Annotated in this window: 87 protein-coding genes and 1 tRNA gene (1 of these 88 running past the window's edge); 32 read left to right on the top strand and 56 right to left on the bottom strand. The window is 64.7% G+C overall.

Annotation, left to right across the window (positions count from 1 at the left end):
- Together groL and LQ954_RS00435 are read left to right on the top strand one after the other, a co-directional pair.
- A protein-coding gene (gene groL / locus LQ954_RS00440; protein ID WP_231021389.1) for a chaperonin GroEL crosses the window boundary here: on the top strand, nucleotides 1-428 show its 3' portion. Its footprint begins 1,210 nt before the window's first position; only the last 428 of its 1,638 coding nucleotides appear in the window; its start codon lies beyond the left edge, outside the window; its stop codon occupies nucleotides 426-428.
- Between the two features lie 225 nt (nucleotides 429-653).
- On the top strand, nucleotides 654-2,435 hold the full coding sequence (locus LQ954_RS00435; protein WP_231021388.1) for an ABC-F family ATP-binding cassette domain-containing protein: 1,782 nt from the start codon (nucleotides 654-656) through the stop codon (nucleotides 2,433-2,435).
- Between the two features lie 39 nt (nucleotides 2,436-2,474).
- Here the strand turns inward: LQ954_RS00435 and LQ954_RS00430 are convergent, their stop codons facing one another.
- From LQ954_RS00430 to LQ954_RS00410, 5 genes are all read right to left on the bottom strand, one after another.
- Nucleotides 2,475-3,281, bottom strand: a complete 807-nt coding sequence (locus LQ954_RS00430; RefSeq protein ID WP_231021387.1) for an ATP-binding protein — start codon at nucleotides 3,279-3,281, stop codon at nucleotides 2,475-2,477.
- Nucleotides 3,282-3,347: 66 nt separating this feature from the next.
- On the bottom strand, nucleotides 3,348-5,468 hold the full coding sequence (locus LQ954_RS00425; protein WP_231021386.1) for a tetratricopeptide repeat protein: 2,121 nt from the start codon (nucleotides 5,466-5,468) through the stop codon (nucleotides 3,348-3,350).
- Nucleotides 5,461-6,807, bottom strand: a complete 1,347-nt coding sequence (gene prsR, locus LQ954_RS00420) for a PEP-CTERM-box response regulator transcription factor (RefSeq protein WP_231021385.1) — start codon at nucleotides 6,805-6,807, stop codon at nucleotides 5,461-5,463. Before prsR ends, LQ954_RS00425 begins: the two co-directional genes overlap by 8 nt.
- Entirely contained in the window at nucleotides 6,804-8,873 is a 2,070-nt protein-coding gene (gene prsK / locus LQ954_RS00415; RefSeq protein WP_231021384.1) for an XrtA/PEP-CTERM system histidine kinase PrsK, read from the bottom strand. The genes prsR and prsK overlap by 4 nt, the downstream gene beginning before the upstream one ends.
- Nucleotides 8,870-10,258 (bottom strand): TIGR03013 family XrtA/PEP-CTERM system glycosyltransferase, encoded by a 1,389-nt coding sequence (locus tag LQ954_RS00410; RefSeq protein WP_231021383.1) that lies wholly within the window; start codon nucleotides 10,256-10,258, stop codon nucleotides 8,870-8,872. The genes prsK and LQ954_RS00410 overlap by 4 nt, the downstream gene beginning before the upstream one ends.
- Nucleotides 10,259-10,506: 248 nt before the next feature.
- On the opposite strand from LQ954_RS00410, the gene LQ954_RS00405 reads away from it, so the two are divergent.
- Entirely contained in the window at nucleotides 10,507-11,502 is a 996-nt protein-coding gene (locus LQ954_RS00405; protein ID WP_231022681.1) for a sugar phosphate nucleotidyltransferase, read from the top strand.
- A gap of 31 nt (nucleotides 11,503-11,533) precedes the next feature.
- On the opposite strand, the gene LQ954_RS00400 is transcribed toward LQ954_RS00405, so the two are convergent.
- From LQ954_RS00400 to LQ954_RS00385, 4 genes are all read right to left on the bottom strand, one after another.
- Nucleotides 11,534-11,977, bottom strand: coding sequence for a hypothetical protein (locus tag LQ954_RS00400; protein ID WP_231021382.1), 444 nt, complete (start codon nucleotides 11,975-11,977; stop codon nucleotides 11,534-11,536).
- A 65-nt stretch (nucleotides 11,978-12,042) separates the two neighbouring features.
- Nucleotides 12,043-12,399 (bottom strand): GntR family transcriptional regulator, encoded by a 357-nt coding sequence (locus tag LQ954_RS00395; protein WP_227771177.1) that lies wholly within the window; start codon nucleotides 12,397-12,399, stop codon nucleotides 12,043-12,045.
- An 82-nt stretch (nucleotides 12,400-12,481) separates the two neighbouring features.
- Complete coding sequence (locus tag LQ954_RS00390; protein ID WP_231021381.1) at nucleotides 12,482-13,768, bottom strand: homoserine dehydrogenase; 1,287 nt, start codon at nucleotides 13,766-13,768, stop codon at nucleotides 12,482-12,484.
- A 236-nt stretch (nucleotides 13,769-14,004) separates the two neighbouring features.
- The gene (locus tag LQ954_RS00385) at nucleotides 14,005-14,346 is read right to left on the bottom strand and encodes a PspC domain-containing protein (RefSeq protein ID WP_231021380.1); all 342 of its coding nucleotides are present in this window, start codon (nucleotides 14,344-14,346) and stop codon (nucleotides 14,005-14,007) included.
- Nucleotides 14,347-14,540: 194 nt separating this feature from the next.
- Between LQ954_RS00385 and LQ954_RS00380 the strand changes: the two genes are divergently transcribed.
- A complete protein-coding gene (locus LQ954_RS00380; protein WP_231021379.1) occupies nucleotides 14,541-16,505 on the top strand; it encodes an OPT family oligopeptide transporter in 1,965 nt (654 codons plus the stop codon).
- Here the strand turns inward: LQ954_RS00380 and LQ954_RS00375 are convergent.
- The 3 genes from LQ954_RS00375 to queF all read right to left on the bottom strand — a co-directional run bounded on the left by LQ954_RS00375 (nucleotide 16,480) and on the right by queF (nucleotide 20,645).
- Nucleotides 16,480-17,763, bottom strand: a complete 1,284-nt coding sequence (locus tag LQ954_RS00375; protein ID WP_227771173.1) for a glycoside hydrolase family 130 protein — start codon at nucleotides 17,761-17,763, stop codon at nucleotides 16,480-16,482. The genes LQ954_RS00380 and LQ954_RS00375 overlap by 26 nt on opposite strands.
- A gap of 53 nt (nucleotides 17,764-17,816) precedes the next feature.
- The gene (locus LQ954_RS00370) at nucleotides 17,817-20,081 is read right to left on the bottom strand and encodes a glycosyltransferase family 4 protein (protein WP_231021378.1); all 2,265 of its coding nucleotides are present in this window, start codon (nucleotides 20,079-20,081) and stop codon (nucleotides 17,817-17,819) included.
- A gap of 120 nt (nucleotides 20,082-20,201) precedes the next feature.
- On the bottom strand, nucleotides 20,202-20,645 hold the full coding sequence (queF, locus tag LQ954_RS00365; RefSeq protein ID WP_227771171.1) for a preQ(1) synthase: 444 nt from the start codon (nucleotides 20,643-20,645) through the stop codon (nucleotides 20,202-20,204).
- 97 nt (nucleotides 20,646-20,742) lie between these two features.
- Between queF and LQ954_RS00360 the strand changes: the two genes are divergently transcribed.
- Genes LQ954_RS00360 through LQ954_RS00350 form a run of 3 tightly spaced genes read left to right on the top strand, consistent with a single transcriptional unit; the run spans nucleotide 20,743 to nucleotide 24,082 of the window.
- Nucleotides 20,743-21,579, top strand: a complete 837-nt coding sequence (locus tag LQ954_RS00360) for a sulfurtransferase (RefSeq protein ID WP_231021377.1) — start codon at nucleotides 20,743-20,745, stop codon at nucleotides 21,577-21,579.
- On the top strand, nucleotides 21,576-22,769 hold the full coding sequence (gene metC / locus LQ954_RS00355) for a cystathionine beta-lyase (RefSeq protein ID WP_231021376.1): 1,194 nt from the start codon (nucleotides 21,576-21,578) through the stop codon (nucleotides 22,767-22,769). The genes LQ954_RS00360 and metC overlap by 4 nt, the downstream gene beginning before the upstream one ends.
- Nucleotides 22,766-24,082, top strand: a complete 1,317-nt coding sequence (locus tag LQ954_RS00350; RefSeq protein WP_231021375.1) for a mechanosensitive ion channel family protein — start codon at nucleotides 22,766-22,768, stop codon at nucleotides 24,080-24,082. Before metC ends, LQ954_RS00350 begins: the two co-directional genes overlap by 4 nt.
- 88 nt (nucleotides 24,083-24,170) lie before the next feature.
- Here the strand turns inward: LQ954_RS00350 and LQ954_RS00345 are convergent, their stop codons facing one another.
- From LQ954_RS00345 to LQ954_RS00320, 6 genes are all read right to left on the bottom strand, one after another.
- Nucleotides 24,171-24,578: a DUF3035 domain-containing protein gene (locus LQ954_RS00345; RefSeq protein WP_227771167.1), complete on the bottom strand. Its 408-nt coding sequence runs from the start codon at nucleotides 24,576-24,578 to the stop codon at nucleotides 24,171-24,173.
- Nucleotides 24,571-25,098 carry a signal peptidase II gene (gene lspA, locus LQ954_RS00340; RefSeq protein WP_227771166.1) on the bottom strand — a complete coding sequence of 176 codons (528 nt, stop codon included), beginning with the start codon at nucleotides 25,096-25,098 and terminating at the stop codon, nucleotides 24,571-24,573. The genes LQ954_RS00345 and lspA overlap by 8 nt, the downstream gene beginning before the upstream one ends.
- Entirely contained in the window at nucleotides 25,095-27,947 is a 2,853-nt protein-coding gene (gene ileS, locus LQ954_RS00335) for an isoleucine--tRNA ligase (RefSeq protein WP_231021374.1), read from the bottom strand. The genes lspA and ileS overlap by 4 nt, the downstream gene beginning before the upstream one ends.
- 32 nt (nucleotides 27,948-27,979) lie before the next feature.
- Nucleotides 27,980-28,921: a bifunctional riboflavin kinase/FAD synthetase gene (locus tag LQ954_RS00330; RefSeq protein WP_231021373.1), complete on the bottom strand. Its 942-nt coding sequence runs from the start codon at nucleotides 28,919-28,921 to the stop codon at nucleotides 27,980-27,982.
- Nucleotides 28,922-28,947: 26 nt separating this feature from the next.
- Nucleotides 28,948-29,415, bottom strand: coding sequence for a dihydrofolate reductase (locus tag LQ954_RS00325; protein ID WP_231021372.1), 468 nt, complete (start codon nucleotides 29,413-29,415; stop codon nucleotides 28,948-28,950).
- Between the two features lie 181 nt (nucleotides 29,416-29,596).
- Nucleotides 29,597-30,391 (bottom strand): thymidylate synthase, encoded by a 795-nt coding sequence (locus tag LQ954_RS00320; protein ID WP_231021371.1) that lies wholly within the window; start codon nucleotides 30,389-30,391, stop codon nucleotides 29,597-29,599.
- Nucleotides 30,392-30,497: 106 nt separating this feature from the next.
- On the opposite strand from LQ954_RS00320, the gene LQ954_RS00315 reads away from it, so the two are divergent.
- Nucleotides 30,498-30,866 carry a JAB domain-containing protein gene (locus tag LQ954_RS00315; RefSeq protein WP_227771161.1) on the top strand — a complete coding sequence of 123 codons (369 nt, stop codon included), beginning with the start codon at nucleotides 30,498-30,500 and terminating at the stop codon, nucleotides 30,864-30,866.
- On the opposite strand, the gene LQ954_RS00310 is transcribed toward LQ954_RS00315, so the two are convergent.
- From LQ954_RS00310 to LQ954_RS00295, 4 genes are all read right to left on the bottom strand, one after another.
- Nucleotides 30,789-31,517, bottom strand: coding sequence for a class I SAM-dependent methyltransferase (locus tag LQ954_RS00310; RefSeq protein WP_269142107.1), 729 nt, complete (start codon nucleotides 31,515-31,517; stop codon nucleotides 30,789-30,791). The two genes, LQ954_RS00315 and LQ954_RS00310, sit on opposite strands and share 78 nt — an antisense overlap.
- 161 nt (nucleotides 31,518-31,678) lie before the next feature.
- Nucleotides 31,679-32,806 carry a peptide chain release factor 2 gene (prfB, locus tag LQ954_RS00305; protein WP_227771159.1) on the bottom strand — a complete coding sequence of 376 codons (1,128 nt, stop codon included), beginning with the start codon at nucleotides 32,804-32,806 and terminating at the stop codon, nucleotides 31,679-31,681.
- 159 nt (nucleotides 32,807-32,965) lie between these two features.
- Nucleotides 32,966-35,473, bottom strand: a complete 2,508-nt coding sequence (locus tag LQ954_RS00300; protein WP_443026592.1) for a penicillin-binding protein 1A — start codon at nucleotides 35,471-35,473, stop codon at nucleotides 32,966-32,968.
- Between the two features lie 149 nt (nucleotides 35,474-35,622).
- On the bottom strand, nucleotides 35,623-36,867 hold the full coding sequence (locus LQ954_RS00295) for an N-acetylmuramoyl-L-alanine amidase (protein WP_231021368.1): 1,245 nt from the start codon (nucleotides 36,865-36,867) through the stop codon (nucleotides 35,623-35,625).
- Nucleotides 36,868-37,323: 456 nt separating this feature from the next.
- On the opposite strand from LQ954_RS00295, the gene LQ954_RS00290 reads away from it, so the two are divergent.
- The 11 genes from LQ954_RS00290 (at nucleotide 37,324) to LQ954_RS00240 (ending at nucleotide 51,095) form a co-directional block, all read left to right on the top strand.
- A complete protein-coding gene (locus tag LQ954_RS00290; protein WP_443026591.1) occupies nucleotides 37,324-40,104 on the top strand; it encodes an Rne/Rng family ribonuclease in 2,781 nt (926 codons plus the stop codon).
- Between the two features lie 185 nt (nucleotides 40,105-40,289).
- Nucleotides 40,290-41,594, top strand: coding sequence for a M48 family metalloprotease (locus tag LQ954_RS00285; protein ID WP_231022679.1), 1,305 nt, complete (start codon nucleotides 40,290-40,292; stop codon nucleotides 41,592-41,594).
- Nucleotides 41,591-42,313 (top strand): DsbA family protein, encoded by a 723-nt coding sequence (locus LQ954_RS00280; RefSeq protein WP_231021367.1) that lies wholly within the window; start codon nucleotides 41,591-41,593, stop codon nucleotides 42,311-42,313. The genes LQ954_RS00285 and LQ954_RS00280 overlap by 4 nt, the downstream gene beginning before the upstream one ends.
- Before the next feature lie 133 nt (nucleotides 42,314-42,446).
- On the top strand, nucleotides 42,447-44,087 hold the full coding sequence (locus LQ954_RS00275; protein WP_231021366.1) for a mechanosensitive ion channel family protein: 1,641 nt from the start codon (nucleotides 42,447-42,449) through the stop codon (nucleotides 44,085-44,087).
- Between the two features lie 29 nt (nucleotides 44,088-44,116).
- Complete coding sequence (locus LQ954_RS00270; protein ID WP_227771154.1) at nucleotides 44,117-45,403, top strand: glycoside hydrolase family 130 protein; 1,287 nt, start codon at nucleotides 44,117-44,119, stop codon at nucleotides 45,401-45,403.
- Nucleotides 45,404-45,470: 67 nt separating this feature from the next.
- Nucleotides 45,471-46,229 carry an exonuclease domain-containing protein gene (locus LQ954_RS00265; protein WP_227771153.1) on the top strand — a complete coding sequence of 253 codons (759 nt, stop codon included), beginning with the start codon at nucleotides 45,471-45,473 and terminating at the stop codon, nucleotides 46,227-46,229.
- 57 nt (nucleotides 46,230-46,286) lie between these two features.
- Nucleotides 46,287-47,798, top strand: a complete 1,512-nt coding sequence (locus tag LQ954_RS00260) for a sensor histidine kinase (RefSeq protein WP_231021365.1) — start codon at nucleotides 46,287-46,289, stop codon at nucleotides 47,796-47,798.
- A gap of 1 nt (nucleotide 47,799) precedes the next feature.
- Nucleotides 47,800-48,243 carry a response regulator gene (locus LQ954_RS00255; RefSeq protein ID WP_227771151.1) on the top strand — a complete coding sequence of 148 codons (444 nt, stop codon included), beginning with the start codon at nucleotides 47,800-47,802 and terminating at the stop codon, nucleotides 48,241-48,243.
- 142 nt (nucleotides 48,244-48,385) lie between these two features.
- Nucleotides 48,386-49,411 (top strand): sensor histidine kinase, encoded by a 1,026-nt coding sequence (locus LQ954_RS00250; RefSeq protein ID WP_227771150.1) that lies wholly within the window; start codon nucleotides 48,386-48,388, stop codon nucleotides 49,409-49,411.
- 87 nt (nucleotides 49,412-49,498) lie between these two features.
- A complete protein-coding gene (locus LQ954_RS00245; RefSeq protein ID WP_231021364.1) occupies nucleotides 49,499-50,605 on the top strand; it encodes an S-(hydroxymethyl)glutathione dehydrogenase/class III alcohol dehydrogenase in 1,107 nt (368 codons plus the stop codon).
- A gap of 106 nt (nucleotides 50,606-50,711) precedes the next feature.
- The gene (locus LQ954_RS00240; protein ID WP_231021363.1) at nucleotides 50,712-51,095 is read left to right on the top strand and encodes a VOC family protein; all 384 of its coding nucleotides are present in this window, start codon (nucleotides 50,712-50,714) and stop codon (nucleotides 51,093-51,095) included.
- Nucleotides 51,096-51,237: 142 nt separating this feature from the next.
- Here the strand turns inward: LQ954_RS00240 and pgmG are convergent, their stop codons facing one another.
- From pgmG to LQ954_RS00215, 5 genes are all read right to left on the bottom strand, one after another.
- Nucleotides 51,238-52,605 carry a phosphoglucomutase/phosphomannomutase PgmG gene (gene pgmG, locus LQ954_RS00235; protein WP_231021362.1) on the bottom strand — a complete coding sequence of 456 codons (1,368 nt, stop codon included), beginning with the start codon at nucleotides 52,603-52,605 and terminating at the stop codon, nucleotides 51,238-51,240.
- Between the two features lie 69 nt (nucleotides 52,606-52,674).
- On the bottom strand, nucleotides 52,675-55,170 hold the full coding sequence (locus LQ954_RS00230; protein ID WP_231021361.1) for an ABC transporter permease: 2,496 nt from the start codon (nucleotides 55,168-55,170) through the stop codon (nucleotides 52,675-52,677).
- 54 nt (nucleotides 55,171-55,224) lie between these two features.
- Nucleotides 55,225-55,905 carry an ABC transporter ATP-binding protein gene (locus LQ954_RS00225; RefSeq protein WP_231021360.1) on the bottom strand — a complete coding sequence of 227 codons (681 nt, stop codon included), beginning with the start codon at nucleotides 55,903-55,905 and terminating at the stop codon, nucleotides 55,225-55,227.
- Nucleotides 55,905-57,230, bottom strand: coding sequence for an efflux RND transporter periplasmic adaptor subunit (locus tag LQ954_RS00220; protein WP_227771144.1), 1,326 nt, complete (start codon nucleotides 57,228-57,230; stop codon nucleotides 55,905-55,907). Before LQ954_RS00220 ends, LQ954_RS00225 begins: the two co-directional genes overlap by 1 nt.
- 40 nt (nucleotides 57,231-57,270) lie before the next feature.
- Nucleotides 57,271-57,420, bottom strand: a complete 150-nt coding sequence (locus tag LQ954_RS00215; RefSeq protein WP_227771143.1) for a hypothetical protein — start codon at nucleotides 57,418-57,420, stop codon at nucleotides 57,271-57,273.
- Between the two features lie 275 nt (nucleotides 57,421-57,695).
- On the opposite strand from LQ954_RS00215, the gene LQ954_RS00210 reads away from it, so the two are divergent.
- Together LQ954_RS00210 and LQ954_RS00205 are read left to right on the top strand one after the other, a co-directional pair.
- Nucleotides 57,696-59,057 (top strand): sigma-54-dependent transcriptional regulator, encoded by a 1,362-nt coding sequence (locus tag LQ954_RS00210; protein ID WP_231021359.1) that lies wholly within the window; start codon nucleotides 57,696-57,698, stop codon nucleotides 59,055-59,057.
- On the top strand, nucleotides 58,999-60,360 hold the full coding sequence (locus LQ954_RS00205) for a sensor histidine kinase (protein ID WP_231021358.1): 1,362 nt from the start codon (nucleotides 58,999-59,001) through the stop codon (nucleotides 60,358-60,360). The genes LQ954_RS00210 and LQ954_RS00205 overlap by 59 nt, the downstream gene beginning before the upstream one ends.
- Before the next feature lie 13 nt (nucleotides 60,361-60,373).
- Here the strand turns inward: LQ954_RS00205 and glpK are convergent, their stop codons facing one another.
- Nucleotides 60,374-61,861 (bottom strand): glycerol kinase GlpK, encoded by a 1,488-nt coding sequence (gene glpK / locus LQ954_RS00200; protein WP_231021357.1) that lies wholly within the window; start codon nucleotides 61,859-61,861, stop codon nucleotides 60,374-60,376.
- Between the two features lie 115 nt (nucleotides 61,862-61,976).
- On the opposite strand from glpK, the gene glpD reads away from it, so the two are divergent.
- Nucleotides 61,977-63,491, top strand: coding sequence for a glycerol-3-phosphate dehydrogenase (glpD, locus tag LQ954_RS00195; RefSeq protein ID WP_231021356.1), 1,515 nt, complete (start codon nucleotides 61,977-61,979; stop codon nucleotides 63,489-63,491).
- A gap of 54 nt (nucleotides 63,492-63,545) precedes the next feature.
- On the opposite strand, the gene LQ954_RS00190 is transcribed toward glpD, so the two are convergent.
- The 3 genes from LQ954_RS00190 to LQ954_RS00180 all read right to left on the bottom strand — a co-directional run bounded on the left by LQ954_RS00190 (nucleotide 63,546) and on the right by LQ954_RS00180 (nucleotide 69,538).
- Nucleotides 63,546-66,230: an AMP-binding protein gene (locus LQ954_RS00190; protein WP_231021355.1), complete on the bottom strand. Its 2,685-nt coding sequence runs from the start codon at nucleotides 66,228-66,230 to the stop codon at nucleotides 63,546-63,548.
- A gap of 172 nt (nucleotides 66,231-66,402) precedes the next feature.
- A complete protein-coding gene (locus LQ954_RS00185; RefSeq protein WP_231021354.1) occupies nucleotides 66,403-68,853 on the bottom strand; it encodes a TonB-dependent receptor in 2,451 nt (816 codons plus the stop codon).
- 163 nt (nucleotides 68,854-69,016) lie between these two features.
- Nucleotides 69,017-69,538: a VOC family protein gene (locus LQ954_RS00180; protein WP_227771136.1), complete on the bottom strand. Its 522-nt coding sequence runs from the start codon at nucleotides 69,536-69,538 to the stop codon at nucleotides 69,017-69,019.
- Between the two features lie 106 nt (nucleotides 69,539-69,644).
- Here LQ954_RS00180 and LQ954_RS00175 point away from each other — a divergent pair, with 106 nt between their 5' ends.
- Nucleotides 69,645-70,256 carry a TetR/AcrR family transcriptional regulator gene (locus LQ954_RS00175; protein WP_231021353.1) on the top strand — a complete coding sequence of 204 codons (612 nt, stop codon included), beginning with the start codon at nucleotides 69,645-69,647 and terminating at the stop codon, nucleotides 70,254-70,256.
- 42 nt (nucleotides 70,257-70,298) lie between these two features.
- Here LQ954_RS00175 and LQ954_RS00170 read toward each other — a convergent pair whose 3' ends face one another.
- Complete coding sequence (locus LQ954_RS00170; protein ID WP_231021352.1) at nucleotides 70,299-70,994, bottom strand: hypothetical protein; 696 nt, start codon at nucleotides 70,992-70,994, stop codon at nucleotides 70,299-70,301.
- Between the two features lie 238 nt (nucleotides 70,995-71,232).
- Between LQ954_RS00170 and LQ954_RS00165 the strand changes: the two genes are divergently transcribed.
- Nucleotides 71,233-72,561, top strand: coding sequence for a dicarboxylate/amino acid:cation symporter (locus LQ954_RS00165; RefSeq protein ID WP_269142104.1), 1,329 nt, complete (start codon nucleotides 71,233-71,235; stop codon nucleotides 72,559-72,561).
- 10 nt (nucleotides 72,562-72,571) lie between these two features.
- Here LQ954_RS00165 and LQ954_RS00160 read toward each other — a convergent pair whose 3' ends face one another.
- From LQ954_RS00160 to LQ954_RS00140, 5 genes are all read right to left on the bottom strand, one after another.
- Entirely contained in the window at nucleotides 72,572-74,347 is a 1,776-nt protein-coding gene (locus tag LQ954_RS00160; protein ID WP_227771133.1) for an SLC13 family permease, read from the bottom strand.
- Nucleotides 74,348-74,561: 214 nt separating this feature from the next.
- On the bottom strand, nucleotides 74,562-77,063 hold the full coding sequence (locus tag LQ954_RS00155; RefSeq protein ID WP_231021351.1) for a YadA family autotransporter adhesin: 2,502 nt from the start codon (nucleotides 77,061-77,063) through the stop codon (nucleotides 74,562-74,564).
- Nucleotides 77,064-77,466: 403 nt separating this feature from the next.
- Nucleotides 77,467-78,804: a UDP-glucose dehydrogenase family protein gene (locus LQ954_RS00150; protein ID WP_231021350.1), complete on the bottom strand. Its 1,338-nt coding sequence runs from the start codon at nucleotides 78,802-78,804 to the stop codon at nucleotides 77,467-77,469.
- Nucleotides 78,805-79,020: 216 nt separating this feature from the next.
- A complete protein-coding gene (locus LQ954_RS00145) occupies nucleotides 79,021-79,668 on the bottom strand; it encodes a response regulator transcription factor (RefSeq protein ID WP_227771130.1) in 648 nt (215 codons plus the stop codon).
- Complete coding sequence (locus tag LQ954_RS00140; protein ID WP_227771129.1) at nucleotides 79,658-81,628, bottom strand: PAS domain-containing sensor histidine kinase; 1,971 nt, start codon at nucleotides 81,626-81,628, stop codon at nucleotides 79,658-79,660. Before LQ954_RS00140 ends, LQ954_RS00145 begins: the two co-directional genes overlap by 11 nt.
- 657 nt (nucleotides 81,629-82,285) lie before the next feature.
- Here LQ954_RS00140 and LQ954_RS00135 point away from each other — a divergent pair.
- On the top strand, nucleotides 82,286-83,137 hold the full coding sequence (locus LQ954_RS00135) for a glycosyltransferase family 2 protein (protein WP_231021349.1): 852 nt from the start codon (nucleotides 82,286-82,288) through the stop codon (nucleotides 83,135-83,137).
- Between the two features lie 21 nt (nucleotides 83,138-83,158).
- Here LQ954_RS00135 and LQ954_RS00130 read toward each other — a convergent pair whose 3' ends face one another.
- From LQ954_RS00130 to LQ954_RS00080, 11 genes are all read right to left on the bottom strand, one after another.
- Nucleotides 83,159-84,643 carry a lipopolysaccharide biosynthesis protein gene (locus LQ954_RS00130; protein ID WP_231021348.1) on the bottom strand — a complete coding sequence of 495 codons (1,485 nt, stop codon included), beginning with the start codon at nucleotides 84,641-84,643 and terminating at the stop codon, nucleotides 83,159-83,161.
- On the bottom strand, nucleotides 84,636-85,943 hold the full coding sequence (locus LQ954_RS00125) for a polysaccharide biosynthesis protein GumE (RefSeq protein ID WP_231021347.1): 1,308 nt from the start codon (nucleotides 85,941-85,943) through the stop codon (nucleotides 84,636-84,638). The genes LQ954_RS00130 and LQ954_RS00125 overlap by 8 nt, the downstream gene beginning before the upstream one ends.
- The gene (locus LQ954_RS00120) at nucleotides 85,936-86,997 is read right to left on the bottom strand and encodes a GumK N-terminal domain-containing glycosyltransferase (protein ID WP_231021346.1); all 1,062 of its coding nucleotides are present in this window, start codon (nucleotides 86,995-86,997) and stop codon (nucleotides 85,936-85,938) included. Before LQ954_RS00120 ends, LQ954_RS00125 begins: the two co-directional genes overlap by 8 nt.
- An 80-nt stretch (nucleotides 86,998-87,077) precedes the next feature.
- Nucleotides 87,078-88,973, bottom strand: a complete 1,896-nt coding sequence (locus LQ954_RS00115; protein WP_231021345.1) for a WecB/TagA/CpsF family glycosyltransferase — start codon at nucleotides 88,971-88,973, stop codon at nucleotides 87,078-87,080.
- A 22-nt stretch (nucleotides 88,974-88,995) separates the two neighbouring features.
- Nucleotides 88,996-89,697 carry a hypothetical protein gene (locus tag LQ954_RS00110; RefSeq protein WP_231021344.1) on the bottom strand — a complete coding sequence of 234 codons (702 nt, stop codon included), beginning with the start codon at nucleotides 89,695-89,697 and terminating at the stop codon, nucleotides 88,996-88,998.
- Nucleotides 89,694-91,061, bottom strand: a complete 1,368-nt coding sequence (locus LQ954_RS00105) for an exopolysaccharide biosynthesis protein (RefSeq protein WP_231021343.1) — start codon at nucleotides 91,059-91,061, stop codon at nucleotides 89,694-89,696. Before LQ954_RS00105 ends, LQ954_RS00110 begins: the two co-directional genes overlap by 4 nt.
- Nucleotides 91,062-91,070: 9 nt before the next feature.
- A complete protein-coding gene (locus LQ954_RS00100) occupies nucleotides 91,071-92,441 on the bottom strand; it encodes an ATP-binding protein (protein WP_231021342.1) in 1,371 nt (456 codons plus the stop codon).
- A complete protein-coding gene (locus LQ954_RS00095; RefSeq protein WP_227771120.1) occupies nucleotides 92,442-93,233 on the bottom strand; it encodes an SLBB domain-containing protein in 792 nt (263 codons plus the stop codon).
- A gap of 14 nt (nucleotides 93,234-93,247) precedes the next feature.
- Nucleotides 93,248-94,360, bottom strand: a complete 1,113-nt coding sequence (locus tag LQ954_RS00090) for a gellan polysaccharide biosynthesis protein GelF (RefSeq protein ID WP_227771119.1) — start codon at nucleotides 94,358-94,360, stop codon at nucleotides 93,248-93,250.
- Nucleotides 94,361-94,431: 71 nt separating this feature from the next.
- A complete protein-coding gene (locus LQ954_RS00085; RefSeq protein WP_231021341.1) occupies nucleotides 94,432-95,460 on the bottom strand; it encodes a glycoside hydrolase family 5 protein in 1,029 nt (342 codons plus the stop codon).
- Between the two features lie 376 nt (nucleotides 95,461-95,836).
- Nucleotides 95,837-97,294, bottom strand: coding sequence for a sugar transferase (locus LQ954_RS00080; protein ID WP_231021340.1), 1,458 nt, complete (start codon nucleotides 97,292-97,294; stop codon nucleotides 95,837-95,839).
- A gap of 274 nt (nucleotides 97,295-97,568) precedes the next feature.
- Between LQ954_RS00080 and LQ954_RS00075 the strand changes: the two genes are divergently transcribed.
- Nucleotides 97,569-98,522, top strand: coding sequence for a hypothetical protein (locus tag LQ954_RS00075; protein ID WP_231021339.1), 954 nt, complete (start codon nucleotides 97,569-97,571; stop codon nucleotides 98,520-98,522).
- Nucleotides 98,523-98,548: 26 nt separating this feature from the next.
- On the opposite strand, the gene LQ954_RS00070 is transcribed toward LQ954_RS00075, so the two are convergent.
- The 6 genes from LQ954_RS00070 to LQ954_RS00045 all read right to left on the bottom strand — a co-directional run bounded on the left by LQ954_RS00070 (nucleotide 98,549) and on the right by LQ954_RS00045 (nucleotide 105,577).
- On the bottom strand, nucleotides 98,549-99,073 hold the full coding sequence (locus LQ954_RS00070) for a general stress protein (RefSeq protein ID WP_231021338.1): 525 nt from the start codon (nucleotides 99,071-99,073) through the stop codon (nucleotides 98,549-98,551).
- Nucleotides 99,074-99,188: 115 nt separating this feature from the next.
- Nucleotides 99,189-100,535 (bottom strand): PepSY-associated TM helix domain-containing protein, encoded by a 1,347-nt coding sequence (locus LQ954_RS00065; protein ID WP_231021337.1) that lies wholly within the window; start codon nucleotides 100,533-100,535, stop codon nucleotides 99,189-99,191.
- On the bottom strand, nucleotides 100,532-101,113 hold the full coding sequence (locus LQ954_RS00060; RefSeq protein WP_231021336.1) for a hypothetical protein: 582 nt from the start codon (nucleotides 101,111-101,113) through the stop codon (nucleotides 100,532-100,534). The genes LQ954_RS00065 and LQ954_RS00060 overlap by 4 nt, the downstream gene beginning before the upstream one ends.
- A 356-nt stretch (nucleotides 101,114-101,469) precedes the next feature.
- Complete coding sequence (locus LQ954_RS00055) at nucleotides 101,470-102,777, bottom strand: c-type cytochrome (protein ID WP_231021335.1); 1,308 nt, start codon at nucleotides 102,775-102,777, stop codon at nucleotides 101,470-101,472.
- The gene (locus LQ954_RS00050; RefSeq protein ID WP_231021334.1) at nucleotides 102,774-105,107 is read right to left on the bottom strand and encodes a xanthine dehydrogenase family protein molybdopterin-binding subunit; all 2,334 of its coding nucleotides are present in this window, start codon (nucleotides 105,105-105,107) and stop codon (nucleotides 102,774-102,776) included. Before LQ954_RS00050 ends, LQ954_RS00055 begins: the two co-directional genes overlap by 4 nt.
- Nucleotides 105,107-105,577 carry a (2Fe-2S)-binding protein gene (locus tag LQ954_RS00045; RefSeq protein ID WP_265334103.1) on the bottom strand — a complete coding sequence of 157 codons (471 nt, stop codon included), beginning with the start codon at nucleotides 105,575-105,577 and terminating at the stop codon, nucleotides 105,107-105,109. Before LQ954_RS00045 ends, LQ954_RS00050 begins: the two co-directional genes overlap by 1 nt.
- Nucleotides 105,578-106,020: 443 nt before the next feature.
- Between LQ954_RS00045 and LQ954_RS00040 the strand changes: the two genes are divergently transcribed.
- From LQ954_RS00040 to LQ954_RS00030, 3 genes are all read left to right on the top strand, one after another.
- A complete protein-coding gene (locus tag LQ954_RS00040) occupies nucleotides 106,021-106,305 on the top strand; it encodes a hypothetical protein (RefSeq protein WP_227771110.1) in 285 nt (94 codons plus the stop codon).
- A 172-nt stretch (nucleotides 106,306-106,477) separates the two neighbouring features.
- A complete protein-coding gene (locus LQ954_RS00035) occupies nucleotides 106,478-108,103 on the top strand; it encodes a Na+/H+ antiporter (RefSeq protein WP_231022677.1) in 1,626 nt (541 codons plus the stop codon).
- Nucleotides 108,104-108,354: 251 nt separating this feature from the next.
- Nucleotides 108,355-109,272 (top strand): SMP-30/gluconolactonase/LRE family protein, encoded by a 918-nt coding sequence (locus LQ954_RS00030; RefSeq protein WP_231021333.1) that lies wholly within the window; start codon nucleotides 108,355-108,357, stop codon nucleotides 109,270-109,272.
- Between the two features lie 48 nt (nucleotides 109,273-109,320).
- On the opposite strand, the gene LQ954_RS00025 is transcribed toward LQ954_RS00030, so the two are convergent.
- Complete coding sequence (locus LQ954_RS00025; protein ID WP_231021332.1) at nucleotides 109,321-110,940, bottom strand: acyl-CoA synthetase; 1,620 nt, start codon at nucleotides 110,938-110,940, stop codon at nucleotides 109,321-109,323.
- Between the two features lie 165 nt (nucleotides 110,941-111,105).
- On the opposite strand from LQ954_RS00025, the gene LQ954_RS00020 reads away from it, so the two are divergent.
- The 3 genes from LQ954_RS00020 (at nucleotide 111,106) to LQ954_RS00010 (ending at nucleotide 114,171) form a co-directional block, all read left to right on the top strand.
- Complete coding sequence (locus LQ954_RS00020; RefSeq protein WP_231021331.1) at nucleotides 111,106-112,215, top strand: NAD(P)-dependent alcohol dehydrogenase; 1,110 nt, start codon at nucleotides 111,106-111,108, stop codon at nucleotides 112,213-112,215.
- A gap of 43 nt (nucleotides 112,216-112,258) precedes the next feature.
- Nucleotides 112,259-113,695, top strand: coding sequence for an aldehyde dehydrogenase family protein (locus tag LQ954_RS00015; protein WP_231021330.1), 1,437 nt, complete (start codon nucleotides 112,259-112,261; stop codon nucleotides 113,693-113,695).
- A 68-nt stretch (nucleotides 113,696-113,763) separates the two neighbouring features.
- The gene (locus tag LQ954_RS00010; protein ID WP_231021329.1) at nucleotides 113,764-114,171 is read left to right on the top strand and encodes a lipocalin-like domain-containing protein; all 408 of its coding nucleotides are present in this window, start codon (nucleotides 113,764-113,766) and stop codon (nucleotides 114,169-114,171) included.
- Nucleotides 114,172-115,236: 1,065 nt separating this feature from the next.
- On the opposite strand, the gene LQ954_RS00005 is transcribed toward LQ954_RS00010, so the two are convergent.
- Nucleotides 115,237-115,313, bottom strand: a tRNA-Met gene (locus tag LQ954_RS00005).
- Nucleotides 115,314-115,343 lie beyond the last annotated feature (30 nt).

Here is a 115,343-nt window from a genome sequence, read left to right as displayed (position 1 = left end):
GCGCTGCCGTCGAAGAGGGCATCGTTCCGGGCGGCGGCACCGCACTGCTGTACGCGACGAAGGCGCTCGAAGGCCTGAAGGGCGACAATGACGATCAGACGCGCGGCGTCGACATCGTTCGCAAGTCGCTGACCGCGCTGGTGCGTCAGATCGCGCAGAACGCTGGCCATGACGGCGCAGTGGTCTCGGGCAAGCTGCTTGATCAGAGCGACACTTCGTTCGGCTTCAACGCGTCGACCGATACCTACGAGAACCTGGTTCAGGCCGGCGTGATCGACCCGACCAAGGTCGTGCGCACCGCGCTCCAGAACGCAGCCTCGGTCGCCGGCCTGCTCATCACCACGGAAGCCACCGTGGCAGAGCTGCCGGAAGACAAGCCCGCGATGCCGGCAATGCCGGGCGGCGGCATGGGCGGCATGGACTTCTGATTTCGGACGGGCGCGGCCCAGGCTGCGCCCGATACGACGTCGGATGGCTCAGCAACGGCACAGCAGTTGTCGATCCGATCAAGAAGGGACCGGGTGCCAGGCGCATCCGGTCCCTTTCTTGTTTTCATCCGTGGCGGCGGGCACCTCGTCCCAATCAGCGCCTTGACGACGAACCGCGTGAACGGCGCTTGGCGCATCGCCCCCGCACCCCTATCTGCCGCGTCCATGGTTGCCCCAATCCTAGCGTATGAAGACCTCGGCCTCATTCAGGGGGCCGGCTGGCTGTTCCGCAACTTGAACTTTTATGTCGGCCCACGCGATCGACTTGCCCTGATCGGTCGCAATGGCGCCGGCAAGACGACACTGCTGAAGCTGATCGCCGGCACTATCGAGAGCGACGAGGGCCGACGTACCATCGTTCCTGGAACCCGCGTGATCCTCCTGGAGCAGGATCCCAACCTTTCCGGCTTTGCGACCCTTGCGGATTATGTGCTGTCCGGCAGCGATGCCCCGCAGCATTTCGAAGCCGACGCGATTGCGGACCAGCTCGGCATCGACCTGTCGCGCGAAGCAGCGACCGCCTCGGGCGGCGAAAGGCGTCGTGCCGCCATCGTGCGCGCCCTCGCGCAGGATCCCGACGTGCTGCTGCTGGACGAGCCGACCAACCACCTGGACATTGGGGCCATCGAATGGCTGGAGGATTGGCTGCGGCGTTTCCGGGGTGCCTTTGTTGTCATCAGCCATGACCGCACATTCCTGACGCGCCTTACCAAGCAGACGCTGTGGCTGGACCGCGGCAACCTGCGCCGGGCGGAAGTGGGGTTCGGCGGTTTCGATGCCTGGACCGAGCAGGTCTATGCCGAGGAGCAGCGCGCCGCGGAAAAGCTCGACGCCAAGCTGAAGATCGAGGAGCATTGGCTGCAGCGCGGCGTCACGGGTCGTCGCCGGCGCAATCAGGGCCGGCTTTCCAAGCTGAAGGAAATGCGAGCGGAGCGGGCCGCCATGATCGGGCCGCAGGGTGCAGCCGCGTTGGCGATGGGCAGCGACGACAACAAGACCAAGGTCGTGATCGACGCCGAGCACGTCAACAAGAGCTATGACGGGCGCACGATCATCCGCGATCTGACCTTTCGCGTTACCCGGGGCGACCGCATCGGTATCGTCGGCAGAAACGGCGCGGGAAAGACCACGCTGCTTCGCCTGCTCACCGGTGAACTTGCACCGGACAGCGGCACCGTAAAGCTGGCCAAGACCCTGGACGGCATCGTCATCGACCAGCAGCGCAAGCTGATGGCGCCCGAAAAGACCGTGCGCGAAGTGCTGGCGGATGGCGGCGACTGGATCGACGTGCTGGGCGCGAAGAAGCACATCCACGGCTATCTCAAGGAGTTTCTCTTCGATCCCAGCCTTGCCGAGGCGAAGGTAGGCTCACTTTCCGGTGGCGAGCGCTCGCGCCTGCTGCTCGCGCGGGAATTCGCTCGTCATTCCAACCTGCTGGTGCTGGACGAGCCGACCAACGATCTCGATCTCGAGACGCTGGATCTGCTGCAGGAGGTCATCGCAGACTATGAGGGCACTGTCCTGATTGTCAGCCATGACCGTGACTTTCTCGACCGCACCGTCACCGTCACGCTGGGCCTGGACGGCTCCGGCAAGGTGGACGTGGTGGCCGGGGGATATGAGGATTGGGAGCGGCAGCGCGCGCCGCAGATCGAGAAGAAGCCAGTCGCCAAGGGAGCGCCCGCGGCCCCTGCCCCGCCTCCGCAGGCGAGGACCAAGCTGAGCTACAAGGATCAGCGCGACTTCGATCAGCTGCCCAAGAAGATCGAGCAGCTCGACGCCGCCATCGCGCGCGACGAGTCGCTGCTGGCCGATCCGGAGCTGTACGCGCGTGATCCGGCGAAGTTCGATCGGCTAATGAAGGCGATCGCGTCAGCGCGCGAGGAGAAGGAAATGGCGGAGCTGCGCTGGCTCGAACTGGCCGAGATGGCGGAAGCGCTGGCCTAGGTGCGGCGCAAAACGGCCTCGATCGCAGCAGTGCCGGCCTTATAGCTTTTTGCCGGCGCGACCGGCGAGATCGACGACATATTGCCACGCGACCCGGCCCGATCGGCTGCCGCGCTTGGTCGCCCATAGCAGCGCATCCTGTGGGTCAAACGCGAGGTCATGGCGATCGGCATAGCCTTGAACGATGTCGAGATAGAGCGGCTGATCGACGACGTGGAAGCCGAGGCTGAGGCCGAAGCGGTCGGCGAGCGCCAGATGATCATCCACGGCGTCGCGCGGGTTGATCGCATTCTCCTGCTCGTGAATGTCGCGCGGGATCAGGTGCCGGCGGTTGGACGTGACCACCAGACGCGCATTGGCCGGCCGAGCCTCTGCCCCGCCCTCCAGCAAGGATCGCAGGCTGCGCGCGTCGGCGGCGGCGTCGAAGCCGAGATCGTCCAGGAACAGCACAAAGGCGCGCTCCACGCCGGCGATCGTGTCGAACAATGCCGGCAAACTGTCCAACCGATCGGCCGGCACCTCGACCAGGGCAAGCTGGCCCCCGGCAGACTGGATAGCCCCGACGCATGCCTTGACCAGCGCCGACTTGCCCGTCCCGCGCGCGCCCCAGAGCAGCACGTCTTGAGCGGCATGCCCGTCGGACAGGCGCGTCAGATTGGCGAGCAACGGCTCTCGCTGCGCCTCGACGCCGCGCAGGAGATCGAGCGGCAGCGGCGCGAAGGCGCGCGCCGCGACCAGGGCGCCGTCCCGCCAGACATAAGCGGGGTGCGCCAGCGGATCAGCCGCTTGTGGGGGTGGCGGCGCCAAACGTTCAAGCGCGGCGGCGATGCGGGCGAGATCGTCCATAGCCTGCTGCTAGGTTCGGTCGGGCGGCACTGCAACCACGTGGCGTTGCCCGGTCGCGTGCGGCCGTCAATGGCCGAGAAGCTTCAGCAAGGCGGCCGCCGGTGCGCGATCGGGAAAGCCAGGGTCGCGTAGGACCTGAGTGATTGCCTGACGTGCCTCAACAGTGCGGCCTGCCTCAGCCAGCGCCTGGCCCAAATGCCACCGAATGCCGGCGTGGGCAGGCGCGAGCTTCGCCGCCTTTTCCAGCAGCTGCAAAGCCGCGCCCGTGTCACCGGCCTCGTACAATGCCCAGCCGTAGGCGTCGGACGCAGCAGGGTTCATGGGTGACAGCTGATAGGCAGTGCGGCCGTGTTCCGCGCCCCCCTGCGGATCGCCGGCGGCCGTATAGGCATAGGCAAGCTGGGCGTGGATCAGCGCGTCGCGCTCGCCGACATTGTGGCGCAGCCGTTCCAGCGTCTCGACCGCGCCCGTCCAGTCGCGCGCGCCGAGCTGCAGATTGGCGAGCGCCCGATGCGCGGCGATGGCTTGCGGGTTTTGCGCCCGATAAAGCGACAGAGCCGAGACTGCTTCGCGGCCATCGCCCGTGCGGTTCGCAGCCTCCGCCAGCCGCAGCAACGCGGGCATGTCGAACCGGAGGTTGGCTGCTTGCCGATAACGGACCAGCGCCGGGCCGAACCGGCGTTGGATCGCCAGGATGTCCCCGGCCAGCAGTTGGGCCTCGGGCGCCCCGGGCGAGGCGGTGGCAATCGCCCGAGCGCGCTGCTCCGCGGCAGCGACCTCACCTGCGTCGAGCAAGCTGCGGACATATGCCACTGCGATCGCCGGGTCGCCGGGGGCACCAGCAACAGCGGCCGCTAGCGTCCCCGTGCTCCCGTCGCTGGCGAACAGTTCCGGATCAGCCAGCGCCGGGCGCGCCGCCCGATCCAGGAACCGCGCCGCCCAGTCGCGCTCGCCCGTCGCCTCAAAGGCTCGCCCGACGAGCGCCAGCGTATAGCTGTCGGCGTCAGCGCGAACGGCGATCGGCCGCAGCACATCAAGCGCGCCCCGCGCATCGCCTGAGCGCAGCAACGAAGCACCGAGCAGACGACGTGCGACCAGGTTCATTGGCTGACGTCCGACGATTTCACGAAAGCTGACGACGGCCTGTTCATAGGCGCCGTCTGCATAGGCAATCATGCCGGTGAGCAGCACCACCCCCGGCATGGCAAGGCCCGCATCGCCCATCCGCCCGAGCAGCGCCCGGGCAAGATCGCGGTTGCCGGCGCGCGCAGCCATGACGGCCTGAAGGTACAGCGCCTGAGGGTGGTTCGGCCGCGCAGCGAGGGCGCGGCGCGTGGCCTGCAACATGCCGGTATATTGGCCCGCGTCGCCGGCCGTGGCGGCATATTGGATGAGTGCAGGCAGGTAATAAGCGTCGAGTTCCAGCGCCCGGCCGAACCATGGGAGCGCAGCCGTGAGGCCGTAGCGGCTGCGCACCACCTCCCCCGAGAGCACGATGGCGTCGAGGCTGGCAGGCGCCAAGGCGACGGCCCGGCGCGCCGCGAGGTCGGCGGCAGCTACGTCGCCCGCCGCCATGCGGATGCGACCAAGATCAGCCCAGGCACTCGCATCGTTCGGGCTGCGCGACAGGATCGTGTTCAGCAGCGCCGTGGCGCCGGGCACGTCGCCCTTGGTCGCCATGGCACGGGCACGGACACGGGCGGCATAGGCGGCGTAGCGGCCACTAGCGTGCGCCGCCTCCGACAGTGCACGATCCGCATTGCCCTGCAACAGATAAGCGTCGGCCAGCAATTGGTGGAGGCGCGCGCGCGGCATGCCGGCAGCGACGGCGCGGTTCAGCGCTCCTTCGGCTGCAGCGCCGTCACCCAAGAGGAGATAGACGCGGCCAAGCACGGCATTGCCGCGCCCGGCGTCCGGCCCATCGGCCGCCACAAGAGCGTGATTGCGCGCGGCGCTGTAGTTGCCGCGCTTCAGCGCCGCGAAACTGGCCCGCAATGCTTCATCCGGATCAGGCCGAGAGGCGCGGCGTGCCACGAGCACGATCGCGGCGAGCACCAGCGCGGTAACGACGAGCATCGCCACCACGCGCGCCATCCGCCACGACGCCTTGCCCATGCCCGCGCTCGCGCCCGTGCGACTACGCCGCCGTCGGCGGAGCAGCGGATAGCGCCTGCCCTCCTCAATCATGCAGGCCGTAGCTTTTGAGCAAATCATACAGGGTCGGCCGGCTGACGCCGAGGAGGCGCGCAGTCTGGGAAATGTTGCCATCCGCGCGGGCGAGAGCCTGACGGATGGCGCGACGGTCTGCCGCCTCACGGACAGCGCGCAGGTTGACGGCTTCATCGCCGGCCGCCGCGAGATCGAGATCCGCGGCGGTCAACGACTTGCCATCGGCCATGATCACCGCCCGCTTCACGCGATTTTCCAGTTCGCGCACATTGCCGGGCCAGTCATGAGCGTCGATGGCGGCGCGCGCGTCGGATGACAGGCCGGAAACCGCCGGGTTCATCGTCGACGCGTATCGCGTGACGAAATGTCTGGCGAGCAATGCCGCATCGCCGGGCCGACCGGCGAGCGAGGGAATGCGCACGACGATTTCGGCCAAGCGGTAATAAAGGTCCTCGCGGAACGAGCCGTCCGCGACCATCGCATCAATGTCGCGGTGAGTGGCGCACACGATGCGCGTATCGACCTGGATCGGGCGCCTGCCGCCGATCCGCTCGATCACCCGTTCCTGAAGAAAGCGCAGCAGCTTCACCTGGAGGGGGAGCGGCACGTCACCGATTTCGTCAAGAAACAGGGTACCGCCGGCCGCCTGCTCGATCTTCCCCTCGGTGGTTTTCACCGCCCCGGTAAAGGCGCCCTTTTCATGCCCGAACAGTTCGCTTTCCAGCAGCGTGTCTGGGATTGCCGCACAGTTGATCGCCACGAACGCCCCGCCGGAGCGTCGGGACGCGTCGTGCAGCCCACGGGCGAGCAGCTCCTTGCCCGTTCCGCTGGCGCCGAGCAGCATGACCGACACGTCAGCCGGTGCCACCCGTTCAATTGTGCGCATCACCTTGATCATCTCAGGTGCCGCGGTGATCAGGCCGCCGAGTGCCGGACCCGCGTCGCGGGCGGCAAGACGCCGGTTCTCGGCCTCCAAATCGTGGACGTGAAAGGCGCGCGCCACGATATGGCCGAGGGCATCGATATCAATCGGCTTCTGGTAGAAATCCCAGGCGCCATCAGCGATCGCCTGCAGCGCGCTTTCGCGGGCACCGTGCCCGGACGCGACGATCACTTTCGTGTCGGGCTTCAACGACAGGATTTCGGCAAGGGCCGCGAAGCCCTCGCTGGTGCCGTCCGGATCGGGCGGAAGGCCAAGATCGAGCGTGACCACCGCCGGTTCCTCGGCGCGTACCATGTCGATCGCACCAGCGCGATCGGCCGCGACAAGCACTTCACAGCCATCGTAGGCCCAGCGCAATTGGCGCTGCAGCCCGAGATCGTCCTCCACGATGAGCAGCTTGCGCGTTCCCTTCATGCCGCCAATTCCATTCCCCCCATGGTCCGCGGCGCCAGCGGCAATGCCACACGAAAGCTGGATCCCGCCCCTTCGCGGCTCGACACGCTGATCGAGCCGCCCATCCCTTCGGCAAGCTGGCGTGCCTCAAACGCGCCGAGGCCAAAGCCGCCGGGCTTTCCTGAGACAAAGGGGCGGAATAGCTGATCGCGGACGAACGCCGGACTCATGCCGCGCCCGTGATCGGCCACCGTGATGCTGGCCTTTCCGTCAGCAGCCGAGACGATCAGTTGCACCTCCGCTCCCGCCGCGCTTGCCTCCACCGCATTCTGGACGAGGTGAGAGATCAGCGTCTCCAGAGCGCCGGGGTCAGCCAGCGCGAGCGCGCCAGGGTCCCCCGATGCCGTGACCGGATGCTGGGCCCGGCGTCCGGCGGCAATCCGTTCCGCCAGCGCGAGCAAAGGGACCGGCTGAGGCTTTTCCGCGCGACTGGCATGATGCTGCGACAGCCGCGCGAGGAGGGCATTCATCCGATCCGACGAATCGGTCAGCGTTGCCACCATGTCCGCGCGGAACGCGGGATTGTCCGCATGCCGCTCCGCATTGCGGGCGACGAGCGTCAGCTGGCTGACCAGATTTTTCAAATCATGCATGATGAAGGCGAAGCGGCGGTTGAATTCGTCAAACCGCTGCGCATCGGCGAGCGCGGCATGGGCGCCTGCTTCCGCCAGATAGCTGGCAGCCTGGCGCCCGGCCACGCCGAACAGGTCGAAATCCTCCCAATCCAGCGCTCGGTTTATCGCTGGCCGTGCAAGGACGACGGCGCCGGCGAGCTGGCCCAGATGCCGCAGCGGGACAATCACCCAGGCATGTTCATCGTCGCGTAGCCACCGCGAGACGCAGCCTTGGTCGGCAGGATCGGCCGTGCCGGCGCGCACAGCGTCGAGCTCGATGATCCTCCCGGTGGCGGCGAGATGGACAAAGAGCCGCTCGTCCGGCTGATCAGTCGACGGCGCGTCCGGCCAGTTCCACGCCGACGCGGTACCCAGCGCAGCGCCATCGGGCAGGAGCAGGAGCCCGCGGGGCGAGTCGGTCAGGTCCGCGACCGCCTTGACCACGCGAACGTCGAGGGGCGAGGCTTCATGCGTGCCGGGCGCGCCGAGCGTCTCCGTGAAACGCAGCCATTCGGTCCGATAATCGTAGCGGTGGCTGAACAAATGCTTCGACACCAGCACGCGCGCCCACGCCCGAGTCCAAGGCGTGGACACCAGCGCCAGCAAGGCCGCCGTCGTGCCGAAAATCAGCGCCGTCTGCACCACCCGCGCGTAGCTGCCACCGACCGAACCGATGATCGCGGTGGCCAGCGCCGTCACGGCAACATACAGCGCGACCGCGACCATCGCGAGGGAGAGCAGAGCCACGGTGCGCGAAGCCTGCATCTTACGCTCGTCAGCCCGCTGCACGGCAAGGCTGAACAGCGGCGTCAGCGCGACCATCACCGCACCGCGCAAGTCAATGAGACCGGCCGGCCAGTGGCCGGTGAGCCAGGCGCTGGCGAACACCAACAGATCGGTGGACCACATCATCGCCAGGGCGACGATGGCCATCCGCTCCCCGCTGTGCCGGCGCCAAACGCTGCCTTGCCGCAGACGGTTCACCAGAATCAGCGCGCCTGTCGCGCCCAGCATCTGAAGCAGCAAGCGGGTGCGCAATAGTGCCAGCACGGCCCGCGCATCGTTCACCATGACCGACCCGAGAGCGAGAATGCCGCACCCGATCGTTACGACTGCCACCGCCGCATAGACGGCGCGAACCGACGGCCAGGCACGATCATTCGGCTCGCGCCGGGCGAGAGAATACATCAGCCAGAGCCACGTCAGGTTGCGCGCGCATTCGGCCAGCCGGGTAGCGACGTCGCGGGCGTCGAGACCGGCCACGGCGAGGGCCCAGAGCGCGGTTGCAAACAGGCCGGCCAGAAAGGGCGCACGCGGCAATACCCCGCCGCCACGCCATTGCGACAGCGCCAACGTGCCGAACAGCAGCGCGGCGAGCGCATGGGTCCACAAGGTGATCGGGGCAGCGTTCACCGCGCGCCCGAGGGCCAGAGCACGACCCGCAGCGTCTGAAGCAGGATCAACAAATCGAGGAAGGGCGAGTAGTTCTTGGCGTAATAAAGGTCATATTCCAGCTTGTGACGCGCGTCCTCGATCGACGCGCCGTAGGGATAGTTGATCTGTGCCCAGCCGGTGATTCCGGGCTTCACCATGTGCCGCTCCGCGTAGAATGGGAGCTGCTGTTCCAATTCCTCGACGAATTGCGGCCGTTCGGGACGCGGGCCGACGAAACTCATCTCACCCTTCAGCACGCTCCAGCATTGCGGCAGTTCGTCGATGCGCACCTTGCGGATCACGCGGCCGATGCGGGTGATGCGGGGATCGCGCTCCTGCGCCCAGACGGCCTCTCCGCCGACCTCGGCATCCTGCCGCATCGAGCGCAGCTTCAGGATGTCGAACGGCTCGTTGTAGAGGCCGACACGGCGCTGACGATAGAAGGCGGGCCCGCGGCTTTCCAGCTTGATGGCAATGGCAGTCAGAGCAATCACCGGGAGCGCGATCAACAAGAGCAGGCCGCTCGCGGCGATGTCGAAGGCGCGCTTTGCCATGGCGGACAGCATTCGTCCGGACGCAAAGCCATCGGAGAAGATCAGCCAGGATGGATTGACGCTCGCCAGGTCGATGCGCCCGGTCTCGCGTTCCAAAAAGGTCGAAAACTCATTCACATGGACTCCGGTCGTCTTGACGCGCAGGAGATCCTTGAGTGGGAGGGCGTTGCGGCGTTCCTCAATCGCCAGCACCACCTCGGTCGCGCCCCGTTCGACGACAAAGGTGGCGAGATTGGGAATGTCGGCGCGTGGCACGGCTTCGGTCACCGCGATGATCGGCTCGCCCATCGCGACGTAGCCGGCAACGACGAAGCTGGCGCCATTCGCCCGTTCCAGCGCGCCGAGCCGGGCAGCACGATGGCCCGCCCCCAGCACCACGACACGGCGCCGGAACCGCTCCCCTCCCAGCATGCGACGGAACAGCAGCCGGGCCATGATGAGCCCGACAATCGCGAACAACATCGCGTAGAACAGGCTGGACCGCCAGAGCGTGACCGTCGGCATAAGAAAATAGAGCAGGCTGAGGAAGATCACGCCAAGGCATACCGCCACGGTCAGCCGCATCACGGCCTGGCGGAATGAGACCAGAACGTCAGCCTGGTAAGCGCCAACCCCCACCATCGCGACCGTGAGTGGCACGGCAAAGGCGGCAAGCTGCGGAAGCCGGCCCCAGATCGGCTCCGGCAGCATGTCGATCTGGGCGGCACGCAACAGCCACCCACCTTCGGCTGCGGCGAGCAGCAGGACAAAGTCGATCAGCCCCAGCAGGACGACCGCGTTCGGCACGTAATGTTTGAAGACCCTGATCATCGCCCGCGCTTGTCCCTATGGTGTAAGGGAAACCGACACGAGGGCTGTTACAGGAATTGGCAAAGAAAGATTGAACGGGCGGTTGGATCGAAAACAATCCCGGTGCATTCAGCGACGGGGCATCTTCCACTTTCCTTCGCGCGGACCGCACCCCTGCGGGCCGTGCATCATGCCATGAGGAGCTTGCGCGCATGACGTCGATCATCCCGGTAATCCTGTCCGGTGGATCGGGCACGCGGCTGTGGCCCATGTCGACGCCTGAACGACCGAAGCAGATGCTCGCGCTGACGGCGGAGCAGACCATGCTTCAACTGACAGCGACGCGCGCGTCGGGCGAGCGGTTCGACGCCCCCATCGTTGTGGCGAACGCCCGCCATGCCGATATGATCGAGGAGCAGCTCGCTGGCGTTGGCTGCCGCCCGCAAGCACTGATCCTGGAGCCGATCGGCAGGAACACGGCGCCCGCGATCGCGCTGGCTGCGCTGTGCGCCAGCGAACCGGACGCTCCCTTGCTGGTCATGCCATCGGATCACGTGATCGAGGATGTGGAGGCGTTCCGCACCGCAGTGCAAACGGCTTTGCCGATGGTGGAGCAGGGCTGGCTCGTCACGTTTGGGATCACACCGGACGCGCCGGAAACCGGCTATGGCTATATCAAGGTGGGGGAGCCCATTCAGCAGGGGGTTCATCGCGTCGACCGCTTTGTCGAAAAGCCGCCGCGCGAGGTAGCAGAGGCCATGCTGGCCAGCGGCGACCATGCCTGGAATGGCGGCATTTTCCTGTTTCGCGCCGATGCATTCCTTCAAGCGCTGGCGCAGCATGAACCGGCGATGCTCGACGCAGTACGACGCTCGATCGCGGACGGGGAGCGCGCCGGCACCCACATCCGCCCGTCCACGCTCGCCTTTTCGGAGGCGCCAAACCAGTCGATCGACTATGCGGTCATGGAAAAGTCGGATCGCGTGGCCGTGGTGCCGGTGGCAATGGGCTGGAACGATGTGGGCAGCTGGGATGCGCTCCATTCGATCAGCGCGTGTGACAAGGCGGGCAACGCCATCCGGGGCGAAGTGATCGCGCTCGACACGAGCAATTGCCTGGCGCGCAGCGATGGCGTGCGGATCGCCATGGTCGGCGTCAGCGACCTGATCGTCGTGGCATCAGGCAATGACGTGCTCGTGCTACCGCGCGGACGCAGCCAGGAAGTAAAGGCGCTGCTCGAGGCGATGAAGAACACCGGAAGCTAGGGCGCAACCGGCGCTACTGCCTCCGGTTCGGTTAAAGGCGGAGGGTCAGCGTTCCGTTGGTGGGAACGCCGGCCCATTGGCGGCCAAGCTCGTCAAGCCGGTCACGGATGGCTGCAATGTCGTTCGCTGCGACTGCGACAATGGCGTGGCCCCGCGCTCCGCAAGCATGTTCGTACGTTGCAATAAGATCGGCCGCGGGAACCCTCCCGCCCCACATTTCAGCCTGAAACGTCTCGACCAGCCGCTCGATCGCTTCCTCGTGAGCACCGCCACTGGCGGCGTAGTCGGCTGTTTGCCCCTGTGCCACGAGCGAGAGAAAGCCACGGTGCGCGAGCACGCTTTCCACCGCATAGTGGATCATGTCGTGGGGGATGATGCCCTGTTTTGGGCACGAAATCGTCTCCGTGGTGGCATCCGCCCGCCTAATGGTGAGTTCATCGAACTTCCCGCTACGCTTCACGAAGGTGAGGTCCATCAAGCCGAGCCTCCAAGGGGTAGCCAGCCTGCCACGAACCAAAGCGTTGCGCGAGCCACTGAGGCTCAGGCCGATTCGCGATCCAGCAGGGTCGCCGTGTCGAGCCCGAGAAGATCGATATAGGCCCGAATCCGCGGCCATTGCTGGGTGACAAACGCGTCCCGCTCCGCGAGCCGAAGGCGTTCAGCGGCACCAGGCAATACGAACATGCCCACGCCCCGCCGGACCTCGACATAACCTTCGTCCTGGAACGACTGATATGCTTTGGCCACCGTCAGCGGATTCGCACCATGTTCCGCGGCAAGCGCCCGCACCGAAGGCAACTGATCGCCCGCGCGGAAATCACCGCGCAAAATTCCCGCCGCGATGGTTCCGCGGAGCCTGATGTAGACCGGGCTGTCTTCGTTGCTCAGCGCTGTCATGCTGCCTTAATACAGCAAATAGCAGCGTAGGCCAGCCCCTGAAGTGCCGAGGCCGGCGAGCCGCCCCTCCACGCCCAACAGATCAGTCGAGAATATGCATCCAGAGCGGCTCGCCAGCGAGACTCTGGGAGCCGCGCAGACGCTCCAGTGCGGCTCCGATGTGCGACTCCGGCGCTTCATGGGTGACGATCGCGACCAGCGCCGTTCCGTCTACCGACGCGGCGCGCTGGATCAGGCTTTCGATCGACACGCCAGCATCCCGCATCGCAGCGGCGATCTCCGCCAGCACGCCGACTCGATCGGCGACGGTGAAGCGAAGATAGGCGCGGCCGCGGCGCTCACCGACGGGTGCCGCGGGGGCTTCTGCCAACGAGGCGACCGGCATCGCGTAAGGCGGGCCATATTCGCCGCGCGCAATGTCGATCAGATCAGCCACCACCGCGCTCGCAGTCGGCCCATCGCCCGCGCCGGCGCCCTGGAACAGCAGACGACCAACGAAATTGCCCTCTGCCACCACTGCATTGGTCGAGCCGGTGACGTGCGCCAGCGGGTGATCCGCCGGGACGAGGTGGGCGTGAACCCGCTGGAACAGGCCATTGCTGCCCGCTTCCGCCACGCCGACCAGCCGGACACGATAACCAAGCGCCGCTGCCTCGGCGATATCGGCGGCGATCACGTGCCGGATGCCGCTGACCGCGACATTGCCGAAGGCAGGCCGCGTGCCGAAGGCGACCGAGGAGAGAATGGAAAGCTTATGCGCGGCATCCACCCCGTCGATGTCAAAGGACGGATCCGATTCGGCGTATCCCAGCGCCTGCGCCTCTGCGAGCACCTCGGCGAAGTCGCGCCCCTCCGCTTCCATCTTGCTGAGGATGAAATTGCAGGTGCCGTTCAGGATGCCATAGACCCGGCCGATCGCGTTGGCGGCGGCACCTTCGCGCAAGCCCTTGATCACAGGGATACCGCCAGCAACCGCGGCCTCGAACTTCAGCGGCACCTTTGCCGATTCCGCAGCCTCTGCCAGTTCCAGTCCGTGGTGGGCCAACATGGCCTTATTCGCGGTGACAAAGCCCTTGCCCGCCGCCAATGTCGTCCGCGCCAGCGCCAGCGCCGGACCGTCAGCCCCACCGACCAGTTCGACGATCACATCGGCATCACACCGCGCCAGAGCGCTGGTATCGTCGACCCATTCGAAGCCGCTGATGTCGACGCCGCGATCCTTGGTGCGATCGCGCGCGGAAACAGCAACGATCTCGATCGGCCGGCCAGCGCGCCGCGTGATCAACTCGCGGTTCGCCTCGAGCACGCGAATCACGCCCCCGCCAACCGTTCCGAGCCCCGCCAGTGCCACGCGCAATGCTGTCGTCATCGTCACCCCCTGATCGCCAGGAGCGACTAAGCGCTCGGCATCGCCGTGTCGACCACGCAAGCCGGACGGGCGCAATTAGGTCCGAACTCGTTCGTTTTTTTGGGTTCTCCCCCTTTTGGGGGATGTGCCGGCGACGCAAAACCTGCCAACCATAATGTGCGACCCAAGCCCGTGATTTCACGGGCAACCTGCCCGGCTCCTTTCCCAACGAAAGGACCGGGCAACTTTTTGGGGCTTTACGCAGCTTGGGCGAATGCCGGGCCTTCCGGTTCATTGGCGGGCGTGACGGTCGGCTCGGCGGAAGCACTCACGTTCTGAAGGTCATGCTTCGCGCGAGCATTCGGGAATGCGATTCGCGACACCAAAACCACCAGGCCGAGCGCGAGATAGGTGACGACAACGCCGACCGGCTGGATGACGAACGCTGCGCCGAGCGCAAGCCGCAGCCACAGCGGATTGAAACCGAAATCTTCTCCAAGCGCGTTGCAAATGCCCAGTAGATTGTCCTTGGGGTTGGTAAGCTTCTTGGCTTCGGTGGTCATTAGATTGCTCCGATCAGTGACGGCCTTGCCGTTCATGACCAACCTTTTGCAGCTTCTGTGCCAAACGCGATCTTCGGCATAATCAAAGACTTAGAGCATTCCGTCGCGAACCCGCGGGCGCGAACATCGTACTTTCCGCCACATCATGGTGAGATGCGCCGAATCCCCGAACGGCAGGGTTGGGCAAGGTTCGCGTTGGCTGCGTGGTTTCGATGTGCAAGCATGATGGCATGAGCACACCGACCAAGCATGTCGCCGAACTGACCCTCCGCGCCGTGCTGCTCGGCGGGTTGATCACTTTGCTGTTCACCGCCGCCAACGTTTACCTCGGGCTGAAGGTCGGCCTCACCTTTGCCACGTCGATCCCGGCGGCGGTGATTTCCATGGCGATCCTGCGTCAGTTCCGCGGCTCGTCGATCCTAGAAAACAATATCGTCCAGACGATCGCAAGCGCGGCCGGCACGCTCGCGGCGATCATCTTCGTGCTGCCGGGGCTGGTGATCATCGGATGGTGGCAGGGCTTTCCCTTTCACCTGACCGCCGGGATCACGGCGCTCGGCGGCATTCTGGGTGTCATGTTCTCGGTACCGCTCCGCCGCGCGCTGGTGGTGGAAAGTGACCTGCCCTATCCCGAAGGGCGCGCCGCGGCCGAAGTGCTGGAAGTCGGATCGGGCTCACGCGCAGGCGCAGCGGAAAGCGCGGCGGGCCTTCGCCTGCTGGTCTCCGGCAGCCTCGCCTCGGCAGGCTTTGCCATTCTGACCCAGATGAAGCTGGCCGCTGCCGAAGTCGGCACCTGGTTCCGGCTGGGTAGCGGCGCGACGGGCGCGGCCGGCAGCCTGTCCTTTGCGCTGTTCGGCGTGGGACATTTGGTGGGATTGTCGGTAGGGCTGGCCCAGCTCGTCGGCCTGGTCACCGCCTGGTTCATCCTTCTGCCCATCCTTACCGCAGCGCAGCCGTCGGCCGGCGACGTGGAAGCCTGGGCCGGTGCGATCTTCCGCGAAGACGTGCGCTTTTTCGGCGCGGGCGTGATTGGTGTCGCCGCCGTATGGACGCTGGTGCGGATCGCCCGGCCAGTGATTGGCGGGATCACCTCGGCGCTGGCGGCAAGCCGCGCCCGCCATGCCGGCGAAGCACTGGCGCTCGAAGAGCAGGATCTGCCGATCGGGGTGGTCGCCGGCGTGTCGGTGGCGCTGTTGCTGCCGATTGCATGGCTGTTGTGGAGCGTCGCCAGCACCGGGCCGATCGCAGGATCCGCCGCCATTCTCGTTGCGGGGGCGCTCGCATTCGTGGTGGTGATTGGGCTGATGATCGCCACGGTGACCGGCTATATGGCCGGCCTGATCGGCGCCTCCAACTCGCCCGTTTCGGGCATCGGCATCCTCTCCATCCTTGCCGCCTCGCTGCTGCTGGTTGGCCTCTTCGGGCGTGATCTGCCGCCGGATACGACGGCAGCGCTGGTCGCTTATGCCCTGATCGTCACCGGCCTCGTCTTTGGCATCGCCACGATCGCGAACGACAACCTGCAAGACCTGAAAACGGGGCAACTGGTGGGCGCGACTCCTTGGAAACAGCAGGTCGCGCTGGTCATCGGCGTGGTCTTCGGCTCCATCGTCGTGCCGCCCGTGCTCGACTTGCTGAACACCGCCTTCGGTTTTGCGGGAGCTCCGGGTGCCGGCCCCAATGCGCTGGCGGCGCCGCAAGCGGGGCTGATCTCCTCACTGGCGAAAGGCGTGCTTGGTGGCGATCTCAATTGGTCGATGCTGCGCTGGGGGGCGCTGGCCGGGGTGATCTTCATCGCGCTGGACGAAGTGCTGGGAAGAATGAACCGCATGCGCCTGCCGCCGCTGGCGATCGGCATCGCCATTTACCTGCCAATGGCGGTGATCCTGCCGGTCGTGCTCGGCGCGCTGATCGGCGCTGCTTATGATCGCTGGGCGGATCGCACCGCCGATCCGGAAGCGGCGCGTCGCATGGGCACGCTGACCGCCACCGGCATGATCGTGGGCGAGAGCCTGTGGGGCGTCGGCTTCGCGGGGATCGTCGCAGCGAGCGGGAGCGACACGCCGCTGGCGGTGGTCGGCGACGGCTTTGCGCCCGTCGCGCTCGCCGGCGGCGCCCTGCTGTTCGTGGCGCTGATCGGGTGGCTTTACCGCGGCACCCGACGCGCCGTCACATCAACGCCAACAGCTTCTTGATCTCGACAAAGGCGAAGCCGACCGAACTGTCAGCGATGCCGTAGGGCATGAACAGCTTGTCTCCCTGCCGCATCGCGCCGCAGGTATAGACCACGTTGGGCACATAGCCTTCGCGGTCCTGGTCAGCCGCGGCCAGGATCGGTTCGCGCGTGCGGCCGAGAACCTTCGACGGATCATTCTTGTCGAGCAGCGCGGCGCCAATCGAATATTTGCGCATCGCGCCCACCCCATGGGTCAGCAGCAGCCAGCCCTCGTCCACCTCGATCGGCGGGCCGCAATTGCCGATCTGCACGAGCTCCCACGGATAGACCGGCGTCAGGATCAGCTCGCCGTCATCCCAATGATCCAGCCGGTCCGAACGCAGCAGGTACAGGTTCTCGCCGTCCTGCCGACCGATGGAGAGATATTCGCCGTTCACCGTGCGCGGGAACAGCGCGATGCCCTTGTTACGGGCGGCCGACCCGGTCATCGGCACCAGATCAAAGGCGCGAAAGTCGCGGGTGCGAAGCAGCTCTGACTGAATGCTGGCGCCGTTATACGCCGTGTAGGTGCCCAGCCACTCGATCGACCCGTCATCATGGGTGAAGTGAACGAGGCGCAGATCCTCCAGACCCTTGGACTGAGCCTCGGTGATCGGGAAGATCACCGTTCCGGACAGAGTTGAGTCGCGATGCCGGTGCACGGTGATCGGCCCGGTCGGCATGTCCTGCCCATCGATACCATGCGCATCGGCGGCGGTGGCAAAGGGCGGCTCGGGCGCGAGCATGAGCTGGTTTTCTTCGGTGATGATCCCTTCGCGGAAGGCGACGGACGAGATGTGACCCTCCCCGACCGAGCGAAGGCTCATCAGAATGCGCTGCGAGCCTTCGGTCATGCCGGACTGGTCGGGATGCGGCACGGCGCTGGGGTTCATCAGCGCGGCCGCCGCATAGCTATATTCGTGACAGAAATAGGCGCCGATCAACTGACGTTTCTCGTCGTCGATCGCATCGCCATCCAGGCCGTGAAGCTCGGCAATCTCCTCGTAGCGGGTCATGAACACGCGACGGGTTTGCCAATGACGCGCCTCGAAATCCTTGAGCACAACGGCAAGCTGTTCGCTGGCCTGAAGCGGCGTCATGGCGAGCACTTCGTCGATCATGCGCTGGGAACGGCTTTGTCCCTGACCGTTCATCGCCGATTTGGCGATGTGGAACGGGCGCACCACGACACGGGACGGATCGGCATGAAGCCGGAGCCGATGATTGAACAAGTCCAAGAAGAAGGCCTCGTATTGTCGTCCGGAAGTCGACGCGCCAAGGCAAGCGGGGCTTACGCGACAGCGCGCCCCGTCCCTGCCACGCCTTGCGCTGCCTTTGAAAGCCTAGAAATTGCGCAGTTCGACAATTGCAGCGCCAGAATGGATTCGGCGCCCTGATTTCGGTTCAGACCGGTGGGCATCAGACCGTCGAAACAGCCGCCGTCCTGCACCGTTGCGAGCGGCAGATCGAGATCGTTCTGCCCGAAATACCAGCCATAGGCACGCTCAGCCTCCACCCGCCAGCGGGCGTCGCCCGTCGCGGCATAAGCGGCGCAGCAGGCATCGACGGTGGCCTGCGCCTCCAACGGTTGCTGGTCGAATGGCAGCGGCTCTGCATAGGGCCGGCCGAAGCTTTCGGTGCCGACCGCACGGAAGCGACCCTCGGGGCTCTTCTGCTGTTCGATGATCCAGGCGAGCGTTTCGAGGCCGGTTTCAACGACATCGCGGCGGCCGATCGCCTGGCCGGCGCGAATCAGCGCCTCCGGCAGGCGGGCGTTGTCGTAAGCCAGCACGATCTCGAACCAGACCCAATTGGGCCGGCGCGCCTCGTCGAGGAGCGCCATATGCTCCTCGGGAAAGCGCGTGAGGATCGAATTCGCCAGCTGATGCCCCGGCGATGCCTCCAGCATGGCGGCGGCGCCAAGCATCGCGAAGGATTGCGCCCGCGGGCTGCCCAACTCGAAGGCGAGGCTCGCCGTCATGTCGAACATCATTGTCGCCCAGTCGCGGTGCTTGCGGCTGCGTGCGTCACGGGCAGTAACACCAAGCGCCCAAAGCGCCCGACCGTTGGAATCCTCCGAGCCCGCATCCTCGCACCACGTGCGATCGAAATTCATGAAGTTCCGAAACCGGCGCTGTTCCGGGTTCCAGGCATATTGGACAAACGACGCGTAAACCGTGGTCCACTTGTCGCGAACCGCGTCGTCGATGTTGTCCATCGCGCTCATCAGGATCAGCGCACGGGCGTTATCGTCGATGCAATAGCCGTGACGCCGGTCAGGCACCGAATAGATCGAGTGCTGAAGCATACCGGTCGAATCGCTCATCCGCTCCACGGCGGAAAGGTCCGGCGCATGCGGCTTGATCGGTCCGGATGAAGCGATCCGCTGCGGGCGGCCATCGATGATCGACGTGATCTCGTTCATTGCTCGCTCCGCCACGCGGGACCAAGTCATCGTCCGGCCGCGCTCATAGGCACGCGCGGACAGGCGCGAGCGGTTGCGCTCGCTGCCGAGCAGGCTGCTGATCTCACGCGCGAAGGCCGCGGAGTCGCGGAAGTCGACCAGCACACCGTGCCCATCAGCAAGGATCTCGGTCGCATGGACATAGGGCGTGGAGATCACCGCTTTGCCCCCGCCAACGGCATAAGAGAGCGTTCCGCTCGTGATCTGCGCCGGGTTCAAATACGGGGTGACATAGATGTCCGCCGCCTGGAGATAGTCGATCAGCTCATCCTGTTCGACAAAGGCGTCGACAAAGGCGACGTTGTTTTCGACGCCCAGGCTGCGAGCAAGCGCCTTCAGGCCGTCCCGGTATTTCTCGCCTTCGTGAGCCACCAGATTGGGATGAGTGGCACCCAGGACGACATATTTCGCCTCCGGATGCTGCTCCACCACCGCCGGCATCGCCTCGATAACGGTTTCGATGCCCTTGCCCGGGGCGAGAAGTCCGAAGGTGAGGATGACCTGCCCCGACCACCCGAAGCGCGGCTTGAAGGTAGCGGGATCGGCAAACGGACGATCCGGCACGCCATGGGGAATGTTGACGATCGAGCGCGGATTGGCGCCGTGCACCCGCGTCAGGATGTCCCGTCCGCGCTCCGCCATGACGATAACCTTGGCAGCACGACGAAGCAGCCCCTCCATCACCGTTCGCTCCTGCGCGCTCGGCTTCTCAAGCACGGTGTGCAGGGTAACGATGAGGGGCAGATTGATGCGGTCAAGCAGCGCCAGGATATGCTCGCCAGCGGCGCCGCCGAATATGCCATATTCGTGCTGCAGCCACACCGCCTGAGCCCCGGAGGCCTCGATGGCGCGTGCAGTTGCGAGATAAGCGGCGCGGTCTTCCTGCGGGATCGTGCCCGTGACAGCGGCAGGATAATCGTAGCGCCCCGGGTGATCGTCCATCGCATAAACATCGACGGTCAGATCCGGGTACCGGGTCTTCAAAGCGTTGAACGTGTCAGTCGTAAAAGTGGCCAACCCGCACTTACGCGGCAGAAAGTTGCCGATGAGGGCGATGTGCTTGACGCTATCGTTTACGACCGTGTGGTTCATCCTTTTATGCCTCTGCTACGGAGAACGCCCGTTCACATGGCGTTCACCGATACAACCAGCTTACAGCGGGTTGGTTGCGCAGCCTGCTGCAATGCAGCGAATAATTATCCTCGAAAGCGCTCAGCCGCGCCCCCGGTACGACGGAACACCCTGATCCGGCACCCAGAGGTCCGCCGGCGGTGCGCCAGTCTGCCAGAAAACGTCGATCGGTATGCCGCCACGCGGGTACCAATAGCCGCCGATCCGCAACCACACCGGCTTCATCTCCTCGACCAATCGTTCGCCGATGCCGACGGTGCAGTCCTCATGAAAGGCGGCGTGATTGCGGAAGCTGCCAAGAAACAGCTTCAGCGACTTGGATTCCACCATGGTCTCGCCCGGCACATAATCAATTACCAGATGAGCAAAATCCGGCTGGCCCGTGACGGGGCATAGCGACGTGAATTCAGGCGAGACGAAGCGGACCAGATACTGCCGGCCGGGCCGCGGATTGGGAACATAATCGAGAACCGCTTCTTCCGGGCTGGTGGGAAGCGGGCTGTTCTTGCCGAGATGGAGTGTCATGCCGCGCCAGATAGGGGCAGCGGCCCACGGTTGCCAGTTCGCCAGCGCACGCCGCGCCAAGTTTCGACATGCAGGGATTGGACGCTAAGAGAACGGAATGGACGCACTTGTCTCCGCCCAGTGGCTCGCTGCCGAGATCGGCGCGCGTGATCTCCGCATCGCCGATTGCACCTGGTTCCTGCCGGGCGAAGGACGCGACGCGCGGGCCGAATATCTAGCGGGGCACATCCCGGGCGCCGTCTTCCTCGACCTGACCGACATGGCGGATACGGCCACCAGCCTGCCGATGATGCTGCCCGGTCCCGAAAAGTTCGCCAGCCGTATGGGCCGGCTGGGCCTGGGGGATGGCACGCGCATCGTGCTGTACGATCAGTCACCGCATCATACCGCGGCGCGCGGCTGGGCCATGTTGCGCAGCTTCGGCATCAACGACGTCGCCATTCTGGACGGCGGGCTCGATGCCTGGCGCGCGGCGGGCGGCACAGTGGCGAGCGGCGAGGAAACACCCAAACCGCGGCACATCACACCGCGCGATCGCGGCAGGGCGGTTCGTGACCTCGCTCATGTCAGGGCTGTTCAGGCGAGCGGTGCCGAGCAGATCGTCGACGCGCGCTCACCCAACCGGTTCGCCGGTGCCGAGCCTGAGCCGCGACCTGGCGTGACGCCGGGGCACATCCCTGGATCAACCAACCTTCATTATGCCCGCTTCTTCCATCCGGACGGCACGTGGAAGCAGGGCGATGAGCTGCGCGCTTTGTTCGCATCGGCCGGCATCGATCCGGACCGGCCAATGGTAGCGACCTGCGGTTCGGGAGTGACGGCCGCCGTCATCGCCTTTGCCGCACACCTGCTGGGTCGCGAGGTGCCGATCTACGACGGAAGCTGGGCGGAATGGGGCAGCGATCCGACCACCCCAAAGGAGACCGGCGCATGAGCAAGGATCGGCCGATCGCCGACGCGACCCGAGTCGTTTCCGCGGGGCGCCGGGTGGAGTGGACGCAAGGGATCGTCAATCCTCCGGTGTGGCGCGCCTCTACCCACCTGTACGGCTCGATCGCCGAACTGCGGGAAAATGGCGCCCGCGACACCCACCACCGCTTGTTCTACGGCCGGCGCGGCAGCCCGACCCAGTGGAGCCTGGCCGACGCGCTGACGGAACTGGAGCCCGGTGCGGAGGCGACCTTCCTCTATCCATCGGGCGTAGCGGCCATTGCCGCTGCGCTGCTCAGTGTTCTGTCGCCAGGTGACGAACTGTTGGTGCCGGACGCGGCCTATGATCCGACCCGCTCCATGGCGACGGGGCTGCTGAAGCGGTTCGGCATCGCCACGCGCTTCTATGATCCGCTGGTGGGCGCCGGGATCGAGAACCTCATCGGCGAGCATACCCGCGCCATCTTCATGGAAAGCCCGGGCAGCCTGACCTTCGAGGTGCAGGACGTGCCTGCCATTGTCGCGGCGGCCAAGGCGCGTGGCATCACCACCTTGCTGGACAATACCTGGGCAACGCCGTTGCGCTTCCGCGCCATCGAAAAGGGCGTGGATCTGGTGATCCTTGCCGGCACCAAATATGTCGTCGGCCATTCGGACGTGATGTTGGGCAGCGTCACCGCTGCACCATCGCATTGGCGCCGCTTGCGCGAGACCAGCTTCCAATTGGGACAGGTCGCCAGCCCCGATGATGCCTGGCTGGGCTCGCGTGGGTTGCGCACCATGGCCGTTCGGCTGGCGCAGCATGAAACCAGCGCGCTCAAGATCGCCCGCTGGCTGGAAACACGCGCCGAGGTGGATCGGGTGCTGCATCCCGCCCTGCCCTCCTGTCCGGGCCACGAACATTTCGTTCGCGACTTCACGGGCAGCAGCGGACTGTTCTCCTTCGTGCTGAAAGGTGGCGACGAAGCCGCGCGGGCGGCGCTGATCGACGGGCTTGACCATTTCGGCATCGGTTATTCCTGGGGCGGGTTCGAGAGCCTAGCGATCCCTGCGGATCCGGAACGCCACCGTACCGCCACCGTACCGACTTTCGCTGGGCCGCTGGTGCGCCTGCAGATCGGGCTGGAGGATCCCGACGATCTGATTACCGACCTCGCCGCCGGGCTTGAGCGTTTTCGCGCGGCGCTGGGATGACCTCGGTCGAAGCTTGGCTGAATGCCAACGGCCTTTCCCTGCCGTCGCAGGCCGACGCGCTGGAGGTGGCGATCGCCGGCGCGCTGATGCTGCTGGCGCTGGCGCTCGGCGTCTTCGCCGGTCGAGCGCTTGGCGTTCGCGCGGGCCAGCTGTGGAAGACCCATGTCGCCCACCACGGCGAAGGCTTGTGGGAGCGGATGCCGGCCATCATTCGACACGGGGTCACCGCGCTGGCGGCGGCGATCGTGATGTCAGCCTATCCTTGGTCCCCCTGGGGCGGGCTGCCGATCGGGCTGACGCTGGGCAGCGCGGCGGCAATGGTGGCTCATCAGATCCTGCGCGGCCTCGGCATTCCGCGCTGGGCCTCGTGGCTGGTATCCGGCATCCTGCTCGTCGCGCTGTTCAGCCGAGCGGTCGGCGGCCTGGACGCGATTACCGCAACGCTGGACGGCGTGGGCGTGGATGTCGGCAAGCGGCGCCTGTCGCTGCTCGCCATCACCAGCGCGCTGCTCGTCATCGTCATCATCGTTGCGATCGTCCGGCTGACCAATCGCATCGTCAGCCATGCCATTGCGCGCACCTCCACGCTGGACGCCACGCAGAAGCTGCTGGGACAGAAGCTCGCCACCATCGCGATCGTCATTGCGGCTTTCCTGTTCTCGATTGACCTGCTCGGCATCGACCTGACCGCCTTTGCGGTTTTTTCTGGCGCCATGGGCCTCGCCGTCGGCTTCGGCCTGCAGAAGACGGTCGGCAACTTGATTGCGGGCATCATCCTGCTGATGGATCGATCCATCAAGCCGGGCGACGTCATCGTGGTGGGCGACAGTTTCGGCTGGGTAAACAAGATCGGGGTGCGCGCCGTGAGCGTGATCACACGCGATGGCAAGGAACACCTGATCCCCAACGAAAATCTGATGACCCAGGAGGTGGAGAACTGGTCATTTTCCAACCGCAACGTCCGCGTCCGCATTCCCGTCAGGATCGGCTACGACTGCGATCTCCGGCTCGCACAGGAGCTGATGCTCAAGGCGGCCACCGAGTCACCGCGCGTGCTCGACAGCCCGAGCCCCAATGTCTGGCTCACCGGTTTCGGCGTGAACGGGGTAGAACACGAGATCCTGGCGTGGATCAGCGACCCGGAGAGCGGCGTGGGCAACGTGAAGTCCGACGTGCTCAATCGCTTGTGGTGGAAATTCAAAGAGGCGAGGATCGCCCTGCCCTTTGCCCAGCACGACATTCATGTGAAGGAATGGCCCGGGCGCCCCGGAGAAGCGCCGATGCCCATGAGCGGCGATCAACCGCAGAATTGAGCGGATCAAGGGCCGGTGGGGCAAGCGACCCGCTGCCCCTGCCTTGCCGATATCCGCCGCCCCGCTTCGACCAGGCGGCGGTTCGTGGTCAGCGTGGCGCGTTCGCGCGTGCTTCCTGCCCATCGCCTTCCGGCGCAGCGATAATGTCCCGGGTGGTCTGGCCCTTGTCGATCACGTTGGTCTGCGGATCTCCGGCTGAGGAGCGGATACCACGATCAGCGGATTGTTCGCCCGCCGCCTGAAGCGCAGCGGTTTCGCCAGCACTGCGCGGTGCGCTGCCGAACAGCGCCTCCAGCGTCTGCGCCTGGGCGCTGGTGGCCGATTGCACGCGTGCTGCGCCGGGCGTCGGGGGCACCAGCGCGAAGTCAGGTGGGATGATCAGCGACGGCTGACGCGCCACCGCGAACTCGTCAGGACGGTCACGATTGAGGCCGTTGCTGGCGCACCCGGCCAGCAGCACCGCAAGGCCAGCGCCCATGACAATCGACTTACGCATTCACATTCTCCGAAGCCATCTTGTCAGGCTTTGCCGTGGGCTTATCGCGAATCAGCAGCGCGCGCACCAGCAGAATGAGCACGCCGATGGTGATGGCCGCATCCGCCACGTTGAACACTAGGAACGGCCGCCATTCGCCAAAGTGCAGGTCGGCGAAGTCCACGACATAGCCGAAGCGGACCCGGTCGACGATGTTGCCGAGCGCGCCGCCCAGTACGAGGCCGAGCGCCAGCTTGTCCGCCGCCTTCTCCTCGCGCCACATCCAGAAGGTGACCGCACCGGCGATCGCCGCCGTCATCGCCACCAGTCCCCAGCGCGCCAGTTCGCTCTCCGCGCGGAGCAGCCCAAGGCTGACGCCCATGTTCTGCACGAAGCGAAGATCGAAGAACGACACGATCTCGCGCGACGCGCCCAGGAAGTTGATGCCCAGCGGCCCGGTCACCACCCATTTGATCAGCTGGTCGAGCACGAAGACGACTGCCGCGGCGACAAGGCCGGCAACAGGCACGCTGCGCTTCACGCCGCCACCTCGTCGTTCACCACGTCGGCGCAGCGCGCGCACAGCGCATTGTCCTCGACAACCTCGGGCAGCAGACGCCAGCAGCGCCCGCACTTGTGATAATCGGTCCGGCTCACCGTCACCTCATCGCCCGGCGATACCTTCGCCACGATGAACGCCTCGGCCAGCTGGTCGACCGGCAGCGGCGTGTCGGTCACGGTCACGACCGCTTCCAGGCTGGAGCGCACGATCTTCTCGCGCCGCAGCGGCTCGATCGCCTCGGTCACGCGCTCGCGAAGGCGTCGCACCTCGAGCCAGCGGGCGCTGACATCCTCGCCCGCTTCCGCCGGCAGTTCCGGCCAGTCGAGGAAGTGCACCGAGCCATCCTCGCTCGGGAAGCGCGATTGCCACACTTCCTCGGCGGTGAAGACCAGCACCGGCGCTGCCCAGCGCACCATCGCGTGGAACAGCACGTCCAGCATCGTGCGATACGCGCGGCGCTTCACGTCATCGGGCGCGTCGCAATAGAGCGAATCCTTGCGGATATCGAAGAAGAAGGCGGACAGGTCCTCGTTCGCAAAATCGCTCAGCAGGCGGACATAGCCGTTGAAGTCGTAATCAGCGATCGCACGGCGCAGCTGCTGGTCCAGCGCATGGACCAGATGGAGCATGTACCGCTCAAGCTCCGGCCATTCCGCCACCGGCAGCTTCTCCGCCTCGTCAAACCCGTCGAGCGCGCCGAGGAGGTAGCGGAAGGTATTGCGCAGCTTGCGATACTGGTCAGCGACACCGGCCAAGATCTCCTTGCCGATGCGGTGATCCTCGGTGAAATCAACCGACAACGCCCACAGCCGCAGGATGTCCGCGCCATAATCGCGCATCAGATCAAGCGGGTTGATCGTGTTGCCGAGGCTCTTGGACATCTTCATGCCCTTGGCGTCCATCGTGAAGCCGTGCGTCAGCACCGCATCATAAGGCGCCCGCCCGCGCGTGCCGCAGCTTTCCAGAAGCGACGACTGGAACCAGCCGCGATGCTGGTCCGAACCCTCTAGATAAAGGTCCGCTGGCCAGCTGAGTTCCGGCCAGCGCCCGCTTTCCAGCACGAAGGCATGGGTGCAGCCCGAATCGAACCAGACGTCGAGAATGTCGGTGACGCGCTCGTAGTCGGCGGGGTCACGCCCCTCGCCAAGGAAGCCAGCCGCCGCCTCGTCGGTCCAGGCATCGACGCCCTTCTCGCGGAAGGCGTCAACGATCCGCACGTTCACCGCCGGATCGACCAGCAGCTCGCCTGTCGCACGATGCACGAACAGCGCGATCGGCACGCCCCAGGCACGCTGCCGGCTGATCACCCAGTCCGGCCGCCCCTCGACCATCGCGCCGATGCGGTTGCGCCCCTTTTCGGGCACGAAGCGGGTCGCGGCGATCGCCGCAACAGCCTTCTGCCGCAGCGTGTCGCCGCCCACGATCGGCTTGTCGACGGCGATGAACCATTGCGGCGTGCAGCGGAAGATCACCTTCGCCTTCGAGCGCCAGGAATGCGGATAGCTGTGCTTGAAATCGTCGCTCGCGGCGACCAGCGCGCCCGCCTCACGCAGGTCGGTGCAGATCGGCCCGTCAGCGGCGACGAACTTCTTGTTGATGACGCTGCCCTGCCCGCCGAGCCACAGCCAGTCCGGGCGGTACATGCCGCCAGCATCCACCGCGAAGACCGGATCGATGCCATGCGCCTTGCACAGCTCGAAATCGTCCTCGCCATGATCGGGCGCCATATGGACGAGGCCAGTGCCGGCATCGGTGGTGACGAAATCGCCCGGCAGGAACGGACGCGGCTTGGCGAAGAAGCCGCCCAGCTCATGCATCGGGTGTCGCGCGACCGCACCCGCCAGCTTCTCGCCAGTGAACGCCGCCAGCACTGTCACCGTGCCCGCTGCATCACCGATCTTCACCACCACCGGGTGGCCGATGCGGGCGCCGAAGCTCTCCAGCAGATCGCGCGCCACCAGCAGGGTGCGCGGCCCCTCCACCATGTCGTCGAAGCGCGCGAGGACGTATTCGACCTCCGGGCCATAGGCGAGCGCCTGGTTGACCGGGATCGTCCACGGCGTCGTTGTCCAGATCACCGCATGCGCGCCGACCAGCTCCGGCGCGTTCGGCGCCTCGGTGATCTCGAATGCGACGTCGATCTGCGTCGACACCACGTCCTCATATTCCACTTCGGCTTCGGCCAGCGCGGTCTTCTCGACCGGGCTCCACATCACCGGCTTCGCGCCGCGATAGAGCTGCCCCGTCTCGGCGAACTTCATCAGCTCGGACACGATCGTCGCCTCGGCGGCGAAGTCCATCGTCAGGTACGGCTTGTCCCAGTCACCGTTGACGCCCAGCCGCTTCAGCTGCTCGCGCTGCGTGTCGACCCACTTCTGGGCATAGGCGCGGCACTCGGCGCGGAATTCCGCCGGCGGAACCTCGTCCTTGTTCAGCTTCTTCTTGCGATATTCTTCCTCGACCTTCCACTCGATCGGCAGGCCGTGGCAATCCCAGCCGGGAACGTAGGGCGCGTTCTTGCCCAGCAGCGTCTGGGTGCGAACGACCATGTCCTTCAGGATATGGTTCAGCGCATGGCCGATGTGCATGTCGCCATTGGCATAGGGCGGGCCATCGTGGAGGATGAACTTCTCGCGCCCGGCGCGCTGTTCGCGCAGCCGCTGGTACAGGCCCAGCCGCTGCCACCGCTCCAGAATCGCGGGCTCCTTCTGCGGCAGACCTGCCTTCATCGGGAAGTCGGTCTTCGGCAGGAAGACAGTGTCGCGCCAATCCTTCTGATCGGCAGTCGCTGCGGAGGGTGTATCGTCGGCCATGAGTGCCGCGCGCATTACGGCTTAACCTCCCCTCCCTGCAAGAAGGGTTAGCGCGCGAGCAACTTTCGCGCCCGGTCGCAGTCCGCCGCCATTTGCTCTTTCAACGCTTCGAGCGTATCGAACTTCGCCTCGGGCCGCAGATAGTCGATCAGAGCGACGTCTATCGCCTGGCCGTAAAGGTCACCTGAGAAGTCGAACAGATAAGGTTCGAGCAATTCCTTGGGCGGATCGAAGCTTGGCCGGATACCAAGGTTTGCCGCACCGTTGAAGACGCGCCCGTCCTCCAGCGTCACGCGTACCGCGTAGATGCCGTAGGCGGGACGCAGGTAGTTTCCGAGATCGACATTGGCGGTGGGGTAGCCAATCTCCCTGCCCAGTTTGTCACCGTGGCGCACCTCACCGCGAATGGTGAAGGGCCGCGTCAGCAGCCGTGCAGCGTCGCGTGGCCGACCCTCGCGCAGCGCGGCGCGGATCCGGGTGGAGGAGACGGTGCCTCCCTCATATGTGACGGCGCCCACCGTGTCAGCGGAGAAGCCATGCGCCTGCCCGAGCGCCGCGAGCAACGAGACATCGCCAGACCGCGCCTTGCCAAAGGTGAAGTCAGCACCAGTCACCACACCGGCGGCGCCGATCTCCTCTACCAAGCGGGAGGTGACGAACGCCTCCGCCGACAAGGCGGCAAGCTCGGCATCGAAGGCAAAGACGAGCATCGCATCGACGCCCGCCGCCTGCATCAGCTCCGCCCGCTGTTCCAACGTGGACAGCCGGAACCAAGGACTGTCCGGCTTGAAGAAACGCATCGGGTGAGGATCAAAGGTCGCGACCAATGCTGGCCGCCCTTCGGCACGCGCGCGCTCGACGGCTCGCCCGACGACAGCCTGGTGGCCGAGGTGAAAGCCGTCGAAGTTGCCAAGCGCAACGATACCACCGCGCAACGCGTCCGACAGCGCCTCGCCCTTGCCCAGCCGGATGATCCCATGCCGATCCATGGCACGGGCGCATAGCGACGCTCGCGTCAGCGCACCAGTGTTACAAAACTATAGGCCGGCCGGTCGCCGACGGCCGGATGATCTTCGCGCCCGGCCTCGCGCCAGCCGGTAAAGGGCGGCACGATCGTGTCTCCAGCCGGCGCGGCATGGACCTCGGTAAGCTCGACCCGATCGGCAAGATCCAGGAACAAGGCAAATACATCCGCGCCGCCGATCACCGCGACATCCTCGCCGGCTGCCGCCAGTGCTTCGGCACGTCCATGCACCACTTCCGCTCCTTCGGCAGACCAAGCGCGGTCGCGGGTCAGGACGATGTGCCGGCGTCCCGGCAGCGGCGCAGGGAAGCTTTCGAACGTCTTGCGTCCCATGATCATCGGCCGGCCGATCGTCTGCGCCTTGAAGCGCTTCAGGTCGGCGGGCAGATGCCACGGCAGGCCACCATCACGGCCGATCACGCCGTTGCTGGCGCGAGCAAGATGGAGGGAAACCGTCACCGGGCGTGAGCGGCGTCAGAGGATGAGCGCGCGTCAGCGCATGCCGGCGGGCTGCCGACTTGCAGCAGCATGGCAGCCAGCGTGGCCGTTGCAATCGTGATCAGATAATCCCGCATGCCAGCCTCCCTCTCTTCGACTACGGTTGTAGTCGAGACGGCTGAACCCCGAGTGAACGAAGCGGTCATACAGCAACTGGCGCCTTGATGTGAGCCTGGGCGACGTAATCGTGCAGCACGAAATCCTCGAACTCATAGGCGTCGATCGCGGGCGGCTTGCGCCGGATTTCCAGCCGCGGCAGCGTGCCGGGCTCACGGCCAAGCTGGAGGCGCGCCTGCTCCAGGTGGTTGGCGTACAGGTGGCAGTCGCCGCCCGTCCAGATGAACTCGCCGGGCTCCAATCCGCATTGCTGCGCGAGCATATGGGTCAGCAAGGCGTAACTCGCGATGTTGAACGGCACGCCCAGGAAGATGTCGGCCGACCGCTGGTACAGTTGAAGCGATAATCGGCCGTTCGCCACATAGGTCTGGAACAGGCAATGGCAGGGCGCCAGCGCCATCGCCTGGAGATCGCCGGGATTCCACGCGGTCACGATCTGCCGACGGGATGCCGGATTGGTTCGGATGTCCTCCACCAACCCCTTGATCTGATCAATATGCCGGCCATCCGCCGCCACCCAGTCGCGCCACTGCTTGCCGTAAACCGGGCCGAGATCACCCTGTTCGTCAGCCCATTCGTCCCAGATGCTGACCTTCCGATCCTGCAACCAGCGCACGTTGGTGTCGCCACGCAGGAACCACAGCAATTCCACGATGATCGAGCGCAGATGCAGCTTCTTGGTGGTGAGCACAGGGAAGCCCTGAGCCAGGTCGAACCGCATCTGGTGCCCGAAAACGCTGAGCGTGCCCGTGCCCGTGCGATCCATCTGCTGCGCGCCCGAGTCGAGCACGCGGGCCATGAGATCAAGATATTGGCGCATGGCCGGACGCTACAGCCGCCCCGCGGCCACGCCAAGCCGCTCGTGAACCGATCCGTTCCGGCGCAGATACCTTGCGCGGCGGATCGCAGCCAACGACTCCGTCATCATGTATGGTTTCGATCCGGCAATCAGCGGACATCTTGCCGCGATGGCGCGCGCCTTGACCGAATCGATTGCATTCGTTTTTCTCGACGAGCGCGGAAGCACACTCGGCCTGCATCACATCCTGTCGGCCAGCGTGTCATCAGTCGACGTGCCGCTACGCACCATCGTGGCGGTGGCCATGGCCCATGATTCCCGTGCTGTCGTGATGGCGCACAATCATCCATCCGGAGATGCCGAGCCTTCGCCGGAGGATCTTCGCACCACCCGCCGGGTGGCGGAAGCACTGGACAGCCTAGGGATCCGGCTTGTCGACCATCTCGTGCTGGCCGGTGACAGCATTGTCAGCTTTCGGGCGCGGGGGCTGCTGTGACTGGTCGAGGCGACAAGGCCGGATCGCCTCCGGCTCGGGCCGCTGCCCTGTTGCGCGGAAGGTAGCGAAATATCCACCGGCCGAGGGCATGGGGGTCATCGTCACCAGCTCGTAGCCTACGGCTGCAAATTCACAGCGGAGGAGCGCAGGCGGCGTGCCGTGATTGACGGTGGTGCGATTGGCGTCGACCACCACCACAAGCCCATCCGGCCGGAGCGCCGGGCGCATCCGCCAGAGGAACTCATAGGGCTGCTCGATTTCATGATACATATGCACCATGAAGATCCGGTCGAAGCTCGCCTCAGGCAACTTCGGGTCAGCCGGTGCACCGAGCTTCACACTCACATTGTCGAGACGCCCGCGCGCGACGCGCTCGGCAAGAGCGTCGCGGACGCTCGGAACAACGTCCTGCGCCAGTACTCGGCCTTCTTCGCCCACTTTTTGGGCGAGACGCATGGTGTAATAACCCTCGCCGGCGCCGATATCCGCGACGGTCATGCCCGGTGTGATGGCGGCGCGCGTCATCACCGTGCCCGCCTCGTTCAAACGATCGCGCGCTTCCTCGTTCGACCAGCGCGACGACACGATGTGAGCGACTGGCCGGTCGGCTGCTGGGAACGGCCCCGGATCCTTGGGCTCATTCTTGAGCAAGGGCTCACCGCCCTCGCAGCCAGCCACCAGCAGCAGGAGAGCAGCCGCGGCGAGGGGTCGCGCCGTGCTGCGGCCATGCCGCGCGCGAAAAGCAGCGCAACGATACCCAAGCGCGGGCGCTCGCTCCCCTTGACAGGAATTCGATGAGGCGCCGAGCATCCTCAGTCGACGTCCTCCACCTCGACCGCTTCGCCCGTGACGCGCTGGGCAAGCGCGGCCGCCATGAAATCATCGAGATCGCCGTCCAGCACGTCCCCCGGCGACGTTGACGTGACACCGGTACGCAGGTCCTTCACCAGCTGATACGGCTGAAGCACGTAGGAGCGGATCTGGTGCCCCCAGCCGATATCGGTCTTGGCGGCGTTGACGGTGTTCGCCTCTTCCTCGCGCTTACGCAGCTCATGCTCGTACAGGCGCGCACGCAGCTGGTTGTACGCCTCCGCCTTGTTCTTGTGCTGGGACCGCTGGTTCTGACAGGCGACCACAATGCCAGTGGGCAAGTGGGTGATACGCACGGCCGAGTCGGTCGTGTTGATGTGCTGTCCGCCCGCGCCCGAAGCGCGATAGGTGTCGATGCGCAGCTCGCTGTCATTGATCTCGATATCGATCGAGTCGTCAATCACCGGATAGACCCAAACGCTCGAAAAGCTGGTGTGGCGACGTGCCGAGCTGTCATAGGGGCTGATGCGAACCAGGCGGTGAACGCCGCTTTCGACCTTGGCATAGCCATAGGCGTTCTCACCCTTCACCAGCAACGTGGCAGACTTGATGCCCGCCTGCTCGCCGGAGTGATAGTCGATCAACTCGACCTTGTAGCCCTGGCGCTCCGCCCAGCGCGTGTACATGCGCTGGAGCATTTCGGCCCAGTCCTGGCTTTCCGTGCCGCCTGCGCCGGCGTTTATCTCCACATACGTGTCGTTGGCGTCGGCTTCGCCCGACAGCAGCGCCTTCACCTTGTCCTTCTGCGCGCGCTCCGCAAGCTGGGCGAGAGCAGCCGTGCCCTCCGACGCCATTTCCTCGTCGCCCTCCGCCTCTGCCATCTCGATCAGCTCTGCAGTGTCGCTGAGCTCGCGCTCGATGGTGCGGGTGGCGGTGATCGCCTCGTCCAGCCGGCGACGCTCACGCATCACGTCCTGAGCCGCCTTGGGATCGTTCCACAGCGTCGGGTCCTCGACCCGCGCATTCAATTCGTCGAGCCGCCGCAGCGCACGATCCCAGTCGAGACTGCGCCGGAGCAGCGCGAGCGCCTCGTTGATCGTGTCGGCATGGGCCTGCGCTTCGGCGCGCATCATCTTTCTCCACTTCTCACATCATTCCAGCGGGCTGGAATCTCGTGCGGCACGAGCAATGCGTCGTAACCGGGAGATCCCAGCTTGCGCTGGGATGACGATATTTGGTTGGCGGACTTAGGACCAGAACGGCGGCAGGACAATGCCAGCGCCGACCGCTCAATAAATGCCGCCCTCGCGCTGCAGGAAGTCGCTGTCGCTCGGCTGCGTGCGGGCACCGGTGGCGGTCGGCGCGGCCGTGGGCTGGGCAGTCGGCCTACGCGGCGCGCGGCGCGCTTCCGCCTGCGGCTTGAACGCTTCCCAGATCACCGCGGGCTTCGGATCATTGTCGTTCGGGAATGTGCCGAACACCGGTCGACCGCTGGCCCGGTCGATCCGCACCATGCGGATCCCGGCCGGGGCGCGGAACGGCAGCGGGTCCATTCCTTCGTAAGCCTTGATCGCCCATTGCTTGAAGATCGGCGCGGCGAGCGTTCCGCCTTGGGCGTAGCCACCCAGGTTCACCGGCGAATCATACCCGATGTAGACACCCGCCACCATTTGCGGCGTACCGCCGATGAACCAGACGTCCTTCGGGCCCGAGTTGGTGCCAGTCTTGCCAAAGATCGGGCGATTGAGATCCCGCAGCACCGTCGCGGTGCCGCGCTGGATCACCCCTTCGGCAATGTGCACCATCTGATAGGCCGACATGGCATCCAGCACCTGCCGGCCACGGCGCGCGGGACGTGGCATCGGCTTTCGATCCCAATCAGGCATGTTGCAGCGATCGCAGGCGCGCCAATTCTCCGGCCAGATCACTTGGCCGCGACGGTTCTGAACGAAGTCGATCAACGTGGGTGCGTGCCACCGGCCCTGGTTGGCGAGGACACCATAAGCGTTGACCATCTTCATAACGGTCGTCTCGCCGGCGCCCAGCGCGTAGGAAAGATAGGGCTGATAGTCGCCGATCTCCATCGCCTTCATCAGGCGGACGACATTCGCCATGCCCGTCTGCGCCGCGGCACGCACCGTCATCAGGTTGCGCGACTGCTCAACGCCCCATCGCATCGTATGCGGCCCGGCACCGCGCGAATTGCCGAAGTTGCGGAAGCACTTCTGGCCAAGCCGTGGTCCTTGATCCACGCAGAACGGCCCGTCCACGATGATGGAGGCGGGCGTCATGCCGTGTTCCAGCGCAGCGGCATAGACGATCGGCTTGATGGTGGAGCCCGGCTGCCGCATCGCCTGGGTGGCGCGATTAAACGACTGAAGCGACGCGTCGAAGCCGCCCTGCATCGCCAGGATGCGGCCAGACTCCGGCTCCTGCACCACGAACCCGCCAGAGATCTTGGGCACGGAACGCAGGGCGAACTGACTGCCCGAGGGGGCGACCGCGATCACATCGCCCGGTTTCAGCGTGCCGAAAGCCGGCGTGCTGCTGCCGCGGGTCGGCATCTGCGCGCCCCAGCGCGGCAATGTACCCCGGTCCCCGTTAGCGAAGCCGATCTGTGCTTCGCTGTCTCCCCGCGAGATCACAATGGCCGCGCGCCAGTCCGCATGATCGAGGTTGATGTTGGTGTTCAGCAACGCGACCTGCCACCGGTCCCCGTCGATTTCCACATGGCGGAGCGGGCCGGAAAAGCCGCGGCCGCGATCATAGCGCAGCAAGCCGTCCCGCAAGGCTTCAGCCGCCGCTGCCTGAACGCGCCGGTCCAGCGACGTGCGCACCCACAGACCGCCGGAATAAACGCTGTTAGCACTGTCCCGAGCGGTTTCGCCGAACCGGCTGATGAGCTCGCGCCGAACTTCCTCCACGAAGTAGCCGCCGACGCGCTCGAACTTTGGCACGCGCCGAACGATCGCGCCAATCGGTTGCGCCTGCGCCTCGCTACGCTGCGCTGCCGTGATGAAGCCGTTGCGCTCCATCTCACCCAGGGCCCAGTTGCGCCGCTCCAGCGCCCGTTCGGTGTCCCGGAACGGATCATAGTTTGCCGGCCCCTTCGGCAGGATGGCAAGATAGGCCATCTGCGAAAGGCTCAGCTCATCCAGTTCCTTGTCGAAATAGGCGTGGCTAGCCGCTTCGACGCCATAGGCATTCCGGCCAAGGAAGATCTGGTTGAGATAGAGCTCAAGGATTTGCTGCTTGGACAGCGTGTCCTCGATCCGCCACGCGAGGATCGCTTCCTTGATCTTGCGGGTCGGCGAATATTCGTTGCCAATCAGCAGGTTCTTGGCGACCTGCTGCGTGATCGTGGACCCGCCGCGCGCGCGCTGGCCACTGCCGAGCTTGGAAACATAATCCACCACCGCACCGGCAAGGCCCGGATAGTCGACGCCGTGATGTTCGAAAAAGGTCTTGTCCTCCGCGGCCAGGAACGCCTGAACCAACGTTTTGGGATATTCCGCAAAGGAGAGCTCGACCCGCCGCTCGCGCGCATAGGAATAGACGGGAGCACCATCGATGCCGCGCACATTGGTAGGGAGCGGCGGCTCGTACGTACGCAGTTGTTCCACCGACGGCAGATCGCGGGTGATGAAATACCAGCCGCCGCCCAGCAGGAGCAGCCCGATCGCGGCAAGCACGGCCAGCACCTTCACCCACCAGCGCGCCCACAGCCGCGACAAGCGCTCGCCAAGGCCGCTGGTGCGCCGTTGCACCGTCATTGGTTCGGGGGGAGTGGACGCCATACGCGACGCCGGTGTTTAGGGAGCGGCCGTGCGGCTGGCAACATCAAGCCCGTACGCCGCGCGCCGGATCGAGAACCGTCGCCCATAGCGCCGCACCGCACACCTTCGGGCGAACACGTCCATGTGCTCCGCTCACCGCCCGGCAAACATTAACGCGCAGCGGTTTGAGCCATCCGGCGCGCAAAGTGTATTTCCACGGCCCGACGCACGCTTTGCGCGATCCGTTCGCGCCCCTCGCGACTGTCAAGGAATGCAGCATCCTGAGCGTTGGAGATATAGCCGGTTTCAAACAGGATCGAAGGCAGGTCGGGCGCCTTTAGCACCAGCAGCGAAGCCATGCGGTGGAAGTTGCTCTTCACCGGAATCAAAGGTTTTGCCTCGCGACCGAGCAGGCGCGCAAATCCGGCCGACGCGTTCATCGTTTCCCGCTGGGTCAGATCGATGAGAATGGAGGACACGTCCTCGCTCTCATCCAGGTTCACCCCAGCGATGATGTCTGCCTTGTTCTCGCGCGCGGCAAGCCGCGCGGCTTCCTTGTCGGACGCGACATCCGAAAGCGTGTAGGCGGTGGCACCGGATGCCTCGACGTTGCCGGCACTGTCGCAGTGGATGGAGATGAACAGGTCCGCGCCTAGTTGACGAGCCACCCCGAATCGCTCGCGATGCAGGATGTAGCGATCATCATCACGCGTCAGCGCTACGCGGACGCGCCCGGACTCCAGCAGCTCATCCCTGATCGCGCGGGCGATCTTGAGCGTCACGTCCTTTTCGCGCAGACCCGTCTCGGCATTGATCGCGCCCGGATCGTTTCCGCCGTGACCGGCGTCGATCACCACCAGTGGCCGGCTGTCGTCCCCCTGCACACGCGGCAAGGCGCTCTTGCGCGCGGGCGGCACCGGGATCGACACCTTGTACTTGGGCTTGGCCTTTCCCCAGCCGAACGGAAGGAAACTTAACGGCGATGCCGCGCTGGCCGCGGCGAAGCGGCGCCCGTCAACCTGGCGCAGCGACAGCTCCAGCGTGCGCCCATCATCCTGAAACTCGCCCTTCGATACGATCATCGGTTCAGCAAGGTCCAGCACCACACGCGCGCTATCGGCCCCGCGCCAACCCTGCCGCACCGCCGTGATCGCGCCGTCGCCGCCACTCGCGCGGCCCGGACGAGCGCCGTCGATATCGATCGCAATGCGCTGCGGCCCGTTCAGGATGAAGCTGGACGCGCCGCGCACAGCTTCATCGAAACGGATCGTGATCCGCCCCTCTCGCACGTCCACGCGCTGCACCGTCGCGGCCCAGCCCGGAGTGCCGAATGAGAGACCAGCCAAGAACGCGAGCAGCATCGACATTTGCCCTGCATGCCGCGTCGGCTGCTCGCTGGTCCAGCGAAAAGCCATGATACGCAAACCCTTCTTCCCTGCCCGATTCGGGTTACGCCGCTGCTGGTCAAATCGCAGTTGCTCATTGGGGTTAACAAGCTGTTCGGCACGTTTTTGCCGCTTGTCCGGCAAGGACGTTCCGGTTGCCGAATGACAAACGACTTGCTAGTCACCACGTTGATCGGATTGCAGGCCTTTGCGCCCGCTGCCGACCCACCGCCCGACCGGCTGTTCACGCCGGCCCGGGCCATCAGGTTGACGTTCGCATGTCGCATTTTCCCCCACCGCAGTTTCGACCGGCTCTTGCCGGCGGCGCGGGCGCGGGGCTGATCCAGGGCGTTGCGCCCGGACGTGCGCGGCGGACGAAGGCACAAGTCACCACCATCCGCTTGCCCGGCGAACGAGAGCCGGCAGCGCCTTATCATCGCGTGACCCCGCCGTCCGGCGGCGCGAGTCGCGCGCGGAGACCATATAATGACCATGCGCATGCTGATCGACGCACGCCACCGGGAGGAAACCCGCGTGGCCGTCGTCAAGGGAAACCGCATCGAAGAGTTTGATTTTGAGAGTGCCGAGCGCAAGCAGCTCAAGGGAAATATCTATCTTGCCAAGGTGACGCGGGTCGAGCCGTCGCTGCAGGCGGCGTTCGTCGACTATGGTGGCAATCGCCACGGCTTCCTCGCTTTTTCGGAAATCCATCCCGATTACTATCAGATCCCCAAGGAGGATCGCGAGGCACTGCTGCGCGAAGAAGCGGAGCATGCAGCCGAGGAAGCAAAGCTGCGTGCCGAGCAGGAGGCCGCCGAAGACGCCGACCTTGACGCTCCCGAGGGTGATGCCGAGTTCGAGGACGACGCGGACGGCGGTGACGAAATCGAGGGCGATGTCGATAGCGAAGAGGGCCCCGCCCGCGCCGCCACCGGCATCAACGACGATCAGGTGGAAGCGCTGCGCCAGCGCCGCATGAACCTGCGCCGCCGCTACAAGATCCAGGACGTGATCCGCCGCCGCCAGGTACTGCTGGTCCAGGTCGTGAAGGAAGAGCGAGGCAACAAGGGCGCAGCACTGACGACCTATTTGTCGCTGGCGGGCCGTTATTGCGTGCTGATGCCCAACACGTCGCATGGCGGCGGGATCAGCCGAAAGATCAGTAATTCGGCCGATCGCAAGCGGCTGAAGTCGATCATGGCGGAAATGGAACTGCCGCCGTCGATGGGCTGCATCGTGCGCACCGCAGGTCTCAGCCGCACGCGTACCGAGATCAAGCGTGACTTCGATTACCTCGCCCGCCTGTGGGACGGCATCCGTGAAAAGACGCTGACGAGCGCGGCACCAGCGCTGATCTATGGCGACAGCGATCTCATCAAGCGCGCGATCCGCGACATCTATAACAAGGACATCGACGAGGTGATCGTCGAGGGTGACGAAGGCTATCGCCAAGCGAAGGACTTCATGCGCCTGCTGATGCCAAGCCACGCCAAGCGGGTGAAGCATTACAGCGATCCCATTCCGCTGTTCCAGCGCTGCCATGTCGAGGATCAGCTCGCCGCCATGTACCACCCGGTGGTGCAGCTGAAGTCGGGCGGCTACCTCGTCATCAACCCGACCGAGGCGTTGGTCTCGATCGACATCAACTCGGGCCGTTCGACGCGCGAGCATAATATCGAGCAGACCGCGACCGCGACGAACCTCGAGGCGGCGCAGGAAATCGCGCGTCAGTTGCGCCTGCGCGACATGGCCGGTCTCGTCGTCATCGACTTCATCGACATGGACAACAATTCCAATGTCCGGAAGGTCGAGAAGGCGATGAAGGAGGCGCTGAAGAACGATCGCGCCCGCATCCAGGTCGGCCGCATCTCGTCGTTCGGCCTCATGGAAATGAGCCGCCAGCGCCTGCGCACCGGCGTGCTCGAGGCCTCCACCCGCCCCTGCCCGCATTGCGAAGGCACCGGTCTTGTCCGCACCGCATCGTCCGCGGGCCTCAGCGCGTTGCGCCTGATCGAAGACGAAGCCGCGCGTGGCCGTGGCTCGCTGCTGACGCTGCGCTGCAGCCAGGAAGCCGCCTTCTACGTGCTCAATCGCAAGCGGGCCGACATCGCCGAGATCGAGGATCGTTACGGCGTAACCGTGGAAATCCTGCCGGACGGTGAGCAGGAAGGCGCGCGCATGTCAGTCGAGGCGTCGGGTCCGCCGCCGGCCTATGCTCCGAAATTCGCGCCGCCGCTCGAGGAGATCGAGGAAGACTTCCCCGAGGAGATCGAGGAGGAAGAAGAGGAAGAGCTCGAGGCCGAGGACGAGGCGCCCCGAGCCGAGGAAGCACGGGGTGACGAGCAGCGTGAGGGCGGTCGCAAGCGCCGTCGCCGTCGTGGCCGGCGCGGTCGGACGAATGGCGAAGCCGGCGCAGCGCCCGCGTCGAACGCGGACATCAGCGAAGGTGATGAAAGCGACGCCGCCAGCGAAGACGAGGCTGTCGAAGCGGCGGAAGCGGAAGCTACTTCCGACCACGACGATTCCGAGGGCACGGCAGAGGGCGAAGGCGGTCGTCGCCGGCGCAATCGCCGCGGGCGCCGGCGGCGCCGTGAGAATGGGGCCGAAGGCGACGCCAATCGCGTCGAGGGCGACAGCGTCTCCACCGCGGCCGAGGTGAGCGTGGAAGCGGAGACCGCGGAAGCGCCGTTGGTCGAGACCGCGATCACCGAAGCTCCTGCTGTGGAGCCCGTCGCGTCCGAAGCAAGCGCAGACGCGACCGCCAACGCAGCTGCGGAAGCGGAGCAGCCGGCCCCGAAGACCCGGCGTCGCCCGCGTGCCAAGAAGGCGGTCGAGCAGGCACCTGTCGCTGCGCCGGCAGAGGCACCGGCGGTCATCGAAACGCCCGGCATCGACGCGATCGCGCCGGCGACGGAGGAAGGCGCACCGGCCAGGCCGAAGCGCACTCGGCGCAAGAAAACGGACGCTCCGACCACTGATGCCACCGCCGCAGCCGAGGCGGCAGCGCCAGCCGAAGCGACGGAAGCACCCGCCAAGCCGAAGCGCACCCGGCGCAAGAAGGCGGATGCAGCGACGGAAGGCGCCGCGGATGTGCCCGGAGCGGACGCTGGCGCTGCATCGTCCAACGCGGCGGCCGCCCCTGCCAGCGAGGCTAACGCTGCCGATGCAACTGCTGCCGGCACTACGGCCGGAACCGAAGAAGGCACCGCCGAGGAACCCGCCGCAGCGCCGCGCCGCGGCTGGTGGCAGCGGACCTTCGGTGCGTAAACCGCCGGTCGTGACACGTTGCCGGTGATCGACATGCGCCGGGCTTCAGCGATGGTTAAGCCACCATCATGCTGGGTCCGGCGCATGTCCGTCGCTCGCCGATCGATCATGCAGCGCCCGCAGCTGTGACCCGCCGCTCCGCTGCTCTTCGCCTACTGGCCGCTGCGGCCCTGGCCTGCGTTTCCATGGCACAGGCTGCCCAGGCGCAGTCGATCTTGCGCGATGCCGAGACTGAGACGTTGCTGGCGGACATGACGGCTCCGCTCATCACCGCCGCCGGGTTGCGGCCCAGCGACGTGAAGGTCGTCCTGGTTAACGATGATTCGATCAACGCCTTCGTAGCGGGCGGCCAGATCGTCTATGTGCACTCTGGCACGATCCAGGCGGCTAAGACCGCCAACGAAGTGCAGGGCGTCATCGCCCATGAACTCGGCCACATTACGGGCGGGCACGTCTCGCTTGCCGGCCGCGGCTTTCAGGAAGCGACTGGCATCTCCATCCTTTCCATGGTGCTGGGCCTGGCGGCAATGGCCGCTGGAGCCGGGGAAGCGGGCGCCGGCGTTCTCGCCGCGGGGCAGCAAGCCGCCATGACCAAGTATCTCGCCTTCTCGCGTCAGCAGGAGGCCTCAACCGACGCCGCCGGCGCAAAATATCTCAACGCCGCCGGGATCAGCGGCAAGGGATATCTCAATTTCTTCAAGACGATGCAGCAGCTTGAATATCGCTACGGCATCACCCGCAAGGTTGAGTACATGCTCAGCCACCCGGTTTCGTCCGAACGCGTGGCGGCGGTTTCAGAAACGCTGCAGGCTTCGGCAGCCTGGAACAAGCCGCTCAATCAGGATTGGGAAGAGCGCTTCAAGCGGGTCCAGGCCAAACTGGACGGTTATCTGCTACCGCCCGCGCAGGCGCTCCAGAAATATCCGGAGGGCACCCAGACCATCTACGCGCACTACGCCCGCGCCTATGCCTATCACCGCAGCGGCTATCCCGAGAAGGCAAACGCTGAGGCCGACGCCCTCGTGACCAACAAGCCCAACGATCCCTACTTCCTGGAGATCAAGGGCCAGATCCTGCTTGAGGCAGGCAAGCCGCAGGAGGCCTTGGCGCCGCTGCGCGCCGCAACTGACGGATCGCGCAACAACCCGCTGATCGCCACCACGTTCGGCCATGCACTGATCGCAACGGAGGACAAGGCGAACTACGAGGAAGCCAAGCGCGTGCTGCGTACGGCCGTCGCCCGCGATGATCAGAACCCCTTCGCCTGGTATCAACTCGGTACCGTTTATGAGCGCACCGGCGATCCTGCGCGGGCAGCGCTCGCCACGGCCGAACGCGCCAGCATGGTAGGCGATCACCGCACGGCTGCGGCTAGCGCACGCTATGCCCTTGCAGGCATCCCACAAAATACGCCTGACTGGATCCGGGCACAGGATATTGCGATGACATCTGCCAATTCCCTCGACGGCGACAAGCGCAAGCGCAAATGAACCGACTTACCCTGTTGCTGGTCGTGCTGCTGGGGGCGACCTTCGGTGCCGTGGGCATGTGGCTGGCCGAACGGGCTGCCCCCGGTGACCTGCGCGTAAGTGACAAGGCGCAGATCGAGAAGGTGGTGCATGACTACCTCCTCAGCAATCCCGAGATAATCCCGCAGGCGATGCAGAAGCTGCAGGAGCGCGAAAGCGGCCGTGCGGTGGCGGCCAATCGGTCCCGGATCGAAACGCCATATCCGGGAGCGGTGATGGGCAACCGAAATGGCGACGTTACTCTCGTCGAGTTCTTCGATTACAACTGCGGCTATTGCCGGGCGAGCCTGCCGACCATCGATCGACTGGTAAAGAGCGATCCGAAGTTGCGGGTCGTGTTCCGCGAGCTGCCGATTCTGGCCGAGGAAAGTCGGGATGCGGCCCGTGCTTCACTTGCCGCGGCTGCACAAGGACGGTTTCCGGCCTTTCACCAGGCACTATACGCAGGCGGGGCAGTGAGTGCGCAGTCGATCGCCGCCGCGGCGCGGAGCACGGGCGTGGACCTCACCAAAATGCCTGATGACGTTGACACGGAGATCGCAGGCAATCTGGGCCTGGCTGCGAAGTTGGGCATCAGCGGGACGCCGGCGTGGGTAGTGGGTGATAAGGTACTCTCTGGCGCCTTGCCCTTTGATCGTTTGCAGGAAGCAATCGCCGAAGCGCGATCGTCGCGGGACTGAGCGCTGCGGCCGCCGGGCACTGCGCGAGCGGCTATATCAGCCGGGGGGGGCGAAGCGTTGTCCTGACACCACGGATGGTGCGACCTTTCGGCGGGCAACGGCGTTTCCTTCACGGACGTCTTAAACGCCGCAGGTGACCGTGCTCAGCTATCTTCGTCGTTTCCTCCTCATTCTCCTTCTCGCCACGATGACCGGCATACCTGCGCTGGCTCAGGACGCACCCGCGAATAGTACCGCGCCGACCATCCCGGCGGACCCTTTTGGTCGTGAAACGCCGCGTTCCACCGTTAGCGGATTGATCGAAGCACTCGCGAAGCGCGACTATAACCGAGCCGCCAATTACTTCGACCTGCCGGTGCAGGACGACGCGCGAGTGATGGACGGCGCGTCGGAGCTGGCCCGCCGGTTGCAAGTGCTGCTGGACAGTGGCGGCACGCTGTTGCCGTTTGCTCGGCTATCGAATGAGCCTGCGGGGCGCATCGACGACGACCTGCCGCTCGACCGCGAACTTGCCGGCGACCTCAAGGGAAGCACCGGCGACGCGCCGATCTTGCTGACCCATGGATCATTGAACGGTCGCTCCGTGTGGCGGATCTCACATGATACGATCCGGCAGTTAATGGCAGTGCCGGCCACAAAGGTCGCCGCCCCTTCTACCGACGCCGTCGTCGGCATCGACGTTGCCGGCGCACCGGCCGAAGACTGGGCATTGCTGATCGGCATTGCTGCGCTCAGTTTTGTGATCTTACGACTGATTGCTGCCGCTGCACTGGCCGTAATGCGCCGCGGCATTACCGATCCGGATGCGAATGCAGTATATCGCTTCTTCCACGCCGCTCTGCCGCCGCTCAGCCTCTTCATCGCGGTTATGGCATTCTACACTTGGGCCGAGCGCCTTCAGGTAGCGATTGTCGCCCGCCAAACGCTGCTGCGGTACGCCGGCGGGGTCGCGGCCATTGCGTTGGTGTGGTTTGGCCTTCGCCTGGTCGATGCCGTCGCGGATGTCGCCATTGCACGGATGCATCGCCGATCCCGCCGTCAGGCCGTTTCGGTCGTCACGCTGTTGCGGCGGGCGGCGAAGATCCTGCTGTTGGTGTTCAGCATCGTCGCCGTGCTCGACACGTTCGGCATCGATGTCACGACCGGCATTGCGGCACTGGGTATTGGCGGTATCGCCCTCGCACTAGGCGCGCAGAAGACAGTCGAGAACTTGGTCGGCAGTGTCACCGTGATTGCCGATCGTCCCGTCCAGGTCGGCGATTTTTGCCGCGTGGGAGACGTAGTCGGTACGGTGGAGGACGTCGGCATCCGGTCCACTCGTATTCGCACTAATGATCGGACGATTGTCACCATCCCGAACGGCGATTTCTCCTCCCGTCAGATCGAGAATTTTGCCAAGCGGGACCGCTTCCTTTTCGCGCCTAAGATCTACATCGAATATACCTCGCCCGATAAAATCCGGGAGGCGGTGGCGATCATTGAGGACGTGCTGCTCTCGAACGAGAACATCTCAAAGGATGGGCCGCGGGCGCGGTTCAACAACTTCGGGGAAAGCGCACTGGAGATTGAGGTATTTTCCTACATTGCACTCAGTGACTTCGGGGAAAGCACGACCGTGCGGCAGGATTTGCTGCTGTCGATCTACGAGCGGCTGAGCGCGGCCGGTATCACCATCGCCGTTCCGACCCGCACATTGTTTCTGGCGCCAAAGCCGCCAATCGCCGACCAAGACGGGCCGGTGGCGCATTCCAGTGCACCGCCCGAGAATTCCTGATCTCCACTTCAACCGCAAGGGATACCACGATGAACGCAGCGGACGTGTTCAGCACCTTATCAATCGAGTTGAAGCCGGACCCGTCCCGCACCGTCATTCGCCCGTTCAGCTTCGCCTATCCCGAGCCATTCGGCAAAGACCGCCCCAAGCGGATGCAGCAGGTGGCCGATCGGTTGCTGTCGCTCGACAAGCCGATGCGTGAACGAATGCGCATGCTGCTCCAGCGGCCGATGCATGAACGCCACCGCAATGCAGACGCCACCTTTCTGCGCCGCTTCGCTGATGTCGCCGGCGATCTGAAGCTGCCGCCAAATCTCGACGAGACGGACCGCCTGCTGATCGGCGCTTACTTCAGCCAGGAATATGCTTTTGAATCGGCCGCTCTCTTCAATCCCAGCATCATTCCACTGCCGGATGCGGACGAGAACGACGACTCGCTTGCCTTTCTACTATCCCTGAGGGGGATCGGGGAGGGTCATATTTCCTCCGTGACGTTCCGCACCGGAACATGGGATGCGGGCGACCAGGTCATCGTCCATCCGGCCAGCCAACAAGGTGTTCCGCCGCGAATAGACAAGGAAGAAGCCGGATGGATCCGGCTGCTGTGCGACGAGAGCGATGATGTTTCGGAAACCGTGCTGTTTCCGGTGCTGCCCAGCCAACGCTCAGGCATCGAGGATCTGCGCATGGTTCGTTTCACCGACGATGACGGGAATCGCAGCGTGATCGGGACCTACACTGCCTTCGACGGGGTGACCGCCCGGCAGGAGATGCTTCGCGGGGTCGATATGCGCACCGTGGAGATGCGCGCGCTGACCGGCGCCATGTCCGGGTACAAGGGCATGGCGCTGTTTCCACGCAAGATCGGCGGCCAGTTCGTGATGCTGGGCCGTCAGGACAATGAGAACATCTGGCTGCTCCGGTCCGATCGGCTGGAACATTGGGACGACGGCGTGCGGATCCTCGCGCCCAAATATCCATGGGAGTTCGTCCAGATGGGGAACTGCGGCTCGCCCATCGAAATCGACGAAGGCTGGCTGGTGTTCACCCACGGTGTAGGCTTGGTGCGCGGCTATTGCGTCGGTGCCTGTCTGCTCGACAAGGCCGATCCGTCCCGTGTGCTGGCACGCACCCCCTCACCGCTCCTGTTTCCCAGCGCCGAGCAGCGGGGCGGTTACGTGCCCAATGTCACCTATAGCTGCGGTGCGCTGCTTCACCGCAGGCGCATCCTGTTGCCGTATGCGATTGGTGACGAGTACAGCGCCTTTGCCGTCGGGAATGTGGATGATTTGCTGTCGGTAATGGTCGCGGCCTGATCGGCGGCGCGAGGGGAACTTGCGCGGGACGGATGACAGCGCCGCCGCAAGTCCCCACATGGGCATCATGCGTCGCCAACCAAGCATCATCCGCGTCATCGATCTCGAAACCACCGGCAACGCTCCGCCCCAGCATGGCGTATGTGAGATCGGTTGGCAGGATGTGGCGCTCGGACCAGACGGACGATGGGAGCTGTACGGCGAAGGCGGGCAGCGGCTGGTCAATCCGGGCCGGTCCATGCCGCCGATCACACAAGCGATCCATCATATTCGCGATGAGGATGTGGCCGACGCGCCATGGTGGCATGACGTCGCCCGAAACGTCCTGGATCCCTATCCTCGCCGCGTTGCGCTCGCTGCGCATCGCGCCGATTTCGAGCAGCAATTCTGCACGCCCGCGCTCACCCACGGTGCGCAGTGGATCTGCACATGGAAGTGCGCTTTACGCCTCTGGCCCGACTCGCCCAGTTTTTCCAATCAGGTGCTACGATACTGGCGCAAGCCGGAGGGCCTGGACCATGAGCGTGGCTTGCCGGCGCACCGCGCGTTCCCGGACGCCTATGTCACGGCCCACCATCTGCGGGATCAATTGAACGAAGCCAGTGTTGAGCAGCTGATCGAATGGTCCAGCATACCGGCCTTGCTGCCACGGGTGCGCTTCGGCCCAGACCGCGGCAAGCCGTGGAACGAGATCGAGGAGGAGAGCCTGATCAAGTTCCTGACCGATCGCGATCCGGACGTGCGGTTCACGGCCGAAACCGAGTTGGCCCGCCGCCGTGGCGGTGGGCTCGTCGGCCGGATGAGCGCCCAGGAACTGCTGCTTTAGCAAAGTCAGGACAGCAGCTCTGGCGTTTTCTCCGATCCGCTCCTAGACGCATCTGCGATGGCCGGGGAACGGGGGCAAAACTTCGCTACAAGCGAAGGCAAGATCGGGCGCGTGCTGATCGCCTTTATGGCGGTCGGCTTTTTTGCGCTGATCGCCGCAGGCTTTGCCGCTGCATGGGTGACGGGCGAGCTGGCGCGGCACAGCCAGGCTGTCTCGCATACCTATGAGGTCGAGCTGGCGATCGCGGACACCCGCCGTCTGATCGAGCAGGGCGAGACGACGCGCCGCGGGTTCCTGTTGTCTCCGGACACGCCGAGCTTCCTTGAATCCTACAATGAGGCGGCGGCAGCGCTGCCACGGGCGGCCAAAAGGCTGCGGCAGCTGACGTACGACAATCCGCGGCAACAGTCACACATCCGCACGCTGGAACGGCACCTTCGCGAGTTGCTAGCGCTGCGCGCGCAAAGTGTGGAGCTCATCATCGGCGGTAAGGTGAAGGAAGCGAACGAGCGCTTTCAGGCCGAACTGAGCAGTACCCGCCTTGGCGAAATCCGCGCTGTCTTCGATGCCATGGCACGGGAGGAACGAGAATTGCTGGCGGCGCGTGATGCGCAGCAGGAACGCAGCATCGGCCTGTTCTACACGGTCCTGGCGGTGGCGGGGGTGCTGCTGGTTGCAGTGGCGGTGGCCGCGCTTCTGGTGGTGGTGCGCTACACCAGCGATCTGGCGCAGTCTCGCGAGCAACTCCAGCAGTTGAACGAAAGCCTTGAAGCGATCGTGGTGGATCGCACGGCGGATCTTTCTCGCGCCAATGACGAGATTCAGCGATTCGCTTATATCGTCAGCCACGATCTTCGCTCGCCGCTGGTAAACGTAATGGGCTTCACTGCCGAACTGGAAGCAGCGGCAGCGGCTTTGCGCGCGTTGGTCGAGCGTGTGGAGCAGGATGCGCCGGCCATCCTGACCGATGACGCGCGCCTTGCCGCGCAGGAAGACTTGCCTGAAGCGATCGGCTTTATTCGCACATCGACCCAGAAGATGGATCGGCTGATCAACGCGATCCTCGCCCTATCCCGACAGGGGCGGCGGGTGCTTGCGCCCGAGCCGCTCGATCTGATGCGGATGGTTGGCCAGATTCGCGATTCGATGGCGCACCGACTGGATGAGACGGGCGCCCGGATCGATGTTGACGGCATCCTACCAGCGCTGGTCAGCGATCGCGTGGCAATCGAGCAGATCCTGTCGAACCTGATCGAGAACGCGGTTAAATATCGCCACCCTGACCGCCCCGTCGAAGTACAGGTGAGTGGTGGCACGGCGGGTGACCGGGTGTGGATCGCCGTCTCTGACAATGGCCGCGGCATCGACCCGCGCGATCACGAGCGTGTTTTTGATCTGTTCCGTCGGTCCGGCACGCAGGACCAGCCCGGCGAAGGCATTGGCCTCGCCCATGTCCGCGCTCTTGCCTATCGCCTCGGCGGTACGATTACTTTGCGGTCTGCGCTTGGCGAAGGGGCAACCTTCCGCCTATCGCTGCCGCCGACGCTGACCTTGCAGGAAAAATCTTGAGATGAACGCACATCAATCCGTCAGCATCGTGATGATCGAGGATGACGAAGGCCACGCGCGCCTTATCGAAAAGAACATCCGTCGTGCGGGCATCCTCAACGACATCAAGCATTTTCTCGACGGGACCAGCGCGCTCGACTATCTGTTCAACGCGCCTGACGGCCCGGCCCTGAACGGCCCCGCGCTGGTGCTGCTCGACCTCAATCTCCCGGACATGAGCGGGACGGATATTCTCGCGAAGATCAAGCAGTCCGATGGGCCGGTTAAGCGCACGCCGGTGGTGGTCCTGACCACGACAGACGATAGCCGCGAGATTCAGCGCTGCTACGATCTTGGCGCCAACGTCTACATCACCAAGCCGGTGAACTACGAAAGCTTCGCTCAGGCGATCCGCCAGCTCGGCCTCTTTCTGTCCGTGATCCAGGTTCCCGATCTCGAGGGATGATGCGCGGCGGTTCTCCGATCGTGTCTAGTGGTCAGCCGCGCAATTGCGGCCGCGCGAGCGGCTGCCTTGGCCCAGCGGCGGATCTTGCGGGCGTCGGTCGTCGCTTGGTGCGTTCTGACGCTGAGCTGAATGCGAGCGCCTGATGGATCGCATTCTCTACATCGACGATGACGAGGGTATTCGTCGCCTCGCCTCGCGCGCCCTGGCTCGTCGCGGGTGGGACGTTACGACGGCGGACGGTGGCGAACTGGGGGTGCGCATCGCCGCCGAGCAGCGCTTTCATCTCGTCGCCGTCGACCATTACATGCCCGGAATCGACGGGCTGGAAACGCTGGCACGCCTTCGGCAGCTGCCCGATCCGCCAAGCGTCGTTTATGTCACCGGTTCGGAAGAGCAACGGGTCGCCGTAGCCGCGCTGCGTGCCGGTGCTTCCGACTATGTCGTGAAATCGGTGGGCGACGACTTTTTCGACCTGCTCGACGCATCATTCCGGGCAGTTGTGGCGCATGCCCAGCTAGAGAAGCAAAAATCCGCCGCCGAGGAGTCGCTGCGCGTCTCCAACGCACGGCTGGAAGCGCTGTTAGCGGAGGTAAACCACCGAGTCGCCAATTCACTGCAGCTCGTATCGGCAATGGTGCGGTTGCAGGCGGGTGCCCTCACCGATCCGGGCGCACGGGCCGCGCTGGAAGATACGCAACGCCGGATCAGCGCCATCGCTCAGGTGCATCGTCGGCTCTACACCGGCGGCGACGTCGAACATGTCGACATGCGCGAGTATCTCGGCACGCTGGTCGACGAGCTTGCAGAAACATGGTCGACCGTCGATCGCCCGCGCGCGCTCCGGCTGGCGGCAGAACCGATCCGATTGCCCACAGACCGAGCCGTGTCGCTGGGCGTGATCGTAACCGAACTCGTCAGCAACGCCTGCAAATATGCCTACCCTGCCGGCAGCGGCGAAGTTCGCATCGCCCTGCATCGGGAAGGCGATGACGTGTTTCTGCTGGCGGTTGAGGACGATGGTGTCGGCATGTCGGGCGGCATCTCGCCAGGCGGAACCGGTGTCGGCACAAAGCTGATCCGGGCTATGGCACAAAGCCTGCAGTCAAGCGTCGAATATGATCCGTCGCATCGCGGCACCCGCGCTATCCTGCGGGCGGCGCTCGCCTGATTTGAGGCTGCCCAATGGACGGGCAGGTGGTAGAAATCCCTGGATTTCATCCTAGAAGGCGGGCGAGCCCAACCAAGGAGCGCCCCAATGAAAACCCGTGCAGCCGTCGCATTCGAGGCGAAGAAGCCGCTGGAGATCGTCGAACTCGACCTTGAAGGGCCGAAGGCCGGCGAGGTTCTGGTCGAGATCATGGCGACCGGAATTTGCCACACCGACGCCTACACGCTCGACGGCCTCGATTCCGAGGGCATCTTCCCCTCGATCCTCGGTCACGAAGGCTGCGGTATCGTGCGCGAGGTTGGACCCGGGGTCACCAGCGTCGCGCCCGACGATCACGTCATCCCGCTCTACACGCCGGAATGCCGCCAGTGTAAATCCTGCCTCAGCCAGAAGACGAACCTTTGCACCGCGATCCGCGCGACTCAGGGCAAAGGCCTGATGCCGGACGGCACCAGCCGCTTCAGCTACAAGGGCCAGCAGATCTTTCATTACATGGGCTGCTCGACCTTCTCGAACTTCACCGTCCTGCCCGAAATCGCGGTGGCCAAGATCCGCACCGATGCGCCGTTCGACACCAGTTGCTACATCGGCTGCGGAGTCACCACTGGTGTCGGCGCGGTGGTGAACACCGCCAAGGTGGAGCCCGGCGCGACTGTTATCGTCTTCGGCCTCGGCGGTATTGGCCTTAACGTGATCCAGGGCGCCAAGTTCGCGGGCGCAGCCCGGATCGTGGGCGTGGATATCAACCCGGACCGGGAGGAATGGGGCCGCAGGTTCGGCATGACAGACTTCGTCAATCCCAATGACGTTGGCGACATCGTCCAGCATCTGATCGCGATGACCGACGGCGGAGGCGACTATACCTTTGATTGCACCGGCAACACGGTGGTGATGCGCCAGGCGCTGGAAAGCGCACATCGCGGCTGGGGCGAATCGATCATCATCGGCGTAGCGGAGGCCGGGAAGGAGATCGCGACCCGCCCGTTCCAGCTCGTCACTGGACGAGTGTGGAAGGGCACCGCGTTCGGCGGCGCGCGCGGCCGCACCGACGTGCCGAAGATCGTCGACTGGTACATGAACGGCCTGATTCAGATCGATCCCATGATCACGCACCGGCTGACCCTGGACGACATCAACAAGGGTTTCGACCTGATGCATGCCGGGGAAAGCATTCGCAGCGTCGTGGTATACTGAGCCAGTCGCGAGCGGATGATGGAGGGACGGGCGAAATCCAGCCCGCCCCTCGACTCCTGCACGGCGGGTGGGCATGACAGTTCCCTAAATCTAGGGGAGAGGACCGATGTTCAGCCACGTAATGGTTGGATCGAACGACATTGCTCGTTCGCGCAAATTTTATGACGCCCTGTTTGGCTCGCTGGGCGGCAACCCGGCGATCGAGGACGACAAGGGCCGTCTGATCTACATGCACAATGGCGGGCTGTTCCTGGTCACCAAGCCGATCGACGGCGAGGCCGCGACCCATGCCAACGGCGGCACAATCGGCTTCGCCATGTCCGGACCCGAGCAGGCGGATGCGTGGCACAAGGCCGGCGTCGAGAACGGCGGCGTTTCGATCGAGGACGCGCCGGGTGTGCGCGCCGGTGGCTTCGGCAGCCTATATCTCGCCTATCTCCGCGACCCTGACGGCAACAAGCTGTGTGCGATGCACCGAATGCCAGCCTGACGCGGTGATAGCTTGGGAGACGCACGCGCGCCGAATTCCGCGGCGGCGAGCGTCTCCCGGGCCACTCAGGACGTCGCGTTCGAACTGCGGCGCACGCTCTGCGATCCGTCGGCCGAGTTGAAGCCTCGATAGGCCGCGCGGCTCATTGGATGCGGCTTACCCCGCTGAGCGCCAATTGGAGGTCAATCGCGGCGACGAGCCGATCAAGCGCGCCTTGATCCCGCGCCTCGGCACGAGCGGTCAGCATCGCCTGCGTGTTGGACGCACGCAGCAGCCACCAGCCATCCGCAGTGGTGACACGGGCGCCATCGGTGCGGTCGACCTCAGCCCCATCTGCGGCTAGGCGCGCCAGTACCTCCTGCACCACCGCTTCTCGCCGCGGCTCATCCACAGGGAAGCGCAGTTCAGGCGTGGCCACCACCTTCGGCATGGCATCGCGCAACGCCGCCAAGGTCTTGCCGCTCGCCCCGACGGCGCGGATCAGCTGTATCGCGGCGTAGAGTGCGTCATCGTGCCCGCCAAGCTCTCCGAAGAAGATATGCCCGCTCATCTCCCCGGCCAGTGGCGCGCCAACCTCGTGCATCATCGTCTTGATATTGCTGTGACCGCTCTTCCACATCACCGGTCGGCCACCCAGTTCGGCGATGTGGTCAAACAAGGTGCCGCTCGCCTTCACATCCGCCACGATGGCCGCTCCAGGGCGCTCGCGAAGCACTGGTCCTGCAAGGATGGAAAGCAACTGGTCGCCAGCGATCACCCGCCCTTCTCCATCAACCGCGCCGATGCGATCGCCATCCCCGTCGAAAGCTACGCCGAGATCGAGCCTTTCGCACGCGACCAGCGCCTTCAGGTCAGCGAGATTTGCCTCTTCGGTAGGATCGGGATGATGGTTGGGAAAATTGCCGTCCACGTCCGTGAACAGCAAATGGTGCTCACCCGGCAGCAATCGAACGAGGCGCTCAATCGCCGGCCCGGCGGCACCATTGCCGGCGTCCCAGGCAATACGGAGCGGAACAAGGCCGTCGGCCGCAGCGAGACGACCGACATAGTCGGGAAGCATCGCCCTTTCGCTAACGCGTCCAGCGCCGCTCTCCACATCACCCTGCTCCGAGAGCGCGGCCAGTGCCGTAATGTCCGATCCGAAAAACGGGCGGTGTCCAAGCACCATCTTGAACCCGTTGTCGTCGCGGGGATTGTGGCTGCCGGTGACTTGGATACCCCCGTCCACGTCGAGGTGGCGTTCGGCATGGTACAGCATCGGGGAGGGGCCAACGCCGATCCGAACCACGTCGATCCCGGCGCCGAGCAGGCCATCAACCAGCGCTGCTTCCAGCATCGGCGAGGAAAGGCGGCCGTCGCGGCCAACCACCACCCGGGCACCTCCGCCTCTTCGAACAATCGATCCGAAGGCACGCCCTATCGCCATTGCATGTGGGGCGCTCAGCGATTGGCCGACAGTACCGCGAATGTCATATTCGCGCAGGATTGACGAAGGGAGGCGGTGCCGCATCGGCGTTGCTTACGCGGCCCCATCCACTCTCGTCACCCCCTCCCCGCTCAACCGCAGGCTGATCCCACCTCATTCGTAGCGGAGCGCCCGGATCGGATTGGCCCGTGCGACCTTGAAGGCATGGCCCGCGATCGTGATCACCGCAATCGACAGCGCCAGCGAACCCGCCAACAGAAACGGCACGGGCGTCATGGCCATTCGCGTGTCGAAGCTGTTCAACCAGTCCCGCATCACCCACCAAGCGATCGGCCAGGCGATGACATTGGCCGCCAGCACCGGCCGGCTGAACTGCCAGACCAGCAGCCGAACGATGTCGAGCGTGCGGGCGCCAAGCACCTTTCGAATGCCGATCTCCTTGGTGCGCCGTTCGGCCGTGAAAGCGGCGAGCCCGAACAGCCCGAGGCAGGCGATCACCACCGCCAGGATCGCAAAGCCGGCGAAGATTTGCGCGCGCCGCTCTTCCGCCTTGTAGAGATCCTCGACGATCGCTTCGCTGAACTGTGCCTCAAACGGTACGTCGCTGACGGCTTGTTTCCACACCCGTTCGACGCCGGCGCGCACCGCGGCGGGATCGCCATCGTAGCGGATCACCATATGGGTAGTGCCTTCCCGCGTGCCGAGGAATACGATCGGATCCAGGGGTTCGCGCACCGAGCGAAAGCGCGAGTCCTTCACCACCCCGACAACCGTGATCGGCATTTCGCCGACTTCGGGCCCCATGCCGAGCCGAAAGGTCTTGCCGATGATTTCACGCGGCGTGCTCGCGCCAAGCTTTCGCGCCGCATATTCGTTGATCACGACATTGGATCCCCTGGCGACAAGCGCGCGCGTTTCCTCAGGAGTTTCGGGGAACGAGAGGGTCTGGTCGTCCATCGGACGACTCGGGTCGAACCAGCGGCCCGCGACAACATCCAGCCCCATCGCGTCGCGGAAACCTGCATCGACGCGGTAGCGCCCCAGTGAAACCGGCTCCGAACGGCCGGGCACCAGCACGCCAGTGTTGCTGTTGTTCATCGTCGCAACGCCGATGTCTGTCCGGCCCACCGCGACCACGCCAGGCACGCGCTTCATCCGCTCGGCCAGTTGCTCGCCGCGGCCGATCAGCTGGTACCGGCTCATATTCTCCACCTGCAGAATATGATCGCGCTTGTAGCCGGGATCGACCGAGCGCGCGTACACCGTCTGGCCATAGACGATGGCCGTGCAGATGATGAGAGCGATGGAGATCGCAAACTGCCCCACCACAAGCACGCTGCGCAGCCGTCCACTTCCCGGCGTTTCCGCCGAGGACTTGTTGGCCTTCAGCACGCTTGCCGGCTGGAAACGCGATAAGAAGAACGCCGGGTAAAGCCCGCCGAGCAAGCCGACGATGCCTACCAGACATACGGCCGGCAGCAGCATTCCGCGTGATCCGAAATAATCAAAGGTAAGATCGGCATCGAGGAAGCTGGCAAACGGCCGGATCAGCAGTTCCGCCAGCGCTAAGGCGATGACAACTGCAATCAGCGCCACCAGCAGGGACTCACCAACGAACTGCCCGATCAGCTGCTTGCGCGTGGCCCCGAGCACCTTGCGCAGCGCCACCTCCCGTGCGCGTTGACCGGCCCTGGCCGTCGCCAGGTTGGTGAAGTTCACCACTGCCATGCTGAGGATCAATGCTGCGATGATCGCGAAGGTCACGATCGTGCCGCGATCATTGCCCGGCGTCAGCGATCCGGACTGCGCCTTGCCCAGATGCACATCGGCGACCGGCACGAGCTTCCAGTCGGCATCATCGCCCTGATTGAAGCGATTACCACCGAAATTCTCATCAGGGATGTTGCGTTTTTCCCAGGCGGGCATCTGCGCATTGATGGTGTTCACGTCACTGCCGGGCTTCAGCTTCACATAGACCCAGCCGGACTGGCATCCCCAGCAGCTCAGAAACTCCCGCTCCTGCGCAAAATAGGACGCAAAATCACGGCGGACGACCGCATTGATTTTCAGGTGTGAATTCTTCGGCAGGTCGGCGAGCACCGCATTGATGCGGTAATCATAGGTTTTGCCTTTTTGGATGAGGCTGATCGTGCGGCCCACCACATCATCGGTACCGAACTGCCGCATCGCTTCCGACCGCGTCAGGATCGCGGTGTCGGGCGCGTTGAGAGCCCCCTTCGATCCCCTGATCACTGGCAGGTTGATCACCGACAGGAGGTCGCCGTTGGCGACCAGATAATCCTTTGCGGTCGTGACCTGCCCATCCTTGACGATCGTCGGGCTGCCCGCGAGCAGGTACACCGTGCTCTCGACCTGCGGAAAATCCTTCCGGATTCGCTCTTCCGCGACGTAGCTTGCCATCTGCAAGAAGAACGGCGGCCCATCGCGCGGGTTGGGGAACCACGTCTGCAACTGATAGGTGTTTTCGCCATCCGGCATCCAGCGATCGAAGCTGGTTTCATAGCGGATGAAGGCGAGGATCAGCAGGCAGGCGGCCATGCCGATTGCCAGGCCCAACAGGTTGATGATCGAGTAAACGCGGTTCTTGGCCAGAGCGTTGATCGCGACGGTGAGATAGTTTCGCCACATGGCAGGGCGCCTCCTAGGCGGGTCCGACAGGCTGGATCAGGGCAGCGAGCGCGGTCATGCGGCGCGGCGGCGTTCCTGGAGGATGCGGCCGTCCAGCATGTTGACCACACGGCTCGCGTAATCGGCATGAGCCGGCGAGTGGGTGACCATGACGATGGTCGACCCTTCGGCGTTCAGTTGCTGAAGCATACGCATCACCTCCTCGCCGTGATTGGTGTCGAGATTGCCGGTGGGCTCGTCTGCCAGAATGAGCTTGGGCGCAGCGACCAGGGCCCGAGCCACGGCGACGCGCTGTTGCTGGCCGCCGGAAAGCTGGCTGGGACGATGGCGGGCGCGATGCCCGATGCCGACGCGGTCCATCACTTCCTCCGCCCGCGCCCGCCGCTCTTTGGCGGAGACGTCGTGGTACAGTAGCGCCAGCTCGATATTGTCCCGAACAGTCAGCTCATCGACGAGATTGAAGCTTTGGAAGATGAACCCGATGTGCGCCTTGCGAAACTCCGCCAGTTTCGCCTCGCCCAGGCCGGCGACTTCGGTGCCATCGAAGACATACGAGCCGCTGGTCGGGCTATCGAGCAAGCCGACGACGTTCAGCAGCGTCGACTTCCCGCATCCGGACGGCCCCATGATGGCGACGAACTCCCCCGCGGCGATGTCCAGGTCGATCCCGTCCAGCGCCACCGTCTCGACGCTGTCCGTGCGATACAGCCGAATCAGGTCACGCATCCGCAGCATCAAACATCCTTTCCTTGGGTGAGATCGAGCGCGTCCTTGTCGGCGAACCCGGTATAGGGAGAGGTGATCACGCGCTCACCCGCCGTGAGCCCGTCGAGCACCTCGACATGATCATTGTTGCGTCGGCCAAGCCGTACCTGGCGCTTCACGGCGGAGCGGCCATCGGGCGCCACCACGAAGACCCAGGCGCCGCCGGTGTCGTTGTAAAAGGCGCCGTTCGGGATCAGCAGGGCCGGTGACGGATCGCTGAGCGTCAGGCGGGCCTGCACAGTCTGGCCGCGCTGCAGCCGCTCCGGCTCGACGCCGAGGAACTGAAGCTCGATCTGGAATTGGCCGTTCTGGACCTGCGGGAAGATCTTGGTGACGCGGGCCATATGAGTGCGGGTGCCGGCATCGATCCGCGCTTTCTGCCCGACCTCCACACGGCCGAGGAAGAATTCATCCACACCGGCCTGGAGCTTGTTTCGCCCTGGTGAGTCGATCTGGCCGATCCGCTCACCGGGCGACATGGACTGGCCGACCTGAATGGAGAAGCCCGACAACTGCCCCGAAACGGGGGCACGCAGGTTTAGCGCATCAAGGTTGGCGCGTGCCAGTTGGAGGCCGGCCTGAAGCGATGCGGTGGAGGCGCGCTGCTGTGCCAGCTGGCCGCGCTGCAACTTCTCGTCCGTACTGCGGCCCTGACGGACCACGGACAGCCGCTGCCGCTCGTAGCGCAACTGATCGCTCGTATCGGCAAACTGCCGGCCGGCGACAAAGCCCCGTGCAGCGAGCGGCGCTTCGCGATCAAACTGACGCTGCGCCTTTTCGAGAGCAAGCTGCGCCTCCAGTACGGCCCGCTCGTTCAGCACGCGGGTTTGCGCCAGTGACAATTCCTGAGAGCGCATGTTGTTGATCTGCTGCTCGACCTCGGTCTGGCGCGCGAGCGTGGACAGCTGAAGTTCGGCATTGGACAGAATGGCGATTGGCTGACCCTGGGTCAGCATGGTGCCATCCTCGACCAGTACCTTTTCCACGCGGCCGCCCTCGATGGCGTCGATATAGACGGTCAGCAGCGGGGTGACCCGCGTGCGCAGCGGGATGTAATCCTCGAACGTACCTCGCTGGACGGCGGCGATCGTCAGGCGGTCTGCGGCGATGGACTGCGTGCCAGGCCGTGGCGCAAGCCACCAGAACAGGAGCATTGCGACCGCGAGGATTACCGCGGCGCCAGCGAATATCCAGGACCGGGGCAGGTGCTTGCGGGCCACCACCCGGTCCATGCCGCTTCCGGACACGGCTCGCGGCTCCGCCGCGTGATCCTGCGGCATGCGCAAGACGCTCATCGCGTCCGCTTCCGGACAGGAGTGTGCGAAAACGAACGGTTCACAACGCCACCGAGAAGCTGAGGTTCGGGGTGGTCAGTGACAGTGCAAATATCGGCGTGGCCGCTCCTCCCGGCGCCCTGACGAGGGCAGCGCAGGCCATCGTGATGGCGAGGAGCAGCATCAAACGGGCAAGAGGCGCTTTAGTCATGCGCGGCCACTTGCAGGCGGCGTGCCAGATGCGGGCGAACCCTCGCCGGCCAACGTCGGATTGCAATCAAGGCCCGCCGCGCCGTTGTGGGTTCCGCCCGCTGCGACACCGGAAATTACCCGACTTTCAGGATATAGCCGCCAAGGTTTAGGAAGAGGCGCCGACGCGGAAAATCGGACAATGGCGGTCAAGGTATTGAAAGACTGTCACTTGATAGGGCTGGCACAAGACTTGATTGTCCGAAGTCGAACGGTGACTGTACGAGAGCGGACGGGATGGGGCCTGAATTTGATCGCTGCGTGATCGTCGACGATGACGACGATATCCTGCTGGCAGCCCGGCTGCTGCTTAGGCCCCTGTTCCGGGAGGTCGTAACCGCGCGAAGCCCGGAGGAGGCGCTACCCGAGATTGAGGGCCGGGCGCCCGACGTCGTCCTATTGGACGCAAACTTTGCGCGCGGTGCCACGGATGCGAGCGAGGGGCTGGCGTGGCTGGACCGGTTAACCGCGATCGACCCGGAAATGGTGGTGGTGATGATTACCGCCCATGCCGGGGTTCATGTTGCCGTCGCGGCGATGAAACGGGGCGCTACCGACTTCGTGCCCAAGCCCTGGTCGAACGACCGGCTGCTCGCCACCGTACGTACGGCCGCCGCGCTGCGCCGGTCGCGAAGCGCCGCTGGCGCCCCACGACCCTCACCGGCCACCAAGTCCCCGCTGCTCGGCCATTCCCCCGCCATGGCGCGCGTCCATTCGCTGATCGAGCGCGCCGCGCCGACCGACGCCAATGTCCTGGTGCTGGGGCAGAACGGCACCGGCAAGGAAGTGGTGGCGCGTGAATTGCACGCCCGCTCGCTGCGCGCGGCCAAGGTGCTTCAGACCGTGGATCTGGGCGCGATTGCGACGGAGCTGATCGACAGCGAATTGTTCGGCCATGTCAAAGGTGCATTCACCGACGCGAAGACGGATCGGATCGGGCGGATCCAGGCGGCGGATGGCGGAACGCTGTTTCTGGATGAAATCGGTAACCTGCCGCTTCACCTTCAGCCGAAGTTGCTAACCGCGCTGGAGCAGCGGCAAGTAACGCCCGTGGGGGCGAACAAGCCGGTGAAGGTCAACATTCGCGTGATCGCCGCCACCAACATGCCCCGCGAGCGGCTGATGGATGAGCGCGTGTTTCGCCAGGATCTATTGTACCGGCTCAATACGGTGGAGATCGCGCTGCCGCCCCTCGCCGAGCGGCCGGAGGATGTTATTGAACTAACCGAGCATTTCCTCAGCCATTACGCCACACGCTATGATCGCCTCTGCCCGGCGCTGAGCGACGCGGCGCGTGCTGCGCTGATCGCGCATGACTGGCCCGGCAACGTCCGCGCGCTGCGCCATGCGGTGGAACGCGCCACCATTCTTTCGGCCCGCCATGTGCTCGAACCGGAGGATTTCGGCCTGGAGCCGGGTATGCGCCGGCCTGTTATCCACCACCCCCGGCCAGCAGAGGATCTGAACCTCGATCGGGTCGAACGGCGGCTGGTGGAAGAGGCGCTCCGCAAGCACGGCTACAACATCACGCTCGCCGCCGGTGAGCTGGGACTATCGCGAGCGGCACTTTACCGGCGCATGGAAAAGCATGGGCTTTGACCGGCGCTTCACGCTTGGCCTGATCTTTCGCATATCGGTGCTGCTGCTGGCACTGATGGCGGTGGTCTGGGCGTTCCGCACGCCATCCCTGGTCATGGTGCGGGTGGTCGCCATTGGTCTGTCACTGCTGGCGGCGGCGGCGCTGTGGCGGCATGTCGCGCGCACCAATCTGGAACTGGCGCGATTCCTGGAGGCAGTGCGGCTGGGCGATTTCGCAGCGCACTTCCCCGAGGCGGGCGGCGCCGGGTTCGGCACGCTGGGCGCCGCGCTGAACGACGCGATCCGGCGCCTGCGCGAACAGCGTGGGCAAATCGATGCCGAGCTGCGGTTCAAGGATGCGCTGATCGATGACATGCCAATCGCGCTGCTGACGATCGATGGCGGCCGCGTGGAGCCCGGCAACAAGGCGGCGCGGGCGCTGTTCACGCGCCATGCGGGCGTCAGGCCGGAGGATTATGCGACCTATGGCGCCACCTTTGCCCGGCGACTGGCCGACGAAGGTGCCAGCGGCGAGGAGATGCTGATCCTGAACCTCGACGGTCGGGCAAAGCGCACGCTCGTTCGGCAGGCCACGCTCAACCGGCTGGGGCGGCGGACGCGCGCGGTAGTGGTGCAACCAGTGCAGGAGACCTTGGATGCGGTGGAAATGGCGGCGCAGACCGACATCATCCGCGTCCTCACCCACGAAATCCTGAATTCACTGACCCCCGTGATGTCGCTGGCGCAGACAACGGCGACACTGTTGTCGGACGATCAGGTCGATGCCGCCCGCATCGCGGATGCGCGGGAGGCCGCCATGACCCTGGCACGCCGGACGCAGGGGCTGGGCCATTTCATCGACAGCTATCGCGTGGTCGCGCGCGAACCGACGGTGGTACAGCATGCGTTCGCCGCTATCGAGTTCGCCGAGGAGCATGCGCGCCTGTTCCGCGCCGAATGGCCGAACGTGACGTTGCACGTGAACGCCAGTCCCCTCACGATCCACGGCGACCGCGCGCTGCTCTCGCAATTGCTGCTGAACCTGCTGCGCAATGCGGCACAGGCGGCGAGCGAGCATCGTCCCGATCCCGCCGTGACGCTGACCATCGCCCCCGCCCAACCGTTGATGATCGAAGTGGCCGACAACGGCCCGGGCGTTCCCGCCAAGCTAAGGCAGGAGGTGTTCCTCCCCTTCTTCACGACCCGTGCCAAGGGCACCGGCGTCGGGCTGAACCTGGCACGGCAGATTGCGGTGGCGCATGGTGGCACGCTGGAGGTGCATGAGGCGCCGGGCGGTGGGGCGCTGTTCCGTCTGCTGCTGTGAACGCAGCCGGGCGTCAGGTGGCGCTGAGCGTGCGGCGCACGGCGTCGCGCCAGCCGGCGACCAAGGGCGCACGCACGTCCGCGGCCATCGCCGGGTCGAACTGCCGGTCGCGCGACCAGAGCGCCGCCAGTGCATCGAGACCGGACCATAAGCCAGTGGCGAGCCCGGCATGAAAGGCAGCGCCGCGCGCGGTGGTTTCCAGATCGCCCGGACGCTCCACCGGCGTGCCGATGAGATCGGCGAGAAATCCGCAGAGCCAGTCGTTGGCCGCCATCCCGCCGTCGACGCGAAGCCGCTCCGGCCGGCCACCGCCGTCGGCCATCATCGCCTCCGCCAGATCGAGCGTTTGATAGGCGACCGCCTCCAGCGCGGCGCGAGCGAGGTGCGCCGGGCTGGTATCGAGGGTCAGGCCATAAACGGCGCCCCGCGCTGCCGGATCCCAATGCGGCGCCCCGAGACCGACAAAGGCGGGAACCATGTAAACGCCGTGGCTGTCCGGCACTTGAGTGGCCATGTCGTTGGTCTGACCGGCATGAGTGATGATGCCGAGGCCGTCGCGCAGCCATTTCACCGCCGCGCCAGCGACGAAGATCGAGCCTTCCAGGGCATAGGTCGTCTCGCCGTTCAGCCGATACGCGGGGGTGGTGAGCAAGCGATGCTGCGACGTGACGGCGTCCGCACCCGTGTTGAGCAGCATGAAGCAGCCAGTGCCATAGGTCGATTTGGCCGCGCCGCGATCGAAACACGCCTGTCCGAACAACGCCGCCTGCTGATCCCCGGCCATGCCCGCGATGGGAATGGCAGCGCCGAGCAAATCCCGGTCGGTGGCGCCATAAACATGGGCATTGTCATGCACGTCGGGCAGCAAGGCGAGCGGCACGCCGAGCAACCGGCATAGTTCCTCGTCCCATGAGCCGCGGTGAATGTCGAACAACATCGTCCGGCTGGCGTTGGTGACGTCTGAGGCATGTACCCTTCCCCCCGTCAGCCGCCAGAGCAGGAAGGCATCGATGGTGCCGAACGCCAGCTCGCCCCGCTCCGCACGCGCCCTCGCCCCCTGCACGTGATCGAGCATCCACGCGATCTTGGTCGCCGAGAAATAGGGATCGATAAGGAGGCCAGTGCGCGCGCGGATCAGATCCTCGGCACCATCGGCGCGCAGCCGGGCACAAAGATCCGCGCCGCGCCGGTCCTGCCACACAATGGCGCGGTGGATGGGCTGGCCGGTGGCACGATCCCAGATCACCGCCGTTTCGCGCTGATTGGTGATGCCGATCCCCGTGACGTCAGCCGGATCGATCCCCGCGTTGCCGATCGCCTGCCGCGCGGTGGCAAGCGTATCGCGCCAGATATCCTCGGGATCATGCTCTACCCAGCCGTGGGCGGGATAATGCTGCGGAAACTCCACCTGAGCGATCGCGACGCGACGCGCGCTTTCGTCGAACAGGATGCTGCGCGTGGAGGTCGTTCCTTGATCGATCACCAGGATGTGCGCCGCCACGTCTCTCTCCACCCATTCGTCGGCACTGACCTTGGCGTGCCTTTCGGACCATCGTCAACGCTGTCACCGCCGGCGCCCGCCGCTATGCTGGCGGCAACGGACAGGGGGTGATTGCATGGAGGCGCAGGTCGAACCGACTATGGTGGATCTCCTGATCGTTGGCGGCGGCATCAACGGCACGGGCATTGCGCGCGATGCCGCCGGGCGCGGCCTTTCCGTGTTGCTGGTCGAGCAGGACGATCTCGCCAGCCACACCTCCGCGGCCTCCACCAAATTGATCCACGGCGGGCTGCGCTATCTGGAATATGGCGAATTCCGGCTGGTACGGGAGGCGCTGATCGAGCGCGAGCGGCTGCTGGGCATGGCGCCCCACATCATCTGGCCGCTCGCCTTTGTGCTGCCCCAGAACCAGTCGCCACGGCCTGCATGGATGGTACGGCTGGGGCTGTTCCTCTACGATCACCTCGGCGGGCGCGAGAAGCTGCCAGGTACGCGGACGGTGGCGCTGGCCCGTTCGCCGCTCGGGGACGGGCTCGCCTGTCGCGACGGCAAGGCATTTGTCTATTCGGACTGCTGGGTGGAGGATAGCCGCCTGGTCGTTCTGAATGCGATGGACGCAGCCGCGCGCGGCGCGGCGATTGCAACTCGCACCCGGCTGATCGAGGCGCGGCGCAGCGGCGCGGCATGGACGGCGACGATCGCTGATTCAGCCGGGCAACGTCAGGTGAGCGCGCGGGCGCTGGTGAATGCCGCCGGGCCCTGGGTGAGCGACATGCTGGATCGCGCCGCCGGCGCCCGTGCCGAGGGGGGCGTGCGGCTGGTGAAGGGCAGCCACCTCGTGGTTCCCAAGCTGTATGAAGGCGATCACGCCTTCATGTTGCAGAACCCCGATCGGCGAATCGTCTTTGCCATTCCCTACGAAGGCAAGTTCACGCTGGTCGGCACCACGGACGAGCCATGGGATGCCGCGCCGGCAAAGGCGGAGATCAGCGCGGTGGAAACCGGCTACCTGCTCGACACGATCGGCCGGTATTTTTCGCGGCCAACCTCGGCGGACGACATCTGCTGGAGCTATGCCGGCATTCGCCCGCTCTATGATGATCGGGCGACCAATGCCTCGGCGGTGACGCGAGACTATGTCCTCGATCTTGATGGCGACGACAGGCGTGCACCAATCCTCAGCATCTTCGGCGGCAAGATCACCACCTATCGCAAACTTGCCGAACATGCGCTGCGGGAGTTGCAACCCTTCTTCCCTGGAGCGGGACCGGCCTGGACAGCGGGCGCGACACTCCCTGGCGGCGACATTGCCGGAGGTGACTTCACCCGCTTTGTTGAGCGATTGTGCCGCGAGCGGCCGCATTTGCCGCCTGCCCTGCTCCGCCGGCTCGCACGCGCCTATGGCACATGCGTCGGCCGGTTGCTGGGATCAGCCCGGACCATCGCGGATCTTGGGCGCGCCTTTGGCGGTGACCTGTACCAGGCAGAGGTGGATTATCTGGTCACGGCGGAATGGGCGCGCACCGCCGAGGACATTCTTTATCGCCGCAGCAAGCTGGGCCTGCATGTGCCACAAGGAACTGCATTGGCGCTCGACGCCTATCTGCATCAACTGCCGGCGGCAGGCTGATGGACGGGGAGCGCCGGCGATCCGGCGCTCCGCAGCCTTACAGCAGGGCCGGGATCACTTCAGCCAGGCGAAGGCGCCCGCGAGCTGCGCCGTTCCCCGGCCGCGGAAAATGTCGCCGTGCGCGAACACGATTGTTTCGGGCGCCAGCGCGATCATCTTTTCCACGTCTGCCCGCACGGCATCGGCGCGCATGCGCAGCGCCGAGCGCAGATGCAGCCCCGTGGTGCCCGACGTGGCACGCGTCGCTCGCATCACCGCGGCAGTTGCCGGGCGCAGCTTCGCGGGGTCGAGATTCTCGATCAGGTCGGTCAGCACCAAGGTGCGACTTGGCCGGTGGAAGAACCACGCCTCCTCAAAGCCGCCGCCGCCCCTGACGAGGCCCTGCTCCACCTCCGCATCCCAAGCGGGCGGCCCGACCTCCACCAAATCATTGTCGATCCGCACGCCCGATTGCTGAACCTGGACGCGGTGTCGCAGCGCCGGTACGGCCCAGACGGTGGCGTCGGGAAACGCACGCTGCCATTCCGCCAGGAACGTCCAGTGCGCCAGCGTCGGCGCCACCAGATGACGGACAGGCCCCAGCCCCGTCAGCGCCTTTGCCAGCGCAGGCGTGTATCGCGTCGGCGAATGGAGCCACAGGCCGCCATCGGCAAGGCGGATCACCGTCATTCGGATCGGCAGCTTCAGGCCCATCGCGCTGATCGGGCCGCTGTCCACGATCCAGAGGTTCTCCGCCAGCGGCTTGGGCACGTCGAGCGGATGGTAGCCGATCTCCTCATCCTGGCTTGCGGCGCCGCGGGCCAAGTAAGCGCCGGCCGCCACAAGGCCGACCGCCGCAACGGCGGCGCCAAGCCGCAGGCCGCGACTGCGGCTCTCCTCAGGCGTCGCGGCCCATTGTCCCGCCTCTGCCTTCGCCGACAGCGGGATTTCCTGGCCGCCCACAGTGATCGGCTGCGGCGCCAGTACTGCCCCATCGGGCTGGGACGCATGGGTAGCGATGAGTTCCTCCCTCAAAATCGGTTTCAGGGTCTTGCCGCTGGCATTGCGCGGAAATTCCTCGGTACGAACGACAATACGCACCGGCACCTTGAACGGTGCCAGGTGGCGTGAGGCATGGGCGATCAGCTCCACCTCCGTCACATCCGCGCCGGGACGAAGCTGAACCAGCGCGCCGACTTCCTCGCCAAGGATGCGGTGCGGCAGACCGACGACGGCGGCATCCATCACGTCGGGATGGGCGACCAGAACATCCTCGATTTCCACGCAATAGACGTTCTCGCCGCCGCGGATCAGCATGTCCTTGGCGCGGTCGAGCAGATAAACGAAGCCCTCGTCATCGATGCGACAGATGTCGCCGGTGTGGTACCAGCCGTCGGTGAAGCACTGGCTCGTCGCATCCGGATTGTTCCAATAGCCCGCGACGATGTTGGGACCGCGGATCCACAATTCGCCCGCCTGACCGCGCGGCAGTTCGTTGCCGTCCTCGTCCACGACCTTCACGTCGCACACCGGCACCGGCATGCCGACGCTGTCGGGGTGGCGCAGGTAATCCTCCGCGCTGTTCGCAATCGACACGGAGGATGTCTCCGTCGCGCCATAGCCCTGGCTTGGCTTGAACCAGGGGAACAGCTCCGCGAACTTCAGCGTCAGTTCCGGCGCGATCGCGGCGCCGCCATAGCCGTAGCTGTCGAGACTGGAGACATCGCGACGGCCGAAATCGGGGGATTCCAGGACTTGCCACACCATCGCCGGGACGCCGGTGGTGCCGTTCACCCGCTCCGTCTCGACCAGCTCCAGGAACCGTTCCGGATTCCACTTGTGCATCAGGATCAGCTTGGCCCCGGCGATCACCGTCGGGATCAGCATGGAATTGGTGCCGGTCACGTGAAACAGCGGCACGGGAAGCAAGTTCACCCGCTGCGGCGCGTCGGGATCGGGCACCGGCAGCGGATCACCGCGGCGGATGGTCGCGCGCGCTGCGCCGAAGGTGATCGAAATCACGTTGGTCAGGACGTTGCGATGGGTGCCCAGCGCGCCCTTGGGCCGGCCGGTGGTGCCGCTGGTGTAAAGGATGGTTGCAGGATCGTCGGTGTGGAGGCCGGGATCGGGCATCGGATCATCAGGCAGCTCGGCATAGCGATCGCGCGGCCCGATGAGGTCATCCAGCGGGATCGCGCCGGTGCCATGATCGTCGGTGGTCCGCACCGAAATCAGTCCGTCGAGCTTCAGGTCACCGAGATAGGGTGCGAGCCGCTCCAGTCGCTCACCATCGACGATCGCGACCCGGGCGCCGGAGTTGCTGATGCCATAAGCCAGCTCGTCGCCAATGCCCCAGGCGTTCAGCGGCGTGACCACCGCGCCGATCGACATCCCGGCCCAGAAGGCGATCGACCATTCCGGCAGGTTGCGCATCGCCACGACCAGCCGGTCCCCCTTGCGCACGCCAAAGCGATCGTGGAGCACCCGGCCGAGCTTGCCCGCCGCGCGGAAATGCTCGCCATAAGTCTGGCGCTCTCCTTCGTAGATGATGAACTCACGATCGCCCCAGCCGCGCGCGAGGTCAAACACCTGCCGCAGGTCGTTCATGGCGTTGACATAGGTGCGCAAGGAAACGCCGCGGATCACTTCTTCGCGCGTCTCGAACGGCGCGCCCGGCGCAGTCAGGACCCGATAAGCCTCCGGCAGATCGACGGCCGGCCACGGCCGGTCGTTCAACGCGACAGCGGATTGCTGCTCCATATCCTCATCCTCTCGCTGCGCCGGTCAACCGGCTTTGAAAGATGAGTGTTGGATGATTGCCGCTAGGGCAAGGCCGAAATGGGATAGGCACAAGCTATAACGGCGGGCGATCGGGGCTCCCCTCCCGATCGCCCGCCGCAAGGCCCGGGGGCCGCCGCAGCGGCCCGCCGGATCAGAAGCGCACGCGGCCCGTGACGCCGTAGAGGCGCGGCTGGCCGAGGAAGGCGCCATAGGTGCCGGTCTGCAGCGGCTGATCCACGATCACCTGGTAGAATTGCGAATTCGTCAGGTTCTGCGCCCAGACTTCGAGCGACCACGCTTCGTTCTCCGGCTCGATGCCGATGCGGGTGTTCAGGATCGCAAACGGCTCCTGCACCTTCAGCGGATCGAGGTTGGACCCGGTGTTGTAGCGTGAAGACCATTTCAGCGAGGCCGAGGCACGAAGGTTCAGATCGTCCGTGATCGGCTGCTTCGAGGTAAAGCCGCCCGTTACGTTCCACTTCGCCGCATAAGGCAGGCGGTTGCCGGACAGGCGGGTCAGGTTCGGCAGCGGCGGCGGGAAGTCACCGAAGGTCGTATCGGCATAAGTGGCGCCGGCGTTCAGCGTCAGGCCCTGAATGCCGGTGTTGAACAACAGGTCCAGATCGACGCCCTTCGACGTCACCTTCGGAATGGACGTCACCACGAAGCTGACACCCGTATAGGTGTTGAGCTGGAAGTCCTTGTACGTCTGGTAGAAGCCGGCGATGTTCGCGAACAGGCGGCGATCCAGCAGCGTCGTCTTGGTGCCGAGTTCGTAGCTTTCCACCTTTTCGGTGGCGAACGACGTATCCGGGTTGAGCACGCCGGGCGCGAGGCGCGCGCGATCAAGGTTGAAGCCGCCCGACTTGAAGCCGTTGGCGTAGGAGCCATAGGCCATGACCTGCGGCGAGATGCGATATTGCAGCTTTGCCGATCCCGCCCACCGGTTTTCCGGGCGGCGCTGCGTGATCGTTACATCGTTGAACGCAACGTCCGCCGTGGGCGAGCAGATCGCGCTGAGCGCGGCAGTGGGCAGGCGCCGCGCGATTGCCGCGGCGCAGGCGTTGCCCGGCGAGGTGTTGGTGTAGCGCGAGGTCGCGCGCTTGACCTCGTCGGTGTAGCGGATGCCCAGCGTCAGATCGAGACCTTCGGCCAGGGTGAAGGTGTTGTCCGTGAACACCGCGAGCGAGCTGGCGCGGTGGCGGTGGAAATCCCGCTGCCCGGTGTTGGCCACGAAGTTCGTGCCGACCGGCAGACCGGTGAGCGCCGAAACGGCATTGCCGTTGGTACCGCCGGACAGCAACAGGCCGAAGTAGCGCTCGTAATCCGACCCGAAGAAGGTGTTCTGACGGCTGACCAGCCGTTCGTCGGCATAGAAGACGCCCAGGATCGAGTTGAGCCGGTCGCTGTTGTAGGCGAGACGCGCCTCCTGCGAGAAGACCTTGAACCGGTTCGAATTGCCCTCCGAGCCGCGATACCAAAGGTCAGCCGACGAATAGTCGACGTCCACGCCGCTGTTCGAACGATAGAAGCGGTAGGCAGTGATGGAGGTGAGGCTGAGGTTATCGCTCAGATCCCAGTCGACCTGACCCGAAACGCCGCGGTCGCGGATGCGGAAATCGGTCGGGCGATTGGCGTAGGTGACGCGGTCGAACGGATCGCCGTTGCGCACGGTGCCGGCATCGGGTGCCAGCGCATCGATGAATGCCGCCGTCGGGCCGGCGATGCTGGGCGCGTTGACGCAGCAATCCTCGTCACGTTCCGACCAGTCACCGATCAGGCGCACGTTGATCGCGTCGGTGGGACGGATCAGCAGCTGCGCCCGCACCGTCCAGTTGTTCTCGTTGTCCGCGCGGTCGCTGGTGCGCGGGCCGGCACCGGTGCGGACCTTCCAGAAGCCGTCACGTTCACGCTTCAGGGCAAAGATGCGCCCCGCGACCGTATCGCCGATCAGCGCGCCAGTGGCTGCGCCCGATACGGTCCAGGCATTGTAATTGCCGTAGCTGCCGACGAACTCGGCCGACGGATTGAAGCTGGGCGAGGCAGTGACGACGTTGATGACGCCGGCCGACATGTTCTTGCCGAACAGGGTCGACTGCGGCCCCTTCAGCACCTCCACGCGCTCCAGCTCGCCAAGATCACCGAAAGCCACCCCGCTGCGGGCGCGATACACGCCGTCGACGATGGTGCCCACGGAGCTTTCCAGGCCGGGATTGTCGCCAATCGTGCCGACGCCGCGGATCCGGATGGAGGTCTGCGCCGGGCTGGTCGAGGAGGTGACGTTGAGGCCAGGGGTGATCGTCTGGAGATCCTTGACGTCGCGGACGCCGGCGGCCTCGAGCTGCTGCTGATTGATCACCGACACCACGATCGGCACGTCCTGCAGGCTCTGCTCGCGCTTCTGTGCGGTGACGATGATGTCACCGGTCTCGGCCTGCGGGCTACGCTCTTCGGCGGCGGCACTGGTGGTTGTCGCAACGTCCGTTCCGACCTGCGCTTCGGATGACGGCGTCGCTGACGCGGCGTCCTGTGCGAAGGCGGAACTTGCAGCCATCATCGAGGCGGCAAGGGCGAATACGGACGCAGTGTTACGCAACATCATTGTTTCTCCCCGGAGCGGGCGTTGAGCACGCCTCTCTTCCCGTCACCCAATGAGGGTGGCGGGCTGCGCTCTGTACAGGGGAACGCCGGCAACGTGTAAGCTGCCATTTGTGTTAGGGGCCGCAGCGGCCTTATCGAAGTTTCCGCCCGCCCCCCCCGGCAGCTCAGCCCGGAAGCCAGCGCGGGCCGCTGGTTTCGGGATCGTCCAGCGCGATCGGCGAGGGCAGGTGAACGAACTCGACCTGCATGCCCCATGGCGCGACACCGAACCAGCAGCGGTTGCCCGGTCCCTTCTCCTTCCCGCCAAGCTCGATCGGACCATGGCGCATCGTGCCGCCGGCATCGCGGAATCGGGCCGCGGCTTCATCGAGATCGTCGACATAAAGGGCGAAATGATGGATCCCCATGTGGCTGGGGGCGTCGGCGGTAGAACCGTGGCCGCCCTCCACCTCGAACAATTCGACGTTGGCGCCATCGGCGATCCGCATCATGCGCATGGCGACGATGCGGGTGCCGGGCTCCAGACCGTTCTTGTCGTACATTTCGTCGCCCTGCTGCGACTTGCCGCCCTTCTCGATCAGCGCGTACAGCGTCTTCGCACCAAACGCCTTCTGGAAGAAGCGTTCGGCCGCTTCGATCGACGGCACCGTGATGCCGACGTGTTCGATGCCCTTGATCACACCCACATCCGTCTCCTGTTTCAGGCAAGAGAACGGCGCCGCAGCCAAGCGGTTGCGGCGCGGGTGCCGCACCGCTTGAGCGGGCGGAAAAAACGCATATATACCGGTTGTTATGGAACCGAACGCTGCACCGTCCATCAAGGGGCGTCCGCGCGAATTCTGCGTTGACGAGGCGCTGGCCAAGGCGCTCGCCGTTTTTTGGGCCAAGGGATATGAGGGCGCCTCTATGGCGGACCTCACCGAGGCGATGGGCATCACCAAGCCGAGCCTCTACGCCGCCTTTGGCAACAAGGAAGCGTTGTTCCACAAGGCGCTGGACCTCTACGAGGCGGAGAAGCTTGCCTATACCCGCGAAGCGCTGAAGCAGCCCACCGCCCGCGCCGTGGCGGAACATATCATGCGTGGCGCAATCGAGGCGCAGACGAGCGCCTGTGATCCCCAGGGGTGCCTTGGCGTAATCAGCGCAACCGCCTGTGGCGCCGAGGCCGAGTCGATCAAGGCCGATGTGATCGCCCGCCGCGCTTCATCGCAACAAGCGCTGATCGAGCGTTTTCGCCAGGCGAAGCGGGACGGCGACCTGCCCGACCATGTCGAGCCGGAAAGCCTGACGCTTTACCTCTACGCCATCCTGCAGGGGATGGGCGTGCAATCGGGCTCTGGCGCCTCACGCGAGGAACTGGAGCGCGTGGTGAACACCAGCCTGATGATGTGGCCCACCGCCTGAACGGCGGGCCGGGTCGACTTCACCGACGTGCCGCCGGCCTGATCAATAAGCCGGCGGATCGCTGGCGGGGAAGGATTCGTCCACGGCCTCGTCCACCCGCGACCATTTGGCCGGCGGATCCCTGAGCTCTTCCGGTCCGGCGTTGCGCACCTGAACGAAGCTGCCCTGCTCACCCGGCAGCCGCGTCAAGGCCACCGGGGCCGCCTCGGTGTTCGGAGTTGTCACCGCTGCCCGGCGCCATCGCCCTCTGCCGACGATATACCCGAGACCGAGTGCCGCCACGATCCATGGCCAGGGCGAGGGAGCAGGTGGCGGCGTGAGTGCGGTGTAGCTGGTGCCTTCGTTGGGATAGATCCGCGGCAGATCGGCGTGGATCGGCTGCAACGGCGCCGGGCTCGGCGACGAGGCAGCGTAGGACGAGGTAGTGTCCGGGTAGATCGGCGTTGCGTCGGGAACGATCGCCGGCTCGTCAGCAGGGGCGGCTGACCCGGCTACCTGATCTCGGTCCTGATCTTGATCCGCCGGATGGCTCGGCGCGGCGACGGCGCCATTTGCCTCGGCGAACGCCACGCCCGATTCCTCCTCAACGACGATCGTCGGCTGGTCCGGAGGTGTGACTTCGCGGCGATATTTCGCCTCACGATCGGCAGCACCTTCGCCGCGCATGCCGTTTTCTGCGGGTGCCTGGTGATTGGCGGAATCCGCCATGCCGTACAGGCGAGTATCCGGGTCGGCCATCAGCTTATCCTCTTTGGTCGCACAACAAACCGATGGGGCGGCCGTGCGATCCCGCCAGCGGTCACAATCGCTGTTCGTACGAGCGGCGCGACACATCCGCGGCGCCTCGGGAGCCACTTGCGCTTGCCCACGAAACCGTGTGCAAACACCCGCTTTCGCCTGCTTCGATACATTCGGGGCCGTCGCCAGCGTGCGGCGCGCCGGCCAAAGGGGGAGCGAGCATCATGAGGACCCAGGTTTGATCACCATCGCAAGCCAGCCTACGCGCCCCGTCCGTTCCCCCTGGTACACCCACCTTTATGTGCAAGTGCTGATCGCGATCACGGCGGGCGTGCTGCTGGGCCATTTCGCGCCGGCGACGGGTGAGGCGATGAAGCCGATCGGCGACGCCTTCATCAAGCTGGTGAAAATGATCATCGCGCCCGTCATCTTCCTGACCATCGTGACCGGCATTGCGGGGATGCGGGATCTGGGCGCGGTGGGGCGGGTCGCGGGCAAGGCGTTCGCCTATTTCCTGTTCTTCTCGACCCTCGCCCTGATCGTCGGCCTGATCGTTGCCAATGTCGTCCAGCCCGGCAGCGGGCTCAACATCAACCCGGCCACCCTCGATGCCAGCAAGGTCGCCGACTATTCGGCAAAGGCCCATGAATCGACGATCACCGGGTTTTTGACCGGTATCATCCCTGACACGTTCCTGTCGGCGCTGACCGAAGGCAACATCCTTCAGACGCTGTTCGCCGCCATCCTCTTCGGGATCGGACTGGCGATGATCGGCGATCGCGGAGATCGGCTGCTCGGCGGCCTGAACGACCTGTCGCTCGCCTTCTTCAAGGTCGTGTCAATCGTGATGAAGGCCGCGCCGCTTGGCGCGTTCGGGGCCATGGCCTTCACTATCGGCAAATATGGTATCGACACGTTGGCGAACCTCGCCGCGCTGGTGGGCACCTTCTACCTGACCTCGCTCCTGTTCGTGCTGGTCGTGCTGGGCACGGTGGCGCGGCTGTGCGGCTTTTCCATCCTGCGCCTGATCGCCTATCTGAAGGCTGAGCTGCTGCTGGTGCTGGGCACGTCATCGTCCGAGAGCGCGCTGCCTTCGCTGATCGAAAAGATGGAGCGCGCGGGCTGTGCCAAGTCGGTGGTCGGCCTCGTCGTGCCGACGGGCTATTCCTTCAATCTCGACGGCACCAACATCTACATGACGTTGGCAGCGCTGTTCATCGCACAGGCGTGCAACGTGGATCTGACGCTGGGGCAGCAACTGCTGCTGCTTGGCGTGGCGATGCTGTCGTCAAAGGGCGCCGCGGGCGTCACCGGTGCCGGTTTCATCACGCTGGCCGCAACGCTGTCGATCGTGCCGGACGTGCCGATCGCCGGCATGGCGCTGATCCTGGGCGTCGACCGCTTCATGTCCGAATGCCGCAGCCTGACCAACTTCATCGGGAATGCCGTGGCCACGATCGTGGTCGCCCGCTGGGAAGGACGGCTGGATCAGGAGCAGCTTCGCCTCGCCCTGACGGGGGGCGCCGAAAACCCGGGGCTCATGGACGAAACGGTGCCCGCGGCTTAAGCCGCGGCGCTCAGTGCAGCGGCCACGTCCACATCACCAGCGGCGTTCCCACCAAGACGATCAGCAGCGACAAAGGCGCCCCCAGCCGGGCATAGTCCCCGAACTTATAGCCGCCGGGGCCAAGCACCAGCGTATTGCACTGGTGCCCGATCGGCGTGAGGAAGTCGCAGCCCGCGCCGATCGCCGTCGCGATCAGGAAGGCCTCGGGTCGATAGCCCAGGTCATGGGCGAAGACCGCCGCGATGGGCGCCATCACCAGCACCGTCGCAGCATTGTTGAGGAACGGCGTCACCGCCATCGCTGCCACCATGATCAGCGCCACCGCGCCCCACGCCGGAAGGCTGGTCGCAACGCTCGCCAGACCGGTCGCGATCAGGTCTGACGCGCCCGTTGTCCGCAACGTGTCACTGACGGGGATCAGCGCGCCGAGCATGATCAGGATCGGCCATTCGACGGCCTGATATGCCTCGCGTGTGGGCAGCGCGCCGGTCGCCACGACGATCCCTGCCGCGGCGAAGAAGGCCACAGCCACCGGCACCAGTTCAAGCGCCGTGGCGGTCATCGCTGCCGCCAGCACGATCAGCGGCAGCCAGCTGCGCCCGCTGCTGCCGAGGCGCAGCGTCCGCTCAGCCAGGGGAAGCACGCCGAGGTCCTGCAACCGATCCGGCAGACGGGTGAGCGAGCCCTGAAGGACGATCACGTCGCCCGCGGCCAGCTTCGTTCGGCCGAGCCGGCGAGCCAGCCGCTCGCCGGCGCGCGACAGCGCGATCAGGTTGACGCCGTAGCGCTCCTGCAGCCGCAGCCTTCCCGCCGTCTGGCCGACCAGCACCGAATTGGCCCCGATCACGCCCTCGATCACGCCGATCTCGTCGCCTTCCTGTTCGCCGGAAAGCTCGCGATGCTCTCCCTCCAGCACCAGGCTGTCGGCGGCAATGGCGCGTTCCAGCGCATCTGGCTCACCCACCAGGATCAGGATGTCGCCTTCGCGGAGCTCGACATGGTGCGCCGGCACCGTGCGCATGCCGGCGCGAAGCAGGTTGGTGACATTCACCTCCCGCTCGTGCCGCTCCAGGAAGGCACCCACCGTCTCGCCGATCGCCGGTGAGCCCTCCGCAATGCTCGCCTCGGTCACGTAGCCGCTGATGTCGAGCGCATCGCCCATCGTCGCGGTGGCGCGGCGATCCCGCGGCAGCAAGCGATAGCCGAACCGCAAGAAGATCAGCCCGACGATCAGCAGCCCGAGCCCGGTGGGCAGGTAATCGAACATGCTGAACGGCTGCCCCGTCATGTCCTGCCGCACGCGGCTGACGATGATGTTCGGTGATGTTCCGACCAGCGTCATCAACCCGCCGAGCAGGGAGGCGAAGGACATGGGCATCAGGAAGACGGACGGGCTCGCTTCGCTCTTCTTCGCCATCTGAAACGCGGCAGGCATCAGCATCGCCAATGCCCCGACGTTCTTCACCAGGGCCGATGCCACGCCCACGGATGCCGTCAGCAGCATCAGTTGAGACCGTACCCGCTTGATCCGCCGCGATACAAAGGCCAGCGCGCGTTCGATCAGGCCCGAACGCTGCATCGCCGCGGACATTACCAGCGCGGAGCCGACGATGATGACGATGTCGTCAGAAAAGCCGGAGAAGGCATCTTCCGGCTTCACAATGCCGACCGCGAGCGCGGCGAGCAGCGCCAGGATTGCCGTGACATCGTAGCGGAAGCGGCCCCAGATAAAGAGCCCCATCATGCCGGTAAGAACAGCGACCGACAGCCATTGGGGGGTGCTCATGCACCCTGCCCTTGGCCGTCGCCCGCCACCGCCGCTAGATCTGCCCCCATCATGCGGCGTCGTTGCGCCATCGCCAATTTCCCCGTCATGCCGCGGTAACGCGCCATGCAGGGAAAGGGCCCATGAAAATCAGACCTTTACCGGCCCGGCCCGAAAATTGGTGACCGGGAGGCGCCCATGGCTGCAGACGTCCCCCGGCCGAGCGGTCTTCGGCTTAGAACTGATAGCCGAAGCCCGCATTCGCACCGCCATAACCCTGGCTGTCGATCGAGGCGCCGATGCGGAAGATCGAATGGCCGTCGTTGAGGAAGGTAGAGGCACCGATCGCGAGCGCAGTCTGGCCGCGATAGGTGCCGCCGCCGACCGCGACCATGGAACGCCCGGGCTCGTTGGCTTGCGGCAGCCCGGCCGCCGCCAGCGCGGACGAGGTACCGGCGCTGAGATCCCGGCGTACTTCACGCAGGTTGAAGTTCATCGACGACAATGCCTGGCTCAACCGGGTGTCCGTGTACGAATTAGCCTGGTTCACCGCGCCCTGCAGGCCGCTCTGCAACTGACCCACGTTGACCGCGTCAGTGGCCGATGTGCCGGCCGCCACGTTGCGCAGCACCACCGCACTGCCAGTGGTGTTGAACGTAACGGAGGTGCGCCCCTGATCATATTGGACCGAGTTCGCGCCCAGCGTCGCTGCCTGCTGCGCCACCTGATTGGTGGCATAGAGCTGCCCGCCATTCACCGCCTGGGTTGAACCAGCCGCAACGGTGCCTGCCGCCACGTTGTTCAGGGCCACCGCTGCTGCCGGGTCCGCGCCAGCCAGGGTCACGCTGTTGGTCCGCGCGCCGGCTGCATCACGATCATATTGGATGCTGTTGGCTGCCTGGGTGGACACAGCATAAAGCTGCTGCCCGTTCACGGCATCGGTAGAGGTCGCCGAAACCGCGCCACCGGCGATGTTGTGCAGCGCGACCGGCGCGGCGGGATTTGCTCCCACCAATGTCACGTCGTTGGTCAGCGTGCCGCCGTTCGGGGCGGTCGGGTTATCCGGATTGCTATATTGAACGGGGCTGACTGCGCTTCCGGTTACCAGATTGCTGAAGTTGGTAATCGCGGTGGTGTTGGCTGCCACCTGAGCATTGGTGGTGGCGAGCTGATCGCCGTTCACCGCGTCGGTCGAGCCGGCGACCAAAGCACCTGCGCGCACGTTGCGCAGACCCACCGGCCCGCCGCTCGCCCCGGCCAGCGTCGCATCGTCCGTGACCGTGCCGCCATTCGGCGTGGTCGGCGTGGCGGCATCGGCATAGCGCAGCGGCTGGTTCGCCAGGCTGTTGTTGATGGTCGCGATATCGTTGGTGTTCGCGTTCACCTGATTCGTCAGGTTGGTGACGTTTGTATTGGTGCCGGCGACCGTGTTCTGCAGATCGGTAATCGCGGCTGTGTTGTTCGCCACGCCGGTCGTCAGATTGGCGATATTTGCCTCATTGGTGGTCACCCGCCCGTCCAGATCGGTAATTGCGCCGGTATTGGCAGCCACCGCCTGATTGGTTGCAAACAGCTGGTCCCCATTCACCGCATCGGTGGATCCGGCCGCGAGGGTACCGCCGCGCACGTTGTGGAGGCCGACAGGACCACCGCTCGCACCGGCAAGGGTGGCATCATCGGTGACCGTACCGCCGTTCGGAACCGTGGGATTGTCCGGGTTGGAATAACGCACGGCACCGGCCGATCCGTTGCCGAGCCCCGCGATCGCGGCGGTGTTCGCCGCGACCTGCGCATTCGTTGCGAACAACTGGCTGCCGTTCACCGCTTCGGTTGAGGCCGCCGTGACTGCTCCGGGCGCGACGTTCGCGAGCACGGTGCCGTCTGTGCCGGCAAGCGTCACGCGATCGCGGGCGGCGCCGTCATATTGCACCGCCGTGGCGCCCAATGCCGCGACCTGCGATGCAACGCCATCGACTTGACCCACCGTTGCTGCGTCGGTTGGCGCCGTGCCGGGTGCCACGTTCGTCAGCTGGCGTTCGGCACCGGGAGCCCCGATCGAAACTTCACCGGCGGAATTCTGTGCGCCGGTAAGCCCGGTGGCGGTGTAATTGGCCAAGGCGCCCCGGCCCGCGATCGAGCCTGCGCCCAAGGCGACACTGTTCGCAGCCGTGACGCTGCTGTTGGTGCCAAGCGCCACGCTGCCCAAAGCGCCGGCTTCCGTCCGGGCATTGTTGCCGAAAGCAATGGCGTTGATGTCGCTGGCGAACGCTGCCGCGCCATCGGCACCAAGGCCAGTGATCTGGTTCCCGCCGATCGCAACGCCGGCCGGCGTGTCGAGGGTGATAGAATCGGAGGTGAGCCGGCACTGGTCGCTCGGCGCCACAACGGTGCCGTCGGTGGCGAGAACCTGAAGCGTGATCGGCGCCCCGCTTGCCGCCTGGGTGAGAAGGCCCGTCGCGTTAAGGCTGAGATCTGGCAGCAGCGCGCCAAGCAGTGGGATATCGAGGATCCCGTTCACCGTCGTTTCCACCGGCGAGGCGATGCCAGTGATCACCGGTGTCAGAATGTCGGTCACTGCCGAGCGCGGCAGACTGACGCCCGAGCAGGCGCTGACCACGCGTTGCTGAGCTTGGGCCTGCTGGGCGGACAGCACCGCCAGCAAGATCGGCGAACTCAGCACAGTGCGGCTCAGCAGGCGAGCCGCGAACGTCGAGCGCGAATGTTCAATGTCAGCCATGTCATCCTCCTGTTCCGGCGGCACTAGCCGCCGCGGAGAGGAAGATGGCGCAGAGCCTTCAACGCGTTCTTACATACAAGTTTACGTAAGCCGTGCTCTGCTAGGTGCACTTTGGATGTCCAATCCGGACATAAATGGCGCGCAACGCTGCATTTCGGCGCGCCAATGCTGTAATTTCATGTGGAATTTGGCAGCCACAACCTTGGCCGGACGATGCTGCGTTTCCTAAGTATTCCAATTATAGGGCGGCAGCAAACTTCGCGGGCGCCGGTCAGCGGCAAAAAACTACCGACCGATCGTAGCCCGCCAAGTTTTTCAGCGTTTACTTGCCAGCTTACCGGCCTGGTCTCACTGCGATCCCGCGGGATCACGCACGCCGCCAAGCCTTAGCCTGCGCGCCACTTCACTCAGCGGCACGCGCCTGCTCGACCGGACGCAAGGGGCGGCCGATCCCGACGTGGTAGAAGCCGGCCCGTTCCGCCTCATCGGCGTGATAAACATTGCGCAGGTCAACAAGGACCGGTGACGCCATGCGTTCGCGCAACCGTGAAAGGTCAAGCGCGCGGAACTGGTTCCACTCGGTTACCAGCACCACGGCGGCGGCACCGTCTGCCACCGCATAGGCATTGTCGACATAGGTCACCTCTGGCAGCATGGCGCGGGCTGCCTCCATCCCCTCGGGATCATAAGCGCGGATCCGCGCCCCGGCGCTGATCAGCCCCCGAACGATGTCGATAGACGGCGCATCGCGCATATCGTCGGTGTTTGGCTTGAACGTGAGGCCGAGCAAGCCGATCGTCCTGCCCTGCACGCTGCCCCCAACCGCGGCGATCACGCGGCCGGCCATCGCCCTCTTGCGATCATCGTTGATTGCGGCGGTGGTCTCAATCAGCCGCACCGGGGAGCCGTAGCTCTGCGCGGTCTTTACCAGCGCCAGCGTGTCCTTCGGAAAACAGGACCCGCCATATCCCGGCCCGGCATGGAGGAACTTGGTGCCGATCCGATTGTCCAGCCCGATGCCACGGCTGACATCCTGCACGTCGGCACTTACTGCTTCGCACAGATCCGCAATCTCATTGATGAAAGTGATCTTCATCGCGAGAAAGGCATTGGCGGCATATTTGATCAGCTCGCTGGTGCGGCGTGCCGTGAACAGCACGGGCGAGCGATTGAGGTAAAGCGGGCGGTACACCTCCTCCAGCACCTGGCGTGCGCTCTCGTCCTCCACTCCCACGACGATCCGGTCCGGGCGCTTGAAATCCTCAATGGCTGCGCCCTCACGCAGAAATTCGGGGTTGGATGCCACCGCAAATTGCGCACCGGGATTCACGCCGCGGATGATCCGCTCGACCTCGTCGCCAGTACCGACCGGGACCGTCGATTTGGTGACCACGACGGTGAAGCCGCGAAGCGCCGCTCCAATCTCCCGCGCCGCCGCATAGACATAGGAAAGGTCTGCATGCCCGTCCCCGCGACGAGCCGGTGTGCCGACACCGATGAACACCACATCGGCAGCGCCAACCGGGCCAGACAAATCCGTGGTGAAGGAAAGCCGCCCTTCCGCCACGTTGGTGGCGACCAGCTGCTCAAGCCCCGGCTCGTAGATCGGCACGCCACCGCTCTCGAGCAGCGCGATCTTTGCTTCGTCCTTGTCGACGCAGACCACGTCATGACCAAAGTCGGCGAAACAGGCCCCAGACACCAAGCCGACATAGCCCGTGCCGATCATCACGATGCGCATTCTCGATTGTCCCCCTGCCCGACGTGCCCACGTCCCCCGGCTGTCGCGGCCTGGGGCGCGTGACTGCCGGCGACCGGGTTACCCGGACCCGGCCGTGGCGCCGGTTCTAGCAGGGTCGGGTATGCAGTTCGGCTTCGGTCAAATGCGTACGTTGTTGCGGATGGAAGTGGCGTGTGGCGCGGGGATCTGCGCCCGCGCGTGGAGGCTTCAGGTGGCTCAGCGTGGATTGCCCTGCTGCGGACGTCCTTCGTTGGTGCGGCCGAAATCAGCCGAGAACGCAATCCGCAAGGCTTCGGAAAGGCTGCGCACGCCCAGTTTGGACATCAGATTCGCGCGATGGATCTCCACGGTGCGCGGGCTGATGTCGAGGTCGTACGCGATATATTTGTTGGGCAAACCGCGCGTCAGCCCGCCAAGGACGTCACGCTCCCGCTCGCTGAGCCGGGCAATCAGGCGCCGCGCCTGTTCCTCCCGGGCAGCCGCGGTGGATGCATCGGCCAGTCGATCGAACCCTTCGGTCAGCGCATCCATCAGCGCTTCGCGCTCGGGCGGCTTTTCCAGGAAGGTCAGCGCTCCCGCCCGCATCGCCTTCACCGCGACAGTGATATCGCCATGACCGGTGAGGACGATCACGGGCAGGTTGACGCTCGCCTGCTTCAGCTGCTGCTGCACTTCCAGCCCGCTGATGTCGGGCATCCGGATGTCGAGAAGCACGCATCCTGGATCGATCCGCGCCAAGGCATCGACAAAGGCCGTGGCGCTGCGCCAGCTACGAACGGCATATCCATCAGCCTCCAGCATGAAGGCAGTCGCCGCCCGGACTTCCTCCTCGTCATCGACGAGGTGAACCAATTTACTCTCCATGCGCATACCCCACTTTTCGGCACAAGGTGAAACGGAAGCTGGCGCCGCCACATGGCGACGGGCACGCCCAGATGCGCCCCCCATGCGCCTCCACGATCGTGCGGCAGATCGACAGGCCAACGCCAAGTCCGTTGCGTTTCGTACTCACGAATGCGTCAAACAGCTGCTCGGCCATTCCCGGCTGGAAGCCGGCGCCGCAATCGTCGATCCGCACCTCGACCTCCTCCGGCCGCGCCTCGACGCTGACGGTGATCAGGCGCGCATCGCCGTGGCGGATCGCCTCGACCGCATTGCGGACCAGATTGACGACGACCTGCTGGATCTGCACGCGATCGGCGAAGATCTCGGCGGGCGGCCCCTGGCGGAAATCCAGTGTTACGCGCGCTTCCTTCACCACCCCCGTCACCAGCGACAGGCCACTGGCGATGACTTCGTTCGCCTGTTCCACCGCCAGCAAGGTTTCGCCTCGCGACACGAATTCGCGCAGGTGGCTGATAAAGCGGCCAGCCCGTACCGCTTCCTTGGCGGCGGCCGCCAGCCCAACGTCAATACGTGGGTCGTGCGGCTCACTGGAGCGGGCCAGCAATCGCCGGCACCCCTCGATGTAACTGGCCATGGCGGTCATCGGCTGGTTTAGCTCGTGCGCCAGCGTTGATGCCATGGTGCCCATCGCGGTCAGCCGGGCGCCGTGCAGGACCTCCATCTGCAGCGATTCCACCATCGCGCGGGTCTTTTCCTGCTCGGTCAGGTCGCGGACGAACACGGTGTAGAGCCGCCGCGAGCCGGCGGACGCGGTGCCGATCGTCAGCTGCGCGGGAAACGTGCTTTCATCCACCCGCTGCGCGAACACGCGCCGCGTGGTGGTCTGCGACTCTGGCAGCTGTTCGGTCGTATCGGCGAAGAAATTGGCGACTTCGAAATGCCATTGCTCGCACAGCAGCATGGAGGCGTGCTGATTGATCACTGCCTTTTCGTCATAGCCGAACATCTGCTCGGCAGCGGGGCTGAACAGCTGGATATAGCCCTGATCGTCGAGGAGGATAGTCGCGTCCGGCACCGCCGCGAGGATGAAGCGAAGCTGGTTCTCACGCAGCCGCACCGCCTGTTCGATTTGAAGCTCCACGGTGACGTTGCGGATGACGACACCGAAGCCGCGATGATTTCCCTCCGCATCGCCGATCGAAGTGATCGTCAGCTGACCGGGAAAACGCGTCCCGTCGCGCCGCTGGCATTCGCCGGACTTCTCGTGCCGCCCGGTTTCGCGAGCGCGTGCCAGCCACACTTGCGCGGCATGCGGGTTCGTGCCCGGCGCGAAAAGCGAAAGATCCCGGCCGATCGCCTCTCCGTCGCGCCAGCCCAGAACATGAGCGGCACCCTGATTCCAATGAACGATGCGCCCGGATGGATCGAGCATGCAGATGGCGACATCGGCCGCACTATCCAGCAGCAGCTCCAGTTCCAGCGCTGCTCGCGTCAGCCGATTGGCCTCCGACTCCGCCTCGCCGCGCTGCAGAATGGCGCGAATGCCAACAAGACCAAGCGCGACCGAACACAATAACAGCAAGGTCAGCGGCGCGCCTTCGCGGCTGACATCCTCCCACTCGCGAAGAAACGCGGCGTTGATGGCGACGGACACCAGCACCGTGAGAAGCGCGAGCCTGACGCCGCCGAGCCACCACGCAAGCAAACCGGCAATAACGTAAAATACGTAATAGATGTTGCCGGGCAGGGATGGACCAAGCAGCAAGCGTCCAGCAGTGGCGACCAAGAGCAGCCCGGCAACGCCGAGCATCCGCCGTATCTTCAGCGAGTCCGTAAACAGCTGGCCCACGACGCCCGCTCGTGCTGGTGCCGCAGAAGACAGCGCCCGGTTGCGGAGGATTCCCCGCCCGAACAATGAAGACAGTGCAGAGCTACGCGCCGAAGCTCGCGGCTCCGCCTTGCCGAGCAAGCCCAGCATCAAGCCCCTCCTCCAACGTCAGAGTACGCCCCGACAAACCGAAGCCTTGTACCCGACGGCCGGAGCATCCTCCGGCAGCACCTGTGAACGGCGCGACCTTATTTTTCTGACCTCTACCTAGCTGAACTTACATATATTTCAACAACTGGGTTCATATCAAAGGTATTACAGAGCCTCTATTCCCAGCACGGCACACGACCCGAAATGAACCGGGTTCAATACTCCTCATTTCCGATGGGTTATTGTACGCAACCCTGCCAGCCGCTCGCGCTTGCAGGTCGACACTGAGTAATTGCGGCCGCCCGTCCCAGTTCATGACGACAGGTTGTTGATTGATAACTAGCGTTTTGCCGGTACAGGGCGAGATTTCCGCCGCTCAGGACAGATGACCTTCGCACCATTCCAATCGAACGGTTGCTCACCGACCGATCGAAGCACGCCTGTTGAAGAACAGGATTGCTCGAGATTCGGAAACAGCAATGGCGGAGAACAGATGAGCCATGAGAACGCGTCCTTTAAGCGACAGGAAATACTGCCCCTCGCTTTGCAGTGGTGGCAACTACGTAATCCTCGCTAGGTAATATGGAAAATGGACAGGGCGGGTCGGCGTTGTAGCATGGTTCCGGGCAGAACCTTCTTGCGATCACGGGAGCGACCATGAAGATCAGCGTCGTTATCCCCACACATCGCCGCGCGGACCTTCTCTCTCGCGCGGTGGAAAGCGTGCTCGCGCAGGCCCGCCCTGCGCACGAAATCATCATCGTCGACGATGCCGACGAGTCGGCCACCCGAATGGTGGCGGAACGAGTCGCTGCCTCCAGCGCGGTTCCGATTCGCTATATCCGCAACAGCGCGTGCCCGGGCGCATGCGGATCCCGAAACCTCGGCGCCTTTGTTAGCGCCGGGGACTGGCTCGCCTTTCTCGACGACGATGACGATTGGATGCCGAACTTTCTGGAGCAGCTCGCAAGCCCAGCAAGCGCCGGCACGCCTCTTGTCCTGTCTGGCCTCGTGCGGCACGAAGCCGGTCATGCGCCGGTTGTCCGAGCCAGCCCCGAGGGCTTAACCGCCTCCACCGTATTGGCTCACCGCAGTTCGATGACGGGCAGCAACTTCCTCATCCGCGCGGACCTGTTCTGCGCCGTCCGCGGCTTTGATCCCGAGATGACCGTCTTCAACGACTGGGATCTGTTCATCCGCCTGATCAAGCATGGCGCCACTTATGCGGTCGTGCCGGCGCCGCTCGCCCATTGGCGCGAACATACCGGCGAGCGCATCGCCACGCCCTCGCTTCGCCGCGCCGATGGGATCGCCCGCTTCATGGATCGGCACGGGCGCGGGCTGCCGCCGGCGATGCGACGCGAGCTGCGCACCACGATCCTTGGCATCCGCCGTGCCCATGCAGATGCGCGGTGGCGCTATCTGGAGCTCAGCGTCGCACTGGCGCTCGCCCATGGCCCGCGCGAGGCATTCGCCCGCTTGCTCGCCAGGCGTACCGCGGCGGCTTAACCGAAAGAGGCGCGGCGCTGGTCAGCCGCCATAGTCGGCGGCAGGTCGGCCCCCGGTACGGCTCGCCGCGCTTCGGGCCAGCTCCGCCAGTCGGGCGAGCCCAGCCCTCCCCTCCGCGGTCGTCAGTTGCGCGAGTGTCGCCAAGGCATAGGCGAGTAGGATGGCAACACCGAGCAGCGACAGCGGATCAAGCGAATTGCGCATCGCCTGAACAACCATCACGGCCATGCCCGCGCCAAGCAGCGACGGCATCAGCACGGCGTACAGATCCTGCGCCGAGACCGCCGTGTCGCGGGTCGCCATGCGGTACAGCAGCGGGATCCTTCCCAGCTCGCACATGGCATAAGCGGCAGCAACGCCGGTCGCGCCCCAGGGAAGGCCGATAATGAAGCTGGCTACCGTCATCACGGCGGAGATGACGCCCCACCGTACCATCGGGCGCGTACGGCCGCTGCTGATGAACAGCCATCCGGTAGCGTTGGACACCGGCTGAATGGCAGCGGTAAGCGCCAGCCAGGCGAAGATCGGGCCAGCGGAGCGCCACTGTTCGCCCAATAACAACACCATCACGGTCGTGCTGCATGCCGAAAGCGCAACGGCGCCGGGCACGATCGTTAGCACCAGCGCGCGAACTGCGAGCAGATACATACCGCGAAACGCCTCCGGCCGGTCCAGCGCCCGGCTGAGGCTGGGCAGCATCACCTTGCCCAGTGGCTGGTTGATGGTTTGCAGCGGCATCAGCATCAGCCGGTAGCTGCGGTCGTAAAGGCCGAGTTCGCCTGCGCCCCAGCGCTTCGCGATCAACAGATTGTCCAGGTTCCGGCAAATGAAGTTGAGCAGGTTAAAGCCGGTGATGTCGGCGCCCATCGATAGCATCGGCCGAGTGGCCGCGAGATCGAGGCGCCGTAGCGAGGGTCGCCAGCGCTCGCACCACCATGCCAGCATGCTGCCTGCCACGACGCCCGCCAGGGTGCCGAAGAAAAGCGCCCAATAGCTGCGCAGCCACCAAGCGAGCAGAATGGTGGCGAACAGGCCGACGAGGGCGTTCACCGTTTCCACGGCGCTGAGTGCGGCAAAACGCATGTGCCGGTTGAGCAGCGCGAGGTGTTGCGCGGCGACGCCGGTGGCGATGACGGAAAGGCCGCTCGCCGCCATCAGCCCGGTCACGCGCTGATCCCCGTAGAACATACCGACCAGCGGCGCGATCAGGATGAAGAGCAAGGCGATGGCGAGTGTGCCAAGGATGTTCAGCCAGAAGATGCCGTTGGCCTCGCTGGCCGAAAGGACCGGGCGCTGGATCACCGCCTGATTGAGCCCAAGGTTCTGGAAGATCAGGATGAACCCCATTACCGGCGCCACCATCGCCATCACGCCGTAGTCGGCGGGTGTAAGCAATCGGGCGACAAAGATGCTGGAGGCAAAGCTGGTGACGATCCGCACCGCTTGCGATGCCCCAAGCACCGCTGCTCCCCGCGCCGCGGCTCGGCCGGCGGGCACCTCAGCCATGCCCGCTCGCCCAGCCGCGCGCGCCGATGATGATCGGAGGATCCAACGTGGGGGGATCGTCGCCTGTACTGGCCGGGGCGCCCAGTCCCGCGGGCGCGGCACGGCGCCTCGCCTGACCGTAGCAGAAGCCGTAAACGGCCCACATGAACGCAGCGGTCTTGATCGACAGCAGCGCGTTGCTGATCGGCAGGCAAAGCACGACGAACAGCATGAAGCCATGTTTGCAGATCCGGCCGGCGCGATCGTCTCCCAGGCTCGTCAGCGTCAGCAGCAGCCACAGGCCAACCGCCACGAATATCGATTGGCGAACGACGAAATAGGCCAGCCCCGCATCCTCCATCCCCACGCGCTTGCTGCTTATCCCCAGCAGGTGATCGATGTTGAGGCGGCCGAAAGCATCCACTGCGTACCGCAACCGCCCCGCAAACGTGTCGCCGGTGTCGATCAGGAGGCCAAATCGCGCCGCCAGCACGAGCGCCAGGATACACCCCGGCAGGTAGAGGACGCTGAACCGTTCGGGCAGATGTCGTGCGATCGGAAGAAAGGCGAGCAGCATCAGGCAGACGCTGAGCGAGAGCCGGCCGTCACAGATGATCAACAGCATCAGCGTGGAAACGATCAGCCCTGTCCGGAGCAGAACGCTGAGCCGCGACCACAGCACTGCCGTGGCGATTGCCACGACAACTGACCAATTTCCCAGCGACACCGGTTCCAGAAACAGCGATGACCCGCGGTGCAGCCCCGACCCCGCGAGCAGCAGCCGGCCTTGTGGACGTTCCGAGCTGATGAACAGATCTCCGCCCGCCCAGAAGTCCGCTTCGGAAAAGCCGCGAGTACGCACGTAATATTCCGCGATCTTGAACGTCGCGCCGAACCCCTCCGGGTCCGCTACCTCCCAAATGCCAACGATCAGAACCAGGGCCTGCAACATGACCAAGGTGACGATCAACCTTCGGGGGGTGAGCCGCGCGCCGAGCATGATGAAGGCTGGCACCAGCAGCACATCGCCAAGGCTTTTGGCATCGAACTGCGACCGGACAGCGCCGGTAAGCGCGCTGATTGCCAGAAGCCCCAGCACCGCCGCGATCCAGCCATAAGGCGGCGCCTTCGGCTGCGCCATTCCAAGGATCAGCGCGCCCGCAACGATCAGCGCCTGCGTTGATGCCACCAGCGACGCGCTGAGTGGAAGGCCAATGGCTCCTGCGAGGGCAAGCGCGGGATTGAACAGCACGGTTGCGGCCAGCAGGATCGCGCAAGCGGCCTGAATGTTGACGCTGCCCTGTTCCGCCTGCTCAGCCATGGATTGCCTCCATCAGCTGCCGAGCAACGTCATCCCAGCCGGGAACAGGCTGGGCCTGATGTGGCGCATCTGCCGCCATCCTCACCGCGGCCACGAGGCTCTCCGCGCGCGCAGGATCGTACCCGAACCGCAGCGCGCTGCCGTCGAGGGCGAAGTGGGGGCAGACGGCAGGCAGACCGAGAGCACCATATTGCAGCAGCTTCAGGCTGCTGTCGGCGAGATATTCCGCTGCAGGACCAGGAAGATATGGCGCCAGGCCAATATCGGCATGCTGCAGATACGGCAGCGTATCTGCGAACGGCATCTCGCCATATTGCCTAACGTTCGGGCCAAACTGGCCAGCGGGTGCGCCGATCAAGTGAAACGTCCAGTCCGGCAGTTCACGAGCGGCAACGCTCACGGCTTCGGCGTCGAACAGCATGGAGCCTACCGAGACGATATTGCGCCCACCGGCGTAGGGACTTCGTGTCGCCGCCTCGATCTGCGCGCGATCGACGCCATGCCTGATCAGTAACTTTCGACCTGGAAAATGCGCAAAGTGCGGGAGCATCTCGCGCGCGACGACGACGATCAGGTCGATGCTGGCCGCGTCGCGCTCCAAGATGCGCTGCACCCGCGGATGAACACCAGCGGTGTCGAGAAGGTCGGCCGCGCGATAAACCAGCGTTGCCCTGGGAGCATGCGCCCGCAACCGGCGGATCAGTACAGGAGCAATGCCCGATTCAACAATGATTGTGTCCGCATCGGCCGCGGCCTCGTCCAGCTGCCGACCCGGAAGAAGGGACCAGAAGTCATAGAGCCAGCCGACCTGCGCTCCGATACCCGGCAGGTCCACGGCATGCCACGGCGTCTTCCAAAGCAGCGCTTTAACGCCGTCGCGTTCCTCCCATTGATTGGCCCGATCGGCAAAGGCGCAGCGCCGATCCTTTCGCAGATGGGACAGCCAACTGAACCCCACAGAGACGAAACGCACATCGTGGCCCTGCGCGGCCATGGCCTCGGCCAGAAAGTGGATGCTGGCCCGGCGGCCAGTACGATAATCGTGGCGGGACACGATAAGCACACGCCTTCGCGCCGCCTCCGGAGCGGGCGCCGCGGGCATCGCTCCCCCATTGCTTCGCGACGCCACCATGATCAGGCTCTGCTGGTCACAGTCTCGGGCGAGCGTTCGGGCATACGCCAGTTACGAGGGTCGACATGATGGACCCCCGCTGCCGCTTCCCGCACCAATCCGATCAGGAAGCGGGCATTGCCGATGGTGTAGCGGCGAAGCAGGCGGCGGGGATCGCTGAGCGCGCGATGAACCCACTCCAGACGCGCTGCCCGCACCCATTCCGGCGCTCGCTGCGTAGCCTCTGCCGTGAAGTCGATGAACCCGCCGACGCAGATCACCGGCATTCGCAGCGCCTCCACGTTCCGCGCCGCCCAATTTTCCTGATACGGCTGCCCCATGCCCACCAGCACGACATCGGGTGCGGCATGCCTGATCCGATTGCGGAGTTCCGGCTCGTCCTCCAGACCGAAGAAGCCGTGAGCGCTGCCCACCACATCAATGTGCGGATAACGGCGCATCAGCACGCGACCAGCACGCGCCGCGATTCCAGGCGCGCTTCCCACCAGATAGACGCGCAGCCGCCTATCGGCATGGGCAAGAAACGACGGCAGCAGGTCAGTGCCGTTGAGATTGGCGGGGAAGCGGCTGCCGTAAAGAATGCGGCTGGCGATATCGAGTCCAACGCCATCGTTCAGCACCAACGCCTTCGACATGGCCGCGACCAGAGACCCGTCATCACGCGCCGTCGTCACCGTATGGGCGTTGCAGAAGGACACCACCTTGGGTTCGTGCCGGTCCACGATCGATTCCAGCTGAGCGATCGCCCGCGGCTCGTCCAGTGCCTGTACGGCGATTCCGCCGATCCAGCGGCGCTCCTGCCCCAGCAGCTCCTTATAGACCGAGTCGATACATTCGGCCGTATAGGGCCAAGTGAAGGTGGCGAGCGCGCCGCCACGCGCGTCGGCTGATGGCGGGCGCAACGCTCCCGCAGCGTGGCGCCGGCAGAACTCGGCGGCACTGGCAGGATCCTCGAAATCGATCAGATCGCCGAAACGAAGCCGGTCCCGCGTGCGTCGATGCGCCGGTATATCACTGAGGATCGGGTAAAGGCCTGCTGCGGCTGCTTCCACCGCCGCAAGACCGAACCCCTCGAACGCCGAACTTGAAGCAAATATGCTGGCGCTTGCGATGAGCGCTCGCAGGTGTGCATCGTCGGGGAGCGCATGCACTTCCACCCGGCTCTCGATGCCCAGCCTTCGTGCCAGTTGCGTTAGATCATCCGGCTCCACCCCCATCGGTCGACCGGCAATGATGAGGCGCCATTCGCGATCAATCTCTGCAACGCGGGCGAACCACTGCAACAGCAGATCGGGTCGCTTGTTTGGCGCAAGCCGTCCGAAGGAGATGATGGTTTTGGCGTCCGGCGCGGCGATGTTCGAAAAACGGTCGATCTCAACCCCGTTCTCTACCGTGACCAGGCGATCACCGCAGATCGGTTCGAACAACGCTGCATCGGCATGGCTGCACGCGATCACTGCGCCATAGCCCTTTAGCGCGTGGCCAGTGATGTGCTTGAAGTACCATTTCTTCAGCCCGTGCGCGTAAGGCGTGTGGAAGAAGCCGCCATGCGTGCTGAGCACCATCGGCTTGCGGTGGATGAAGCCGGCATGGGCCAGAAAATCCGCGAAGAAATCCACGGCATGGACATGGATAAGGTCCGCGTCGCGCACATGACGGAGCACGCCTGGCGCCAGCGGGTAGCGTTTGCTGCCGCGGTAGGCCACGCGGTGAACGTCCACCCCGTCAATCACCTCATGATCGGGTAGCAGAATATCCGGCGCGTCAAACAGCCGGTTCAGCGTTACCACGGACGGCTCATGACCCTGGCGGCGTTGTTCGCGAACCAGGCACCGCACATAGTTTTCCAGCCCGCCGACACCGGGTGCGAACTGCCGCACGACATGAACGATGCGCATATGCGTCTCCTCCGAAGGCGGATCAGGCGACCAGAAACGTTCCGAGCAGCGGCGTGCCCTGCATGCGCAGGCGGCCGATCATTTCGCCCACGCAACTCACCGTGGAGTGATCCTGGCGAAGCACCACGATGGCCGCCTCGGCAGCTTCGGAAAGCGGGCAATCGGTACTGGTATGACTGGCGTCGATCAGCAGCAGATCGAAGTCATCGACCAGCGGTTCGAGAAAGCGATGCGGGTCGACCGTGCCGCCGACGTTCGACTGTTCCACACCACCGACCGACAACAGGAACAGGTCCGGCACCGCGGTCTGCTGAACAAAGGCGCCGAGGTCCGCCACTTCCTCAAGCGGGGCCACTGCCGCGCCCGGCTCGATACGGAACAAGCGCGTCTGCACGGCCTGGCCATTACTGGTGTCGACCAGCAGGGTTCGCCACCCCGAACGAGCGCTTGCGATCGCCAGGTTTCCGGCCGTCAGTGCGGTTTCGGGCTCGGCCTCCGCGCTCAGCAGCACGATCGACTTCGGTGGTCGGCCGTCCTTCAGCCGCGCCGCAGCGATCATCGTCCGCAAGTTGCGGGCGGCCTGTGCCAGAGTATCCACCGGATCGTTGCCGCCAGGCACATGCGTATCAAGCTCGAAAGGTGCGGTCCGTTCACCTTCATCGTCGGCGTCGCCGGGCGGCGCGCCGTGAGAGCGGTAACTCGGCTCAAGAGTACGAAGTCTCATGCCGTCTGAGCTCCCGGTAACAAGGGTGGTTTGGCGCCAATTCGCGCCACGCCGAGGACAGGCGCGCCGCTGAGCGCCCGCAATGCGCCTACGCTCCGGACCCGGGGACGACGGAATTCCAGTGCCGCCGCGACGCCGACAGCGAGCAGCAATCCGAACAGCAGCGACAGCAAGAAGCGGATTGCGATGTCGGGACTGCTGGGCAGCAGCGGCGGCTCCGCCCGGTCGAGTTCCCGCACGTTCGTGGCCGGCAACGTGCTTCGTAGCCGCATCGAGGCCAATTGCTGCATGACGGCGTCATATTCCCGCCGCGCGGAAGCGGCGTCGCTTTCCAGCACCTCCAGCGTGCTTCGATCATCCGCAAGCGCCAGCATCCGCGCACGTTGCTGCGCCAGAAGCCCCCGGATCTGAGCCTCACGTGAGTTGGAAGCGGCCTGCGCAGCGCCTAGCGCACTCGACGTCTTGCCGGTTTCGCTGCCAAGCTTCGCCCGAAGCTCTGCCAGTTCGGCATTGGCGGCGCGCATATTCGGGTGGTTGGCACCCAGTTCGCTGCTCATCTCCTGGATCTGTGCGGACTTGGTGGCGATCTGCGACCGAAGGCCCTGAATAACGGCGCTTTGCTGCACTTCGGCGAGGTTTGCGCCGCCGACCGATGCGCGGGCGCGAGCGTCGGCGGCCTGCGCTTCCGCAGTGGAAAGCTGCGACGACAATTCTCCCAACCGGGTGCTCTCCGCGTCGATCGAGCCGGTGGAGATGATGCCGCGCTTGCGCTGAAATTCGGAGAGCGCGGTCTGGCTCGCCTCGAGCTTCCGACGGGCTTCCCCGATCCGCCGTTCGAACCATGACGCATAGGTTCGGGCCGGATCCGTGCTCATGGCGAGTCGCTCGGCCGTGTAAGCAGCGGCAAAGGCGTTGGCGATCTGTGCGGCCCTTGCTGCGTCCGACGACGTGTATCTGATGACCAGCAGGTTATCGGTGGAGTTCGTGACGACTTCCAAGCCAGCCAGCAGGCGCTTGGCCGCCCATCCACGGAGGCTTTGTACTCCGCCTGTCGCTTCCATCCACGCCTGACGGACGGCGGGATCGTTGAGTTGCCCGATCATTGCCGCGACACGGGCGGCGATCGGTGCACTCGCGACGATCTTCGCCTCGGTGGCAAGCGCAGTGCCAGCCTTGGAGGGCTGATCACCCGTGGACCCCACCGGATCGGGAACCTTGGAATCGATCAGCAAACTGGCAGAGGCGACATAGGATCTGGGCGTCAATGCGATCCAGACAGCCGCCAGCACTGCCGTGCCGACGATGATGGCCAGCATCAATCGCCAGCGCTGCACGATGCCGCGCAAAAGATCAGGAAAGGGCATGCGGGCGCCTCATCTGGATGCAGAAAACGTGATGGGGGATTGATCGTGCGGGTCGCTCGCCTGTGCGGCATGGGTCGCAAGGATCCCGAGAAAGAATTGCGGCGCCACGCTGTCGCGGAAGACGTGGCAATCCGCTCCGTCCGGCACTAACGCGGGGCCGAAACGCGCAATCGCCATTGTCGCGTCAGCGCCGATCAGCTGATGCAAACGGGCATGGCTCACCACATCCTCGACAGCAGCCAGTCGTGCCACCGCGGCAAGCGCGTGCGTCTCCCCGGGCGGGCCGTTGACGAGATCGTGGAAGAGTTCTGCGTCCTCACCGCTGAGGCGGGACCAATCCTCGGCAGCAGTGACGATGCCGGCAAGCGCCGCCGCGCCCGACACCTGCTCCCTGCCCTCGCGCAGGGTGCGCAACACCGCATGGGCGCAGAATAATCGTGCATGATAGGGCGAGCCGCAAGCGAGATCGAGGATCAGCTGCTGGCTGTCATCATCGAACGTGATGCCGATCTTCTGACCGCCATTCTGTATCATCTCGCGTACGGAGCGCGCGTCGATCCGCCCTAGCGGGAAGGCAGAAAGGTGCCGCCGCAACGACGGGTGATCATTGATCAGGTGGCGCAAGTCGCGCGCGATGCCCACCAGCATGATCTGCACGGGGATGCTGGCGTCCGACAGCATCTTCAGCAGCGCGGCCGTTTCGGCCCGCACCTCTGGATCTGTCACGCGATCATATTCGTCGAGGATGAACACGGTTCGCCCACGCCGGATGAAGGACAGGGCCTCCACCACATCGCGCACACCGCTGTTCTTCCCGATGAGCCGGGCGCGCTCGCGAAAGGCGGCGAGGTCGCGCGGCGCGACTGCCGTGTCCGGCACGTCGCCAAGGTATAATGCCATCAGCGCGCCGAAGCTCTGTTGCGGCTCGCAGGCGGTGTAAATGATCGTCATGCCCTGCTGGTCGGCGTAATCGGCAAAGACCCGCACCAGGGACGTCTTGCCGGATCCGCGTGCGCCGTAGATCAAGGCGTGCTGGTGCCGATCCACGACAGCCTCAAACAGCGCCTCCAGCATATGGGTTCGCCCATATAGATCCCGACGGCTGGCGATTGGCTGCGTACTGTTGAAGCTGGCGTTCACCGCCTGCCGGCGAGGGTCGGTGATGCCGGCAAGTTCACGCGCGGTGCGGATCGGCCGGGCCGGTGCCCCCGGCGTTTCACGGCGCGGCACCTGCGACCCCTTTGCTGCCACAGCACCGGGTGCCGCCTGAGGGATGGCCGGTCGCACTGGCTGCGGACCGTTCAATGTCGTCGCGAACCGGCGCAGCCATTGCAGCAGCCGCGCCAAGGTTCCGGACGCATGGGTCAGGTCGATAGCCATTCAGAACAGCTTTTCGTTGACGTAGAAGACGTCGCCCGGCTGCACCTTTGCATCCAGCGGGACACGCTTTTGCGAAACGCTGCCCCGGGTCAGCGTGACCCGTCGCCGGGAGCCCGCCAATGTCGGTCCACCCGCCTCGGCCAGTGCCTGCATCACCGTCATATCCGAGCGCAGCGGAATTCGACCGGGCTTGTTGACCTGCCCGTAGACAAAGATCATCGGCGCGGGCGGAACGAACAACGTGTCGCCAGCGACCAATGGCTGCGCGAGGCCGAGGCCTTCCGGATCATCCGTGCGCACCCTTTGATCCGGGCGACCGGCGCGCTTCAGGATCACGTAATCGGCGGCATCGCTTCTGGTGCCCCCCGCGCGGGCCAGCGCCATGGCAAGCGTCAGAGGTCGATCCAGCGGATAGATGCCCGGCGATTGCAGGCTGCCGAATACCGTTACCGCATTGCTGACGAAGTTCACCACTTCGACATTCACGACAGGATTGGTGTATAGCTTCCCGCTGCGCAGCCGCTTTGCGATGGTTTCGGCAAACTCACGCGTCGTTTGCCCGCTGGCCGGCACGTCGCCGAGCATCGGAACCGTGACGCTGCCGTCTTCCTTCACCCGCGTTTTCACGTCGATGGGATGCGTTCCAAAGACGGAGATCTGCAGCTCGTCATTCACTCCCAGCCGGTAAGCCGCATCGGCTGCGACGGAGGCCGGGCCGCCGGTTGGTACGGCCGCAGCCGCCACTTGCTGGGGCGACGCGAGAAGCAGCAGGAGCATGATCGGGAGAGGCATCGTAACTTCTCCAATCAGAAGCGAAGGGACAGCGAGGCTGCCCCCGACGTTGATGAAAAGCGGTAGAAGCTGAGCGGCGCGTCACGATGCTCATGCCGCGCCGTAAGGCCTGCCCTCAGGCGCTCGGTGACGTCGAACGAATAGCCGGCGAAGACCCCGTAAGTGGCATCCCGCTCGCGCGGGAAAGGAGTGTCGACGATCAACTGACCGCGAAGTGCCCTTCGCAGATAGCGCCCGCCCAAGCGGATTTGCGAGCGCGTTGACGGGCGGTAGGTGGCGTTGGCCCTGGCTTCGGTCTGAATGGTATAGGCCGTCGCAATGTTGCTTTGATTGGCAATGTCGCGAGAGAGCTGGATATCAGCCTCAAGCGATGGCGCGGGACGAAATTCGATACCGCCCCTGAACCCCATCCCGCTGAAGTTCGCCCAGCTGTCATCTTCCGTTTCAACGCGGAGGTAATAAGCGGCTGCTCTGAAGGAGATGCGCGGTGCAACAGCGCGTCGGAACTCAAGGCCGGCACGGTATGTCTCCGTCCGGTCGTTTAAGTCCGCGATGTCGCGGAGCACCGGCCGGTCGAACCGCTCATAGCTTCCAACGAGCAGCACGTCTCCGACGCTCGGCAGCGAATAGCCGAGCCCCGCTTCGACATAATCATCGTTAAGGTTGAAGACCCGGCGTCGCTCCGCACTGTTGGTCACCCGGGTCAGCCGTCCGGCGAACCGGGGATACAGGCCGGCCGGTCGGCGACACGCTAGCGATATTTCATAATCGGTTCGCCGCTCTGTGTTGCCGACGATCACGCCCTGGTCGGAAAGCTGCGCCTGGCCCCAATTGAGGCGTACGCCTGGCCTGATATTGCAGAACGCACCCAGGACGATGTTCACGTCTGCGCCGAGATCGATCCTTTCTCGATCCAGAAAGGAGTAGCGGCCGTGGAAGTCATAGCCGGCCGTGCCGCCGATCGTGAGTTGGTGCCGGCCGCCGATCAGACGGCGTATGTTCACGTCCAGTTGCGGGGTGACCCGAACATCGTCGCGGTCGCCCGGCGCGCGCTCCTCGCTCAGGCGGAGCAGGTTGGTATCAAAGGTGGAGACCACCGCTGCGCGCACGTCGAGCGTATCCGGCACGGTTTGAGCCGAGGCGTTGGCGCTTGCTAACGCGACGCCGACGGCCGCGAACCAAAATGTGTGCCGCGCTCTCATCTTTGGGGTGCCCGAGTGAAGCGGCTGAGCACGGCCATCTGCGCCTTCGCCCGCCCGTCCCCGGCGGGCTGTACATTCATCGGATATTTGCCCCACCAATCCCCCCCGGCCCAATATGCCCAGCCCAGCCACACGTCGGGCGCGCGCTGCACCGCGCCGAGCAGCGACGACAAAGCAGCCAGACACTCGGCACTGGCCGCCGCCCCGAATTCACCCAGGAAGCCCCGCTGGCCCTGATGCCGCAGCCAGCGGGTCGCGGGCTCCAGGCGGCGCGCTGCCGCGGCGGGATCGACGCACTCTGACTTCGTCCCGGAATGATCCCGGTCGAGATATTGGTGCATCTCAAAGGCGAAATTGCCGGCGGGGTCGCTGAAGTCGGCGAAGGCAGCGGCGTTGGAGGCCGCGCCCCCACGCGTCCAGCTATGCGCACCCGTCCAGTTGCTCCCAGGGACCAAAATTAAGTTTCGCGCGCCAGTGCCCCGGATCGATTGAACTGCGCGGTCGACCATCCCGCGCCATGTGCGCGCCGACATTCCGTTCGGCTCATTCATCAGACCGAAGGCGATCTGCGGATGGCCGCGGTAATATGTCGCCAAGCGGCCCCACAGATCGGCAAGCCGGGCAGCACCACCCTCCCACTGGTCCAGGCGTTTGCCGCGCAGCCGTCCATAATTGTGCAGATCGAGGACAATCAGGCGGAAGCCCGCAAGCTGGGCAAATGCGCGATCAAGACGCGCCATTTCGCCAGCGTCCAGATCTCCTCCGGGAGCGCGCTGAATACGCTCCCAGAGCACCGGTACCCGCGCGATCTGCATTCCGCTGTTCACGAACGGAGAAGCTGTCTTGCCCGATGGGTAGATATAGTCCTTGCCATAGACGCCTGGGGCGCGGCGTGCGTTGAACTCTCCGCCCGCAAGATTGATGCCGCCCATCGGCAAGCGCGAAGCCCTGTTCGCCGGTTCCGCCTCCGCCCACGAGGGAGCCACAAGGCACGCGAACATCACGACAGGGACAAGCCACGTCATGAGCCCCGCCACCGCCGATGCGCACCGATGTTCGTCAGCGATACTGGCGCGCTACCCGTTCGACCGAACAAACTTCGCGTGGCAAACAGTGAAGCCACGGCATTGCTGCCCATCTTGCCGCTCCTGGAACTTGCGACGCAGAGCGCATTCACTGCAATCGCCAATGACCATCCCGTCAGGAATGGCCAGGTGCAACGCTGCCAGAATCCAAGTGCCCTATCACTAAGGAAAAACGCTTAAGCATCGCGCTCTATGCGTATGATAAGGGTGGCTTTTCCCAGGAAAACCTATCCGGATTACTTCGCCTAATTACAAGTTGCCAGCAGCCCGCCTCACGCGATCGACTAGCTCAGATGGAGAACCTTTTTAGACTGCATCAATAAGCATTTCGGTGCACCAGCACGCTAAAGGTGGCTAAGATGATCCGCACGTCATGCCGTAGTGACCAGTTTGCGACATATTCCAGATCCGCCTGCAGCCGGTTCGTCAAATCGCTGGAAGCGGCGGTGGACCCCCGGAAACCCCGCACCTGGGCCAACCCGGTCAGCCCCGGCTTTGCCGCGTGACGATGCCAGTAGCGCTGGTCCACTTCCCAAAACAGCGCCTCACCGGCCAACGAACCCAAAGCATGCGGTCGTGGCCCGACCAGGCTCATGTCACCGTTGAGCACGTTGAAGAACTGCGGAAGCTCATCCAGGCTCGATGAGCGCAGGATGCGGCCAATTGGCGTCACTCGCTCATCGTCCCTGCGCGTGGATTGTGCGCCGTCGCGGTCCAGTTGACCGACCCGCATGGTTCGAAATTTGTAGAGATTGAACAGGCGATTGCCTTGGCCAACCCGCTTCTGGACAAAGAATACTGGCCCGCCATCGTCCAGCTTGATGAGGACGGCGATGACCAGCGTGGCAAGCAGCAGCACCGGCAGCAACACAATGGCCACACCAAGATCAAGCGCGCGCTTGACCATTCTGTCCCGTGCGCTCAGGTGACCGCGGGTTACCATTATCGTCGTTGCGCCGTCAAAATGTTGCAAGCCGAGAGGCTGAAGCGCGCAAAGCTCCGGCAGGATCAATTCCACGTCGACCCCCGTGCCCCGTAGTGCGGTGATCCACGCTTCGCGCCGTTCTGGCGGGCAGCACACCACGATCCGGTCTGCCCGGCGGGCCAGCCGGCCGATCCGATCCAGCATGAGCGGATCGTCCATAGAGGGCTGGATGCCGGCTTCGCGAACGCACACGACGAACTCGCCGGGTTTTGCCGCTCGATCGACGCCGTCGCAAACGACCAATTTGTTGGTCGGGCCGTCCGGCATCAGGGCACGGGCGCGCCATGCCGTGAACCGACGAACGACGAACAGCCCGATCATTCCACAGGGGGCAAGCAGCGCCAATCCGGCAATGGCGGATATTCCATGCGGAACGAACAACATAACCGCCGAAGCCATGATGAACAGCGCAAGCGACAACGCTCCCCACCCGCGGCGCAAACTGGTGGAGAAGTTCGAGATGGCCTCGAAACCATAAACCTTGGTGTTGATCGCGATCAGCAGAAACAGTGACACCAAAGCCACCATATGGGTGTCGGAAAAAACCAGTCGGCCAGGCCTGCGGACCAATGCAAGCACACCATAGCTGGCTGACAAGAACAGGACGTCCATCGTCAGCATCAGCAATGCAATGCGCAACCGAAGCGCCGCCTTGTCGACCGGGAAGGCCTCGTCCGCACTTGGACGCTCTCCAAGAGCCTCCGCAAGGGATGGCAGCAAGGCCGGCCTTGGCACGCGAAGCAAGGACGCTTGATCGGGCGCGCTCAGCCCCTTGTCAGACATCGGCATGCCTCATTTCTGGCCACGATGCGCCGCCGCGCGCCTAGTGCACCGGTGCGTCGGCGGCGCATCGCTCACCAACGGATTGAGGCCTCTCCGAAGACACCCCCTTACACCGGGTCAACGCGCAACCGCCTCCATCTAAGTCATTAGATGTACGATCTAAACAACACGATGCACCCAGGATGGGCAATAAGGATACTTCCTGATCATACCCATGTTTCTATACTTAGGAACTATTACGGGATGAAAGGTTCTCGCCTGGACCATATCCTGACAAGTGATGACCAAACAGGCTATTGCCCCAAGGCCGATCAGCGACACCTCTGCCAACTTGAAGCGATCGCTTCCTTTGTTCGATCTGCTGCAGCGCGCGCGGCCAGCGGCTCGGCGGCGCATCGACGAAGTCCGGCAGCTGATCTGGGCCAATCTGCCGGTCTGGCAGCCGCCCGGTCGCCCACACGGATTGGCAAGCGAGCTGATCGTGTCGGTGACCTCCTATCCCCGGCGCTTTCGCTCGCTTCACTACACGTTGCGATCGCTGCTGGAGCAGGATGTTAAAGCCGACCGGACGATCTTGTGGATAGCCGAGCGCGATCGTGATGCCATCCCACGCGCGGTGTGGGCGCTGCGCGACAGGGGGCTGGAGATACGCTTCTCCGCTGACGTTCGATCCTACAAGAAATTGGTGCCTGCCCTTGAAGCGTTTCCCCATGCCTTCATCGCAACTGCGGATGACGACATCATCTACCCGCCGGATTGGCTCGGAGTGCTGGTCGACGGCTACAGTCCCGTAGATCCCTCCATCGTGTGCCGACGTGCGCATCGGATTGGCTTCGACACAGAAGGCTTCAAGCCGTACCTGGCCTGGGAGCTGAACTTAAACGATGGCTCGGCCTTCGAACCAGCGGATGATCTGCTGGCGGTGGGTGCGGGAGGCGTTCTCTACCCACCGGGCGCATTGCACGCCGATGTGCTGCGCGCTGACATGTTCATGCAGCTTGCCCCTCAAGGCGATGATCTTTGGTTCTGGTGGATGGGCCGCCGGCTTGGCACCAAGACGAGATGCGCTGGCGAGATGAAGGAGTATCGATACGTCGTCGGCACGCAGGCGGTGGCGTTATGGGGCGAGAACAGCACGGGCGGTAACGATCGCCAACTTGCCGCGTTGGTGTCCGCGTTCGGCTATGACCAGGTAAGGCCGGGCGGGCCGGATAGGGTTCCGGCCCGCCTTTGAACATTGTTCGACCTGGCTAAAGGCGATCAGACGGTGCCCGCTGCCCTGGGGCGCGCAGCGCTGTGGCCGCCGGCACGATAAAGGATCTCGGCAGCCTGATCTGCAGCCAAGCCACCCGCACCAGTGTCAACCGAGACGAAAACGCCGCCTTCGTTGACCCGGCCACCGTAGTAACTCGCGTCCTCATGGCTGACGCCGTGGTCGGTCATCACTTTCTCGAGCCCGCCTGCCGCGCCGCCCAGGGCGGCACCGGTGATCGCCATGCCTGGGACCGCTGAAGACGCGATGGCACCAGCGGCTGCGAGCGGGCCGACACCCGGAATGGCGAGAGCGGCGATGCCTAGAAGCGTGCCGATGCCGGCACCTGCCGCGACCTTGCCGATGAACTCCTTGCTGCCCGCACCGCTGCCCTCATCCGAGGTGCCGTCACCATCATGCCTAGCAATAACGGAAATCGCATCGTCGGAGATGCCGCTGCTACGCAACTCGGCGACGGCACGCTCCGCTTCTGCATGACTGTCAAACACGGCTGACACAAGATTGGCGTTCATCATCCCTCCTTTTGCGAAAAGGTTCGCAATGCTTGGAATAGAAGCCCATCAGCACGACTATCGTTCCGGTATATTCATGGTTATCAACTTGTTAACGACGATCGTAGCCTGAGACCTAGCGCATCCAGATTACGATCGGGATGAGGGCGAGGGTTGCGGCCAGTGCGAGTTGGAGCGCCTTCGCAAAAGTATCGCGCGATGTGATCAAGCAGCCAGCGGTCACAAGCGCCGCCATTCCCAACCAGAAGATGAGCGCGAGCGGCGCATCATTGCCGATCACCTGCCGAAGCAGAAACGTGACCCCCAGCATGAGCGGCGTACCCCATATTGTTGCGTCCCAGGCGGCCCGCAGGCGCGGTTCGTTCACCCCTCGGCGCTCCCGTTTGCCAAGCCAGATGTACGTGCCCGTCGCGCAGATGGCGGTCAGCACCAGACCAAAGAGGAAATAAGCGACCTTCACTGGCAAACCGCCGAAATTGCCGAAGTGCAGCCGGTAATTGGAAGCCGCAGCCTGCTGACCAATCGCACCATCGGCAAGGCCGGCACGTTGGTGAAAGCGCCCTTGCGCGTCGAAGGTGTAATATTCTCCGAAAATCAGACGCCTGCGGTGTTCCCCGAGCACCTGGACGTGCTGCCCGGCCGTACCGGGATCGTGCAAGGTAACGTAGGTCAGTTCTACCTGCGGGTGGTGATCACGCATATATTCCATTGCCGCCGCAACATTGGGCGGTGGCGCCGCAGTCTTATCCGGCTGGCCTTCAGCGCCGAAGATCGGTGCGTAGACCGCCTCCATGTCGCCCCGGTAGCTCGTCCCTGCCAGACCGAACGCCGTGACATACGCCATGCCGATCAAGGCGCCGGTGAAGGCGATCGCGACCGTGAAAGGAAGGGTCCAGACGCTCAGCCGGTTGTGCCAATCCGCAAGCCCAATGCCACCCTTGTCGCGCGCCCTCAGCCGAAAGGCATCCCGGAAAATGCGAGGATGCGCCACCACGCCGGACAGCGACAAGGCGAGCATCATCACGCCCACCCCCCCGACGATGGTGATCCCGAGAACAGCCGGCAGGTTCAGCGTATAATGAAGCTCGACGAGAAAGTCGGACCAGGCGATTTCTTCCGGGCCCGCGATCTTGCCGGATGGGTCGACGTGGAACGCCTGGGTGTCGGTCGTGATCGTCGCGCGCGGCAGAGGCTCCACGGGGAGGTGCACATAAAGATGAGTGGTGGGCGGCTTGCCCTTCTCAGTTGCAAGAACTGCCTCAACAGCCCGCTGTACCGCCGCGGGGCCGATCGCCGTCATCTCCGGGACGTCGGGCTGTTCGATCCGCTGCCACTCCTGATAGAAGACGGCGACGGCACCCGATAAGCTCACCAGATACAGCAGCGCACTAGCGACGAGGCCGATGGCTGCATGCACGGAAAGCGCGCGTTTGACTGTTGCATTGTCCGGCGCGAGGGTCATCCGACAAGCTCCAGGATCACGCCGAGGCTGCCGATAGCAGCCCAGATCATTAGCATTTTGACCTGGGTGGAACGCTCTTCCTGCATCAGCAAAACGTGGCTGAGCGCCGTCCAGGCGAGAGGCATCACTGCAAGCGCGATCACGTTCGCGTTCGCCTCTCCCGTTCCAACGCGCATCGCAAGAACACGTGAACCCACCGCGATGATGGTTGAAACAACCGGCGCCGCCATTGCAATGATCAGGAAGGTGATGATGCGCCTGCGAAGATGGAGCGGCTCATTTCCTTCCGGAAGCATCCTGACGCGTCGGTTCGACACCTTCGGCCCGGCAGATGACGGCGAAGCAACAGCCGCATGGGCGAGCAGGACTAATGCCGCCGCCATCCCCAACATGGTCGCGATGGAGATGCCCCAGGCCCCGGAATGCGCGCCAGCGAGGACGCAGCCGAGAAACACCGCGGCCCAGCCGAGGCTGTTCAGGACGAGAGATCGCCTCGGCAGTGACCATGCGAACCGGAGCAGACCCACCCCCGCCGTGGACGCGGCCGCTGCGCTGGCAAGAAGAGCTTCAGCAGCCATCGAAGGACGCAAGCGCCATTGCATCTGTGGCGGGCTGACGGAGCCGCTGCCAATGAGGAGGCAAGGATGTGTATCCGCTCACTCCTCGGGGGCAGCTCATCGGACCGGCCGTGGGGAGCAGCAGCAACATGGGGTGAAAGCTCACGACTGTTCTTCGTCCTTTTTCGACCCGACAGAGACACCGACGGCAGCGGAACTCCGCTTTCGCACCGTGTCATCGCGCGACGGACCTAACGAAGTTGTGAATGGCTCGCAATAGCACTTGAGCGATCAGGAGGCGTGCGCGCGAGAGTTCGCCGGTCATTCTAACGAACGACGATCTTGACGGGTATCACCTTGGGCTGCCTGAATGCCGTTCAGCGCCCTTCCGCGCGGGCTCGGGCCACGCGTTCGGGCGTGACCGACGGGCGCTTGTTCCCGAAGTGCTGGAGGACGTAGTTGGAGAGAGCGGCGACCTCCGCGTCGCTGAATGAGGCACCAAAAGCCGGCATCGTCGCATGGCCATATTGCGTCTCGATCGACGTGCCCCGCAGAATGACCTGGATCAGATTCGTAGCCTCTGGATCGTTGACCGTCTGAGCGCCTCGCAGCGACGCATACCGGCTTTGTACACCCTCGCCGTTCCAGCCATGACAACTCGCACATGCGCTTTCGTACAGCCGAAGCCCTGGCATGTTGCCGTGGGCGGCGGCTTGCCCGGGGCTGTACAGGGTGGAAGCCGCCATCGCTGGCGAGTTTCGCTCAACTCGCGCGGCAGCTTCGGTATTTTTGGGGGGGAGGGACCGCAGATAGACTGCCATCGCCCGCAAATCGGCAGGTGTGAGCTTGCTCAAGCTCAGACTGACGGCTTCCCCCATCGATCCACTGGCAGCACCGCGTCCCGGCGCGTGTCCTGTACCAAGATATCGCGCCAGTTCGTCGACGCTCCAGTTGCCAATCCCGCTCTCCGGGTCGGAGGTGATATTGTAGGCCTTCCACCCCTGTGTGACGGCACCGGCATAGGCCTGGCTCCGCACCAGACCATAGATGAAGTTGCGCGGCGTATGGCATTCGGCGCAATGACCCGCACCCTCCACCAGATAGGCGCCGCGGTTCCACTCCGCCGAGCGCTGGGGATCGGGTTGCCAAGGATGTTGCGGGGCATTGAGCAACTTCCAGGCGCGCATCAGATAGCGCTGGTTGAACGGGAAGCGCAGACCATTCGCCTGAACCGGCTTCGCCACAGGCTCCAATGTGTTGAGATATGCCCGGAGCGCCAGAATGTCGTCGGTGCTAAGGTTAGCATAAGCGGTGTAGGGGAAGGCCGGATACAGCTCTCGCCCCTGGTCATCGACGCCGTGACGCATGGCGCGCACGAACTCCGCATCTGTCCAGGTGCCGATACCGTGCTGCCGGTCCGGCGTGATGTTCGAGGAGAAAATGGTGCCGAACGGCAAATTGAACGCAAGCCCACCGGCATAGGGGCGCCCGCCCGGCACGGAGTGACACGCAACGCAGTCCGAGGCGGTCGCGACATATCGGCCGCGTTCGATCAGCGCGGCGCCGCGTGGCTGACGAACACTAGCCTGAACGGGGTCGAGCCGGGCTGGGAGGAAGAAGAAAAGGGCGGCCCCGACAAGCAGGATTCCCAATATTCCCAGAGAGATACGGAGCCAGCGCCTCATGCCTGCTCTCCCGCGTCACCCGCCAACATCGCCGACAGACCCGCGACGGCTGCCGTGCCGGCAATGATGTTTTTCTCGGCACCCTTTTCCATCAGTTCCTGGCGTCGGAAGGGAAGGCTGCGCAGACGGATGCCGGTGGCGGCGAAGATCGCATTGCCCAGTGCAGGCGCTGCGGAGACCGTGCCGGACTCCCCGATGCCGCCGGGTTCCGCCTCGCTCTCCATCAGCTTGACGGTGAAGGGCGGCACCTCGTTGATGCGCATCTGTCGGTAATCGTTGAAATTGCTCTGATCGACACGCCCGTCGGTGAAAGTGATTTCATTGTACAGCGCCGCCGACAGGCCGAAGATCACGCCGCCTTCGATCTGGGCGATCACGCTGTTCGGGTTGATCGCGACCCCGACATCGGCCACCGCCGTCAGGCGGCGCAACTCGATTTCGCCGACCGGGGTGACGTGCGCTTCACAGATCAGCGCGACGTAACTGCCGAAACTCTGGTGCAGCGAGACACCCCGGGCAGTCCGTGGCGGCAACGAAGAGCCCCATTTCGCCTCCCTGGCGGCCATCTTCAGCACATTTCGGCCACGAGGATTGTTGCGCAGCATCTTCAGCCGATAGACCACCGGATCCTGCCCCGCGGCATGGGCGCATTCGTCGATAAAGCTTTCCAGAACATGCACATTGGCCGCTGGGCCAACGCCGCGCCACCAGTTCACTTTCACCGGCGATCGTTCGTGAATCCAGTCCACGCGAACGGTCGGGATCGCATAAGGCGTCTCCGCGACTCCCTCGACAGCGTCACTGTCCAACGTACCTTCCGGTAGCCCCTCCTCAAGAAAGCTGCCGTCCGCCAGCACTGAGCCACCAGTCACACGATCGGTAAAGACGACGGGCATGCCCTTTGCGTCCAGACCCATGGACAGCCGATCGTGATAGGCCGGACGGAACAGATCATGGCGGATGTCCTGCTCGCGCGTTTGAATCACCTTGAGCGGGAACGGCACCTGTTTGGCGAACAGGGCGGCCTGCACGATGTGTTCGGGAACAAGCCGCCTCCCGAAGCCGCCGCCGAGATATTGATTGTGAACGAACACCCGCTCCGGCGGCAGGCCGACTGCCTTGGCAACGCGCGTTTGAGCGGCGGCGGGCACTTGCGTTCCGACCCACACATCGCAGCCATCGGGGCGAACGTGGACGGTGGCGTTCACCGGCTCCATTGTCGCATGGGCAAGGAACGGAAGATCGTAGCGCGCATCCACGGTTGAATGAGCCTCGCGAAGGGCTGCATCCGCATCCCCGACCGATCGGCCGAGCACCGGCTTCCCGTTCTCGGCAGCAGCGACCAGCCGGTCGCGGACGTGATTGGACTGGAGAGTTGCAAGCGGGCCCAGATCCCATTCGACGTCGAGCGCCTGAAGCCCTTTCTGCGCGGCCCAGAAATGGTCCGCCACGACTGCGACGGCATCGTCGATCCTGAGTACGCCAAGCACGCCGGGCACTTGCTTCACACCGCGATCCTGGACCGCTTTCACGCGGCCACCCTGAACCGGGCACATCGCCAGTGCCGCGACCTTCATGCCGGGCACCTGCACGTCGATGCCGAACACGGCGGTGCCATTGGTCTTCGCCGGCGTGTCCACTCGCTGCTTTGACCGGCCGATCAGCTTGAACTGCCCGGGAGTTTTGAGCGGCACCTCCTGCGGCACCGGCCGTCCGCGGGCCGCGTCGACGAGCGCGCCATAAGGAAGCGAGAGCCCGTTCGTGCGGCAATAAACCCGGCCCTGATCGGCAAAACACTGGTCGGGTGCAACGCGCCACCGTTCGGCAGCCGCAGCAATCAGCATGGTCCGCGCCGCCGCCGCCGCCTGGCGCATCGGCTTCCACGCGCCGCGGATGGAGGTGGAGCCCCCCGTCGCCTGGCTTTTCAGGATCGGCTGACTGTACAGTTTCTCATCGGCCGGGGCATGCACAACCTCGATCTGCTCAAGCGCGAGCTCGAGCTCCTCCGCCATCATCATGGCTTCGCCGGTGTAGATCCCCTGCCCCATTTCGACGGAGGGGATGATGAAGGATACCTTGCCCTCGCGCGGAATGCGGATGAAGCCACCGGGGGCAAACCCCTGAAAGGCGGCGCCCTGCTCCGGACCGCCGGGCGTGATCGCGCGCAACGTCGGTTGTTCGCCCCGCCCTTTGTTCTGGGCCCATGCCTTGCCAGTCACGGCAAAGCCCATCATGAGCGCGCCGCTGACGAGAAAACGGCGGCGGGATGTGTCGGTCAGGTCGCCCGCGTCCAGCAGGCCATACGCCGGGCCGCGGCGGGCGGCGGGCATCAGACGTGCTCCGTCGGCAGACCGGCGGCTCGCTTGATGGCTGCGCGGATGCGCGGATAGGTGCCGCAGCGGCAGATGTTGCCGGCCATGGCCGCGTCAATGGCAGCATCATCCGGCCGCGGATTTCGGCCAAGCAGCGCCGCTGCCGACATGATCTGACCCGATTGGCAATAGCCACACTGAATCACTTCAATGGCAAGCCAAGCCTCCTGCACCGCCTTGCCCTGCGGCGTTTCGCCGACCCCTTCCACGGTGGTAATGGCTCGAGTGCCGACACCTGAAACCGGCAACACGCAGGATCGCACCGGCTTTCCATCCAGGTGAACCGTACAGGCCCCACACTGGGCGATGCCGCAGCCATATTTCGTCCCCATGAGGCCGACGACGTCGCGCAATACCCAAAGCAGCGGCATGTCCGCGGGCACGTCAACCGCTCGAGGCGTGCCATTCACCTGAAGGTTGAAGATCATCAGCGCTTCCCTGCCTGGCGCGTAAGGGACATAAACGTTGCTGAGCGCAACTGGTTCGGCACCCCGCGTAATTTCCTTGAAAGTGCTCTGCGGACCCTAAACGATCGTGATTTCAGGCGATTTGCGTGCCGCCATTCCCATAGCCCGGGCGGGGCTTGCTTGACTTGACGCCCCTGCGCGATCAGTTTTGACGCATGTTCGCACCCGCGACCTATCCGCGTTTTCGCCACCACGGGGGGCAACTGGCCGCGCGCCAGTAGCCCCGGCTCGTCCGGCATGGCCGGTCGAGCTCGGGGGTAACAGGATCCGGTCTTTCGGCGCGCCGTCTGAGCGAGCCGACCTCGAACAAGTGGCAGCCGTACAATGGAACAACATCTCCGTCCCTCGAGCGGACAACCACCTCAGCGTGCGCGATCTGTACGCACCGTCGAAAGCATGGCCCGATGATCGAGGAACTGGCTCGGCATCGCTGCACCGGGGACGATGGCACACCCTTGTACGTGATCGAGCATTGCCACGTGTTCACCACCCAGGGCGAGGGAGGGACCAGCCTGTACCGCGGCGCAAGCTGGGCCGCATTGCCGGATGGCGAGCCGGTACGATATGTCGATGCTCGTACGTTCGCCGTGGTCGCAACCGGAGAGATGTTGATGCACGACGTCCAGCGATGCGGCTGCGCGCCCGCGCCGAAAATCACCACCATCACCGCCGGCTCGGCAAGCGCCTGATCACGCGAGGCGATTGAACGATCGCCCGTGATCCCTAGAGAAGAGCTTCCACCGCCACCCGGTCCTCTGCTCCGCGGCTCCAAAAGACAGCGGGAACTGACCAAGAGGGTACTCACCACCCGCCAAGCTGGCTAGGTGTCCGCCCACGTCCCGACACGTGAAAGGCGGAACACTGGAAACCATTACGATCATTCTCTTCCTGCTGCTTGCCGTGGTGCTCAGCGGGGTTCTATCGCGCCTCCTTCCGCTCAACGTGCCACGACCATTGGTGCAAATCGCACTGGGCGCCCTGATCGGCCTCGCCGCGGATTGGCGAGTAACGCTGAACCCCGAAATCTTCTTCCTCCTCTTCCTTCCGCCGTTGCTGTTCCTGGACGGCTGGCGCATCCCGCGCGAGGAGCTGTTCAAGGATGCCGCCACCATCGTCGAGCTGGCGCTGGGCCTGGTGCTGCTCACCGTCGTGGGCATGGGCTTCTTCATCCACTGGATGATCCCGGCCATGCCGCTGCCAGTGGCGTTCGCGCTTGCCGCAGTGGTGTCACCAACCGACCCCATTGCGGTTTCCGCGATTGCGCAGCGGGTGCCCATCCCCAAGCGGATGATGCACATCCTGGAAGGCGAGTCGCTCCTGAACGACGCATCGGGGCTGGTGTGCCTCCGCTTCGCCATTGCCGCGGCGCTCACGGGCACGTTCTCGCTGGGTGACGCATCGCTCAACTTCCTTTGGCTCGCGTTCGGCGGACTGGCGATCGGCGTTGGCGTGACCTGGGCCGTGGCGCGGATCAAGGAATGGGTCAGTGACAAGCTGGGCGAGGAAAGCGCGTCGCAGATCCTCATCAGCCTGCTGATCCCGTTCGGCGCCTATCTGTTGGCCGAGCATTTCCACTGCTCCGGCATTCTCGCCGCTGTGTCCGCCGGCCTCACCATGGGCTGGGTGGAAGGACGCGGCCATGCGCTGGCCACCACACGCATCCGCCGCAGCACGGTGTGGGACGTGATCCAGTTTGCCGCAAACGGCACGATCTTTGTGCTGCTAGGCGAGCAACTGCCGGTCATCCTGATGAGCGCGACGGAAACCGTGCAATTGACCGGGCACCATGGGCCCGGCTGGCTGCTGATCTATGTGCTGGCGATCAATCTCGGCCTTGCCGCGCTGCGCTTCGCCTGGGTGTGGGTGTCTTTCCGCCTGACCCTGCGCCGTCGGGGCGAGAAGATCCGGCCGGACTGGAAGATCGTCGCGGCCATGTCGTTCGCGGGGGTACGCGGTGCCATCACCCTGGCCGGTGTGCTGACCTTGCCGCTTGCGATGGCGAGCGGCGAACCGTTCCCGGCCCGCGATCTGGCTATTCTGCTCGCCATGGGCGTGATCATCGTGTCGCTGGTGATCGCCAGCATCGGCTTGCCCTGGCTTCTCCGAGACTTGAACATGCCCGCCGAAGCCGAGGCAGGAGACGCAGAGGATCGTGCGCGGATTGCAGCCGCCCAGGCGGCAATCGTTGCCATCGGTGAGCTGGAACATCGGATGGGAAGCGGTCGCCGGGACGCCGACATCTATGTCTCCATGGCCGCTGACGTGATGGATCTCTATCGCCAGCGCATCGATCGCCTGGAGAGCAACGCTGCGACCATCGAGGAGCGCCGCGAGCTTCACAGCATTGGCCGCGAACTGAGACTCGCGGCGCTGAAGGCGGAGCGGACCGCGATCTATGGGATGCGGCGCCGGCGGGAAGTGGGCACGGACACCGCGCGCAAGCTGATCCGCGAGCTCGATTTGCTGGAAGCGCGCTACGCCGGCTGAGTCGAAAGTGGGGGCCGTGGACACGGGCGGAACGCTGCCCGCCTGGCTCCCGCAACCTCAATGAGATCGCCGGCCACATTCAAAAACAGGCTACACCTTCTGCGTCGCTGCCGCATTGCCCCGCGAGCGGCTGTAGCATTTGGCACTGACGCCTGATCGGGGCATGATCCCGCGCCGTGCAGGTGGGGCACTGATTAACGCCCATGATCAACAGCGTCTCGAACGAAGGCGCGTGCCGGAGGAGAGGAAGAATGGAGATCGAACTGGTAGCGGATGGCCTGCTGTTTCCCGAAGGTCCGATCGCCATGGCCGACGGCTCGATCATCCTGGTCGAGATCAAGCGGCAGACGCTCACACGGGTGCGGCCGGATGGCACGAGCGAGGTGATCGCTGAACTCGGCGGCGGCCCGAACGGCGCTGCAATCGGCCCGGACAGTGCGGTCTATGTCTGTAACAACGGCGGCTTCGAGTGGATCGAGCGCGAGGATGGCATGCTCGCGCCGCACGGAACGCCGGCCGATTACAAAACCGGTTCGATCCAGCGCATCGACCTTGCGACCCGCGAGGTGACCACGCTGTACACCGAGTGCGACGGCCGGCCGCTGCGCGGCCCGAACGACATCGTCTTTGATCGCGAGGGTGGCTTCTGGTTCACCGATCTCGGCAAGGGGAATGGCGACGTCACGCAGGTCGGCCACTTGCTCTACGCCAGGCCTGATGGCTCACACATCGTGCGGGTGCGTGAGGGCATGGTGACACCCAACGGCGTCGGCCTCTCGCCCAACGGCAGGACCGTCTATGTCGCCGAGACCACAACCGGCCGCCTCTGGGCGTTCGAGATCGCTGGGCCGGGCCAGCTCGCGACACCCCAGGACATGTGGGTGGCGGGCAAGGTGTACGGTCCGCTGCCCGGCTATCAGCTGTTCGACAGCCTCGCGGTGGAGGCGGACGGGCATATCTGCGTCGCGACGATCGTGAACGGCGGCATCACCGCATTCGATCCGACCGATGGTTCATCGGAGCATTTCGCCTTCCCCGATCCGATCACCACCAACATCTGCTTCGGCGGAGATGACATGCGCACGGCCTGGATCACCTGTTCGGGCACGGGTAAGCTGTACAAGGCGCGCTGGCCGCGACCGGGCCTGAAGCTCGCCTATAACGCCTGAGATCGCACGGGCGGGGCGCCGCTCGGCGGTGCTCCGCCCGGCCCGGACCTATCGTTCCAGCACCAGCACGCCGGCGGCCAGCCGCTCGCGCAGTTCGCGTTTCAGCACCTTGCCCGAGGCGTTCTTCGGCAGTTCCTCGACGAACACTACCGCGCGCGGTTTCTTGTAACTGGCGATATGCTCGCGGCAGAAGCTGATGAGCTCCGTCGCGGTGGTCGTTTCGCCCAACCGGCAGGAGACGATCGCCACCACTTGCTCGCCCCACGTCGGATCCTCTGCGCCGATCACCGCCGCCTCGCGGATCGCCCGGTGGCGGTAGAGCACTTCCTCCACCTCCCGCGGATAGATGTTCTCCCCGCCGGAAACGATCATGTCCTTCTTGCGATCAACGATCCACAGATAGCCATCCTCGTTCCAGCGGCCGACATCGCCGGTGTGAAACCATGGACCGGTGAAGGATTTGGCCGTCGCCTCGGGATTGCGCCAATAGCCTGACAGCACCTGATCGCCGCGCACCAGGATCTCGCCCTCCGTCCCCGGCGCTGCGTCGCGGCCATCCTCAGTCACTACGCGCACCTGCGACAGCAGCATCTGCCGCCCCACAGAGTTGAGGATAAGCAGCCCCTCGTCCAGCGCGCGGTCATGCTCCTCCGCGGTCAGTACCATCACGTTACCGGCAAGCTCGGTCATGCCGAAACCTGTCGCGAAGCGCACATTCGGCCACCGCTCCCGAGCGCGCCGCAGCACCGCCGCGGGCATGGCAGAGGCACCATATCCCATGTTGCGCAGTGAGGAGAGATCGTAGCGCTCCATGGCCGGATGATCGAGCAGCATGGCGATCATCGTCGGTGCGGCCGAGGTCGCCGTTACGCCATGGCGCTCGATTGTCGCGAACAGGATTTCCGGATCGAAATTCTGCATCAGCACGACAGCTTGCGCCCGCAGATGCTGGATCAGCAGTGCATAGCCGGCGACGTGATACATCGGAAAGGTGAGCATGTAGACGGGCTGCTTCACCTCGCCATCGTCGCGATCCCAGCTGACGAGCGAATTCATCACTGCGCCAATCACGTTGCGGTGGCTCAGCATCGCGCCCTTCGGCAGCCCGGTCGTGCCTGAAGTGTACAGCAGCCAGGCAAGGTCGTCGTCCGCAACTGTCACGTCCGGCGGCACCGGCTCGCCCGAGGCCAACAAAGTGTCGAAACTCAGCATGCCGGCGGAGGGCACGCCGATTGTGATGATGGTACGCACGTCGATCCGGTCGCGGATCGCCTCGATCGCGGCGACGAACTTGTCCTCCACGATCAGCACCGTCGGCTCGGCATTGCCGATGATATACGCAAGCTCCGCCGGGCTCAGCCGATAATTGAGGAAGGTGAGCGCCATGCCTGCGCCGGGCACGCCGTAATAGCACAAAGCATATTCCGGGCAGTTCTCAGCCAGGATCGCCACCCGATCTCCCGGTGCCGCAATCCGGAGCAGCGCATTGGATAACCGCCAGCAGCTGTCGCGCAGCTCGGCGTAGGTCACGGCACGATCCTGGAACTGCACCGCCACGACATCGGGTGCATGATGCGCGGCGATGGCAGGGATATCTCCTACCAGCATGGTCTGCCCTCTCCTCCTGCCGGTCGACACGCGGGCGCCGGCTTCGTGGAAACGGATCATGTTATAAATTCTGGAGCCGCGATAGCCGGCACTTTCCGCTCCAGAGGCTTACAAGCGATCGGCCATCGCGGCGGTATCAGGCGGTCGTTGCAATGATGCGACCGTTTGAACTTCGCGCGAGGCGCTCTTAGGCTCCACCACAGAGAAAGCTGGGGAGAGACAAGGATGACGACCTGCACCGCCGCCGTTGCGCACGGGCCCCATTCCGATTTCGTGCTGGAGGAACTGACGGTGCAGGAGCCGCAGGCCGGCGAAGTACGTGTCAGGGTCGCGGGCGTCGGGCTGTGCCATACCGACCTTGTCTTTCGTGATCAGATCGCAACTTACCCATTCCCCGCCGTGTTCGGCCACGAGGGCGCCGGGGTGATCGACGCGATTGGCGAGGGTGTGGAAGGCTTTTCCGTCGGCGACAAAGTGATCGTCGGCTTTTCCAGCTGTGGCGCCTGCCCGCGCTGCGACGAGGGTCTGCCGAGCTATTGCCGCAGCTTCGTGCCGCTCAATTATGCCGGGATGCGCGTGACGGACGGATCGCGCGCTTATGCCAATGGCGACGCGCCGGTCGCCTCGCACTTCTTCGGACAATCCACCTTTGCCACTTATGCGATTACCCGCGCACGCAATCTGGTGAGGGTTGAGGGAAACGCGGCGCCGCTCGAAATGCTGGGCACGCTCGCCTGCGGCTTTCAAACCGGCGCCGGGGCGATCATGCGCACCTTTGACTGTCAGCCGCGTACCTCGCTGGTGGTGTTCGGTGGCGGGCCGGTCGGGCTGGCGGCAGTGATGGCGGCGAAGATCCGCGGCTGTGCGCCTATCATCTTGGTGGAGCCGGTCGAGACTCGGCGGGCGGTCGGCCGCGAACTCGGCGCGACCGCTGTGATCGATCCCGCGGCGGGCGATCTGGCGGCAACAATCCGAGCGCTCGTTCCTGAAGGTGTGGACTTCGCCTTCGACACCACGGGCAATGTTTCGGTGATCGAGGCGGGCATGGCAGCGCTGGGCAGCCATGGGGCGATCGGGCTGGTCGGCGTGCCGCGCGAAGCCGGTGCGTCGATCACCGTCAACATCAGCGCGTTGATGACTCCGGGGCATCGCATCTATGGCATCATCGAAGGCGACAGCGATCAGCAGAACTTCATCCCCGAGCTGATCGCGCATCATGCTGCCGGGCGCTTTCCGTTCGACCGGCTGGTGCAGACGTTCCCCCTGGCCGAGATCAACGACGCCATTGCGGCGCAGGCACGGGGAGAGTGCATCAAAGTGGTGTTGATCCCGTAACTTCTGTTATGTGACGCGCAAACAGAATCGGGAGAGAGACGCGATGAACTTCGACAGTAATTATCGCATGCTGATCGGCGGCGAGCTGGTAACCGGCTCCGCGACGCTCGATGTGGTTAATCCGGCGAATGAAGAGAAGATCGCCAGCGTGCCGGACGCGACGCGCGAGGACCTGGACAAGGCGATTGCCGCCGCGCGCAAGGCATACCCCGGCTGGGCGGCGACGCCGATCGCCGAGCGCAAGGCGAAGCTCGCCGCGCTGGGCCAGGCGATCATGGCGAATGCCGATCCGCTGATGCGCCTCCTCACCAAGGAGCAGGGCAAGCCGCACGCCGAATCGCAGGGCGAGGTGATGGGCGCGGGATATTGGCTGATGGCCGCCTCGCAGCTCGACCTCCCAGTCACCGTCAACGAGGATTCAGAGGAGCGCTACAGCGAGACGCGCCACGTGCCGCTGGGCGTCGTCGGCGCCATCGCGCCGTGGAATTTCCCGATGATCCTGGCGATGTTCAAGGTCGGCCCGGCACTGCTGGCGGGCAATACGATGGTGCTGAAGCCGTCGCCCTTCACCCCGCTGTCGACGCTGAAATTCGGTGAGCTGGCGGCGCAGCTGCTGCCGCCGGGCGTGCTCAATATCGTCACCGGCGGCGACGATCTGGGGCCTTGGATGACCAGCCACCCGGGCTTCGACAAGATCAGCTTCACCGGATCGACCGCGACCGGCAAGCGCGTGATGCAATCCGCCGCGCCGACGCTGAAGCGCGTAACGCTGGAGCTGGGCGGCAATGACGCGGCGATCGTGATGCCCGATGTGGACGTGGAGAAGGTCGCGGAGGAATTGTTCTGGGCGGCGTTCCGCAACAACGGCCAGATCTGCATCGCGACCAAGCGGATGTACGTCCACAAGGACATCTACGATCAATTGCGCGATGCGCTGGTTGCTTACGCCAAGACGGTGAAGGTCGGCGACGGATCCGAACAGGGCACGCAGATCGGCCCGATCAACAACAAGCAGCAATATGCCCGCGTGCTGGAGCTGATCCAGGACGCCAAGGACAAGGGCTACAAGTTCCTGGTGGGGGGCGAGAAGGCCGACGTGCCGGGTTACTTCGTGCCCGTGACGATCCTCGACAATCCGCCCGAGGACGCGCGAATCGTGCAGGAGGAGCAGTTCGGCCCGGTCCTGCCGCTCCTGAAGTTCGAGGACGTGGATGATGTCGTCGCGCGCGCCAATGCGACCGACTACGGCCTTGGCGGCTCGGTCTGGGGCAATGATGAGGACAAGGCGTTCGAGATCGCGCAGCGCATCGCCAGCGGCACCGTGTGGGTCAACGAGACGCAGCATCTGTCGCCGATGGCGGCGTTCGGCGGCATGAAGCAGTCCGGCGTCGGCGTCGAAGGCGGGATCGAGGGCCTTTTGGAATATACCAATGCCCAGACGATCGTGCGCAAAAAGCGCAAGGAAGCCGTCGCGGCCTGAGCAGCGGTTAAGGAGGGGGCGGGCGGACGACGGTTACTCGCCCCTTCCCCGGCATATCGGGGGAAAGCATGACCGATCTTCTCGGTACCTGGACGCTCGTCTCCTGCGTCAACCAGCGGGGCGACCAAGAACGAAAGACCTTCGGTGATCCCCCGGCGGGGCAACTGCAATATGCCGCGGATGGGCGCATGTCCGCGTTCCTGATGGATCCCGCCTGGGCTGCTATCGGTGATCCGATTGCGGATAGCTTCACGCAATTCTTTTCTTATGCGGGCACGTGGCGGCGCGAGGGCGACAGAGTGATCCACGATATCCTCTTCGCCTCCCAACCCACACGGGTGGGGACCAGCTTCGTCCGGCTGATCGTGCCGCTGGACAACAACACAATCGAGCTGATCACCGAGCCTGAGATATCGAGATCGGGCCAAACCTACGTCACCCGGCTCAAATGGAAGCGGGTAACTTCAGACCGCTGATTGAGGAAGCGGTGGCCCTCCCGACCGATAAGCCATCGCGGCTCCCTCAGGCGGAATGAGCAATGGATTGAGGACGCTGGTCTAGGCATCCCCCGGCGCGGCCTCGTAGAAGCCTCCATTCCTTGCATCGGGCGAGAGATCCAGCGGGGCGGCAATCCGGCAACGTCTGATATGACTCGGCACTTCTCCGCTGGACTGACTCCGCGGCGCGCAAGCTGAACGCAGCTACCTTTAACGCCGCTGCAAAGGTTCAGATTCGCGGAACTTGAGGGTTTGGGGGCTCTAAGCGCCGGAACGCTCCTCCTCCGAGTACCCGGTCTACCAGAGCCTAGCACCGGATGCCGCCTGCCGCGGTCTGAGGTTCAGCGGTAGACTGCCGAAGGGGCAAGCACGCTGCGATGATTAACATGACACCCGCACGCCCGCGTCTACATGGGAGAAGTCGTCGGGGGCTTTCGGCACCGGCTGTGACGACTCCGAACCAGTGCGGATGTCTCTCCACCGGCGGCAGACGAGCGCCGTAAGCTGCGATAGGCCCCCGTCCAGGTTGGTGATCATCTACTCCAAACCTCGGTATAGATGAGCGCCGGAGCTGCTTTACGATCCTGGCTCGATGTGACGGCTGGAGTCAGCAGCGCGGCTGTCAGGCGGGAGCGGGGGTTGGAAGGTTGTCGCCCTTCAGAGCTAACCGTGTTCCGCCGGGCTGGTGAGAGGCAGGTATCGGGGGCGATCATTGGGCGCACCGATGCTCATCGCCCTACCGCGCCAGGTGCTCTTTGCGGTGTTGGGTAGCTGCCGCAGGCGGCTCATGGACAAATGCCCGGCTTGATTTTGCTGGTGACGTCGGCGGTACGAACGCGCGCATTGGGGAGAGTGCGTCGGGGACCGCAGTCGGCGCTCCTCCCGTGAACAGAAGTGAACAGCGGGTGGGCCGCGCGTTCAAGGCGCCCGGTCGGACCTTAGCCGGGACGATGCGCTTGTAGTCAGCGGTGTCGCGCTGACTCATATCTGCGGTTGTTTGCGGTGCCGCCGACGCCGTGTGTGGGGGGCGTATTGAGTTGGTGTTGGTTGCGGGGACAGGATTTGAACCTGTGACCTTCAGGTTATGAGCCTGACGAGCTACCGGGCTGCTCCACCCCGCGTCACCAAGTTTGTCCGTTTGGAAACACGAA

Origin of the sequence: Sphingomonas sp. IC-11, assembly GCF_021043365.1 — a bacterium.
GTDB lineage: Bacteria > Pseudomonadota > Alphaproteobacteria > Sphingomonadales > Sphingomonadaceae > Sphingomonas.
The sequence above is the reverse complement of the archived record's forward strand: the minus strand, read 5'-3'. Positions and strand labels throughout refer to the sequence as shown.

Excerpts from the sequence above, each read along its gene's own strand:
- LQ954_RS00015 (WP_231021330.1), top strand. The coding sequence starts at position 112,259 with ATGAACTTCGACAGTAATTATCGCATGCTGATCGGCGGCGAGCTGGTA.
- LQ954_RS00260 (WP_231021365.1), top strand. The coding sequence starts at position 46,287 with ATGGCCGGGGAACGGGGGCAAAACTTCGCTACAAGCGAAGGCAAGATC.
- LQ954_RS00155 (WP_231021351.1), bottom strand. The coding sequence starts at position 77,063 with ATGGCTGACATTGAACATTCGCGCTCGACGTTCGCGGCTCGCCTGCTG.
- LQ954_RS00190 (WP_231021355.1), bottom strand. The coding sequence starts at position 66,230 with ATGGAGCAGCAATCCGCTGTCGCGTTGAACGACCGGCCGTGGCCGGCC.
- LQ954_RS00125 (WP_231021347.1), bottom strand. The coding sequence starts at position 85,943 with ATGGCTGAGCAGGCGGAACAGGGCAGCGTCAACATTCAGGCCGCTTGC.
- LQ954_RS00315 (WP_227771161.1), top strand. The coding sequence starts at position 30,498 with ATGTATGGTTTCGATCCGGCAATCAGCGGACATCTTGCCGCGATGGCG.
- LQ954_RS00345 (WP_227771167.1), bottom strand. The coding sequence starts at position 24,578 with ATGCGTAAGTCGATTGTCATGGGCGCTGGCCTTGCGGTGCTGCTGGCC.
- LQ954_RS00150 (WP_231021350.1), bottom strand. The coding sequence starts at position 78,804 with ATGCGCATCGTGATGATCGGCACGGGCTATGTCGGCTTGGTGTCTGGG.
- LQ954_RS00270 (WP_227771154.1), top strand. The coding sequence starts at position 44,117 with ATGAACGCAGCGGACGTGTTCAGCACCTTATCAATCGAGTTGAAGCCG.
- prfB (WP_227771159.1), bottom strand. The coding sequence starts at position 32,806 with ATGCGCGCCGAAGCGCAGGCCCATGCCGACACGATCAACGAGGCGCTC.
- LQ954_RS00130 (WP_231021348.1), bottom strand. The coding sequence starts at position 84,643 with ATGGCTGAGGTGCCCGCCGGCCGAGCCGCGGCGCGGGGAGCAGCGGTG.
- ileS (WP_231021374.1), bottom strand. The coding sequence starts at position 27,947 with ATGCGCGCGGCACTCATGGCCGACGATACACCCTCCGCAGCGACTGCC.
- LQ954_RS00100 (WP_231021342.1), bottom strand. The coding sequence starts at position 92,441 with ATGGCTATCGACCTGACCCATGCGTCCGGAACCTTGGCGCGGCTGCTG.
- LQ954_RS00350 (WP_231021375.1), top strand. The coding sequence starts at position 22,766 with ATGACCTCGGTCGAAGCTTGGCTGAATGCCAACGGCCTTTCCCTGCCG.
- LQ954_RS00110 (WP_231021344.1), bottom strand. The coding sequence starts at position 89,697 with ATGAGACTTCGTACTCTTGAGCCGAGTTACCGCTCTCACGGCGCGCCG.
- LQ954_RS00145 (WP_227771130.1), bottom strand. The coding sequence starts at position 79,668 with ATGGAGAGTAAATTGGTTCACCTCGTCGATGACGAGGAGGAAGTCCGG.
- LQ954_RS00255 (WP_227771151.1), top strand. The coding sequence starts at position 47,800 with ATGAACGCACATCAATCCGTCAGCATCGTGATGATCGAGGATGACGAA.
- LQ954_RS00360 (WP_231021377.1), top strand. The coding sequence starts at position 20,743 with ATGGACGCACTTGTCTCCGCCCAGTGGCTCGCTGCCGAGATCGGCGCG.
- LQ954_RS00225 (WP_231021360.1), bottom strand. The coding sequence starts at position 55,905 with ATGCTGCGGATGCGTGACCTGATTCGGCTGTATCGCACGGACAGCGTC.
- LQ954_RS00050 (WP_231021334.1), bottom strand. The coding sequence starts at position 105,107 with ATGCCCGCCGCCCGCCGCGGCCCGGCGTATGGCCTGCTGGACGCGGGC.
- queF (WP_227771171.1), bottom strand. The coding sequence starts at position 20,645 with ATGACACTCCATCTCGGCAAGAACAGCCCGCTTCCCACCAGCCCGGAA.
- LQ954_RS00395 (WP_227771177.1), bottom strand. The coding sequence starts at position 12,399 with ATGACAGCGCTGAGCAACGAAGACAGCCCGGTCTACATCAGGCTCCGC.
- LQ954_RS00175 (WP_231021353.1), top strand. The coding sequence starts at position 69,645 with ATGGAACCGAACGCTGCACCGTCCATCAAGGGGCGTCCGCGCGAATTC.
- LQ954_RS00080 (WP_231021340.1), bottom strand. The coding sequence starts at position 97,294 with ATGCCGATGTCTGACAAGGGGCTGAGCGCGCCCGATCAAGCGTCCTTG.
- LQ954_RS00320 (WP_231021371.1), bottom strand. The coding sequence starts at position 30,391 with ATGCGCCAATATCTTGATCTCATGGCCCGCGTGCTCGACTCGGGCGCG.
- prsR (WP_231021385.1), bottom strand. The coding sequence starts at position 6,807 with ATGAAGGGAACGCGCAAGCTGCTCATCGTGGAGGACGATCTCGGGCTG.
- LQ954_RS00065 (WP_231021337.1), bottom strand. The coding sequence starts at position 100,535 with ATGACCCTCGCGCCGGACAATGCAACAGTCAAACGCGCGCTTTCCGTG.
- LQ954_RS00185 (WP_231021354.1), bottom strand. The coding sequence starts at position 68,853 with ATGATGTTGCGTAACACTGCGTCCGTATTCGCCCTTGCCGCCTCGATG.
- LQ954_RS00105 (WP_231021343.1), bottom strand. The coding sequence starts at position 91,061 with ATGCCCTTTCCTGATCTTTTGCGCGGCATCGTGCAGCGCTGGCGATTG.
- LQ954_RS00040 (WP_227771110.1), top strand. The coding sequence starts at position 106,021 with ATGATCGAGGAACTGGCTCGGCATCGCTGCACCGGGGACGATGGCACA.
- LQ954_RS00115 (WP_231021345.1), bottom strand. The coding sequence starts at position 88,973 with ATGCGCATCGTTCATGTCGTGCGGCAGTTCGCACCCGGTGTCGGCGGG.
- LQ954_RS00055 (WP_231021335.1), bottom strand. The coding sequence starts at position 102,777 with ATGAGGCGCTGGCTCCGTATCTCTCTGGGAATATTGGGAATCCTGCTT.
- LQ954_RS00070 (WP_231021338.1), bottom strand. The coding sequence starts at position 99,073 with ATGAACGCCAATCTTGTGTCAGCCGTGTTTGACAGTCATGCAGAAGCG.
- LQ954_RS00220 (WP_227771144.1), bottom strand. The coding sequence starts at position 57,230 with ATGAGCGTCTTGCGCATGCCGCAGGATCACGCGGCGGAGCCGCGAGCC.
- LQ954_RS00300 (WP_443026592.1), bottom strand. The coding sequence starts at position 35,473 with ATGGCGTCCACTCCCCCCGAACCAATGACGGTGCAACGGCGCACCAGC.
- LQ954_RS00025 (WP_231021332.1), bottom strand. The coding sequence starts at position 110,940 with ATGATCCGTTTCCACGAAGCCGGCGCCCGCGTGTCGACCGGCAGGAGG.
- LQ954_RS00215 (WP_227771143.1), bottom strand. The coding sequence starts at position 57,420 with ATGACTAAAGCGCCTCTTGCCCGTTTGATGCTGCTCCTCGCCATCACG.
- LQ954_RS00160 (WP_227771133.1), bottom strand. The coding sequence starts at position 74,347 with ATGAGCACCCCCCAATGGCTGTCGGTCGCTGTTCTTACCGGCATGATG.
- LQ954_RS00210 (WP_231021359.1), top strand. The coding sequence starts at position 57,696 with ATGGGGCCTGAATTTGATCGCTGCGTGATCGTCGACGATGACGACGAT.
- LQ954_RS00135 (WP_231021349.1), top strand. The coding sequence starts at position 82,286 with ATGAAGATCAGCGTCGTTATCCCCACACATCGCCGCGCGGACCTTCTC.
- LQ954_RS00250 (WP_227771150.1), top strand. The coding sequence starts at position 48,386 with ATGGATCGCATTCTCTACATCGACGATGACGAGGGTATTCGTCGCCTC.
- LQ954_RS00140 (WP_227771129.1), bottom strand. The coding sequence starts at position 81,628 with ATGCTGGGCTTGCTCGGCAAGGCGGAGCCGCGAGCTTCGGCGCGTAGC.
- LQ954_RS00290 (WP_443026591.1), top strand. The coding sequence starts at position 37,324 with ATGACCATGCGCATGCTGATCGACGCACGCCACCGGGAGGAAACCCGC.
- LQ954_RS00085 (WP_231021341.1), bottom strand. The coding sequence starts at position 95,460 with ATGACGTGGCTTGTCCCTGTCGTGATGTTCGCGTGCCTTGTGGCTCCC.
- LQ954_RS00435 (WP_231021388.1), top strand. The coding sequence starts at position 654 with ATGGTTGCCCCAATCCTAGCGTATGAAGACCTCGGCCTCATTCAGGGG.
- LQ954_RS00405 (WP_231022681.1), top strand. The coding sequence starts at position 10,507 with ATGTCGACGCCTGAACGACCGAAGCAGATGCTCGCGCTGACGGCGGAG.
- LQ954_RS00385 (WP_231021380.1), bottom strand. The coding sequence starts at position 14,346 with ATGAACGGCAAGGCCGTCACTGATCGGAGCAATCTAATGACCACCGAA.
- LQ954_RS00170 (WP_231021352.1), bottom strand. The coding sequence starts at position 70,994 with ATGGCCGACCCGGATACTCGCCTGTACGGCATGGCGGATTCCGCCAAT.
- LQ954_RS00265 (WP_227771153.1), top strand. The coding sequence starts at position 45,471 with ATGCGTCGCCAACCAAGCATCATCCGCGTCATCGATCTCGAAACCACC.
- metC (WP_231021376.1), top strand. The coding sequence starts at position 21,576 with ATGAGCAAGGATCGGCCGATCGCCGACGCGACCCGAGTCGTTTCCGCG.
- LQ954_RS00295 (WP_231021368.1), bottom strand. The coding sequence starts at position 36,867 with ATGGCTTTTCGCTGGACCAGCGAGCAGCCGACGCGGCATGCAGGGCAA.
- LQ954_RS00245 (WP_231021364.1), top strand. The coding sequence starts at position 49,499 with ATGAAAACCCGTGCAGCCGTCGCATTCGAGGCGAAGAAGCCGCTGGAG.
- pgmG (WP_231021362.1), bottom strand. The coding sequence starts at position 52,605 with ATGCGGCACCGCCTCCCTTCGTCAATCCTGCGCGAATATGACATTCGC.
- glpD (WP_231021356.1), top strand. The coding sequence starts at position 61,977 with ATGGAGGCGCAGGTCGAACCGACTATGGTGGATCTCCTGATCGTTGGC.
- LQ954_RS00075 (WP_231021339.1), top strand. The coding sequence starts at position 97,569 with ATGACCAAACAGGCTATTGCCCCAAGGCCGATCAGCGACACCTCTGCC.
- LQ954_RS00010 (WP_231021329.1), top strand. The coding sequence starts at position 113,764 with ATGACCGATCTTCTCGGTACCTGGACGCTCGTCTCCTGCGTCAACCAG.
- LQ954_RS00020 (WP_231021331.1), top strand. The coding sequence starts at position 111,106 with ATGACGACCTGCACCGCCGCCGTTGCGCACGGGCCCCATTCCGATTTC.
- LQ954_RS00370 (WP_231021378.1), bottom strand. The coding sequence starts at position 20,081 with ATGAACCACACGGTCGTAAACGATAGCGTCAAGCACATCGCCCTCATC.
- LQ954_RS00410 (WP_231021383.1), bottom strand. The coding sequence starts at position 10,258 with ATGATCAGGGTCTTCAAACATTACGTGCCGAACGCGGTCGTCCTGCTG.
- LQ954_RS00045 (WP_265334103.1), bottom strand. The coding sequence starts at position 105,577 with ATGATCTTCAACCTTCAGGTGAATGGCACGCCTCGAGCGGTTGACGTG.
- LQ954_RS00230 (WP_231021361.1), bottom strand. The coding sequence starts at position 55,170 with ATGTGGCGAAACTATCTCACCGTCGCGATCAACGCTCTGGCCAAGAAC.
- LQ954_RS00380 (WP_231021379.1), top strand. The coding sequence starts at position 14,541 with ATGAGCACACCGACCAAGCATGTCGCCGAACTGACCCTCCGCGCCGTG.
- LQ954_RS00390 (WP_231021381.1), bottom strand. The coding sequence starts at position 13,768 with ATGACGACAGCATTGCGCGTGGCACTGGCGGGGCTCGGAACGGTTGGC.
- LQ954_RS00285 (WP_231022679.1), top strand. The coding sequence starts at position 40,290 with ATGGCACAGGCTGCCCAGGCGCAGTCGATCTTGCGCGATGCCGAGACT.
- LQ954_RS00425 (WP_231021386.1), bottom strand. The coding sequence starts at position 5,468 with ATGATTGAGGAGGGCAGGCGCTATCCGCTGCTCCGCCGACGGCGGCGT.
- LQ954_RS00400 (WP_231021382.1), bottom strand. The coding sequence starts at position 11,977 with ATGGACCTCACCTTCGTGAAGCGTAGCGGGAAGTTCGATGAACTCACC.
- LQ954_RS00030 (WP_231021333.1), top strand. The coding sequence starts at position 108,355 with ATGGAGATCGAACTGGTAGCGGATGGCCTGCTGTTTCCCGAAGGTCCG.
- LQ954_RS00095 (WP_227771120.1), bottom strand. The coding sequence starts at position 93,233 with ATGCCTCTCCCGATCATGCTCCTGCTGCTTCTCGCGTCGCCCCAGCAA.
- LQ954_RS00430 (WP_231021387.1), bottom strand. The coding sequence starts at position 3,281 with ATGGACGATCTCGCCCGCATCGCCGCCGCGCTTGAACGTTTGGCGCCG.
- LQ954_RS00330 (WP_231021373.1), bottom strand. The coding sequence starts at position 28,921 with ATGGATCGGCATGGGATCATCCGGCTGGGCAAGGGCGAGGCGCTGTCG.
- LQ954_RS00280 (WP_231021367.1), top strand. The coding sequence starts at position 41,591 with ATGAACCGACTTACCCTGTTGCTGGTCGTGCTGCTGGGGGCGACCTTC.
- LQ954_RS00060 (WP_231021336.1), bottom strand. The coding sequence starts at position 101,113 with ATGGCTGCTGAAGCTCTTCTTGCCAGCGCAGCGGCCGCGTCCACGGCG.
- LQ954_RS00240 (WP_231021363.1), top strand. The coding sequence starts at position 50,712 with ATGTTCAGCCACGTAATGGTTGGATCGAACGACATTGCTCGTTCGCGC.